The sequence below is a fragment of the Paenibacillus amylolyticus genome (assembly GCF_050990605.1).
In the GTDB taxonomy this organism is placed as follows: Bacteria; Bacillota; Bacilli; order Paenibacillales; family Paenibacillaceae; genus Paenibacillus; species Paenibacillus amylolyticus_H.
Genome location: NZ_CP158832.1, coordinates 3,054,535 through 3,169,877, shown reverse-complemented (window position 1 = coordinate 3,169,877; position 115,343 = coordinate 3,054,535). Strand labels below are relative to the sequence as shown.

Below are 115,343 nucleotides of genomic sequence, written 5' to 3'. Positions count from 1 at the left end.
GTCTGTTATTTGCACGTTTTAACATCATGGCCCAGCGAATTCAAGAGTTAATCGAGAATGTATATGAGGAGAAATTACGAAGTCGGGAAGCGACGCTCAAACAGTTGCAATCGCAGATTAATCCGCATTTTCTCTATAACTGTCTCTTCTATATCAAGAACATGGCCCGAATGAAAAATGAAAAGGCCGTGGTAGCCATGGCACTGAATCTGGGAGAGTATTACCGATACATAACCAGGTCCGAAAAGGATCAAGCCACGCTTCGTGAAGAGCTGACGATGGTCAAAAATTATTTGGAAATCCAGTCACTTCGTCTGGAACGAATGCATTTTACAATCGACGTGCCCCATGATATTTTAGATAAAACAGTTCCCAGACTAACCCTCCAGCCTATTATTGAGAACGCTATTATTCATGGTCTGGAGCCCAAATCGGTAGATGGTGAGATTAAAATCTATGCGGACTGCGAGGATGATGTGTACACGATTATCGTGGAGGACAGCGGGCTTGGCATGTCAGAGAAACAGCTTGATCATCTGAGAGATAATCTTCTTAAGCCGCTGGATGAGAATATGGGATGTGGTACATGGAATGTCCATCAGCGTTTGTCTTTTCTGTACGGTGAAGGATCTGGACTATCCTATGACCATTCTTCAATGGGTGGAATTAAAGTTAACATCACATGGCACGACAATACTGACAAGTAGGTGAACGACCCATGCTGCAAATATTACTAGTGGACGATGAACGTTCCGTCGTGGAAACGCTGGCAGAGACCATTCCGTGGGAAAGCTGCGGGATCGGTACAGTTCATGAAGCCTTATCCGGTGCAGTAGCGCTGGAAATCATGGACAATCACGACATTGACATTGTAATTACCGATATACGTATGCCTGAAATGTCAGGCATTGCACTTATTACAGCGATTCATGAAAAGTGGCCTCATGTGCAGACGATTCTGTTATCAGGTCACGCCGACTTTGAATATGCCAAACAGGCCATTGCGCAGGAAAGCTTTGATTACTTGCTGAAACCCGTTAGCGATGAAGATCTGATCGAATCCGTGCAACGTCTTGTTCATCGGATTAAAGAAAAGTGGGAAACGGCAGCATCTCATCAACGTGCCTTACACGCCTTTCAGGATCATCTGCCATTGCTTCAATCCACGATGCTGCATGAGTTGCTGACTGGAAAAGTCTATGATCCGAAGACACTGGCAGACAAGCTTGATCTGCTGGAACTTCCATACTCCGTAGGCGAAGACCTCGGTATGCTGATTATTCGTATGGAAAAACATCTATCCGAAATGGCACACGGCGATCAGGCCCTAATGGAATATGCGATATGTAATATCATTAGCGAAGTGATGCATAATCATTTTCATATCTGGCACACACGAGATGTTCATGATTACATCGTTGTTCTGGTTAGCATGAAGCATTCCACAACGATAAACTATAGCAGGAATGAGACGCCTCAGACCCTGCTTGAGCATTATGCTGCCCAGATTCAAACCAATGTTCAGTTATACTTAAAGGGTGCAATCTCTATCTCTGTATCCAGCTGGGGCAAGTTTCCTTACGAGATCGGTGAACTCTATGAGCGAACGGTTATGTCCATGCGTAAACGGATGGGTCAGGTGCAAGGTTTGTTTGTCACCGCTTCCGATGAAACGGAGGCCAATCCTCTACATACGATCAGGTCGCTTTACCAGCCACCAACGTTGATTAGCTTGCTCGAAGCTGGTCGCTTTGAGGATGTCGAACAGAAAATCGAGCACATTTTTGAGGAACTGCTGCATTCCAATGAACATCATGATATAGCAGAGTCAACCTTCGAGGTTTATTTTGCTATTGCGGGTGCGTTTGCGTACATCATTCATAAAAATGGCAAACAAATCTCTTCTTTGATTCCAGCGGAGCCCTATCGCTACTTTCAAGCTCCCAGTTACTCCACTGCGCAGCAGCTACAGGACTGGTCCATGCGCACACTTCATTACATACGAGATGATGCTGAACAAGAGCTTAGAGACAATCACAGCACCATTGTGCGCAGCGTCAAAAGTTTCGTAGACCTTCATCTGTCTGGAGATGTATCGCTGCCTGCAATTGCCGACCATGTGCATCTGCATCCAGTGTACTTGTCCAAGGTATACAAGGCGGAGACCGGTGAAGCACTTACTGCCTATGTGTACCGATTAAGAATGGAGAAAGCAGCCTATCATTTGCGAACATCAACCGCCAAAGTGTTTGAGATTGCAGAACTTGTCGGTTACAACAATACCGCATATTTCATTCGAGTTTTTAAGAAATTTTATGATCTTACACCGCAAGAATATCGGGAAAATCTGCCGGTTTAAGGAGGGACTCAGAGCGGACTAAACGTTCTAGTAAGCTCCACGTTTTCCCCTTCTCCATATCGAAATACAAAAAGGCATTGCCGGAGATCTTCTCCTGCAATGCCTTTTTGCTGCTTATGTGGCCGCGATGAATCAATTCAACCAGCCTTGCGTCATCCTATTTTCCGCTTTTCACGGAATCATACCACTCGTTAACTTCTTTCGTAATCTGATCTCCGCCTGAAGATTTCCACTTCTCAACAAATGAGTCAAACGCATCAACTGAGGTTTTGCCATATACAATTTGAGAGAAGGTATCCTTCTCCATCTTCGTCAAAATATCATTGTTCATCTGCATCGTCATTGAAGGTGCACCGGTAAACATTTGATTAAACACGATATCCTTTTGATCCAAAACAATCTTGGCTGCATCAAGCATAGGTACTGGTACACCTGATTTGATTTTCTTCTCAAACGGTGTAGTTGCTTCTTCACCGCTTGCCAGCTTCGCGAGTGTAGTCATGCTTAGATTGGGAATACGCGCTCCATCAAACGTTAAGGTGTACTTCTCTGGAGCATAACCACCCGTAAGACTTGCATCAGTTGATGGTTTCCCATCGACCATTACCCAATCGTACCCTTCGGCAAATCCATGTTCGAACTCATCGCCTTCTTTAGGATTTGCATAGTGATCAAAGAGATAGTTCTGATAGGTGAAAAAGGCTTCCGGATTTTTCATGTCTTTGTTAATGAGAATTACGCCATTTCCATTCGACGTACCATGTCTTCCTGCTTGACCATTTGGACCGGAAGGAATCGGATAGGCTTTGTATTCAGCCTCAGGATTGTTCTTCTTCACATCCTCCAGCGGCCAGGATGGCATCCAGTGAGGACCTACCACAATACCTGCTTTTCCAGCAGTAAATTCTTCAGCAGCTTTTGTCTCGTCATACACCCCAGCTTCTTCCGGGATATACCCTTTGCTCATCCAGCTCTGTAATTTGGCCAAAGCTTCTTTTGCACCAGGTGTAACAGAACCGTATTCAAGTTTTCCATCTGCCGTCAGATTCCATTGGTTTGGCATTGTACCATAAGCGCCAAATACCCATCCAGCTTCTGACATCCATGTGTTCAGCCAGTTCTTGAAGCCAATGGTCAGTCCATAGGTGTCCTGCTTCCCATTACCATCCGGATCTTGATTCGTAAACGTTTCCATAATGACTTCAAGATCATCTATCGTTTTGGGTGCTTCCAGATTGAATTTCTTCATCCAGTCTTCACGGATCCACATGACAGGATCACCATTATAGGCATAATCCAGAATCGGAATACCGATTTTTTTGCCATCTTGCATGTATGGATACCATACGGAAGGATCTTCGTTTACGGCTGCTTTCCAAGTATCGCTTGCATATTTGTCAAACAACTCGCCCGCATCGACAAATTTTCCGGACTCAATCAATTCACGCACCAGATTGAATTCGCCGCGATACGAAATAATGTCCGGCATGTCCGCATTGGAAGCCAGTGACAGGCGCAGTTTCGTCTCAAATGCATTATTGGTAGAAGGAGATATCCACTGGTTTTTCAACTCGATACCAAGTTTCTCTTTGGCCCATTTGGTATGCACGTTGTTATCCTGATCCTCACCTGGCTTAAACTTCACGTCTGGACCCCATGGTCGTAAATACGTAATGGACACGGGTGGATCATACTTTCCATTTCTGAGCTCCAACGTTGTCGCTGGTGTACTCGATTCTGCTTTCTTGTCGTTCCCGTTACTACACCCACTCAAGGCTGCAGATAGGGCCAATACACCGATCATGACCAAACTGCCTACTCTTCTCTTTTTACTTGTGTCCAACTTCGTTCCCCCAGTCTATGTAATGTTGCTTACAGGTTAATCATAATGAATAATTGATATTTATGCCCATACTAATATTGCAACATTTATTGCATTAATTTAGGATATTGGATATTGAATACATATATTGAATAAATACAATGCCTGAATGTAGAAAAAAAGCAGCCGCTAACGGCTGCTTCAGTCTGCTTAATTACTTGTATATTTGACCCAATCGTACTCTGCATATAGCGGATTGGCACCGTTATAAGGACCGAGCCAGCTATCTACACCTGTTCCATTCCAGAGGTTCATCATGATTTTTCCAGGTGTTTTAGGAATATTACTGGTTGCCGTGTGCTTCAATACACCATCAACATACCATTTGATATGTCCCGGCTGCCAATCGAATGCATACGTATGGAAACCTTGGGATGCATCAAAACCTAGATTGATAATCTTCTCATGATTGCCAACGCCATTGGTATAATAATTAAACTGCACTTTGGTTGTGTCTTTCCCTAAAAATTCGATATCAATCTCATCCCATTGGGTGCCATGTGAAGGCCCTGTGTATGTGAAGAATGAGGAAACTACACCTGTGTTTTTGGCAGGTTTCATGCTGACTTCATACAAGCCGTACCCGTAGGTATTTGTGGAACGGTACTCTCCGCAATCAAACTTGTTCTGTGCAGAGCTGGTCAAACCAAGCTTAAGCTTCCCGTCACTTGTGAAATTAACATTTTTCGCCCTCCACGTACAGTTGAACATGCTCCCATTGGAATACCCATCCGCTTTTTGCCACGTACTTGCGTTAAAATAGGTTAGAGGTTCCCAGAAAACATAACCCGCGAAAGCGCTTACTGAAAAAAATAAAGAAATGACACCTGTTACCGCCAAAGTATACCAAGACTTCTTCTTCATCATACACCTCCATGAATGATTCCAACATGTACAAGCAGCACAATAATAGATAACGCTTACATGGTTGGTATTTCCATTTTATCTGGAAGCATAGTGGTACACTATAGCAAACTTTAAAGCACAGATATTCAATTTTTAAGATCCTCGTTCTCGTATCTAATCATGTCATGTAAAGAATATGCCAGTTTCATACAACTAAGACTGATTTAATGAAGCGCCTGCCCTTCAGCATAGAAGGAAGCAGGCGCTCCATGAAAACCATTTTTACATATATCTCGACATGTTTGTTTCTTAATTTACCCTACCCTAAACTATTTCTATTTTGCACCAGCACGTATCAAAATGTCTTCAATTTCCTTAAAGCCTTTATGCTTCGCATGACTGAGCGGTGATACCCCATCACGATCCGATATGTTTACGTCTGCTCCGTGGTCAATGAGTAATTGTATCGTCTCCTGCTGCTGAGCATTGCCATCGTTAAGAATGATCGCTTCGAGCAGTGCTGTCCATCCCAATTGATTCACATGGTCCACATCCACTGAAGTTCGAGTCAGTAGTTCTTGTACGACATCCACATATCCATGCTCCGAAGCTGGAATAAGTGCTGTCCCTCCATATCGATTCGTTATCGCTGGGTCCGCTCCCGCCTCGATTGTCAGCTTCAAAATATCCAAGTATCCTTCAGCGCCAGCATACAGAAAGGGATTATTCTTCATATCGTCCTGTATATTCACATTTGACCCCGCTTCAATTAACACTTTAGCCGATGTTAGATCATTATTGTAGGCAGCAATCATTGTAGCCGTTCGTCCACTCTGATCTTGAGCATTGATATTGGCGCCTGCTTGAATCCATTGTTCGATGCGTTTAGTATCGTTGTCCTCTACTACCTTGAACAGCTGTTCATCTGCTGAAGCCATGGTCTTTTCCTCCACATTGAAGTCGTTTCTCACTTCTGGCACGCAGCCTTGGACGATCAACATACTGCTTATCAGGATAACGATGATCAGCGACTTACTCATACTGCCTCCTTTACTCCAGTGTCAAGGTAACCGAAGAAGCGATACTCCAATCCCCAACTGGGTCTATTGTATACGTAGTACCTGGGGTCAACTTCCCATCATTCGTTATATCGAATACACCCGTCGCACCTTTTCGACTTGAGTATTTATAAGTGGCTGTCAGAACATCCCCGCTAGGTGAAGTTAACGTTACACTTCGACCAGAGAACAGTTCATCCTCAGGATCTTGGACAAGCGTAACTTCAATCGAGTTTTCGTTAACTGCTTGAGCACTTGCAACGTTCAGCGCATCAAACGATTTTGCAGTGAATGAAGCATTCTCGATATTGGCCCAATCCGAAGAAACGGTATAAGTGACATTTGACTTCAGCGATTGTCCCTCAGGCAAACGGAACTTAGGTCCTTGTTTTCCATCTGTGGATTGTGTAAATGGAACGTATCTGGCAACGATAGGCTCGCCACCTTCTGGCGTAATTACAACTTGTCTTGCCTGCATGGATGAGATGATTTGATACGTTTTGCCGCCTGCTTGCTCTTGATCATTCAGCACGAAAGCATTAGCTCCTCGACCACCGCTGTAAGCCGAAATAATATAACCGTAATCCACTACACCGTTCTCTTGCAGTGCTTCAATCTCGAATGTATCATTCGTTACTTGACTAGCCGTTGTCATGTTTATTTTCGTGCCACTGCCTTCAAAGGACCCAGCGTCTTGGCCTTTGTAAGTCAGGTTGTACACTTCACCAGCATCTTGTACGGACGTTGGAACGATGTAAGTCGCAATTGACCCTGTTTTCAAACGGGGCATATTGGTTACCGTCAGCTCACCACTAAACGCAAAGTCCGTTTGTGCCTTGGCAAAAGCCTCATTCGCCGCTGTAAGCGGTTTGTCGAATGTGACGATTAGCGTAATGGCATTGAGCGTTCTAACGCTCTCAATTTGAGCCTGCTCCGAAGGGATCGCCTGGCGTGCCGTTTGTAGCAGCACCGCTGTTTCGCCGCGCGTTGCTGAGCCTTTCTCGGAGTAAAACTCGCTCATCCAATGGTGAACGGACTTTACATCACGCTGCATCGCTTTGGATACGACCTGTTCGAGTTCAGCATCCGACACTTGAGTTTGCGGATTGAATTGTCCATCGTTAGCCTGCATGATGCCAAGTTCAACAAGCTTTGATGCATAAGGTGCATACCACGCGTTCGGATTCACATCTGTTAGTTCTACGGTTTCTCCCGTCTTGCTTTCCAGATTAAACGTTTTGAAAATTAATGAAGCCAGTTCAGCACGGGTAATCGCTCTATGTTCACCCATGGATTGATCTGCATATCCGTTCATGATCCCCAAACTATTTAGATCCTTGATAGCAGCTTCAATCTGTGGTTGGGTAAGCTGTGCGGTTGTTGGCGCAATGTTAGTAACGTATGTAGCTGCATGTACTTGATTCGCAGTTAACGGGAACACTGCTGTACCTAATGCAGTTATGGTTAGAAATGTAGCAATTTTACGGGTTGTAGAATTCATCGTTGAATTCCTCCTCTATAGGTTGTAGTTGCCTGTATCTATAGAATAGAGGACAAAAAGAAACTCCCAAGGATAAAGTTATTAACAAAATATAAACTCGCTCTAAATTTTCACGAAACTTATGCAGTAAACCGGTAGCCTGCGCCCCAGACGGTTTCAATATACTCCGGATTTTTGGGGTCTGTCTCCAGCTTGCCACGCAATTTGCGAATATGGACGGTAACCGTTGCAATGTCTCCGGTGGAATCCAAGCCCCAGATGCGCTCAAACAGATCGGATTTGCTGAATACACGGTTGGGATGACTTGCAAGAAATACAAGTAACTCGAATTCCTTGGTTGTAATCGCCACCTCTTCTCCATTAACAAAAACGCGGCGTGATCCTTTGTCAATGTGAAGCCCGCGAATGTGGATTTCATCCTGCTCGGCTGGTTTGTTTTTGCCAAGCAGTCTCTCGTATCGGGTCAAATGAGCCTTTGCTCGCGCAACCAATTCACTTGGGCTGAACGGTTTTGTAATAAAGTCATCCACTCCCAGATTAAATGTCCTGATTTTATCGATTTCTTCCTTTTTCGCGGAAACGACAAGGATGGGCACTTCCTTCACCTTGCGAATGCGCCTGCAACATTCGAAGCCGTCGAGTCCCGGAAGCATAAGATCAACAATGATCAGATTATAGTCCCCCTCCAGTGCCTGTTTCAGGCCTTCATCTCCAGTATGGCAGAGATCCACGGAAAATCCGTTAAGCTCAAAATAATCCCGTTCCAGTTCCGCAATCGTTGTTTCGTCTTCAATGATCAAAATGTTTGCCATTACTTATTAGTCCCTCTCTTCATTCAGCCGTTTCAGCTTGATATATATGCTCGTGCCATCATTAGGCTGGCTTTCAGCCCAGATAAAGCCCGCATGTCCATCAATGATTTGGCGGGCAATTGTCAGTCCAAGTCCACTTCCGCCCGTTGAGGAATTGCGGGATTGTTCTGCACGATAGAAGCGTTCAAATATATAAGGTAGTGCCTCTTCAGGTATTCCCCTGCCATTATCTTTAAACGCCATCGTAATCCATTTCTCATCGGCTTGAAGTGAAATCTTGAATCGTTTGTGTTCATTTTCCATGTATTTGAGTGCATTATCCACCACATTAACAACGGTACGTTTTAACTTCTCCGGATCCACAGTAGCCATAGCGGGAGCAGACACCTGATTATTCCACTCTAAGGCAACACCTTTATCCTCCAAATCGTATCTCAGCTCTTCAATGCTATCTTCAAGGAAATCAGCGAGATCAACTGTCTTGAACAGGAAAGGCTCTTGGTTCAAGTCGAGCTTTGAATACAAAAACAGTTCATCCACCAGTTTATCCATGCTTACCGCTTTGGAGTGAATGATATTAACGTAACTCTCCATTTTCTCAGGAGTATTAGCCACCCCGTCACGAATGCCCTCAATATAACCTTTGATATTGGTAATCGGCGTACGGAGATCATGCGAAATGTTGGAGATGAGCTCTTTGCGGTTCGCTTCGTCCTGCTGTCGTAATGCATAGGAGCGCTGTAATTGATTCAGCATGCTCTCAAACGCTTCACTGAGTTGACCGACCTCGTCATTAGAGTTTAGCTGAAGCTTAAAGGATAGATTGCCATCCTTAATATGCTCGGCTGAACTTCGTAGTTGGTTCAAGGGCTGAATGAAGCTGCGCGTGATCCAACGGAACAAGAGCAGATTTGCAATGATAAGGACTCCAATAAGCAGGAATGACATCACAGGTAGCAGCTTGCGAGTAAGTTCCGCAAAGGGGCTTCTCTCACGAATGACAAAGATACTCCCCCGTTCCCCGTCTGAATATTGAAAATCAAATTTTGCATACGCATAAAATCGTTCACCAATATTGAAGGTGCTCCGAATCTGATAATTGTTAAGATCATAGGCAGGCAGTGCTTGCTTCAGTTCTGGCTGGTTGAAGGTCAGCGATTCGAAGATCTGGCTATTCTCCCGTCTGACGTAGAGCCCTGACTTCTCAGCTCGAAGCTTCATGTCATATTCACGCAGCAAAGCCTTGTTTTGCAGGTCGTCCGGGTCATTTTTGGCCAGAAACTTCATCTCTTGAAAGATTGATTCTCCCTGTTCAGTCAGGGGGTTGATCTGATAATGTACCTTGTATATATCACGGAAACTCTGTAGATCCCCTGTAGCCGCAATCGTGTACAGGCTTGCTGTTAGCAAGATGAACAGCAGACTTATTACGAGCATACTCGTGAAAGACAGCAGCATTTTAATTCGAATGGACATGGGTTCCCCTTCTCAAGCAAACATTTGGATTAGTTAGTGCACATGTTAACACAAGATGGATTCTGTTGCCCATATGTAACACTGGTTTTATTTAGTCAAAAGTAACCTTTTCATTATATATGTTGACAGTGATAATGATTATCAATAGTGTTGAGGTAAGAATACAGCGATTTATCTCAACATGACCAACAAGCACTTTTGAAATGAGGTACGAAATGTGAAAGTAGACGTTAATCAGTTAGCAGCGCATTTTGCACACATTCCTTTTCAAGTAGAAGGAGTATATCGATATGCTAGAAATCCAGGGGTTCCCCAGGCTGACTACACCGATTCTTTTCCTGGATTTGTATTTCCCCTCACAGGAAAAATACAGTTTCAATTTGAGGGTACGCCCTATATCTTTTCACCAGGAAAAGTTGTACATGGGGGCGCGAAAATGAAACTGGATCAAACCGTGTTTCATAGAGTGGACTGGGAATACATCCTCGTTTTATACCGAATATGTAGTTCAGACGTCGAAGAGACAAGCTTTTCCCATCAGCATTTTGAATTATCAACGGGACAATCCACACGTCTGATCGAATTAATCACGCGTCTTTGGCATGTGTATAATCAGCGTGGAGGTATTTCAAGGTTTCAGACCGAGATGCTGTTTCGCGATGTACTGAATGAGACTTTAATATGTGTTGCTCATAGGCAAAATAGTAACGAATCAGATGCTTTGTTTGAACGGGTCTCTACCTACATCCAAGAATACTATGACCAAAGTCTGACTGTCGCATCGCTTGCAGAACAAAATAACGTTAATCGAAATCGACTTTCCTACGTATTTAGAAGACATGCAGGTATGGGTCCAGCAGAATATGTATTGAAATATCGTATAAATATCGCACAGCAAATGTTATTGGCAAGTGATGTGTCTGTGCAACAGATTGCTGAAACCGTTGGCATTGCTGACCCCTTTTATTTTAGCAGAGTGTTTAAGAAACAATATGGTGTCTCTCCTACTGAGTATCGTCAGAAGTTCATCAATAATCCATCCTGATTTCAACAGGCATCCATGTTATACCATAATCCAAATCAGTATACTGAACTTAAACGAATAATACACAGGAGGAATTACGATGCACTATCAATCTATTAAATTGAATGAGGAATTTTCGAAAATAAACGATCTGTGGTCTCCGAAACTCATTGGAGAAATGAATAACCATCAATTTAAGATCGTAAAGATTGCTGGAGATTTTGAGTGGCATGTTCATGAGGAAACTGACAAGTTATTCTTTGTGCTCGAAGGGGAAATGATTATTGATTTTCGTGATGGGCAAGTGAAGATTTCCAAGAGCGAGATGTATATTGTCCCCAAGGGAGTCGAGATCAAGCCTTCCGCCGAAAAGGAATGTCATATCATGTTGATGGAGCCTGTGTTAATGGAGCCTGGAAGCGAAGTTATCTTACCGAACTTATCCCCCATTGCCCCTAATTAAATGTTACCTTTGCCGCCGATCACTCTGATCAGCGGCTCTTTGAGATAATTGTTTTGTTCAATAATATTAGTGCATGACAACTGGACATTATATTATTATAACAATTCAGAATATCCGATCAGATATCTATTCAACGAGGAAGCACTTCAAGCACTTTACCACTTCCATCTTCGATAATACGTATACTGTTGTCATCGATGAGTTGAATGTTACTATCTTCATTTAAAATTTCATATTGCCCCGTTATTCCGTGAGCAATGGATTTACGAACCAGACCTTTATTTTTGAATACCAACGTGTAAAGATCGTAGTCTTCCGTTTTTCGATTGGTGTGTTCAATGATAACAATAAGTAGATTTTGGGCACTCCTTTTGAAATTTATCTTGAGATCATGGGTATTAACATTCATGTCCTTTATCCCTAAGGGAATCAAACTCTTTTGTCCAGTAGAAGCATTCGTAATTTCAAGGTCTCCTTTTGCAACGTGAATGACATAGATGTAACCCATGTTGCTACCATAAAAAGTATCGGTATAATTGCTCACTCCAGTCACGGTTACCTTGTTTGTCTTTGGATCTTGATGAGCTACTTCCCCGTCGAAGGCAGAAGCAAGAAATTTAATGGGTACATAAAGGTGACTAATATACCTCACAGGCTTACTGCCCATATCTACTTTTTGACCATCCACTTCGGCAATGCTGCTTCCCATGTGCACAACAATATGCTTCTCACTGTTCTTCAGTACGGCCGTATTATCATCTTCCATCTCCCACTCTAGGCCTGCCTTAATACCCAGTGAGAAAAAACTTCCGTAAGTGACTCCATCCTTGTGTAACGTCTCAACATGATTAATACGGCCATCTGCCCACTGAATTTCCAAATCAACGTATTTGGATGCTGCTTCAGACTTTTGGGCTCCCAGTGGTAATAATACGGACATCACTAATGCAACGACAACGACTTTTTTCAAATGCTTCATTTTCACATTGACTCACCCAATTCATATAGTTTTTAGTCTTACAATAGTAACGTTAGATTCCAATAAAAGTTTGATCAGCTTAAGACAGGAATTTGGTTCCTGATAACCAAAAAAAGCCGCTAAAATAGCGACTTTTAATGGTACTAAGTTTTTGTTCTTAGCTTTTGAAACGAACTGGAGGCACGAATGGTCAATAAACCACACTGCCATTACAACCCTAGATCATCAGCGAGGCCTTCAACACCTGTGAAGATGGAATCCCCGTAACCCCAGAAGTTGTTGAAATCAATAATGTAGATTTTTTTGTTTTTAACTGCGTTAATGTTTTGTACCTGCTTGTTGGCAAGCAGCTTTTCAATCGTCTGCTCAGGATCAATACCACCTGCATACCTCGAAATAATCATTGCATCCGGATTAATCTCGATTAACTTCTCCAGGCTGAGTGTGCCAGTTTCATTAATCAGCATATTATGCATATTGATTAATGACATTGCACTTTCAATAAATGTATCTCCGTTTCCGTTATAAATTCCGATGGTTCCATCACCATTATCCGAAAAAGACGCATAGTTGATCGTTTCAGTGCTAGCTCGGGCCGTCAAGGCATTCGCGCGTGCTTTAAGCGTCTCAATATATGCGGCTGCATTGGCTTGTACGTTGAAGATCTCACCTAATTCAGTAATATCCTGATACAGACTATCTAATGATGCATCAGGAACACTGGTGCTTTGTACGTACGTTTTAATTCCCATATCATTCAAGTTGCTTACTGTACCAACACCCCAATCAGCATCCTCAAACAATCCACCACGCCCCACAACCAGATCAGGCGAAGCGCCGATAGTCAATTCCTTCCCTACATAGCCTTCAGCCAGCACAGGAATTTTTTTAAACTCATCAGCAATATCATCAGGCACACTGCCGAACAGCGCTGCTACACCCACAAGCTTGTCTGTCAAACCCAGGCGAATCATCAGCTCGGCTGCACCTTGGGTATTGGCAACTACTCGCTCAGGTGCCTTGTCAAACGTTTGATCCTTCTTCACCCATGTGCCGTTCTCTGTTGTATAGTTTGAAACGGTTACTGGATACGTGGTTTGAGCTGCACCTGAAGCGTCTGCACCCGATGTCTTCTCATCTGCTGCAACCTTCTTCGTTGCTTCATGGGAGCTATTGTTTTCCTCATCGCTTTCACCATTACTACTGGAGCAGGCTGCAAGTACAACAAGAAGTGCAGCAATAAAACAAAATAACATTCCTTTTTTTAAGCGTGTAGACATTTAAATCTCTCCTTGTGAATCCTTAATTTTCTATTTATGCATTATGTAAAATAGTTATTGTCAGTATACAGCAAATGTTGAATCACGTAAATGATAATTATAATCATTCTCAATTGATGAAAAAAGGACATTCTCCTCTCCGTTTTTGCTTTTGCTTTCGTCAACAATAACAAAAAAAGCCGATCCAATTTATTTCGTGGATCGGCTTTGCTTGACACTATTCATACTCCAGTTGTTCTATCTGCTCTTACCAACCGCGGTTGGACATGCGCTCTTCTGGAGCCAATTTAGAAATTTCGATCCCTTTCATAGGGGCGCCCAAGTTTTTGGATACTTCAGCAATCAGTTTGTAATCCGTGTAATGTGTTGTAGCTTCAACGATTGCACGAGCGAATTTCTCAGGGCTATCGGATTTGAAAATACCTGACCCTACAAACACACCGTCTGCTCCCAGGTGCATCATTAATGCTGCGTCCGCCGGAGTAGCTACACCGCCAGCTGCAAAGTTAACGACAGGAAGTTTTCCATTTTCATGAACTTCGCGCAGCAACTCATAAGCTACACCCAGATTTTTGGCTTCAGCGTACAGCTCGTCCTTGGACATGTTTTGCACTTTGCGGAGCTGGCTGTTAATTAGACGCATATGACGAACTGCCTCAACAATGTTACCCGTTCCAGGCTCACCTTTGGTACGAATCATCGATGCACCCTCACCAATACGGCGAAGAGCCTCTCCCAAATCTTTGGCTCCACATACAAATGGTACGGTGAACTCATGTTTATCAATATGGAACACTTCGTCTGCTGGTGTAAGAACTTCACTTTCATCGAGATAGTCCACACCCAGGGATTCAAGCACTTTGGCTTCGATGTAATGACCGATACGCGCTTTGGCCATAACTGGAATAGATACAACCTTCATAACCTCTTCAACGATGGTTGGATCTGCCATACGAGCTACACCGCCTGCTGCACGAATATCGGAAGGTACCCGCTCAAGAGCCATAACAGCTGTTGCCCCTGCCGCCTCAGCGATTTTAGCTTGCTCTGCATTCATAACGTCCATGATGACGCCACCTTTTTGCATCTCAGCCATTCCTCTTTTTACACGATCTGTACCTGTTTGCATGATTGTAGTCCTCCTAATTAACTTTTGGGTGATTTCAATAAAGGCATCGCTCTAATCTATGATTTAGTATAGAATGAGAATGGTCATATAAAAAGATCCAATATTTTCGGTTTTTATTGTACCACTTTAATTTCAACTTCTGGAGGACATATGCAATTTCATGTAGCTTACAGTTCATATTTGAATCGAAAATATACCAAGATGAAAGCTCTCTATCATGCCATACGTGATGCAATTCATGATGGAAATCTTATCCATGGTGAAAAGTTACCCTCTACTCGAGAGTTAGCTGCGACGTATCACATTTCCAGAGGAACCGTGAATCAGGTCTATGATACGTTGACTGCTCAAGGTTACATTCATTCAGAGCATGGAAGAGGAACCTTTGTTGCTTATCAGTTGGATTTAAGCAATGATGCGTCTACCGTGAAAGCTTGTACCCATCATTTATCAGCCTGGGGAAATCGTATTCAGCAGTTTGAACAGCAGACGACTCAAAGAAATGCACCAGCCAATGCTCATACACATGATTCCAGAATGAATAACGATGAAGTAATCGACTTTAGCAAGTATCAACCTGACTTCTCCAAGTTTCCTTACGATGAATGGAATAATCGATTGTATTCAGAGATAAGGCAGCGTGAGCATCACCTGAAAACAACCTCTGCGATGGTTAGTTCAACCGGGGATCCAAAATTGAGAGAAGCCATTGCTGCCTATCTTCGGAGGATGCGGGGCATTCAAGTCGATCCGGATCATATTGCAGTAACTGCAGGCTCCATGCAAGCTATAGCTCTACTCACTCAATTACTTGCAGATCCTGGGGATTATGTAGTGACAGAAAGTCCTTGTTATGTCGGGATTTCTAAAGCCATATTGGCTGCGGGTGCTAAGTTAATTGAAGCCAATCTCGATGGTCAGGGCGTTGTGCCCCAAGACTGGGAAGCACGTATGTTGTTTGTCACGCCGTCACGACAATTTCCTACTGGCGAAATGCTCAGCCTTGAACGCAGACAAACCTTGCTGGACTGGGCACAGCGAAATGATGCCATGATTGTTGAGGATGATTATGATAGTGAATTCCGATATCGCGGAATGCATGTTGAACCACTGAAAACACTCGATATAGCAGGACGCGTAATCTACTTGGGCAGCTTCACTAAAACCTTGCCTTTAGAAGTACGACTTGGTTATGTGGTTCTTCCCCCCACCTTGGCAGATACCTTTAGAAAGGCACAGGCATTATACGAGCCAAGACCCGTCAACCTGATCGAACAACGTGCATTAGCTGCATTCATGACAAGCGGTCAATATGAGCGTCATCTGCGCAGAATGAATCGATTATACAGTCGTAAATTCCATCTGTTACTCAAACTTCTGAACAAGCACCTCTCTACATGGTTTGATTGGGTGGAGAATGAAGCGGGTCTACACGTGTTTGGTTGGTGGCGAGGTAATGTGTCCACTTATGAGGCCTTTCGGGAATCGGCTAGGTCCCAAGGTGTGGTATACTCAGAAGTCAGCAGTTCAACGTCTGTTGGTACGAAGTATGGTATCTATTTATCTTTTGCACATTTGTCAGATGAACAATTACAGGAAGGCGTATCCAGATTAAAAAATGCCGTGATAGCTCCATTGTGAGGTAAATCGTCTCCAAAATTTAATATAAGAAGATCATCATTCGGAAGAGGGGCGATCGTTATGAATTGGTTAAATGAACTCTATAAAATAAATAAACAGGAACCTGACAAGGAAATCGAACGTTCTTTGATAAACGCCATCTTCCGAATATATGACTGGTTCCCCCGAATCGGCCTTAGAGAGCGAATCGGGCAGCAAGAAATGTCTCTTGATATCGCCGATGCTTATATCCATGGACATCATGCCATGATTGAAGCTGGTGTCGGAATCGGTAAGTCTTTTGGGTACCTGATCCCAAGTCTGCTCATGAATCAAATGTCTAAGAAACCAGTCATTATAGCGACATCCTCCATTCAGCTTTCGGAACAGATACATAAAGATTTAAGGATCATTGGTAGTCGGTTGGGATTCTCAACGGTTCGCTCCGTGGTGGGGAAAGGCATGGGTCAGTATGCCTGCCGAAGTAGAGCAGCGGAATGGATCAGTCTTGATGATGCAAACTCCTCCGTATCTACCCTTGCCCAGCGCATATTAGATTATGAAATTGATGAGAGAGCCGATATTAAAGCTGGGGTTAGTGATGCCGAATGGTCCCACGTTTCCGTGAATGATTGCAAATTCGAACGTTGTCATCATAAAACTGCATGTTTGTTTTACGATATGAGAGCGAAATTGAATGCAAAAACTCACGAGATTGATTTTATTATCGTGAACCAGGACTTGCTCATACGGGATTTGATGAAGAAAAATGAAGGAACCAAAAGTATCATCTCAGAACAGCCTGCTCTGATCGTCATTGATGAAGCGCATAATCTGGAAGCTAAAGTTCGGGATGCCAGAACACTTGAGTTCACTTATCGGGGAATCTGCCGCATTCTCGATACCACGGTGCAACTTCTCACGAAGCAGTCCGGGGATAAAAATCTCTTCTCACAATCCAAGTTCATAAAAAACTGCGCTGAGCGCATCTTCAAACAGGTAAACGCGGATTTGTTCGACCACGCCAAGCAGGATAACGATCGAATTAAAGTGTCGGAGATCAAAGGAATACCGTTGCACCAGGTCTCAAACGATTTAAAAGATTTTAGTTTACGCCTTTCCATTTTGACCTCACGCCACGAGCGGGAGATCGATGATGCTTTTGAAGCCATCAACGGGCTTATTACTCTGATTAGTGTCTTATCTGAAATTGAGGACAACTATCTCTTATGGGCAAGCAGTCCCCTGGGAGTAGCCACGATCAGCATCTGTCCCAAAGATATAAGCCACTTTCTGAAATACGCTTTATTTAATGGCAAGGTTCCTGTCATCCTAACATCAGCAACGCTGTGTCAAGGCGGGGATACGCTGGAGGAACAATATTCTTATATGACGCACTCCCTTGGTTATAAGGGTGATTTCCTAGAGCGCCAACCCTCCCCTTTTGATTACACCAACCATGCCATGATGTATATCTCGAACAAAGTTCCCTATTACCACCATGATCAGCGCGAAAACTATCTTGAAGCAGCTTACAATGAAGTGGTTCAACTCTGTAATCTAACTCAGGGAAGAACAATCATTCTTTTTTCAGCAAAGGAAGACATGAAATACATTCATAAGAAGTTGATCTCAAGGGCTAGTGAAAATACATGGGCAGTCCATGTTCAGAAAGAGGGATCTTCCCAGGACAGTGTTATTGCCGAATTCAGGAAAAGCAAAGGTGTACTCCTGGGTACCGGTGTATTCTGGGAGGGTGTGAATATCGAGGGTTCTGACCTGTCACAGGTCATTATTTTCCGTCTGCCCTTCCCTGTTCCTTCCGATCCTGTATATGAATATAAGGCATCTCTAACGGAAAATCCGTTCATGGAGGTTTTTGTACCGGACATGCTTCTTCGATTACGTCAAGGAACTGGACGTTTAATACGTAGTGAAACTGACCTTGGCGTACTCAGCATACTTGACTCCCGTCTCAGTGCATTGGCTAAAAAGAGTTACCGGGAACAGGTGCTGGACACGTTGCCGTTCAAAAAAGTAACGGAGGATTTTGCGGCTTTGGAGAAATTTGTCCAAAAAAAAGGAATAGGACATACGGATTAAAAGTGGTACAGCCCAACGATATAAACTGTTCAAATCACATGAAATGGCCCTTCCGCCATTAAGCGAAAGGGCCAATTTTAATGCAGGCAGTAAGATGTATGCTACAATATATTCCAGAGTTACGAATCCCAAAGGAGGCATTACCATGGTTGAAAGACCTACTACAGATGAATATGGAGCTTATTATGAAGGGTACATCCAGCTTGTTCCTGATGGGAACATCATCGAACGTTTAGAGCTGCAAGCCAACATCGTACCAACTTTGCTCTCTTCATTGACCGAGGAGCAAGCAAATTATCGTTACGCCGAAGACAAATGGAGCGTGAAGGAGGTCATCGGCCACCTTTTGGATAACGAACGAATCATGAGCAGCCGATTGCTTCGCATCGCCAGAGGTGACCAAGCGAATCATCCCGGCTACGATCAGGATGTACTTATGCAGACCCATCCTTTCAATGCGTATACGCTGGCCGATTTGAGCGAAGAATATACCGTCACACGCCGCTCAACCATTCTTATGCTTCGTCACCTCACCCCGGAAGCTTGGCTCTGTAGAGGAATCGTCAGTGAGAATCCTGCTTCAGCTCGATCGATTGCATTTGTTATGGCTGGACATGAGCTACACCATTTATCAGTACTTCGCGATCGCTATTCGCTGGATTTGAAATTATAAAATTCATCCAGAAAAACTTTGAACCTCCATTCTCTGGAGGATCAAAGTCTTTTTCTTATTGGTCATTTTTTGTCAAATTATCGTTCAAAATGAATCAGATATGCACAAGGTTACCTCTTTTCTACTCAGAACATCGTTAATTGGTGTCCGATCCAAATACCTTCACTTCCCATAGCCTTGGCGTGTACCAATTGTTAGGGTTGTTATGAAGTGTCGCATTTTGCATATTAATTCGTACATACCTGGCAGAAGTGCTCGATAGCGTATCTGATGTGAAACCGTAAGATGTATTATTGGTTCGATCCAATGCCACGGTCCAGTTCACATTATCCGTACTGGTCTCTATTTTGTATTTGTAATAACCTTCGGAGCCTTTTTGCATCCACCAGGAGATTTGCACATTATTTAATTGTTGAACAGAGCCGAGATCGACCTTCCACCAATGTGGCCAGGAACTGCCTATACCGACCCATTCAGTTTGATAGTTACCATCATTCGCATAACTTGCCGGATTTGTTCCAGTAGCCGTTTGCGCGGTTGCCGGTTTACCTTGTGACAGCAGTTTTCCATTCTGAACGGGAATGACAATATCATCGCTTGTGTTATACAGGACTTGATCAAAATAATCATAAAATGCGTAACCATCGGAGAACCAAACGGGAAGCAGTCGTTCCTCCGTTGTTCCATTTTGCGTGCCTGCCCAGCCGAACATCCAGCGATACGCAACCATAACCACGTTGTTACCCGTATCTGGCTTCACCCGCATGACGGAACCCGACTGCGCCGAGAAGGTTGACGTGTTACCAATCGTCCGCAATTCAGACCAATCTCCGTCTATGCTTGTTGCTGAAGAATATAAAGGTATGCTCGGATACCAACCTGCAGCTTGGGAAGAGAACAAATAATAAATGCCATCCTTTTTGATCATCTTGGGCAGTTCCCTGTGTTGATTTTGATAAATAACAGAAACTTGATGATCCACATCCAGCCAATCGGAGGTCAACTTATATAAGATGGTGTCCGAATTGTTATTGGCCGTAGAGATCAGATATGCTGAGTCATCATCATCTTTGAAAATGGAGATATCCCGGGATTGGTTCCCTTCCGGTCGAAAACTTTTGTGAAATGTAAAGTCTTCTCCAGGCGTGGCCGAAGCCACCGATACTCTGGCAAGTGTATAGTCTGTACTGTTTTCATAGTGAGCCCAAAATACAAATTTGTTCGTAGGCGCATGGTACAGGATGTTAATCCCCTCAAATTTAGAATTCGCCAGATCGGGATGATCCGTGTAGGAAAGGACCACTTTGTCGTTACCGTAGGTGATGTCATCTGTTGACGTCTGTTGAATCATTTCGCCAAAACCGCCTGACGACTTTTGCACGAAATTGAATCTGTAGTAGGTGTCTCCAACTTTAAGTTCATTCGGGAGCATAAGCGTTGATTGCGTTGTGTTATCAAAAGTTGTGAGGTTATCTGGGAGGCTGTAAGGGACATATTCTGGCGAGACAGCGGAGGTTAACAAGGAAGTTCCGCCATATGCCTTCACTTGATACTTGTATGTGTTACCTATGTTGAGTTCATAATCATCCGTCGTTGTACCGGTTAAGGTCTGTAATAACGTAAAAGGCGCATTGTTCTCGGATCTGTACAACTCGTATGCAGTGGCCCCCGATACAGGTGCCCAATGGATTTTGGCGTTGGATACTTCGGATTCGTTCTTCAGCACAAACAGTGTTGCAGCAATCTTGGTCTCTTCACCAGCAGCATGAACAGTTTGGGCTGAGGACGTTAAATGAACTGTTAACAACATCAATGCAATGACAATAACCATCCACGATTTACCTTTGATCATGTCTCATCATCTCCTTTTTTAGAAGACCAACCTTCCTGTTGTCGGAAGGCTGATCCAGGTGAAACTTGACTTTATTTCAAATTCATCAGTGTCATTACATCCGTCTCGCTGGCTTGGTTGTACCATTCGTTAACTTCATCGATAACGGTGTCTCCGCCTTTTTCGTGCCACTGTTTCACAAAGATATCAAATGCTTCAAGCGGCTCATTGCCATATATGATTTTGGTAAAAGTTTCTTGTTCCATGGTGGTCAACTGTTCCCACACATTTTGCATTGTCTGCGTTGGTGGACCGTTAAACGCATTGGGCAGCAAAACATCCTTGTTTTCATATGAAATTCGGTATCCGTCCTGGGTCGTTTGGTCCTTTGAAGCGCTTTGAATGAGGACGCCTGTGTCGGCTTTAACTCCATTCGCCAGATCATAGTACGATTGACCGGGACCATCCACACTCGGTGTATTTTTGGTGAATGCCATTTTCCCAACGCCTTGTATAGCCTCTAATGGCTTATTAAATTTGGTTGGATCAAAAATCACTTCGTCGTTGACGATATCGTAATCGTATCCCTGAGCGTAGCCGTATTTGAAATCCCCCGTGCTGAACGCCGCATCGTACATTTTATCGTAGTATAGGAAGAAGGCTTCCATGTTCTGAAAATCCTTGTTAAACATGAACACGCCATCGTTCAATTGGGCGGATTGATAGGTCTTATCACCGTTCACGCCTTGAATGGTCGGATAAGCACTGATTTTTGCACCATTCACATTTTTCTCCACGTCCTTCACACTGTCGTACAGCCAAGGACGACCAATGATGATACCAGCTTTCCCCTCTGTAAAATCGGACAGTGCATCCCATGCACCTTGGGTGGCCAATTCTTTGTTCAAATACCCTTTTGCATACCAATCGCGTAACTTGGCAAGTGCCTCTTTGTTGCCATCAGCCACAGATCCATAGGTGAGTTTGCCATTGTCGTTATACCATTGCCTTGGAAGATGTTTGCCCGTGTATGCGCTAAAAATCATGACCGGATCGCTGACCCAGCCTGTATTGTAGGAATCTTTACCCGAAAATGTAAAGCCATATGTGTCTTTCTTGCCGTTCCCATCCGGGTCCTCATTAGTGAACGCCGCGATGACTTGTTCAAACTCATCAATCGTTGTTGGCGCTTTCAAATTCAATTGGTCCAACCAGTCCTGGCGGATCAACATGACTTCGCCTTCCGTCAGGTTCGGCGCAATCGCCATCCCGTAGACCTTGCCCTCCCTAACCACTGGATTGAAGGTGGTCGGGTATTGTTTATATATTTCTTTTATCCGGTCAGGCATGTAGGTTGAGATGTCTTCTGTAATCTCTTTGACCTGCCCCGACTCGATCAGATCATTGACCAGCATGGTATCATAGACGGGCAGAACGTCTGGCAGTTTTTCCGAACCCGTCAACGCTAGCCGCAGCTTGGTATTATACTGGGAAGCATCCCCGCCCAGCAGGGTGGTTTGGATCTTGATACCCAGGTTTTGTTCGCCCCAACGGGTCAAAACATTGTCATTCAAAGTTTCACCGTTGATGTACTTTCCGGCGTTTTCATCCTGTTGTTTGGCGATGGTGATCGTAAATGGCGGATCATATTTTCCATCTTTGAGCACCGATGCCGGTGCGGTCTCGGAAGCATTCTCCCCTTTGCTACAGCCAGCCACAAGCATGGCCGACAGTATGACCAGACTTACCGTCTTCCACAAATCATATCTTTTCTTCATGAATTCATGTCCCCTTTACTCTAACTATTCTTTGACGGCTCCTAGTACAATTCCCTTTACGAAATATCGTTGCAAAAATGGATAGACCAAAATGATCGGGAGCGTGCTGACGAAAATTTGGGCTGCCTTGATGCTCTGTTCAGACATGGCTGCCACCTCAGACTGGCTCATCGCCATATTTTGCATATTGCTCTGCACAACAACGGTCTGTAGGAACGAAGCCAGCGGATACTTGCTCGCATCCGACATGTACAATATCCCGTCAAACCATGAGTTCCAGTGCCCCACCATAATGAACAAGGATACGGTCGCAATGCCCGGCAGAGATAATGGTAAATATATTTTGCTGAGGATTACAAAAAAGGACGCTCCGTCAATGAAAGCTGCTTCTTCCAAAGCTTTTGGAATCGTTTTGAAAAAATTGACGAGAAGAATCAAATTATAGGCACCAAAAGCGCCCGGAAGCACAAGAGCCCATATGGTATCCTTTAATCCAAGGGCTGTGATCAATATGTAAGAAGGTATCAATCCCCCCGAGAAGAGCATGGTGAAGATAAAAAACCACATGAGCACGTTGCGTCCCCGGAATTCCTTGGATAGGGCATACCCTGCACAGGTGAGGATAAACATGCTGATGGTTGTACCCAATACGGTCCGAGTGATGGATGTCAGCATGGCACCGTTGAAATTGGAATTGTTGAACGTTTTTACATAGGCGTCCACATTGAACCCCACCGGCCAAAATGAAACCATATTACCGCTAATGGCCGCTTTGCTGCTGAGCGATTGCGCCAATAGATGAAGCAGTGGTAGAAAACACGCCAGCCCCGCCAGTATCATGAACGCGTAATTAAAATAGGAGAATACTCTATAGCCTGTCGTTTTATGGTACATGATCCCTCTCCCTCCTTGTTAGAATATTTTGTAATTGGCATATTTATAGGCCAGCCTGTAGGAGACAACGATCAAGATCAAGCTAATCCCCGATTTGAACAGTCCTACAGCGGTCCCGAAGCCATATTGTCCGTTTAACAAGGATGAACGGTAGACATAGGTATCAATGATATCTCCTGTACTGTAGACAAGTGGATTGTACAGATTGAAGACCTGATCAAAGCCCGCATCCAGAATATTGCCCAAACTCAGCGTAGAAATGACGATAATCATGGGCAACATGCTAGGCAAGGTAACGAATCGAATCTGCTGCCGGCGTGTGGCACCATCAATCTCGGCCGCTTCGTAATAAGAAGGATTAATTCCCGCAATGGTCGCCAAGTAGACAATCATGCCGAAGCCAAAGCTCTTCCACACATCGCTGATTACAACTGTGAATCGAAACAGATCAGGATCACCCAGGAAGTAAATGGGATCGTTCCCGAAAATTCGGGTCAAGATGTGGTTGATGCCTCCGTCCAAACCGAGAATGTCAATCATCAAGCCTGCCACAGTAACCCAGGACAAGAAATGCGGCAGATACACCAGTGTCTGAACACTTTTTTTAATGCCCATATTTCGGATCTCACTCAGCAGAATAGCCATGACAATCGGAACGATGATGCCAACAATAATTTTAGAAACAGCGATAATTAGCGTATTGACGATCGCTTGTGTGGCCTCTTTATATTGGAAAATCCGTTCGAAATTATCTAACCCGATCCACCGTGAACCTGTGATGCCCAGCCAGGGTTTGTAGTCCTGAAATGCCATGAGCAAACCTACCATCGGGCCATAAGAAAAGATGCAGACAAACACAAATGCGGGAATACACAGTACATACAAGGGCCAGCTTTTCTTAATTTCCTTTTTGAATGAACTCCGCTGGGAAAGCTTCGTTTTTGTTTTTTTTGCGGATCTGGCGGGCACAATCTCGTTAATGTTGCATACCTCCTCTATGATGGTTCTTCGAAAGCGATCCTTGAAGATAAGCTTAACAAAAGCGCTTTCACTCCAAAATGCCAAAATTTCAAGATCATCACCCCGCCCTGAAGCATTTTAAAACCGCTTTCATTTCTCACTGTTGCTGCCCTTCCGCTTTTCTAAGGTTTGGCTTATATTAAAGTTAATCCGATATGGATTTTAACTTCTGTGTTTGGCGATATGAAAGGAAAAACATATGATCCGAAAAATGTATATGAAGCGATTCATCTATTTCTTTGTTTTTTTTCTGCTGCTGACGTTAAGTTTGTTTTTCGTGATGAATCGATTGAGCTCCAAGACACTTGAAGAAAATCTGATTGGCGCTTCCAAAAACCAGCTTGACTATGTGAAAGGCATTCTTGACGGGATTATATACGAGGCTAACATGTACGGAGTTCAATATGCAGCTGACAGTGATGTACGATTTTATCAGAGGCATGTTATCGAGCTGAACAATTACGATTCCCAAATGAAGAAAAACGAAATCGTTGATCGCTTGCGGCAAACACTCCTATCCAGTCGATCGATTGAATCGATCGGCATTTACTGGAAGTCTGAAGAAACGTTTCTGTCCACCAACAGTACCCCGGAGGCGAGACTTCCGTTCAAGGATGTTCATGGGCGGGGATGGCACATCGTCGGCAATAGTTTGTATTACTTCGCCCTCTACCCTTACATTCAAAAATCAGGACAAACAGAACCGACTCAGTACGTCGTTGGTGTAAAGCTGAATACCGATTATTTGAAAAATCTGCTGAAAAAGGCTGTGAACAACGACAGCTCAAATGCTTTTTTTTGGTTTAATTCCCAACAGTTATGGAGTGAGAAAGAAGTCGACGATGATCTATTGAAAGCGGTTACTGAAATGCTTTCTCCACAGCCGGAGATCACTTTGAAATATGATTATCACACCAATTCAGACGACTATTATGTTCTTTCCCGATATATTGAATCAATTGACGCCTACCTGATTACATATACACAGACGAATGATTTTCTGCAACCGATTGACCGCAACCGCAAAGTTTTTTTTGCCAGCATTTTAGCCGTTTTCACGCTTGGTCTGGTTGTGATCTTTACGTTTTACCGGAACTATTACCGTAATATTCGTTTGTTGGAGCGGAAGTTTTCGCAGGTCGAACAAGGCAATCACAATACACGTATAACCGAAAATACGGATAGAGAGTTCTACAGCCTGTTCAGAAGTTTTAATCATATGGTTACCGAGATCCAGGATCTGTTCGTATCCTTGAAAACCGAAACGGAACTAAGACGAAGTGCCGAACTTCAACAACTCCAGGCTCAGATCAATCCTCATTTTTTGTACAACAGTTTGTTTTTCATCATGTCGGTGGCTCAATTTTCACCTGATTCTGTCATGCGCATGAGCAAACATCTGGCTGAATATTATCGTTATTTAACGAAGTTGGATCGGCATGAAGTCACGCTGGAAAGCGAGCTTCAGTTTGCGGAACATTTTCTGATTATTATGGCTCTTAGCAAAAAATTGGAGTACAGCATTGATCTGCCACCTGAACTGTCCTCCCTTCCCCTCATGCCGCTGATCATCCAGCCAGTGGTTGAAAATGCGATTCAACATGGAATCGAAGGACAACAAGGTGCCCATCGGGTGACGATTGATGTAAAACAGACGGAGTCTGCGATAACGATCAAGGTTTCCGATGATGGTAAAGGTCTTTCGCTAGATGATATCCGTAGCCTGGAGGCTCGGATTGAGAGTGATACCCCGCCTGAAGGAATTAAAGGCGTAGGGCTCTGGAATGTAAATCGACGGCTGAAAAATACGTACGGCGAACTTAGCGGGTTACATTTTACTACTAATGATTGGGGCGGCTTGTCCGTCCTGCTGCTCATCAGCATTCCCGAGGTGAAAGGAGATAACGAATGCGATTATTAATTGTGGATGACGGACATTATGTCGTTGAATATATGAAGCACTTACTCGATTGGAACACCTTTGGCATTGATCAGATCGAGACGATGACCAATTCGATTGAAGCCCGAGAGATGCTGACCCAAAAGCATATCGATATTCTGATCACTGACATCCGAATGCCTGAGGTCTCAGGTATTGATCTGCTTCAACATATCCACCAACATAGTTTGCCAACCAAAGTGATCATTCTCTCCGGCTATTCCGAGTTCGAATATGCGCAACAAGGAATTCGTTTAGGTGCGCTCGACTACCTGCTCAAACCTGTCGACAAAGATGATGTGGAGAAAGCCATGTCGAAAGCCATCAATAATATTACAAAGACACGGCCCGCTCAACCTAGTTCATGGGAGAACTTCGATGGATTGGAGTTTCTGCTATCGCTGCTTAGTCATAACGAGACATTAAGTAAGGAATATGAGGCTTATGCTGAATTTATAGGGCGTCGTCGTATGTGCTGCTTCAAGCTGGACGGTTTCACACAGGAACATGAGGATGTTATAAAACATGCTGTCGGAGACAAACTGGATCGTCTCGTTTGGACTGCGGGCACGCGACTGTTCTCTCTTGTTACGGAAGAAGCTGCTGGGGAACTAACTATTGAACTGGAGCAATCGGTCGTATCCCCTCCCTTTACATTGACCGATCGCAACGTGACCCGGCAGATGTTTTACAGGTTTTTCCTTAATGAGGACGTACGTGCGGACGACTTTGTTGGCTTATTAGGCTATTCTCCATCATGTGGTGATTGGGAGTCAGCGGGAAATATCATTAAAAAATATGATCAAATCCATCTCCATAAGCAAAAAGTAATCTTTCTTATGGAGACCATTCTATATGTATATCTGACGGATAAGGATCGCGATCCCTCTGAAACCGTGGAGTGGATATTCAACCAGTTACGCTATCCTGATGAACTATCCTCAACTCTCATGGGTCGGGTCAGTCGGATCAGAAACAACAAACAGATGTCCATTCAAACCATCGTTGACAAAGTACAAACGTATATCGAAGACCATCTGTCACAAGGCCTTAGCCTGGATGAACTGGGCAAAGTTGCCCATCTCCATCCCGTCTACTTTTCCAAACTGTTTAAACAGGAGACGGGCGAAAATGTGTCAAACTACATTTCCAGGAAGAGGCTGGAGAAAGCTTCTCAACTGCTTCAGGATTCGGAACTCCGTGTAGCCGATATAGCACAGATGGTTGGTTACCGAAAAAATCAATATTTTATCCAGTTATTCAAAGTGGAATACGGAGTTACGCCCTACCAGTACCGCAGAAATATGATCCATCAATGACTTTGGTTGAATATGTTATTTAAATGTTATGTCCAATGCAGTATAGTAAAAGCCCAACATCCACTCTTGTGATTACAGAGTGAGTTGGGCCTATTTAGTGCCGTTTAACCTTGAGTTAGGTCGATCATCTTATCGAAGCAATATGAATCTCTGTCATAGCCTCCGTTATACTCATAAAAAGCATGGGCGTTGGCTCGCTTCATTCCGCTGCATAAGAGCGTTATTTTTTCTTAACCGGTATCCAGATTTCTTTTGAAACATTCCCATGCCATGACATTCCATAATACATTTCGAAAGTAGGGCCCCTCAACCTGTTCGTATTCAGATGTCGGAAACCACCCAAAACGCATCCGGCGAATCATACCCATATTTCATGGCGCCATTCATCCTGTCAAACCAATCCATCGTATTCCCTCCCTTCAAGGTATTTTTATGGGAAATAATTAAAGAATACCTTGCAGTTTCTGCACGAAAAAGTCAGCAAAAAAATTGCTCTTGTGGTTTTTACCTAAAAAGATATCCGTCCTAACTTTGTGCTGATTCACTTATTCCCTATGAGTGGTTCTTTTAAGGGATAGAACTTCCGTTTATTTATTAGCTACAATTGTAAATTCCCATGGAATATTCTCATTTCCCCAACCACGATGCTCATCAAATTTCTTTATATTAAAGCCAGATGTGATAACGGAATTTATTATTTCGCTAAGAGTATACAGCCTAATCGAAACATCTGGAAAGTTCTGTTGTTCATCTTGATCGAAATAATGTTTATATGCTACATCGCCACTATGCAATTCTTCGTCAAAGTAGTTTGGTTGGATTGGGTATTCGATTTGAGAATTAGAGGAAACGAAACATCTTCTTAAAGGATGAAAATCACTCAAAATCATTACACCATCATCTTTAAGTAATGAGAACAGTAGAGACATGAATTTTTCAATGTCATTGAAATAGTGTAAAATTCCGCCTTCCAAATATAACAGGTCAAAATGACCACTATACTTTTCTAAATCTATATCATAAATATCAGTAACAACATATTGTATAGAAACATTAGCGGAGTCTGCCAGTTCTAGTGCATATTTTTTGTTTTCTTCAGATATATCAAATACGGTTACATCTGCGCCTAACAGAGCTAATGGGACTGCTTTTCTTCCGTTTGAACCACATAGGTTAGCAATCCTTTTTCCTGCAATCTGTTCAAAATACTGCTTATGTTTTTTAAGCTGTGCTAGGGGATTCGCTAATATTTGTTGTGCTTTTTCCTTAGGTGAACCATCTCGTTTGTTCCAAAACTCATATGCCCGATGTTCCCAAGCTACCTTATTTTTAGCACTTTGTTCATTCATACTAAGTCAAATCTCCCTTCTATTACCCTGTTATGATAGCGCATACAATTCTATAGTAGAATATGGGCTGAAGCCCTATCCTATATAAACAACAATACTCAACACTCCACCGAATTCTTTAAAATAAGAATATTCTCTTGAAGGAACGTATGATTTTTTTCAATTCCTCTTTTTTTACACCAAACAACTGCGCTGAAAGCATCGTAAAAATCGTAAAATGGCAGCACTCTTTCCAGAGCCAACATAGGTCGAATCGATTGATAACCTTTAATGAACGGTATCTTTGTTCTCGGATTGGCTTTCCAAATATATCGATTAACTTTTGTGAAATCTATTTCCGAGGAACCACTACGAGCACTCTCGAAATCAATAATGCCAGCAACCTCGTTACCATTCACCAATATATTACCTGGTCTAAAATCCATGTGAACAATGCATGGTCCGTCAGGATGCGGTAAAGCAGAGAAAACTCCATCAAAGTGATGAATACATCTCTCATACAATTCAGAGTCGAGAATTTCTTTACATGGCTCTTTCCACTTTTCAAAATTACTTTTGATATGTAATCTCCAATTATTTTGGTCAAGTAACTTAAAACCATCTGTTACATGGTAACCATACCCAGGAGTATTAACCTCATGGAGCATAGCATGATATACGCCAATCTGAAAAGAAAGTTTCTCATCAATCTCTCCTGTACAAGGCATACCTTGAATTGCTGAAAGGAGCAAAGCTCCAGCAGCACTTTCATCCCCGTACCATATGTCCAATACCTTAGGAACCGGTATTACACCCTTTAATTGTTCAAGCATCTGAAATTCACGGAATAGTTTATCCTTATTAAAAGGGATTTTCACAAACACGTTTTCTCCACTGACGAGAGTAAGTTTGTATACATCAGAACTAAATGACTCTGGAACATCTTCGATATTTAAGACATTCAACTTTAGCTTTTCTATAACTTTTAAAATGGTATTCATATGTCGCCTCCTGTTTTGGAAGATTTCTTCCGATTTTATTACGAGGTCGCGAAAAGAATACATGGATCAAGGCAGATTATTCTATGAAAAATATTTTCCTGAGTGTAAATCTTCTATTTCTTGAGAAAGTCTTTTAGTATGTAACTTCATATAACATTGAGCTTTTTGCAAAATATCTGTATGCCCACCTAGATCATACAAGATTGTAGTAGATAACACTTGTACAATATAAAGGCTCGTTTGAGTTGCCATCCATTCAAAAAAATTGAAAAACTTCTCAATTTGTTCTGTATCATCATTTTCACGAAGCAATCCTTCAACATAAGTAGCCACTTCATCACCAAAAAACACATGTCCTAGAAACTCTTGATATAAATCCAAATGTTCTATATAACTATCGTGGAATTCAGGAAAAAGTTCTAAAAATTGATTGATTAAAATACCTTTGTCCATTCTCCAAGCTCCCTACCTTCCTGCCTGCAAATACTTACTGTTCTTTTCGTTTAAAGAACATCTTGCCAACCATGAGTCCCATAGCAGATGAACAGATCAGATATCCAAAGAACAAGAAAAGTAAATAAACACCATGAAGATCTGCGGGAATCTGTTTTACACCTTCAAACCAAACCAAACGGAAAGGATAAAAAATGACTACCCAAATGATCAGCAAGAAAAGAAGAAAATTAATTATTTTTAGCACAATAATGATCCTTTCAAGCCTGAGTGCAAACAGTTGAATGTACATGCTTCATTTTTCATTTCACATTACCTTACCACTGCCCGCACTATAATAGTTAGCTTATGTATTAGAGTTGATATGTTGAATCTATAAAAACTACAAATTATTACAGGAAACATTAGGGACATTTCATATTCTAACAACCTAAGGTAAACACCTCTCTGTTAAATAACGTTAAAGTTAGGTGGAAATTCGTATCTTGCTTTCAGTTTAGGACGATGATCGCTACGGTATAAAGAAGCCTTTTCTTTTATCGAAACGGGCTTCTTTATGCATTTCACGATAGCACTTTATGTTTACTTGACATTAGGGCTGTTTTCATACGTAGCTAAGTTTGATCTTTTCTTCTTTCTTGGCTGTCCATTCCAGGACAGATAGGTCCACATCCGGAGGAGGTACTCGACAGGCCCATTGCGGAACTTCTTAAAATATAGCGGACTGAGCCACAATTGAATGCCGTACACAGCAAGCGCAATAATAGCTCCGATAAAAACGCCAGCGCTTCCAAACAGTCCCAAGCCATATCCATAGAAAATCGTCGTACAAATTACGCTTTGCATCAGGTAATTCGTCAACGAGAGACGGCCGACCGCCTCGAACCTGCCCATCAGGCTGGAACGGCGTTTTCCAGCATATAACAGCGCAAATGCGTATATGTATCCCAGTGAAAGCAACGTTCCTCCAAGCGTCCCCCCGATACCGATACCGAGCCAACCTTCCGCACCCCATTGTGGCGCCAATACGCCGTATGCTTTGAGTATCAAACCAACTGGGATCAATAACGATGCCCGGCGAAGATACATAGTCCGCATCGATTGTGGATCGCTAAACGTGCCGGTTCTGGCAGCGTGCATGCCGAGCAGGAACATCGGCACTGTCATGAGTGGCGCTAACATCAGGGCTATCAGGGCGTATGACAGCTCCAAATCCCCGCCGTATGGATCGCCGTTATTACTGAAATTCCTGATTTCCGCGTATGTGCCGCTACCGTATACATCCTGACTTTGAATGATGTAGTTCTCCATATGAATGGACTCAATCGCCAGCGGGTTCATCGGATTAGATGCCGGGAGACCAAGTATCCCCGCTCCCATGAGTAGCAGTACAGCCCAAATGAGCAGCGTTATAGGCTTCCGATTAAGGAACATGAGCAGGAAGAAACCGAGTACGCCATAAAAAGTCAGGATATCTCCTTCCCACAGATAGATGATGTGTAGTAATCCAATTCCAAACAGTAGCAGAAAACGGCGTGCCAGATGACACTTTGGTCGTAAATCTCGTGATTTTAGGCTTTCCGAGAGCTTAACCATACCGAAACCAAACATAAATGCAAAAATCGGCATAAAACTGCCCACCACAGTGATCAGCAGGAACGAGAGAAAAGCCTGATCTGCTCCGCCAATCCCGAACAGTTGGGGTTTGCTCTGGCCATACATTCCATATTGAAAAGCCAGCATATTCGCCAGCACAATGCCGGCCAGACTGAATCCACGCAGTCCATCAATGACTTGAATGCGCTTTTTTGATGTGCTCAATCAATCACCTCTGTCTATAACATAAAGATCAGATTTAAATATACGTTAAATCCTTCCATAATTTCAACATAAATTAATAAGTGAACGTTTATATTAAGATTTACTTTGACGTACCAATAAAACAAAGACAAAAAAAGTCGCTAAATTTAGCGACTTTCAGTTTGGACACCTTAAAGAGTGACAATGATTGGACCATTTTTAGTAAGAATAATCGTATGTTCTATTTGAGCTACATAGCTGTTTTTAGTAACAAAGGTCCAGCCATCTCCTGTCTGGACTACTTCTTCTTCTGAAGTTGAGATAAATGGCTCGAATGCGATAACCATGCCTTCTTTTAACAATTCATCATCCGATGTATCATTATAATTGTAGATGTGGTCAGGTGCTTCGTGTATTCCACGTCCAACACCATGTCCTGTAAGGTTTTTAATAACCGTTAATTCATGCTGTCTTGCAGTTTGGAATACGGCTTTTCCGATTCCGCTTTTTTTGGAGCCAGGTTTTGCTTTTTTGAGACCTGCTTCAAATGCCAGTTTAACAACGTCGCATATTTTTGTTAACACTTCTGCACCTTCGCCTACGACAAACGAGATTCCCGTATCTGCAAAATAACTGTTCTTGGAGCCAGACACATCAATATTGACGATGTCCCCTTCTTGAATAACCCGATCTCCCGGAATACCATGTGCCACTTCTTCATTAACACTAATACAAGTAAATCCCGGGAAATTATATTCACTTTTTGGAGCAGAAACTGCGCCAGCTTTCTCAAAAAGCTCTCCTGCCAAATCATCAAGTTCTTTAGTTGTTACGCCTGGGATGGTTCTTTGAACCAATTCATCTCGAATAGAAGCCACAATTTTGCCAATTTCCTTCAAGCCATTAAAATCTTCTTCTGTTCTTGCGATCATTTTTTCTTACCTCACTATCTTTTATCATTAATTGATTACATAAGTATTTTTTAGATTGAACATTAGATAATCATATCCAAAGCTACAAAGCTTCGCAACTTTTTTATCCACATGTGAGTGTGGTTGTTCTCTTGTTTCTTCTGTTAATGAAGCTCAATTCTCCATCTCTTCATATGTTCTGCGCCATAAGTGAGGGTATAGTTTTGAAATAGTTCTTGTATGGTAGTGATCTGTTCAGCAATAACATTACTACTCGTTCTGACGACAAATACAGGAGAAATATTGTTTTCCCTGAATTGGTTGAGCAGCCATGTCAAAACTTGAAAATCGTTACGGTTTGCAATATCCAAAGTTTCTTCAAATCCAAAAACGTTGTTGGGGCTTAAGTTGTTTACCTGAAGGATCATTTCAAGATACGCTTGTGAATCACCTTTTACTAATTCAGATAACCTGATCAAATATGGAGCAGTTGAATTTTGTTCATTAGGCCCAAATATATCAATGTGAATCCATTTATTTAGTTCGCTGTTTACTGTCTCAGGAATTTTAAATAATCCGCGATGGCTTGCGAGAACTAATACCGGATCGATGATTTCTCTACAGTGATTTTTCATCTCTTGTTTCTTTTTATGTTGTTCACGAAATGCTTTCGGTCCTTCCGGGAAAATCTTATTAAATCGTTGATAAAAATATCTGGGCGAAGAAAAACCACTCTCGATTGATATTTCTACCAGACTTCGATCTGTCGTCAATAATTGTTTGATTGCATGATCAATGCGCAAGTAATGAAGTAAATTTTGCAGCGTATCTCCTATCAATAACTTAAATTGTGATGACAAATAATCTAAATTTAAATATTCCTCGGTATGTTTGGCGATCTCATTCAAAGATGGCTTGTTAATAAACCCCTTATCATTAAATAAATAACCATATATTCTTCCTATTCGTTGCAGCTTGGTCGGGTTCCCTTCAAACATTCTTTTCGCATCAAAATTCATAATGAGCAGGTCCAACAATTGTTCGACTGTATTCTTTAACGTTAAAAATGGCATCTCACTCGTAGTTACAATTGGAGTTATTAACGTGCATATGGCCTCAATGATTCCTTCTACTCGTTCTAATCCTAGATATGCTCCAGGGCTAAATTCATGTGTAAACCAGACATATGATAAATCGGAAAAATAAGCTTTTGCAAATTCAGTATCGATATTTATTTGGAGGACGACATTATCTTCATCGGTCTCCCATAGACGGTGAACTTGATTGATATTGAAAATTTCTATTGCACCAGCACCTAGTTTTCTTTGTTCATCTGTAATAGCAACATGAATGCTACCTTCCAACACAATCACCACTTCAATGGAATTATGCCAACGGAACGGCTCATCTTTGACATTTAGAAACTGTACGTTCATGGGAGAACTGTCGGTGATATAACCCATACCACTCATCTTGGGATCTCCTCCTTTCACTCCAATTCAACGAATCCTAAGCAAGATTCGAGCAACATACGAAGAAATCTAAGAAATGTACCCACAACTCAAAGAAATGTGAATTGTTCACGCTTCTGCATTTTAGGAAAATGAATGATAGATCATCAACAAACTTTAATTGAAGGATTGGGGAGATATCCATGAATCAAATTCAAATCAGACATCAGCTTAATGCACATCAACAAGAACAAGTTGCACATTTATTTTACGAGGCTTTTCCATTGAAAGTAAAACATCTTTGGTTATATGCAAAAACGAAAAAACAAGCAGTACAACTATTATCTCGGTCTATTCAATTTGAACAAGGCATTTACGCATTAAGAAATGAAGAAGTGGTTGGGTTTCTTGGTTACAATATCGGCAAAAAAGCGTTCACACCTGCCAATTATACAGCTTTTCGGAACGTGTACTCCCCATTTGTAGGGACATGGCGATTTTTATGTTATGCGTTTTATCTAAAATTTCATTTGTATCACGAACATGTATTACATATTGACCCTATTGCCGTATCTGAAGAAGCTCGTGGTCATGGAATAGGTAAATTGCTATTAAGTAAGTTGGAACATGTCGCAATCAATAAGGAAATTACTAAAATCAATCTAGAGGTCGTGGATACCAATCCTTCGGCACTAAAATTATATGAACGGTTCGGTTATATGCTCAAAAAAGAACTAAAATCCGGCCCATTTACTGCCAAGGCAGGCTTCAAAAAAGTGATATTTATGCAAAAATGCTTAGTGATCTCCCATTCATCAATCAAATCAGAATAAAGGAGGACAAAGATCATAGTCAAAACGTAAAGGCTTTCCCGAGATGTGTTGAGCCAATGCCTCCGGTGATGCCATCGCCGTGTACATGTAAATGTCATCATTATAAAATAACTTCACTGACATTTATTTGTTAGTGAAGTTGTTAAAGTTGATAGTATTCCATTAACTCGGATACAACAGCAACAAGTCTGTCCTTCAAAAGCTGTGGTTCAATGACTTGAATGGATTTCCCGTAGGATAGCAGAAAATAGGGGACGTATGTATGAATTGATTTTTCATCAAATAAAAAGATGGCTTGATTGGGAGTCCGCTCTTTCAGATAATGTCCCATAAACCAATGCAGCCCCAAGTCATCCAATGCCTCTGATCGGCCTTCGATAACCAAGGAAATTAACCCCTCTTTGCCCACTACATCAGGTAACAAATTTTGCATAAATAATTCACGAGCAGAAATAGATTCCGAACGCTTAAAGCGCAGCGAAGTAGGCTTGATTCGCAGAATACGATCTGCCCGAAAGCTGCGAAATTCATTTCTCAAGTGGCAAAATGCAATGGTATACCATTTATTATTCCAGTAAACCATTCCATATGGGTCTATTACTCTTTTTTTGGGTTGTTCATCACGGCTTCTGCGATAATCAATTTCGACAGAGCAATCATTAGCCACGGCTTGCTCCAATTCCGCCAAAATCGGCTGAACGGATGTATTTCCCATACGATTGATAACGTTAAACCCGGCCAAATGACGACGAAGTTTGTTTTCCTGATCCTGATTTGAATACATTTTCAATTTGGATGTTGCATTGTCCAATGCCTCACTCAAAGGGTATCCAGCTTCTTTTGCAAACACAGCAGCTTGGAGAATTGCCTTTTTTTCATCAATATCAAATAACAGAGGTGCTTTGATATGCTGATTCAGCAAGCTATACCCGCCGTTATGACCGGTATCGGAAATGATTGGTACTCCACTGGCACATAATGCATCAATATATCGATATACGGTTCTTATATTGATTTCTAACTTTTCGGACATTTGTTTTGCAGTTACTTTGGTGCCTGAATTCAGCATCCACAGAATGGCTAACATATTATCGTTCTTTGGCATAACCTACATCCTCATCTTCAAATCATTATTGGATATCTCAACATTATATCAGTACAGCATATTTTACATAAAACAACTGTGTTGGGCTAAACTACCCAGAAATATATTCTCCGGTTTGGAGCGAAGGCCAATGAAGCAATCCACATCTAATATTAATACCTCCGAGGTTATTATTGTAGTTATCAATTCAATACTCGGAGCTGGAATTCTAACACTCCCTCGCACAATTAGTAAAGCAGTAGGAACACCGGATGTATGGATTTCTGTCATTTTAGCAGGATTAATTGTAACCACAATCAGCATCCTCCTTGTAACCTTGTGTCGTAGATTCCCCGGTAAAACGGTATTCGAATTTATACCTGAAATCACAGGTCAGTGGATTGCTTATCTGTTGGGACTTTTAATTATCTTATATTTTGTTGTTCTTTGTTCATTCGAAGTCAGAGTCATGGCCGAAATTACAAGTATGTACATCCTTGAGCGAACGCCTACTTGGGTCACTATTATGGTCAGTTTGTGGATTGGTATTTATATGTTAACGGGTGGTCTTAAGGTCATCATCCGAGTCTTTTCAATCGTGTTGCCCGTTACGCTTGCGTTACTAGCGCTGGTTTTCCTTTTAAGCAGCAAGATGTTTGAACTTAATAACCTCAGACCACTCCTGGGCGATGGATTCATGCCTGTGTTGAAGGGTCTTAAACCTTCGTGTCTCTCCTATTCTGGATATGAAGTTTTACTCATCATCACAGCCTACATGGTGGATGTGAAAGCGAGCAATAAAGCTGCTATATACAGCATACTTAGTTGTACGATTATCTATTTGGTCACGATTGTCACCGTGGTGGGGAATTTATCCTTGCCGGGAATTCAAACACGAATGTGGCCAACGTTCGACATGGTTCGGAGTTTTGAAATTGAGGGATTTCTTTTTGAACGTTATGAATCACTGTTCATTGTGTTTTGGTTGATGCAGATCTTTGCAACTTATGCTTTTAAACACTATTTTGCGGCAATCGGGATCCGAGATTTATTTCGTCTCAAAAATATTACGAGCATACAATTCGCGATGCTGCCGGTTTTGTATGTAATTGCTTCCTTGCCTAAAAACCTGGAGGAAACCTTAGCTTTGGGTGATTTTCTTGGCAATATATCCATTTTTCTATTTGGTTTGTTACCACTGCTACTGCTGGTCATTAGTTTTGTTCGTAAAAAAGGCGGGAAGAAGGCTTCCAGTGAAGCACTTAAGGCAAGCTGAATGTTTGGTTCTTATTGTGTGTGGACAGTAAAAAAACAAAAAAGCCGCTAAAATAACGACTTTTAATGGGAGTATATTTTCTCTATTATTTATTGAAAGTAACCTTCTCTGAACCGCCCTCAAAAATGATCGATGTGTCCCGCGGCTTCGATTCCGCAATTTTACGACCACCTCTGTAAGAATAAAGTACGCCGGCTTGTTTGCGAACAGCCTCATATTCATTCTCTGCTTCAAGTACGATGAAGTTGGCAGGTTTACCTTCTTCAATACCGTATACATCCTCGATGTGTAACGTTCTTGCGCTGTTTTTGGTAATGAGGTCAATCGAATTCACGATTTGGTCGTAACCAAGCAACTGGGAAGCATGAATTCCCATATGCAGCACTTGCAGCATGTTGCCTGTACCGAGTGGATACCATGGATCGAAGATGTCATCGTGACCAAAGCACACATTCAGACCTGCTTCCTGCAACTCTTTGACACGCGTCAGCCCTCTTCTCTTTGGATACGTGTCGAAGCGTCCTTGCAGGTGAATGTTGACCAGCGGATTCGAGACAAAGTTCAGATCAGCCATCTTCAGCAAACGGAACAACTTGTACGTATAAGCGTCATTATATGAGCCCATCGCTGTTGTGTGACTTGCCGTTGTGCGTGAACCCAGTCCACGTTCGTAGGCTTCCTTGGCAACAACTTCAACAAAACGGGATTGCTCATCATCGATTTCATCGCAATGGATATCAATGAGACGATCGTATTTTTCGGCCAGATCAAACGCAACTTTCATTGAATCAACGCCGTATTCCCGTGTGAATTCGAAGTGTGGAATGCCGCCGACCACATCAACGCCCATTTTTAGTGACTCTTCCAGCAATTCTGCCCCGTTTGGATAAGAGTGAATGCCTTCCTGTGGAAAAGCAACAAGCTGGATGTCCATATATGGAGCCATTTCTTCTTTTACTTCAAGCATCGCTTTAACGGCAATCAAGCTTGGATCGGTAACGTCCACATGTGTTCGTACATGCTGGATGCCCTGTGCCAATTGCCACTTGAGTGCCGTTTTGGAGCGAGTCTTGACATCCTCAAGTGTTAAGAAAGCCTTGCGCTCTGACCAGCGCTGGATGCCTTCGAACAGCGTCCCGCTTAGATTCCATTCCGGTTCACCTGCTGTGAGCGTTGTATCGAGATGAATATGAGGTTCAATGAACGGTGGCAGCACAAGCGATTCGTTGACATCCAGGATCTCCTCATTTTCGGCAGCTTCCAGTGATTGTGTAATTCTTTCGAACTTCCCTTCTTTCACAACGATATTCCATAGTCCTTCTTTACCCCGCAATTTTGCGTTTTGTATAATCATTTATTTTCCCCATTTCTTTGGTTTCTTTGGCAGGAACAATTATCATCAAGATGATATAAGCCGCTGCTGTGCCAATAAGTGCGTTCAGTGGTGTTACCCCAGGAGCCAATTGTGCAAATGCAACGCCGATGGCCCAAGCCAACATCGCAACCCAGTTTACATTTTTAAAAGACATGTCGGCAAATGGCTTATAATTTCTACGTTTCACAATGAAGTAATCTGCGATAATAATAGCCCCGATGGATGGTACCGCCGCGCCTAGTACATTCAGGAAACTGACGAAGTTGTTGTACATCCACATGGCGAATACGGTACCCACGATACCGTTTACGATGACGAAGAATTTCTTCGAAATTTTGGTGATGTTGGCAAAACCAAGACCCGAGGCGTACAGTGCATTATCGTTGGTCGTCCAGATATTCAGGCCCAGAACAATAATTGCCGGAATCATTAACCCTTGCAAGAACATGACCTCCGAGATATCGGCCAGGTTATAGGCCATCGCACCAACTGCACCGAAGAGAAACATGAGTGAGTTACCCAGGAAGAATGCAATAACTGTTGCGGTAACTGCCTGTTTGGATGTCCGGGAAAACCGTGCAAAATCGGGTGTCAGCGTTCCGCCGCTTATGAATGATCCGATACAGATCGTTAATGCTGCCGCCGCGGTAAGCGACTGAGTCGGCGTGTAATCAAGCAACCCTTGCAGACCACCCAGCGATCCTGCACCTTCGAACATGGAGTAACCACCGAGAATGGCGATCGCAGGAACTGCGATATAACTGAGAATGACGAGCGACTTCATGCCGTAGATAGCTGATGCTGTCATGGCAAGTCCGAACACCAGGATCAACAGGTATACGTTCCAGTCCATGGCTTTCGCGACCGGAATCGCGAACATGGCCACACCAACACCGAACCATCCAACCTGAGTGAAGCCTAGTAGAAACGAAGGCAGATACGATCCTTTCGCACCGAACGCATATTTAGCAAGCAAATGTGTGGACAGTCCCGTTTTGGCAGCGATATGCGCCAATGCTCCTGTATAGATACCGAGCACCAGGTTGCCTGCAAGGACGATGCCAATGAACTCCATAAACGTCAAGCTGACGCCCAACGTCCCTCCTGCCAGCATACTTGCTGAGAAAAATGTAAAACCGAGCATGACGGATAACGTCTTCCAAAAGTTGTTTCTTTGTGCTTTCGGCACCGCTTGCCATGAAAACTCTTGATCTTGTTTGCTCATCAGAATACCCCCAACATAAAGTGTATCTGATACCAAAAAAAGCAGAAAAAAGAGGCTACTCGTCAAGTTTTACACTGACAAGTAGCCTCTTTTTGCATCATAATCCGCGCGAAGACACAGAGCACCCTATTCGGAATATGCCCTGATTCTCGCGTGATTATGAAATCCGCTGCCCTTGCCAGCCTCTCTGGACTGAATTAAAGGTACCAGTATTCAATTACATACTATTATTTTGGAAAACTCTGCAGTTGTCAATGTCATTATTATCCAACAATTATTAATTCCTTCGTTTTTCGTTAGACGTATTCCTTTCAGAACGAGTCACTAGATAGCACTTAATAGTTCTTCAAAAGCTTTTATATTCGTGTCAAAATGAGGAACGGTTTGCGTTTCTTCAGCAGATTTGACCAGTTTTACAACTAAATCATTATAAGGTGTTGCAATTCCAGTACCTTCTGCCCTGCTTGACACAACCCCGTTAATATAATCAATTTCCGTTATGCGGTTCTTCTCCAGATCTTGAAGCATGCTTGCTTTGAGCAGTCTGGAGGGCTCCATCACGTAACGTAGTGTTTTCACCCGTTCAGGGATATCTTCTTTGTTGTTCAGTTCAAGTGAAGCAATGTCGAATCCATTCATTTTAACCAAAGTGACCCCGTTGGCGCGAGCAACTTTAATCGTCTCGTCCGCAATATGAGCTGCACTCACAATGCCGGCTTCGTGATCAATAATGTCCCCGTATTCCCCATTCAATGCAGCCGATAAACCACTGAATGCGTTGTTGATCAGCAATTTGGACCATTTGGTTCCAATCAGGTTATCGGAAATATGTGTTCCACCCACAAGATCCAACACCAATTTTACGCATTGAATTCGTTCAGTGATTTCACCATTTAATTCACCAATCTGAAAAGCATACTGCTTAAATTGAGTGTACTCGGTGGTCAGGCTTGATACACCTGGTTCAATGAATGTAGCGCCAAACTCAACGGAGCCTGCAATGACGCGTTTTTCACCAACAATAGACGCGACCTTCTCTTCCGGAATCCCATTCTGCAAGGAACACACCATACTGTCTTCACTTAAGAATGGAAGTAATTCCTGAAGGATGGAATCGTTATACAGTTGTTTGGTTAAAAGTAAAACGAGGTCATATTGTCCTGATTTCTGATCAGGAGTAATAGCTTTTACTTTGGCCTGAAACTCGGTGGTCCCCGTCACTTTAGCACCCGTTTGATTCAAAGCATCTACATGTTCCTGATATGCATCAATTAACTCAACGTCCAGTCCACCATCCGCAAGGTATGCACCTACGATGGTTCCCAAAGATCCTGCTCCTACAATTGCAATTCTCATTTTATTTTTCCTCCTTATTTCTCTTCCAGGTAGTTGTATACAGGTTGTGCAGCGTTCAAGGTTAAGTTGGTAAGGATATGAGAAGCAGATACAACTTCGAACACAGGCAGATCTGCAAGAGGTGCCAATGCGTGTTCGAACAGTTGCAGCCGGGCAGGTCCTGTCCAAGCCTCTTTCACTTCGATGTCTGTAATCTGAGTTCGGATCAGATCACATACTCTTAAATTCCCGGTATAGTCTGTCGCAATCTTAATCATGAAGTTAGGTCGGCATATCTCACGTTTGGCGAGTTCTTTATCCATCTCTACATGTTTATATCCCATCGTTGCCGTGGCTACACGCAGCGTTCCATAATCAAGTGTGCCGACAAGTGTATCTGAATCGGTATACAACTTCGGTGCGCCCAGCTTTTTCGGATAAGCGGTGAGTTCTCGACCACTTGCAATCGCGGGGAAATTGTCTACATACATCGAATGCACATAATCGCCCTCCTCCCCATTGAATTGCACAGGGATAACTTGTCCAGCTTCCGTGTAGGCGCCCAGCCCAGATACATCGGGCATCCACATCACTTCGAATTTAACCAAAGGTTCAGTAATTTCCAAAGGCTCGGGCACGGCTGCCCGCAACGCTTTTTCATCCGTTCGGTAAATAATGTTCAAGTATTCACGATTCACGAATTTGTACGGTGGCATTGGATATGCCGGAGCCGTTAGGGGTGTATTCAGATTTTTAGCTATGTTATTCACATCGATTTTCATCAAAGACACCTACCTTATACATTTAATTAAGTTTTCTTATATGGAAAATTTGAACTGTATCTCATAAAAAAAATTCTACATCAATATTTAAATTTAATATAATACATAATAAGTGCTAAATATATTTATCAGAATAAATAAGGAGTGCGCGTGAATGGAACTGCTTCAGCTCAAATATTTTCAGACCGTTGCCTACACCGAACATATCTCCAAGGCAGCTGCACAATTGAATATTGCTCAACCTTCCCTAAGCTTGACGATCAAAAGACTTGAGGATGAACTGGGTACTCCTCTATTTCATAGGAGAGGACGTAACATTCAATTGAATGCCTCTGGTGAGATACTTTTGAAGCACGTAAACCGAATTTTTATCGAAATTGAAAATGCAGAGATGGAGATCAGAGCGGAGGAACAGCAAATATCCAATACAATCAGAATTTCCATTACGAATACCCGATTTTTCACTGGTCTCATTAGTGATTACATCAACGGTTCCCCTGAAACCAAACTTCATCAGGGTATCGGGACCCGTAGTGAAATTATTACAGGATTGAAGAAAGGCGACATGCATCTGGGTATAACGGGGCATCCGATTCTGGATGAGGAGATTGAGAGTGTTGTCTTGGTCGAGGAAGATATTGTTCTGGTCGTGCCTACGGATCATCGATACGGCGGAGAGACAAGCATCTCATTAAGTGTCGTTGCTAGCGACCCCTTTATTACACTTGCCGATAATAAGGAGTACAGCCGGTTTACAACCATGCTCTGTGAAAAAGCAGGCTTCCTGCCCAATCTTGCATTCGAGGTCGATTCGCATACACTGCTTGAAATTATCAGGCTTAACCAAGGTGTTGCATTACTTCCGATCTCCGTATGTATGTAGAAAACTGGGGTTACGTTATGTAAAAATTGCTGATGATTCAGCGATATATCCCATTAGCCTATCCTGGGTCAAACAAAAATGGTTATCTGCTTCTGTTATAGAATTTCGTGATTTTATTACTTCGTACTATGCAGAAAATGGGTGCTTATATAAAGTGGAATAGATTGACTTAACATATGAAAAATGTTAAATAATACAAACAAAGACCACGTTACTCCTGTTGAAGGAGACATGGTCTTTGTTCGTTATCTACGCTTAGCTGTATTGCAGTCTATCCTTGTACCAAACGTCCGGAATCATCTCACGCTCCAGTTCCAACAATTCGTGGATGATCTTGTCTGCATCACTAATGGAATTCACAAGCGGGTCAGTGAGCATCGCCCTTCTCAGTTTCTCATAGCTTTGTTCCAGTACAGCTTCCACTGTAAGCTCATGCGTATCCAACACAAGTTCTTGCATCCCTCGTATCCCACGTGGCATCTCGCCTACATGGAGTGGTTTCACTCCGTCCATATCTACATCGCAGAGTAGTTCCAGGAAGGAATCCGCATTCATGTTGGTTACCGCGCCTTGATTGAGTGTATTGATAAAGAACTTTTTACCCAAGTTCCCCACCATGTTCTCGATGATGTCGGTCGCATGATCCGGTCCGAAGGTACTCATGTAATCGGAGACCGGGATGTTTCCTGTAAGGAAGTCATCGACCTGCTGCCACATCTCATCGTGGCGCTGATACCTGTCCTCTGTCTCCCAGATCGATAATGGAGGAATGGGATCTGCAATTTTGCCAAGACCCTGCCAATATCGAACGTATTCCTTCGTATGCGCGGTACAAGTAGGAATGCTTCCGAAAATATCATACAGTTCATAGGTAATTGCATCGTTAAAAAGAGCTTTTGCGCCGCGATCACCGCCGTTATTCTCCTCACCTGCCATCTTGCGCATGGCTTCTGCGATAGTGGGCATTACATTCTTTCCTTCATACTCGGCTTTGAGCAGCCAAGTGAAATGATTGACACCAGCGATGCGAAAATCGAATTTCTGGTTGATCTCATCGGTGAACTGGCTATGGTCTCCAATGATTCCGGCTCGTACGGCATAATAGGCTTTTTTATGCGGCATATGATGACTATCGCACAGCGCAAACGATTTAAGCTTCGGAGCATATCGATGTAATGCGATGCCATGCACGGTAGACGGGTTAATATAATTGATCACCCACGCATCCGGACACAACTCCTCCATGTCTTTGGCGCAATCCATAATAATCGGCAGTTCCCGCATGGCGCGAAAGATTCCGCCCGGGCCAATCGTATCGCCGGAACACATACGAATTCCATACTTTAGAGAAACTTGGCAGTCAATGCCCCGATATTTCACGGATTGCTCCGCAAAGCTGAGTACAACGAAGTTGGCTCCCGGGAGCACGTGTCTTCTGTCCACTGAACCCTCAATCTTTAGGGATACGTTGTTCTCCTTGGCGACCATTTCCGCTAGTTTTACCATTTTCGAGAGCCGTTCCTCGTCCGTATCCACCAAAGCCAGTGTTCCCTGATTCAAATATGGGGAGTGAACCATCTGCCAGATGGACTGACGACCAAAAAACAGGCTGCCCGCCCCAATAACGACTACCTTTGGATGCTGTGTGTTTGTAGCATTCATCAATACCCCTCCTCGTAACGATATAAGTTCATTATAGGTGAGTGGGCTGAAATCGGAATGTGTGATAGTTTTCAATACATGTCATATCGTACGATGGTTAACAAGAGGAAAATCCTTTGTTATGATAGTGAAAAATGAAGGATGTCATAAAGTAGAGAGGATTCGGCTGAATTCGATGCAATCAGGAACTGTAAGTATGAGTGTAATCGACGAGCTTTCGGAGTATATCACACTTCGCATGAGCTCTTATCTGGAACAGACGCATGACAGTCATTGGATTGAACACAAGTCACATTCCGATTACGATCTGTGGTTCATTACATCAGGTTCTGTCAAGATTACCCTCGCTGGAGTCGAGCATATGGCGGCCACGGGGGACGTCGTGTTTTTTTATCCGGATATGCCCTACACTGCTTCCACGACAGGGGAACTTTGCCGGTTCATATACATACACTTTGATTTCAGCATCGCTGATCAAAAACGGATTCTTGGCGAGTTTCAGCTCCCTGGCATCGTACCTGGTAACCTGATTCAGGAGGAATCAACGCTGTTCACCTCGTCCTATCAAAGGTTCAAGCAGAGTAGCGGCGCTTCCGGAAGTCCACTTTACATGAAAGCCGCTCTTCTTCTCGTGATCGCCAAAATTTTCGAATTACATGGGCTAGGCTTCTATCACGGTGAATTCTTGAAAGACCGAAAACCGAGGAAAATTGAAGCAAGTCTGGAAGTTCTGCAGAACGTGTTCCCCTACGTGGATGCGAATTTGCATCGTGCCATCCGAGTGAATGAACTTGCTGTTATTGCCGGCGTCTCTGAGAAATATTTTATTTCTTTGTTCAAAAAAATTCTGGGTATCACACCAGGGCAATACATCAATCAAATTAAAATGAACCGGGCCAGAGACTATCTGTACGAGAAAAAATATACGATTCAGCAAATTGCCGGATTTCTGGGTTATCCCGATCCCTTTACGTTCTCCAAAGCATTCAAAAAATTTTACAACGTGCCTCCTTCCAAATTCGAATAGCAAATGTAGACAAAAAAAGAGGCAACCTGTCAATCCGGCTGCCTCTATACCTTGGTGAATCATTAGAATCATTGGTTCTTCATGGTTTAATTAGGGTCTAGACCCTTCAGCGCTCCTCATATTCAAAGGGTGCTTCACTCGAATAGATATCATGGAAAAATCCCTTAAATGGTATATCCTCTTCCAGACATTTAATGAGATATAACAGAACCTCGTCTTCTTCTGGTTCTTCCCCTTCGCGCTGCGCCACCTCAAAATGATCCAAAATATTCTCCAGAAGGCTGACTTGAATAAATAAAGACAGCTTCTCTAGCAAGGCAGTAGAGATTTGGGTTTCTGATGTGTAACCGGAGAGCGCGGTTTGGAAATACTCATCCATGAACTGTTTACGTTTGTCTGCATCAGCTTCAAATTGAACCCAACCGACTCCGTTCATCCACAAACTTGCGAGATCAAACATGTACCAGCCATAACAGGAATTGTCGAAATCAAATACCGTAATTTGTCCCGTATCAAAATCGATCGAATAATTCCCGTCATTGTAGTCGAAATGGATCATGCCCAATGTCTCCTGGCTCGACCCCAATTCTTGTACCGCTTGGAGAAGTTCCACCATTTTGCTTCTGAGCAGAGAGAATGACTTAGGGACCAACCTCTCGATATACTCCGTATTATATTTATCCAAAAAATGATGCCTGCGATGAACGGGTACATAGCTTTTGGATAGCTGATGCATTTTCCCCAGAACTTTACCGCTATTATAATGGTATTCAGTAAGTGGAACCCCTTCACGATACTGATAGTGGTTCTCTACCAGCAACTTTCCCTTGGCCTTCACAAACATACAGATAAAGAACGTATGCTCATCATAAGTGAACTCTTCCAGCAGATGACCTTTTTTCGAGTTGACTACATTCGAGACACTTGCACCATGCTCAAAGAGATACCGGACATACTCCAGTTCGGCCATGTAATCTTCACGCTTTCTGTCAGGCAAAAAAGACACTCGAAGAATTAGCGATTCACACCCCTCTTGCTCACAGGTGTATACGACATTCCGTCCTCCCTCATGAGGCGGAATAAGCTGAATATTGTAACCCTCCAGATGAAACAACTCGGTTACCACCGACAGTACATGTGTATTGCTAATGTTAACAACCTCGTTAAATTTAATCATGATCTCCTCCAGTAAACATTGTTGGGACGGTTTCCCGCACTGCAATGTCCACAAAAGGAATTCTGTAACACAACTATCCTTTTGTGAACCTAAAGAACAATCACCTTGTTAGACATTGAATTCACTCCTCTTGTTTGGATATCACAATTTTACGTAATTATTCCTTAATTGGCTAGTGCAAAATAAAGACCGCCCATAGGGGCGGCGTTTAAATTTTGTATAATTACAGGATTTTTCCGTTCGTTTCAATAACTTGTTTGTACCAGTAGAACGAATCCTTGCGGGTCCTTTCCAATGAACCATGTCCTGCGTTGTCCTGATCCACGTAAATAAATCCGTATCGTTTGCCCATCTCTGAAGTTGAACAGCTAATGATATCTATAGGACCCCAACTGGTGAAACCCATTAATTCCACGCCATCAGCTACGGCTTCTTTCATCTGATCGATATGACTGCGCAGGTATTCAATCCGGTAGGTGTCATGTACGCTTCCGTCCTCTTCCAGTGTATCCTTTGCACCCATCCCGTTCTCCACGATGAAGAGCGGCATCCGGTAACGATCATACAAACGGTTAAGCGCAATACGCAGACCGATTGGGTCGATCGGCCAGCCCCACTCGGTAGCTTTGAGATGCGGATTTTTAATCTGGCTGACCAGCATGCCGGAGTTGCTGTTGTCATTCGGATCATATTTTCCAATATACGTCATGTAGTAGCTGAATGCGATAAAGTCCACTGTATTGTCTCGGATAATCGCATCATCCTCAGGTCCTTTGACCAGTTCGATACCCTGTTCTTCAAAGTAACGTTGCATGTAAGACGGGTATTCTCCACGCACCTGTACTTCCGGATAGAACAAGTTCATCTGATCTTCCTTCAGCGTTTGCAGAACGTCTTCCGGTTTGCTGGAAGCAGCATACGTCTCCAGGCGGCAGATCATACAGCCGATTTGAGCATTCGGCATTTTCTCTTTACCGCTCTTGACAGCGAGTGCGCTTGCGACAAATTGATGGTGAGTGGCCTGATATGCCACCTGTTCCTGCGAACCTTTAATTTTATCTTCCAGAATGCCGCCGCCGGTGTACAGGCTTGTCAGCATCATATTCATCTCGTTAAACGTGATCCAGTATTTCACTTTGTTTTTGTAACGGTCAAACAGCGTATTGGCAAATTTCAGATACAGGTCGATCATTTCTCGGCTTTCCCAACCGTTGTATTTACGGGTCAATTCTACAGGCATTTCGTAGTGCGAGATCGTTACAAGCGGCTCAATGCCGTATTTCAAGAGTTCGTCGAGCACGTTATCATAGAAGGCAAGTCCAGCTTCATTAGGAACAGCTTCTTCTCCTGTCGGGAAGATGCGTGTCCACGCGATCGACAGACGAAACACTTTGAAACCCATTTCTGCAAACAATGCAATGTCTTCTCGGTAACGATGATAGAAATCCACACCATTCCGTTTCGGAAAGTAGACGTCTGAGTTACCGCTTAGATATTCTTCCAGCTGAACAGAATCCACATCGAATGTGAAATCTTTTCCGTTACGCTCTTCATGAGGGATATAAGGTGCCATATCTGAAGTAGAGAGACCTTTGCCATCTGCGTCATATGCCCCTTCGAGCTGATTGGCTGCGGTAGCTCCTCCCCATAAGAATCCTTTTGGAAATGAGTGTTTAATTGTTTTTGTCATGTGGTTTCTCTCCTTTTTTGGGTAAATACAAGTTTGTGTTTTTAAATAAAGTACGCCTTCATACAGCTGTTAGCGAACGGTGAGGAGAAGCAATTCATTCATCGGAATCACCCCCTTCACCTGAACCGGCACCACATCAAGGTATTCTGGTGTATTGGTTACAATTACCGGTGTGACCGGATTAACCCCAGCATCCCGCAAGCCATCCATGTTGAACTCCAGAAGCAGATCACCCTTCTTCACTTCTTGTCCAGCAGTAACCTTCACGTCAAAAAATTTCCCTTTGAGCGATACACTGTTCAATCCAACGTGAATAAGAATTTCAATCCCGCTCGTCGACGTTAACATGACCGCATGTTTGCTTTTGGCAACCATGGTGACGATCCCGTCAAATGGGGCTGTTACGCGTCCTTCCTGCGGAAGAATGGCGATACCTTTTCCGGTCATCTCCTCCGCAAAGGTTTTGTCCGGTAGCGATGCAAGCGGCACGACTTCGCCAGTGAGCGGGCTGAATACTTCGCCTTTCTTTTCCTCAATTGAATGCACGGTTACTGCTCTTGCCTCTTCATCAGTCATAACAGTTGTTGTAGCTTGTTGCGGCTGGGATGCATGCAAGGATGAACCGGATGCGTCAATACGATTTGAGTTCGGCTCATCCCACTTGAGCAGTAAAGTCAGTATGAAGGAAACGGTAAAGCTGATGCCGATGCCGATCAGAGCATACCAGAAGTTAGCCATGCCTCCCCCTGGGCCAATGTATAACGGAAGGGCCAGCAGTCCCGGCACGGCAAAGCCGAAGCACTTCAGACCAACTGCAGTAATAAACCCGCCACCAGCAGCCCCACCGATCAGTGAAGCATAAAATGGTTTTTTCAACTTCAGTGTTACTCCGTACAGTGCTGGCTCCGTAATGCCGAGCAAGGCAGATATGCCGCTGGATAAGGCTATGGACTTCATGGGCTTGTCTTTTGTCTTGAGAAACACGGCCGCAACTGCACCCGCCTGACTCATATTAGTTACAAGGTTGATCGGCAACAAAAGCACGTCATATCCGAGTTTGCTCAAGTTCTGCAACGTGCCCGGGAAAAATGCATAGTGCATGCCTGTCATAACGATCAATGGCATTAATCCACCAAGAACAATTCCCGTTAACGGACCTGAATGAGCAAATAGCCAGGATGTACCCATTTCCAGATAGATACCGATGTAATTCCCGAGTGGCCCAATGGCAATGAGCAGAATGGGAACCGTGATGACTAATACAATCATCGAGGTGAATATCACCTTGACCGGGCCAGGAATGAATCGATCCACACAGCGATGAACGTAACTCAGAAGCCACACACCCAGAATGATTGGAATGACAGACTGGGTATAATTCACAATGGACACGGGCAGTGATAGAAAACGTATAGGCTCCAGCTGATTTGCCAAATATGCATTCAGGATGGTTGGATACAATAACGTACCTGCGAGGGTCAAGGCAATATATTCATTGACTTTGAACTTGCGGGCAGACGAGACAGCAAGCAGAAAAGGTAAAAAATAAAAGGCTGCATTCCCTACAGATGACAGAATCTGATACTCACCACTTGTCTCCTGGATTGCTCCGAGTGTAACCAGCAAAGCCAGAATACCCTTCAGCATACCTGTGCCTATGATGGCAGGAAGGATGGGAGTGAAGATACCCGAGATTGTATCCAGTACTGCATTAATGCCTTTGGAACGGGGAGCACTTGCTTCAGGTTGCGGCTTGCCATCCTGTCTCAGTTGGCCCTCAATCTCTTCATACATGGCCGCGACCTTATTTCCAATGACAATTTGAAACTGGTCACTCTGAAACTGGGCTCCGAGTACACCGTCCAATGCTCTGATCTGCTCAAGCTGAACCTTATCTTCATCACGAACATTGAATCGCAGCCGTGTGATGCAATGCCAGGCTTGTGTTATGTTCCCTTGCCCTCCTGTTAAGTGAATGATTTCTTTCGACAACTCCCGATGATTCATGTTGCTTCCTCCTTTTTTGGGCGAAAAAAAACCAAATGCCAACCCGGCCCGCTACAGGTAGCGGAGTCGGAAACATTTGGTGGTGCCTGATCGAATCAGTAACACTCCATATTCTTAATCATGTGGTATAGCTCCAAGCTGGTTGTATTGAGATCAAGCCGTGTCGGAACGGGATGTCACTCTCTCGATGTGAATCATGAGGTATACCATCTCATCGGGAGTAATCGCGAATCCGCGCTGCTGCTCCATTGCTTCCTTTATCTTAAGTGCGCACTTGAAGCTGGACGGGTATCGCTCCGACAATACATCATACAGAAACTGTTGATCCTTAAAGGAGAGCACTTCCCTGTTCAATTGTCGAACGATGAAATATCTGAGATGGGTAACGAATCGGGAAAAATCAGTGGTTTCCTGATCCAGTGCCATTCCAAAATGATTCGTCATGATATCTAATATGTCATTAATCATTTGGGTTATCTTGATCGTTTGATTCATACTGCCGGAATCAAACTGCGAATTCACAAAATGAAGAGCGATGGAGCTTGCTTCTGCCGATGGCAAACTCACCTCAAAAGCTTCGTTAATTAGCTCGACGGCATAGGCTCCGATACGGTATTCCACAGGATACAGATGACGGATATCCCAGTGAAGCGGATTTTGTATGTCCACTCCACTCTTGAAGCGATCCAGCGCAAAGTGAATGTGATCAGCCAGGGTAAGCAGGATGGAATCATTCAGCTTTTTACCGATTTGGTTCCGGCCATGCTCAATGATTTGATCGGTGACGTTTATGACTTGCAGCGGGATATCATTAAAAAATTGCTCCAATCGCTGGTATTTGTCATCTGAGCCGATTCGAAATGTTTTTTGAATCTGTTCCCGTTCAATCCATTGTCCTTTCACTTTTTTGAATCCAACTCCAGTTCCGATCACAATGACTTCGCAGCCTTCGGCATCCTCTGCCAGGGCGATGTTGTTGTTTAACGTTTTTTTGAACCTCATGATGTTCTCACCCCCAATATGCAAAAAGCACCACCATGGTCCCGGACACAAGTCAAACAAACTTGTGAAATCCAGACTGTGGTGGTGCCTGATCGAATCAGTGACACTCCTTATTTAGCTGTATCTTACACCACCGATGTAATCGTTGTCAATACCAATACAAAGGATCTTTTTCACACTTCGCCTAGGTGATTATCGTCTTATTAAAATGACATAAAAGACGGTATCTTATACATCATGACGTGCAGATTCCCCTTCCTCGTAATAGTACCGAATCAAAATGTCCTGATCGTAGTTACCGAACCCTTTCCCAAACAGCGTAAGTCCGCCACGACCGGGTACCCCTTCTTCCGGTCTTAATCCAAATGTCCAGTACGTGGAAGAATCTAGTTGCAGATCATGGATACGCACATCCGAGATGCGCTGGCCATCCATAAACGTGCCTTCTCCGTTAATGCGCAGCACCTTCAATACACCATACTGATTGACGTCCAATTTCCACCATAGCGGTGTATGTTTGCCTTTCCGATCGCCAAAGTCCCCTGGGCTTGTCCATGTTCCCAAGTGTTTGCCATTAAGGGAAAAGCGAATGTCGGAAGGCCAGTTTTCATTGACTTGGGGTGCTTCCGAACTAAGTTCGAGTGAGATTTCAATTTCCTGGAGATGCTGTTCTGTATTCAGATAATTGGGGATCTTATATTCCAGAAAGCCTTGTGCGAACCAAAGAATGCCTGCGTTGACCCGATCCGGGTCCATGAAGCAGGCTGGTGTGTCATATTGTCCAATCATTTGTGTTGTAGTTGCAATTCCACAGGTAGGCCATGCTTCGTAATCCGTATACTGACCAACCGGAATAGAGACTTCATGATACGGAGCATCAACTGGTTCAGGAGAGAGATTGATTGTCATGAATTCTTGCAGAATAAAGCAGTATTTATACGTTCCACCGTTCTCACGCTTCATGCGGCTGCCTACGATGCCCGCTTTCTGCAATTTGCTCACATGTGTACTGACAATGGCTTTGCTCAGATACAGCTCTTTGGCAAGCGCATTGATATGCATTTCCCTGTTTTGCAATAATAAACGAACGATATTTAAACGGGCCTCGCTGGCGAGCGCTTCATATATAATCAAGGATGAGGCATCCGTGCCAAGCATCATGAACTTCACTTCCTTATCTCTATTGAATCCAAAATATTAGTTATTTTAGGATTCGTTATTTAGCGAACCCTGTAAATTAAACTTGCTCAACATAATAGCATTATGATACACATTAGATAACAAATCAATAAGTTGATTTTGCTTTTATGCGAACTCAGCGTTGAAATAAAGTTTATTACACACCTAAAATTAATTTTATGGAGGTTTTCCCATTGCTTACATCCAAAATGCTTATTGATAAAGACTTTCAGATTGCGGAAGTAGACCCTCGTGTATACGGTTCATTTGTAGAACATTTGGGGCGGGCTGTATATGGCGGTATTTATGATCCAGGTCATCCTACTGCGGATGCTCAAGGTTTCCGTCAGGACGCCATTGAAGCGATCAAAGCGCTGAACGTACCCATCGTTCGTTATCCAGGTGGCAATTTCGTATCCGGTTACAATTGGGAGGACGGCGTTGGCCCGGTAGCGGAGCGTAAACGCAGACTTGAACTGGCATGGTGGACCATTGAAACGAATGCAGTGGGAACAAACGAATTTGCAGATTGGGCCAAACAGGTTGGAACCGAAGTGATGATGGCGGTAAATCTGGGTACTCGCGGCATTGATGCAGCCAGAAACCTGGTCGAATACTGCAACCACCCATCTGGCACATACTGGAGTGATCTGCGTATCTCTCACGGATATAAAGATCCACATAAATTCAAAACCTGGTGCCTCGGTAATGAAATGGACGGTCCTTGGCAGATTGGTGCGATGACCGCATATGAATATGGCCGTATTGCGAACGAGACAGCCAAAGCGATGAAGTGGGTTGACTCAGACATCGAACTCGTCGCATGTGGAAGCTCCAGCCGGGACATGAAGACATTTGCAGATTGGGAAGCAACCGTACTGGATCTCACCTATGAAAATGTGGATTACTTGTCCCTGCATCAGTATTACAATAACAACAAAGACAACACGTATGACTTCCTGGCGACCTCGCTGGATCTGGATCAATTTATTGATAGTGTTGCTTCGATCTGCGATTTTGTACAAGCCAAGAAACGCAGCAAAAAGAAATTAATGCTGTCTCTGGATGAATGGAATGTTTGGAAATCAATCGGCACAAGCCGTATGGAAGAACGCTGGCAGATTGCTCCTCCTGAATTTGAAGATGTATACACGCATGAAGATGCACTTGCAGTGGGATGTTATCTGATCACCATTCTCAAACATGCTGACCGCGTTAAAATGGCTTGCCTTGCACAGCTGATTAACACCATTGCACCAATCATGACGGAAAATAACGGAGCAATCTGGTTCCAGACGACGTATTTCCCGTTCCTGCACGCATCCAACTTCGGTCGTGGTACGGTGTTGCGATCCATCACAACTTCACCTAAATATGATTCCAAAGACTTTACAGATGTGCCTTATCTCGAAGCGATCAGTGTGCATGATGAAGAGAATGGTACAATCACGATCTTTGCGGTGAACAGACATCTGGATGAGCAATTGGAATTGAATGTGGATCTGCGTTCTTTCGGAGAGACCACATTTGTGGAGCACATCGTACTGGAGAACAACGATCTGAAAGCTACCAATACCAAAGAAAATCCACGCAACGTCCTTCCACACAATGGTGGACACACAACAGTGGATCAAGGTAAAGTTCAAGCTGTGCTGAACAAAGCGTCATGGAACGTGATTCGCCTGAAAACCAAACAGGCTTAATAGAGCGGAATAATATAACCCTCCGTTTTTTTAAAGCACAACTTGATACGTCGCATATAGTTAGGTCGCTTATATAACAATTTCTAACACCCCGTACAGAGTGTACGGGGTGTTAGATGTATTCAGGTGTATTTAGAGTATTTAGGTGTATTTGATTTCTCTTCGTTTCTTCTCGTATGCAGCATAAGCAAATAAGCCACCCTCCGCCTAAATACGGAGAGCAGCTTTCAGCAAAGCCATATTACATCTTTAATAGTGCAACGGAGATCATATTCTATTTTACCACATTTTTTATCGTGTTATCCCTCTTGGACTTCCGTTTCGGCTTCACCCTGAGCTGCTTGGCTTGGTGGAGTCATCAGCCCTTGAACGGCCCCCATAAATGGCTGAATCTGCTTAATCATGCCATACCCCATTTTGACCACAGGTGTAAACCGCTGGATCATGCCAAACAACCGCATACCCCCGCCTAACATACCTCCAATCGAGCCTGCACCGCCAAGTCCGCCAAAGCCACCTAACAATGAGCCTAACATAGGCATGAAAGATGATACCTGAGCTTGCCGGGAAGCTGAACGAGACATCGACCGGGATCGTACCTGCGACTTGCGTGTGCTGTTCCCCCGTTTACGGTTTCGAGAGGATGCTGTTTTTCTCGCAGCCGCTGCTTTAGGTTTAGTTTTGCGAGTACTGCTTTCAGATGAGGATGCTGTGATTGCAGCCTGAGCAAGCTTTCCGCCCCCGGTAAGCACTACGCCTTCGCTGTTAACGCCAGAGATGTACCCGACGTACGTTTCGCCATTATGAAGAGTCACGCAGACTGGACGATCCTTAAGCCGGTTTGCCTTGACGTGTATTTCATTGGTCTTCGCCATGGAATTCACCTCACTTGACTTGATCTACTTCAGTCTACGCAATGGGTGGACGACTTGCCTGTGCGAATAGTACATCCGTGTGCCGAAATTGAAAAATGACCAGCGCTTCATTGGATAGAAATACACAGCCACGTGACAGTATTGCTTCATCCCACTTTCATTGGAAGGAATACCGATATCATCACCAACCTAAACTTCAGCATCGAATGAAATGAATAAAAGAACGCAATAATAGCGATTCAATATAAAATTGGTGCTCAACCTGTTCTCTTTATAACGCCAATTTGGTCAGGAATTGTTCAATCTCGTCCATATATCCAGCGGTGGTAATACTTCTTGGAGCAAACAGGAATCTCAGCCCCATTCTCCATTCCGAGCCTGCAATGGATGTAGGAAGCATCGAATGCTCCGTGTTTTGAAAAATCTTCTTGTGGAGCAAATACGACGGCTTTATTTCATGACGATATACACGCTCGGTATCCTTGATATCGACATTGACGTCATCTTCTCCAAGTAATAGCAGGACTGGTGTTTTGAAATTGTGCAAATCATCCGTTGCATCCGCTGTGAAGTTTTTACTCACAAAGTTCCAACGATCCTTGATCATCTGCTCCTCACCTTGACCTGCAAGCCTAATGTATTCCTCGTAAGAACCATGACGTCTCAACACATCATTGATCTTGTTATCGTAATCTACCTGCGCTTGTATCTCAGTGGCCGAAAATCCATCCTTGGCCATTTGACTCCGTGTGTTGTATTCTCCCTGTCTCAGCCAATTGATCGCTGGAGAAACGAGAATACTAAATGCGAGATTCTCCTTGCCTGCAAGCTTCGGAATGACCCACCCCGCCTGACTCGCTCCCCATACACCAATTTTGGAAGCATCAATCATCGGTTGCTCTTTCGCCCAAGCGATAGCTTGCTCGGCTTCAACTACGCGATCATCAATGCTTTGATTCAGCCAGTTGCCTTCGGAACCACCTATGCCGCGTTTGTCCAGCGACAACGAAGCGTATCCTATGGAAGCAAGGCGCTCCCACAATGGCTTATATCCATCACTATGTGTCGAATCTATCGGACCATCACCATGGATGAAAAGCACGAGTCCCAGTTTGCCATATTCGTTCTCAGGCAGAGATAGTATACCTGTCAGTTTGCCTTGTGGGGTTTGAATTTCGATGTGTTGTTCTACCATACTGTAGTCCTGTTGCACGACAATGTACGTTCCTGAACCAACAATTAATAAAATGAAGACGAGTAGTGAAATCCAGATTTTTTTACGTTGAAGCATGATATTCTCCTTTGCGGGTCATATAATTCCATTGTTGTTCACCGAGAAGCATGCCGGTCATCCAGCTTTTTGTACTGTTTTGTGTGTGAAACTGCAGACGTTCGTACATCTGAATGGCTTTCAGGTTATGACTTGCCACATGCAGACTGAGATACGACATCTGCTGGGATTGCAGCATGTATTGCTGCGCCCAAGCGAGTAACTGCCTGCCGATTCCCTTGCTCTGATGCTGTGGATGCACAACGATATCCTCGATGTAACATTCCTGCGCAACAGGTTCGTGTTTCAGCAAATGAATTCCCATTAACATCAGAAGGCGTCTCCAAGCGCCGATGTGATTACAAGCGTACCACACCTGGGAACCGCTCACCTTTCCAGGGATCTGTTCATGAGAGCCTAGCTTCCACTTCAACGACATCATGCCCACAATGACATCGTCTTCTCGTGCGACCACGCGCAGATTTCCAGTATCTTGGGGAACATGATGCAGCATCTGCTCAAAGGCTGTAGCCAGATCTGGGAAGGATATTGAAGTGGGTCTCTGGAATTTTTGTCCAAATCCGTAAGCCATCAGTTCGCTGGCTATTTTGTAACGATCAGGCTGGATGCGTTCAATCTGAACAAGATGTGTCATAAGGCACCCGCCTGTTCTGTTATGATCTGTGACAGTAATTCATAATGAAGCTTGTCGGGTGTGAACAACGATAAATACGATTTTTCCACCATGAGTAGTGGACCCTGACAGACATATCCCACCTCTTCGGCGTTAGCATAAAAATGCTGAATGTGAGCAGCCAGTTGTTCTTCATTTTCCACAAAAAGATGACAGGACAGATACGTACCCGCTGGCAGCATCAGATGATGCATTCCTTCCTGAGTGGGGGTGTACATGCCTACGAGGCCGGACGAATCGTAGACATAATGGAGATCTGCTTCAAACAGATTGGTGATCTTGCCTTTGTGCTGTACAAGTGTCTGCGCATTCAGCGTTGCAGTAGCCTCCATCTCAAACCAAAGCGATAGCGGCGTGGCTTCGCGTTGAATGATGTTACATGCTGTCTCCACCGGATCTGCAAGATGTGCTTTTTCCTCCAATAACTTCTCCATAAAATGCTTGGTTTCCTGAAGTTTCTTAATCTCGGCTTCGGTATCGGTCAGTGCCTGATGAAAGAGCTGTGTGATCTCTTCGGGAGTCAAACGTGTAAGACATTCTTTGATCACTTGAACGGACAGCCCCATCTTACGCAACAATAAAATATGGGCAAGCCTATACACTTCATCCATGCCATACATTCGGTACTGATTATCACCTGTGTAAGCCGGGTGCAACACTCCCTTTTCCTCAAAATAACGAATTTGATGTACTGATACATGCATCAGCTTGGCCAAATCGCTAATTGTAATTTCAGCATTCACTGTCATCTCCACCTTCGCTGTTCTTCCTGTACATAGCATAAACCTTAGGTCAGACCCAAGGTCAAGCCTCGTTTTCAGTTCAAATCAGTTTTTTCGCAGATGTACAAAAAAAGCAAGTCATATCGCTGACCTGCTTTGGATTTGATTTCTATTCTCGAGGTGGTATTACAATGAATGTAATCATATTATTGGGGGTATACCGACAGAAGCCCCAATAAAATCAGTCCAACAAACGCACCAAAAACGGTCTCGGTTCCTGCCCTACTCCTGCAAACATCCATACCAACGGAAACTGAATAATTTTCCTCTTTTGAGGCCCAACACTCCTTACTTGAATGGTTTTAGGTCTCGTGATCAAGTCTCCCTATAGCTTATGATGTGCTTATTAGTATCAGCTCTGGTCTAGGTCAAAAGTGAGTTTAGTTCAAACTTATTTATTACTCAATGATACACAAAACGGACAAGCCACATATGTGACCTGCCCGTTAGATTCACTCCAACTAACCTGCGAATATTTATAATCACACCGGATCGAGGTTTCTGTTTTTTCCTCAGATATGCTCAATATACATCTCATTTAAAATATGACTCACACGATATGTGTTCTCAGCCAATTCAGAGTTCACATAGGATGCAACATCACTCTTTTCGATATCGTACATGACTTCTATTTCTTTAGAAAAAAGAAGGTGTCCCTCATTGATTTTCTGCTCCAACGGGGTAATCTGTTTGGGTTGCAGATCAACTCCCAGTACTTGCTGAAGTGCTTGCACATAGGTTTCAAGAGAACGCGCTCCGACAATTTTCATACCTTGGTTCTCTTCATTCATAATGATAATGGATGGGAAACCTCTAACTCCCAAACTGGAAACACTTTCAAAGTCTTCCTCTAATAACTCTTGTGCAGATTGCTGTGCAGCCGCCTCAACCACTTCTTTTCCATTCAAACCCAGTTGATTGACGATATCCATGAGTACATCATTTTCTCCAATATTTTGATTAAATGCAAACACGGCTTCACGCGCACGTCTTAAAAATTCATGCTCTTTACCAGGGTGTGTACTCTGAATGACCTTAAATACGCGAGATGGCGGATAGGAAGAAAGTATTGGATTATCGTGCCATAGGGAACCATCAATGGGCATACGTGAATGTTCCCCCACTTCTCTCCAATGCCCTGCAACGTCCGAAGGCTTCTGAATTCCGTTAGCGCCATCCGAGAAACCATTCCAGTTAGCCAGTAGCCCACCCATTTTGATTTGCAACGTAAAATAATGACCGTATTCCTCAACAAACCGATGAAGCACCGGCTCTAGCGCCCAGCAGTGAGAGCAAATCGGATCTGTTGCGTAATAAATGGTTACCCTTTTCCCAAGGTGATTCAGATTAATTTCTTGCATAGCCTCTTCTTCGCTCACACCACATATGCCTGTTTCCAGATCACACATCATAGATTCGTTACTCACATGTATCCCGCCTTCAACTTTATGAATTGATTTCCTTGTGTTAGTTTGATTATAATGTCTACATTCTTCTGAACAAGTACGATTCTTTTTCTGACTTAGTATCAAAAAGTATACTATTGGAGGGTATCAAGTGAAATACGAGTTTAATTTCGATCAGTTATGTCCAGCGACTTATGCATTTCAGGTTATTGGAGGCAAGTGGAATCTTCCGATCCTGGCAATCCTCAGTGAAAATGACTGTATACGTTATAATGAATTAAAAAGAAGATTGCCTGGCATTACCGGAACGATGCTAACGAACTGTTTGAAGGATTTGATTCATTCCGGTATCGTGCATCGGGAGCAATATAACGAGGTACCACCGAGAGTGGAATATTCACTCACCGAATCAGGCAATGAATTGGTTCCTTTAATTGAATCCATGGTCATGTGGGGGCAGAAACATATGACAGCAGGTGTGAAGGAACAAGATATGTAACACCTCGCCTTGGCTGGCCTGGCCTTATGTAACCCCTTAGTCTAGGGTCATTTTCGAATCGATCAGTACACTTTGTTCAACGGCAAAAAAGGCTATTTCACTGGACCATCACGTCCTTGAAATAGCCTTTCCTTATATAAATACAAGCTTCCGCTTGTTTATAAATCACTTCATATTCATTCTCGGCTTCGATGTGTTAGACACATCTAACCATACAGTTCCTCATCTTCCTCATTTCCTAAATACATAACCGTTGGTTCTCCCCCAACCAATCTAAGAATCTGCTTTCGTAATTTTGAAGGAAATAAAGGTAGATCGTTTATATTTTTAATTTCGAGCCATTCATATTCCACTTGATTTTCGTCACTTGGCAGAGTAGAACTATCTCGGTCCATCAAACCTATGTACTCGCACAAAAAAACAAAATCTACACGATGAAGAGCTTCACCATATACACCTTCAATGACGAATTCCAATGATAACGGTTTTACCTCTACTCCGATTTCTTCTCCGACTTCACGCTTAACAGCGTCAGTCAATGTCTCCCCTGCATTCTGGCTCCCGCCCGGCAGGATATAGATCACTTCATCATGATCATCCTGCTTCATTGCAAGCATCCTTCCATCGTTGATGATCAATGCTTTTGCAGAATTTCGAATCTTTCTTTCCATTGTTAATCCCCCATATATGTCGGTGAAGAATATTTTAACACATACATCTAAACAAATTCTGAACAATCAACTTAGCTCATGCTTGGCGACCTGGATGAAAGCAGCGATGGATGGAGATATCCATTTTTCTCGATGCCAAAGCATTTGTGCAGAAAACGATACATCTGTTAAATCCCAAGGCAATGCAACCAGTTCCCCTTCGCTTAACTCTTGTTTCAAAGCCATTTCAGGCAATAAAGCGATCCCGAGACCTGCCACTGCGCATTGTTTAATGGCTTCTACACTATGAAACTCCAGCTCTGTCAGAGCATCTGCACCTTTCTTCGTTATGGATTGGTCAAAATGAGTGCGATACGAACAGTTCTTTTCGGTCAGCAAAAAATGCTGCTTGTGGAAGTCATCGATAACTAACACGGAACGCGATGCTAACATATGATCGGGTGAAACCACCATTTGAAAGGTCTCGTTCTTCAAAAACGCGGAGTGAAGATCTTTGGCACCAACGGGCTCATCCAATACAAAAACGACATCCGCATGCCCTTCTCTCAGACATGATTTAAGCTCTTGACCAGACAAGGGGCGGAACAATAACCGCACATCAGGATAATCCGCTCGGAAACGTTTGAACAAGGCTGGAAGAAGATAAGCACACAGCACTTCGTCTGCTCCAATGACTACCGTTCCCGCCAATTCCCCGTGTTGACTAGATATGCACTTCGCTTCCTCTACATCGTTTAAGATTTTAGTGGCGTACGGCAAGAATTGCTGCCCAGCATCTGTTAATACAACCTTTTTACCTAATCGATCCAGCAATTTCACGCCCAACTCTTCTTCCAGAGATTTGATTTGCATGGTTATGGTAGACGGGACATAACTCAATAATTCAGCCGTTTGATGAAAGCTGCAGGTCGATGCAAGGGTCCAAAAGGTTTTTAGCTGGCGTATTTCCATGAATCCGAAACCTCCTTTATTCAAAATAAATGAATGTTATATTCAACAACGTTTCGTTGAATTGATGATATACGTATTGTAGAGTGAAATCAAGTTATGACTACTTTTATAAGGAGAATCCATCCATGAACGAATATGAAACATATCACCTCGGCGATACATTACTTCAATCGGGACAACAGCTCCCTCACGCTTTTATTGCATACAAGACTTATGGAACTTTAAATCCGGCAAAGGACAATGTTATTGTCGTTCCAACATGGTTTGCTGGACTTCACACAGATAATGAATGGTTAATTGGAGTGGACAAGGCACTGGACCCCAGCCGGTATTTTATCATTGTGCCTAATATGTTTGGTAACGGATTATCGTCCTCTCCGAGTAATAGCCCTGCCCCCTATGATAAGGAGAACTTCCCTCTCATCTCCATGTATGACAATGTGCGTGCCCAACATCAACTACTCACTGAGAAATTCGGTATCACCAAGATCAAACTCGTTGTGGGCTGGTCTCTGGGAGCTATGCAGGTATATCAATGGGGAACCAGTTATCCGGGAATGGTCGAGCGAATTGCCCCCTTTGGTGGAACAGCAAAGAGCAGAGCCCATACACAGTTGGTGTTCGAATCCATGATCGCGGCGTTACAGGCAGATTCCAATTTTAAAAATGGCAGATATGAGCGCCCTCCGGTTGCTGGTCTCGCAGCGATGGGAAGAGTTTATGCTCCATGGGGGTTTTCTCAGGCATATTATTTGGAGAAATTGTATCAATCTGAGGGTTACGACTCCTTGAAATCTTATGTAGAAGATTACTGGGATCAGGTGTTTCTTTCCTTCGATGCTAACGACTTGATTACCATGCTGCGTACAGGAATATATGGAGACATTAGTGATAATCCCGAAGATGATCGCAATTTTGAACAGGCACTACGTAAGATCACCTCTCCTGCACTCGTTATGCCAGGATCAAGTGACTTGTTCTTCACACCAGAGGACAGTGCGTATGATGCTCAGCATATGCCAAACGCTGTGTATCAACCTATAGAGTCCAAGTGGGGACACTGCTTCGGGATTGGAGCTAACGAAGTGGATTCACTCCTTATCGATCGCCATCTAAAGCAATTTTTGGAGACATGAGTAAAAAAAGAAGGCGTATAGAGTAAAAAAAGTGCACTACGCTTATTTAGCTTTTCTTCGCTACGACTCAAAAGTAAAAAAACGTATGGATTCTCGTCAATAACCTTTATATCCCCTTTTCCCTTTCTCGTTTAGAATATTTTCAAGAAACCGTTATTGAAATATGACTGATAAGGGGGAAAAGAAATGAACAAGAAAACGAAAGCTTTACTCTTGTCTGTGTGCATGTCAACCTTATTACTTGCTGCCTGTAGCAGTGGAAGCGGTGCCGAGAAAGATCCAACGACGGACCCGGATTCCAACGAGGCTGGAACGACAACCATTCACACCGTAACATCAGAATACTCATCTGCCAAATATCCAAAGGGCGATGATATCACCAACAATGTGTGGATTAAGCGATACAAAGAGAAGTTCAATATCGATGTCAAAACAGACTGGGTCAGCGATGAATATGATACCAAATTGAATTTGGCTATAGCATCGAACGATCTTCCTGACGTATTCAGAGTTAATCCATCACAACTGAGACAGTTGGTCGAAGCCGATATGGTCATGGACCTCTCCGAAGTATTTGATCAACACGCTTCGGATCGTCTCAAAGGTTACATGGAAGCAGATGCGGACAGTTACGAGTCGGGAAAGAAGGACGGCAAGCTGTACGGGATACCGCAAATGCACTGGGGATTAATTGATCAACCAGACTTCATCTGGATTCGGAACGACTGGAAAGAAGAATTGGGACTCCAGGATCCAAAATCTGTGGAAGATATCAAGAATATCGCACTGAAATTCATGGAAAAACACGGCGGTTATGGTATAGCAGTAGATCAATCATTAGATTATCTCAACCTGCTCGCTATTGCATGGAATGCACATCCAGATATGTGGATAGAAGATGCCAGTGGAAAACTCGTTTACGGATCTGTACAGCCTGAGATGAAAAATGCGCTGGCGGAGTGGTCAGAATGGTACAAGCGGGGCATCATTGATCCGGAATTTGCAATTAAGGACTTTAATGCGATGAACGCGGATATCGTGGCCGGCAAAGTCGGGATGCAGCCTTATTACCAATGGTGGGGTTATAATCCGGGTGTCGATACCGTATCCAATCTGGGTAAGGACGCCATCTTCTACCCTTATATCATCCCTACCGTTGATGGGAAAGAAGCTAAACAGTCCATCTTTTTCGCAAACAACGATTATATCGTGATGAAAAAGGGATTCAAAAGCCCTGAAGAAGTGATCAAAATTTTGAACGATTATGCTTATATCGTGGATGAAGGCAATGGCAAGGAATCTGCAGAAACGCTATCTGCCCTACTGGACAACGACATTGCCCATGTTGTTGGAGCATTCCGTGTACTTAACCCTAATTCCGATTACGAGCAATTCGAGGCGGTATCCGCTGCCCTCCAATCCAAGGACACCAGCGGACTCACAACTTCGGGAATGTGGCAAAAATATAACAACAGCGTTGAATTCATAGAGAATACAACCCCAGGAGCAGTCGGTGATTATCTGCAACAAGGCGCTCCAAAAAATGCTTATGGCCTTGCCAAGAAGGTTCTCGACAGCGAGAACTATATGAAGACCGCACTATGGGGAGTTGCACCCGAGATACTGTCAAGCTACGGTACAACTTTGGATGATATCCTGACCGAAGGTTTCACCAAGATCATTATGGGGAGCGAAAGTATCGATTATTTCGATGTGATTGTCCAGAATTGGCGTGCAGCCGGAGGCGATGATGCAACCCAGGCAGTCAATGAGGCATACGGGGCAAAATAATCTCGTTCATAAAGAGGGGTTGAGGGTGATCTCACCCCTCTATTTGATAGCGATTACATTTACCGCACGATGAACGGAGGAATATGAATGTTGAGAAAATGGAAGCAACAGCGAGCTTACCACCTCATGTTGATCCCAAGCCTGGTCCTGGTCTTCATCTTTAGTTACATCCCTTTCTACGGACTTATTATTGCGTTTCAGAAATACAATCCGGGCCTCGGCTTCAACTCGCCATGGGTAGGGTGGGATAATTTTACGCACGTATTTAATCAGCCGAACTTCGTAAGAACGATCTGGAATACATTGTACATGTCTGTCTTTAAGATTATCGGTGGTATAATCGTGCCCGTCATTTTCGCATTACTGCTTAACGAGGTACTGCACAATGGAATCAAACGTACATTTCAAACACTTGTATACATTCCGAACTTCCTCTCTTGGGTCATTATGGCCGGCATCATGCTGGATATCCTTAGCTCCGACGGCATCATCAATACGTTTTTAGGTGTATTCGGTATTGCACCGATCTCCTTTCTTGGCACACCCTCTATTTTTCCCTGGACGATGATTGTGAGTGACATATGGAAAGGCTTCGGGTTTGGCACGGTTGTTTATTTGGCAGCCCTGACTAGTATTGATCCGGGACTTTACGAAGCCGCAGTGATTGACGGAGCGAAACGCTGGAAGCAAACCATCTATATTACTTTGCCTCTGCTCATGCCAACGATTGTCTTAATGACTGTACTGTCGCTAGGAAATGTACTGAATGCTGGCTTTGACCAGATCTATAATCTCTACTCCCCTGTTGTCTATCAGACCGGTGATATTATTGATACCTATGTATATCGGTTGGGAATTCAACAGGCACAGTATTCGATCGGTACCGCTGTCGGGTTATTCAAATCCATCATTTCCAGTGTTCTCGTTGCAGTATCGTACATTCTGGCTTACAGAGTGGCTGGCTATCGTATCTTCTAAGAAGGAGGAGGAACTCACATTATAATCCATGATAAAAGTATGAGCAGACGTGTATTTCTTATCTTAAACTACACTATATTGCTTTTAATTTCTCTCTTATGTATCCTGCCGTTTATTAACCTGCTGGCTGTATCATTCAGCAGCAGCACAGCTGTATCTGCGGGAAGTGTTACGTTCTGGCCGGTGGAATTTACAACAAAGGCCTATGAATTTGCATTAACGGGAGGATCATTTTTCTCCTCTCTCTGGGTAGCCATTCAACGAACCGTTATCGGAACGTTGGTGAATCTGGTTCTGATCGTACTTACAGCTTATCCCCTCTCCAAATCAAAACAAAAATTGATGGGGCGTAATATCTATATGGGATTTTTCATCGTAACCATGTTATTCAGTGGAGGATTAATTCCAACCTATCTCGTGGTCGTCAAAATGGGACTGATCGATTCCATATGGTCTCTGATCCTGCCTGGGGCTCTCCCCGTATTCAGTATGATTATCCTCATGAATTTCATTAGGGGATTGCCCGAGGAGATTGAAGAATCAGCCATTATCGATGGTGCTGGGCCTGTACAGGTATTGCTTCGTATTCTACTCCCACTTCTCAAGCCCGCTCTCGCAACGGTTGGTTTGTTCAGTATCGTTGCCCACTGGAACTCGTGGTTTGATGGCATTATCTATATGAACAATCCAGCCAATTATCCTTTACAAAGCTACCTTCAGACCCTGTTGCAGAGCTTTGAGCAAATTATGCTGAAATCTGGGTCAGATTACACGCAGCTGTTGTCAATGATGAACGCCAGAACGGGGCGCGCCGCTCAGATGTTCTTGGGTGCCATTCCGATTTTACTCGTGTATCCATTCTTACAGAAATACTTCACCAAAGGTTTGGTGCTAGGTAGCGTCAAAGGGTAAACAAAATGGCTTGCAGTTCATACTGCGAGCCATTTTTGTACTATTTAAACTCTGAAATGGCAGGTAGCAGAATGGAGAACTGGGTACCTTCACCAACTTTACTTTCCACCTGTATTCCATAAGGTTTTCCAAAATGAAGTTGAATTCGCCGCTGCACATTATGCAATCCAATCCCATTCGTTCCCGCACTTGCACCCGACTTTTCTTCCAATAGATTCTGCATCGTATGATGATCCATACCCACGCCATTATCACAGATTTCGATTACAACTTCATCCACCCGGAGTTGAATTCGAATGGTAATGATTCCGTCTTCCTCCAGTTCGGCCAGACCATGAAAAATTGCATTTTCCACAATAGGCTGCAGGATCATTTTGGGCATCCGATAATGCAACACGCTATCCTCAACCTCATATCTCATCTGAATACAATCGTAGTATCTGACATTCTGGATCGTTACATAATTCGTTATATTATCAAGTTCCTCACGAATCGTTACGAGAGATCCATCGGATTTGGTTGCATAGCGAAGCATCGAGATTAGGGCATCGGTCATTTCCACGATTTTGTCAGCTTGTTGCATCGAGGCGATCCATTTCACCGACCCAAGTGTGTTATATAGAAAATGAGGTTTGATCTGGTCATGCAGCGCACGCATCTCCGCCTTGGCTTTTTCGATCTCTTCCTGCTGCATTCGTTCAACCAACCGCTTCAACTCGTGGGACATTTTGTTAAATCGAATGGATAAATGTCCAATCTCATCTCTGGAGCCAATAGGTACGACTTGTTCAAACTGACCTTTCTCGACCAGAGCAATATTCCGTAGCAGTTTTTTAATGGGAGTTGTGATCACGTGAGATAAAAAGATGGATATCACGGCAGCAAAAAGAACAATGACTATGGCAAGCGTCACCAGATTACGGCCCAATATTTTGCCATCCGCAGTTAGCTCATCCAAAGGCATATATAAGTATGTTGTCCATTTTTGTTGACTAAGGGGACTGGTCACCACGACATTTAGTGATTCAGGCGGACGAACATTGTCCCGGAACAGTGTCCCGATTAATCGTTCGTTCACGTTATATACGATCTTGTCATCCTCATCAACGATCATGAATCTGGATCGCAGCCCTTCCTGCAAGTTTCGATTGACAATCTCGATGAATTTGATATCAATGCTGACAACGATCACGCCAAGCAGTTCTCCACTAGTCACGTCATGAATTTTGCGAGCGTGTGACACTGCCAGTATTTTATTCTCCAATTGCTCGTCGATTCGTGTTGTGAGGGTAATGGTTCGATCTTTATCATGCATGAACTTTTTAAACCACAATTCGTTCTCTACTTTGAAGTTTGGATCAATAGGTTGATGTGGACTGACAAAAAGGTCCTGCCCCCCGTTCATATTGTAGAGGTAGATAGAGAATACCCGATCTTTCATCATGATATAATTCATCAGAATGTTGTATGCGGCAATCTCGTGTTGTTCATCACCCTTTCGCAGGAAATCCTGGATCGGAAAACTCCCTTCATGAGTGGCAGACAGATTGTCACTAAGGCCATTGCTGGCTAGCAATGAAATTTTTTCAATCTCCTTGAGGAACTCGTCAATCCGAATATTCGTCTGTTTGGCTAGATCATTTAACAATGTTGTATAGTTCTGTGCCAATAACCGCTCTGAGGAGTAATACGAATTGATTGTCATCACCAATACCGGCAGGATAATGACCGTCATACAGATCACCATAATTTTGTACTTGATTCGGAAGGGCCGAACATGCTTCATATGCTGCACCTCTATTCACCGATTACATTCATCCCTGCTGTAACTCTCGATATTCCTCAGGAGTGACACCTACCGATTTTTTGAAAATCTTACTGAAGTACGTGTAATTATGGTAGCCCACCTTTTCTGCTATTTCATACACTCTCATTCCTCTGCTCAATAGATACGCTTTGGCATGTTCAATTCGAACTCGGGTCAAGTACGTGATAAAATTTTCTCCTCGTTCCTGCTTGAACACTCGGCTTAAATACGCCGGATTAACACTGATTTGGCTTGCGATACTTTGCAAGGAAATATCCTCCGCATAATACTTATCGATCAATTCAGTGGCAAGATCGGTGTAGGTGCTTTCCTGTTTGTTTTGGGAATCGGTTTGGAAGTAATACGCAATATGGGCAAGCATATCTCGGTGGATATCCTCCCAATACTCCCCCTTAAGAACGATTTCATATGGCGATTTCTCTGTTAAAGAAGGTGTACCTCTCTCCGTAGCTCGCGATAGATGGGAGTGAATGATCTCCATTACCATGATATATTGCTTGCGAATGCTGTTCTCATCCGCTCGTAACTGTTCCAGTTTGGATCGGATTTCTTCAAGGAATTCTTTCGCTTTATTGTTGTCTTTGCTTACCCATAACTTCAACAAATCTCGTTCTTGTTGCGGGCTTAAAGCCCCCTTAACTTCATGTCGATCTGGGGATTGAACCATATACTCGTAATACAATACCTTGTTGCTACCTGTGAAGAATCCTTGTTGTAGAGCCGTTTCTGCCTCTTGGCTGGCCTTCTTAATGTGAGGAAAGCCGGGAACCATCGTACTCACCCCTGCCGTGAGGGACAGATTCATAAAATCCTTGATGGAAGACAGCAATTTGTTACATAGTTTATTTATATCGGTGTGTACAGACTGACTCTCAGGATGCACATTAACGATCACCCAATATTCTGAAGAGCTTTCAACAAAAATCTCCTTCTCCCACTTCGAGGGAATAATCTCTTCCATAATATTAAGAATTGAAAATCGGAGCAGCTTTTCCCCCTTCTCGACATATTTTCTCTTTGCGTCCTCGTAATAGTTTACGATGAACTTGATGACAACCAGCTGGTCCGAATGAATACGAAAATGCAGTTCTTCTGCTTTGGAGACGATATCCTCTCCATTTATGAATCCGCTTACAATATCTTGAAAAAAACTATCCTTTAGATATCTTAGACTCTTGGAATAATCCTGTGCGATAGTGGGTGAATTGATTGGATGAACATGTTCGCTTTGAAGTTTCTGTCCAACCGTGCTCAGGAGCTCAATTAGGGAGGATTCGGTGATCTCGCTTTTGATCAAGTAATCTGAAGCGCCAAGTTTCAGTGCCTCTTTCACATAATGAAATTCGTCAAAATTACTCAGGATGACATACTTACAGGTTTTTAGTACACAGGAGGCCTCTTGTATAAGCTGCAACCCATCCATAATCGGCATCTTGATATCTGTAATAATTAGATCCGGCAACACTTCAAGTGCAAGGCTCAATGCCTCTTTACCATTTCCAGCTTCACCAACAACATAGAAATTGTACTCTTCCCAATTCAGCATGGAACGAATCCCAACCCGCATGAGCAATTCATCATCGACGATCATCAGTTTATACATGCGTATCCCCCAACATGAACCATTTTTAAATATTTTACCATTAAACGAACTCTTGCAAAGATGTCTAACGAACCTTTTGTTTGCGAGAATCATAAATACCACTTTAACAGAACGTATGCTCCCCCAAAAGAATGCATGGGAATATCACGGAAAGCCATATTTGTATGATCGAACCCTGCGGAAAAAGCCGCTTGCGAAGTAAAATAAGACGTCTGAATCCTCTGCTGTGATGTAAAGGTATTGAAAAGACGTTCTTAAAATCAAAAAAGCCGCATCTATTTATGCGACTTTTCAAGAAATCATCTTTGTATAGTTGTCTATGTTTCTTTTCTAAATGCCTCAACGATGCTCGTTTGATTCAATCGATACATCGGCCAAGCTGTTGCAACGAGTGTTGTTGCCACGGCACCTACACAAGCAAGAACAATACTAGACCATGGAATGACCCAACCTACATCGACAGCACCTTTGAAGAGATGATGTATCCCATAGCTCAGTACTGTTCCGAGTATACTACCGTATACTGCAGCGTACAGGCCGTATATAACACCTTCTAATAGAATCATTTTCCCGATATTACGCTGTGTCATGCCGATCGCTTTGAGCACCGCAAATTCTTTGGTGCGTAGAATGAGGTTGGTGCTGACAGTGTTCAATATATTCAGGAAGGCAATCAGGACAATGACACCAATAAATCCGTATAAAAAGATCTTGGCAGTTGTCGCGTCGTTTTTGGCTTGGGCCAGTTGCTCCACCTTATCTGTGTAGCTGTAACCAGCATCTTTTTGGGGTAAGGATTTGAGATAGTCCGTAATTGGTTTGTTGGAAACATCGGTTTTGGCATGAATAAAGATTCTGGCGTACGTATCGTTTCCTGTAACCTTCTCTAGAACTTCAGGCGTCGTTATGAATTCAAGGAAAGCACTTTCATTATAGTTGGTCGACAACAAGCTTTGATCAACAATTCCCGTTACCGTCAAAGTCTCATATTCTTGATTCCTACTATCCATACTGCGTACTTTGATGTGATCCCCAACCTTAAATTGAGTTTGATCGGTAACTATCTGTTTGCCATCATCGGTTACTACTCTTAGTTTTTGATTAATGATAACACCATTTTCCTTGTTCATCTTCTCTATGTTGACCGTACCAGCGGTGAGTTTGGATTTCAGAGCGTCAAGGCCATTATTACCAAAAGATTCTATAAAGTTGTTGCTTGTTTGATACTCTTCTCCTATGGCAACAGGATACATACCTGGACGGATTTCATAATATTTGGGGTTAACTTTTTCCTTGGGATATATCGCCATCATCTGATTGCTATAAAACCTGTAAGCCTGTTCTACTGCATCAAGCTTAACAATGTCAGAATATACGGAATCATCGATCCGTTTGGAAGGTCCTTCATACATAACCGAGTAGGAATAATCGATACCTGATTGCGATGGTTGCCCCAGTAAACCAGCTAGTCCGCTAAAGACAATAAATAGAATCATGCTGACCACTATTGAAAAGGCAGTGATGCGGAAGCGCTTTTTGTTCCGCCTGATGTTTCGACTAGCAAACTGCCCTTCGATACCTAACAGTTTTCCCAGCAGCTTTGATTTTCGGACAGATGATATGTCCTCCACCTTTGTACTTCCCGAGCTATGAATCGCCTCAAGTGGGGATACCTTCGCTGCCAGTCTCGCAGGTCCGATTGCCGACAGATAAACAGTCAATAATCCCGATACCCCGGCGATGATCAAAATTGGCAGGGAGATGACCATTTGCATATCATTCAGAAATCCCAACGCCAAAAAGCTGATATTATAAAACAAAAGTTTCATAAAAACAGTTCCCGTCAGTAATCCAATAGGAATGGCAATTAGACTAAGTATTGTCGCCTCTTTGAGAACTAGTTTACGTATTTGTGATGGGGTAGCCCCAATGCACCGCAGCATTCCGAATTGGGAAGTCCGCTCCAGAACAGAAATATGAAACGTATTATATATCACTGCACTCGTACAACCCATAATAATAATGATGATTGCTACGAATGCATATAACAAACTATGGTTTACACCTTCATAGGTGCTTTTGCCATATAACTTAAGCAGTTCATTATTATATTCGACTCGAATATTTTTATATTGAATTTCCTTATCCAATGCTACGGCAGAGCCTTGATCCACTTGGTCAAGCTTTAATGAAGATATTATCGCTTCCGCCTTCGCCTGAATCTGATTCATCGATTTCATTTTGACATATATAAAATAATTTTTATCTGCATCTATTTTTACATTATCTTCATACGTGATGGCTGGAAAGATGAAGTTGGAAGACCACGAAGCGTTACTACCTGTCTTCATAAATCCCACAACGGTGAATTCTCTCTCTTTTTGGGGACGAAAGCCTTCATCAAGATCCCAGCCAAAATCACCCAGACCATTGATGGGTTTGATCTTCCCGGTTGACGCGACAGTTCGTTCTCCCAGACTCAGGGTAATCGAATCTCCAAGCTTTGGTTTGGTCACAAAACGATCCAGACTCCAGGTCGAAAGAATAACTTCATGCGAATTTTTCGGCAGCCTGCCCGAATCCAGCTGAACCTGAAGCTTGTCCATCGCATCGGTATCATAACCTTTGAGATTCAAATACCGATAAGGTGCAGCAAACGGATTTTCCTTCTTTTCTTTCTCACTCGTTTTGCTGATGACCGAATAACCTTCTCTGCTAACGATCCCAGCACTCTCTACCGATGCATTATTGACAACTCTTGAGATTGCTTCTCCAGGTAATCCGTTAAAAGAAACATGGTAACCCCCGTACTCTTGAACGGTTTGCCGAACTACTTTGTCTCTGAAGCTAAGACCAATGGTTCCGATTGCTGTAAGTAGAGTCACAGATAAAATAATGCCAACGATCGTTAGTATTGATCTTTTTTTCTGTCCTAGCAAATATTTTTGGGTAAGACTAGTATACCTATTCACGATCTTTCACCTCTGTTTGCTGCAACAGTGTGCCATCTTTTATATTTACAACTCGGCCCGCTCTCTGGGCTACATTCAAATCATGCGTGATCATAATCAAGGTTTGATTATATTTTCTGACGGAATAGGTAAGAAGATCCACAATTTCTTTACTGTTCTTGCTGTCCAGATTGCCGGTTGGTTCATCCGCCAGAATAATCGATGGTTTATTAATCAATGCGCGTCCAATTGCAGTTCGCTGCTGTTGCCCGCCGGATAATTGGGATGGAAGGTGCTGCCTTCGATCGCTGAGTCCCAGCACGCTCAATAATTCCTCAAGATAACCCTCGTCCACACGTTTATTCTCAAGCAGCATCGGCAGTTTAATGTTTTCTTCCGCAGTTAACACCGGGATCAAGTTGTATGATTGAAAAATAAAACCGATTTTGCGTCTTCTGAACACAGCCAATTCATTTTCAGTTTGAGAATACAGGTCCATACCGTCAATAATGACTTGGCCACTTGTCGGTTGATCCACTCCCCCGAGCAGATGCAGCAATGAGCTTTTGCCAGATCCGCTGGCGCCCACGATCGCAACGAATTCTCCTTGATTAACGGACAGGTTAACATCTTTCAATGCTTCCACCCTAGACTCAGCACTTCCATATATTTTACATAAATGTTCGGTCCTCAAAATTTCCATCCTGTTGTACCTCCAGTTGTATGATTAACATTGCATGATTGTTATTATAGGTGTGGAAGCTTACGTTGAAGTGAAGAAGAAGCTTACATTTTCGTAAGCTTCTTCTTAAGTCCACTCTTTTTTGAAAAACGAAATTCTGAATGTCGTTCCTTTTTGAAGCACACTCTCCACCGTAATGATCCCGTTTTGTTCCTCAATGATTGATTTGGTCAAAGCCAGACCAACGCCTATACTGTTGGGCTTGTTATGGTTCTTGCCTTTGTAGAATCGCTTGAAAATGTGAGGCATATCATCGGGATGAATACCTTCGCCGTTGTCCTGAATAATGATTGTATCAAACAGTGCGTTTTCCTCCAAATGGATTCGAACCTCCCCTTCTGGCGGGGTGTGTTCCAGTGCATTTTTTATCAAATTCATGACAGCTTCCTTAAGCCATTCTTCATCTGCTTGCACATACGTATTCTCACTTCCGAGGATGATTATGTTTTGCCGTTTCTGGTCTGCTACCGTCCGGAGTGAATAGACAGCGCTCTCCATCATCTCCCTTAGCTGGATCCTCTCTTTTCGAAATCCAATTGCTCCCGCTTCGACTCGTGCCAGCTTGAGCAGACTTATGATGAGCCATTCCATTCGATCAAGCTGCTGCCGACTTCGTTCCAGAAAGGTCTTTCTCATTTCTTCTTTCATCCCGGGATCATTCAGCAGATTTTCATTGAACACAATCAGAGAAGCCAGGGGCGTTTTGAGCTGGTGGGAAATGTCGGATAACAGATTGCGCAGGAAGGTTTTTTCCTGCCGGAGTAACTCCAGGCTGTTGGATAATCTCCCAGCCATTGCATTAAAGCTCCTGCCGAGCGAGCCGAAGTCTCCATCCTCCGTTTCAGGCAGTTTTTGATCGAATTGCTGTTCCACAACCTGCTCCGCCGCATGGGAAATCGTTCTGATTTTTATGAAAAATTTACGATACTCCCACAGAAGTACAATAAGGAGTGGAATCAGGAACATCAGTACTTGAGTCGCTGTTTTCAAGGGTAATGCTCGTCCTGTAAGAGCAGGTTGCTCTTCTAAAGGCATGCCTGTCTGATAACCGTATTGTGCAAGAATGCGTTGCCCCTCTGCGATTTCATCGGCCTGAGCTCCTTGGGTAACAAAGTGAATCACCTCATTCTCCAACTGGGGATCTTTCATCAACAAATGTCCGATTAGGGCGCTATTCTGATTAACTATGGTTGTATTGATGCCATCAACTTGATGCTGCATGTAAAAGAACATCATAAACGACAAAAGAACTTGCAGAGCAAGTACTTTAATGGCGAGGGACTTCCACTCGGGATTTCGCAAAACTTCAATCATTTTCATTTCCCTATAACCTCTACATTCCATTTATATCCGATCCCCCGAACAGTTACGATATACTGTGGTGCTGCAGGAATATCTTCGATTTTCTCTCTTAACCTGCGGATATGGACAGAGAGCGTATTATCATCAATGAAGTCGCCAGAGAGATCCCAGAGATGATTCAGAATTGAACTTCTGCTGCATATCTGCTTTGGATGAGAGATCAACATCAATAGTAGTCGATATTCAAGTGCGGTCAGTGTAACTTCACTATTGTTTTTGAGTACAGTTCCTTCTAAAATACGCACCTGGATGTTATCGGATATCCATAAGCTCACATCTTGTTTTCCCTTGTTGTTACGTCGTAATACGGCCTTGATTCGTGAAATAAGTTCTTTGGTTCGAACAGGCTTGGTTACATAGTCGTCTGCTCCGAGATCAAGCCCAGCGACCACGTTTGCTTCCTCATCCAAAGCCGTCAAAAAGATAATGGGCACTTGCGACGTTACCCGAATCTCACGGCATAGTTGATATCCCGATCCATCAGGCAAAGTGACATCCAACAAAATCAGATCGATCAACTGTGCCTGCAGTGCCTGTCTGGCTTCTACCAAGCTACTCGCCACAACGACCTCATATCCTTCATTGGACAATGTGTATTGAATACCAAACACCAGGTTCTCATCATCTTCTACGAGTAATAAGCGATTCATCGTACACCTCAGCTCATGCTATTTTGAATTTGTATATATTTGATTTTGATTATAGAGTTCCTGCGTCATTATACATCATTTGAGTTTCTACGCTATAACATTATGATTAATGGGATGTTCCATGAACATACTAAAGATAAAAGCCTGCTCCTATGTGGAACAAGCTTTTATCCGTGTCAGTTGTAATATAGCCAAGAAAGATTTTTGTTCACCGTTTAGTATCTCTCTGATTCCTTAAATATCATATAACGATGGACACCATCCATCTCCTTTTTAGACATAAAAAAACTATTATATCAAAACAAACCCCAAGGAGTATATGCACAGCATCCTTTGGGGTTTAGTCAAATTTACATAAATTGATTCTTTGAAATTTTCTTCATTAACGACAACCGACAGCATTGTCTACTCAATAGACTACATTTTCACGCCCCGGCGTCTCCAATCATTTGTCGTTCAATTTGCTTCATTTCATAAAAATAACCTTTTTGCTCCATTAACTCCGAGAAAGAACCTGATTCTACAATCTTGCCTTGGTCCATGACTACAATCCGATCCATCTCTTCCAATCCCGTCAGTCGGTGACAGATCAGGAGAAGTGTATCTTCGGCCGCCTGTGCCAAAAGATGCTGTAATACCCGTTGCTCTGTGACGTAATCCAGAGAAGAAGTCGGTTCGTCCAGCAGCCATAACCGTCCGTTGCGTAACATGGCTCGTGCCAGAGCCAGCCGCTGCTTCTCGCCATCCGACAGGTTCTCCCCTTTTTCATACACCATGTCGGTCAACAACATATTCTGGAGTTGTACTTTATCCAGAACAGCCAGCAGTTGTTCATCTGAATGTTCTTTTCCACTCAGCAGCAGGTTATCCCGAATCGTTCCCCGGAAGAAGTGACTTTGCTGCAACACAACATTCGCCCTTTGCCAAATGCTCTCCTCATTCAGATCCTGCACCGAAACATCGTTTAAACGTACATCACCAGACGTTGGTGTTCGCAGCTTGAGTAGCACATCGATAATCGTTGACTTGCCCGACCCGCTTGGACCAACAATCGCTGTTTTGGAGCCTGCTGCAAGTTGCAGGGAGAGCTCCCTCAGCGCTGGTCTCCATTCCCCTTCATATTGAAAGCTAACACCGGATAGTTCAATCGAAACTGCATGATCGGCTGACATTTCACCGCTTGGCTGTAAAGGTTGCGCATCGGAGGTTGGCACCGTTTCCGCCAGTCGCCGAGCGGAGTGTTCACTGTCCTGCTTATATAGAGGTAATATTGCCATTGCCGCAGCTTCTTCGAACACGGTCTGCGTAGCCAGGATCAGCATGGCTAGGAATACACCCGCAAACACTCCATTCATAATTAAGAAAGCGCTCAGTGCAAGCACACCCCATGTCACGAGATATGTCACAAAAACGTGCATGGATTGCCCTCGCAGCAAGTGCGAAGCGGCTTGTTGCTGTTCTGTTGCCAATGCAGCGGAAGCCTGCTGAAGCTGTTGCTCGCGTTGTTCCAATTGACCGTATACTCTCAGATCCCGGAAACCATACAACACTTCGGTTACTTCCGTGGACAGCAAGGCCCGTTGCTGGCGGACACGTCCGTGTATTTTTCGCTGACCTAATAAGACAATACCTGGTACAACAAATGCTGTGATCAGCATACCTAATACTAACAAGCACGCAATCCAGATTGAAAAGATCGAAGTGAACAGCATGGTAGCCAAAAACACCATAACAACCATGATTGGTGGATAAGCGACACGCAAAAAGTAATTTTGCAAGCTTTCCACATCGCCCACAATGCGTGCAAGCAGATCCCCGCTTCGGTTTTTGTTCAAAATACCCGGGGTTACCGGAATGAGTTTGGCAAAAAAGGACGTCCGCATACGGCTCAACATGGAGAATGTCGCCCTGTGGGAATACAAGCGTTCTGCGTAACGACTCGCCGCTCGAAGAAAACCGAGCAGTTTAACCATCGAGGTAAGCACAATTAAGGTGTATAGCGGAGGCGCAAATACCGTTTGCGAGATCATGTATCCACTCGCGGAAAAGAGTGCTACCCCTGCTATGCCAGCGATAAATCCGCCCAATATCGAAAGCAAGATATCCTTGCGCTCCTGAATCATCGCTTTTGACAGTATCGTCAGCTCATTCATGCTAACCCTCCTTTTCGCCCCACATCCACCATCTCGGCATATTGAGGCAAGCGGACAAGAAGCTCGTTGTGAGGTCCTGAATCCACCAACGCCCCATTGTCCATAAACAAAATCTTGTTCGCATGTTGAATTGTATATAAACGGTGTGCCACCGTAATCATCGTTGCCGTTTTGGCTAATGTCGCAATGGATTGTTGCAGTACCCGCTCCGTGTGCAGATCCAGTCCAACGGTGGGCTCGTCGAACAAAATAACGGCTGGTTTCTTCAGAAAAGCACGTGCCAAGGCAAGTCGCTGTTTTTCCCCACCAGATAGCCCCCGACCACCCTCACCAACAAAGGTATCCAATCCCTGCTCCAATTGAGCGACAACGCCAGCAAGCCCTGCTTCCTCTGCCGACTGCTCTATTTCAGCTCTGGAGACGTTTCGACCCGCGCCAATCGCAATATTTTCGGCAAAGGTACCTGCAAAAATATACGGATGCTGTGTAATGTAGCTAACATGCTTGAACCATTCAGTTTCATCATGTTGCGAAAGCTCGCTTCCGTTAACCAGAACCGCTCCGGAATCTGGTTTCAGCAAACCGGCTATGAGGTGAAGCAGCGTGGTTTTACCTGAGCCACTTTTGCCTACAATAGCGATCTGTTCTCCCGGTCCAATCGAGATCTGTCCTGTCTCAAGTCCAAAGGAATCCGATGCGTACTGGAACCGGACATGCTCCAGTTCAATGGTTGGTGGCATTGAAATCAACTCAGCACGAGCTTTACGGAGTTCTTCTGCATGTGCTGTTACATCGACATCGGTTAATTCGCTTTGATCGGACCCTTCTTTAAGCATCTCTTCCACTTTACGAATCGCCCCCATGCTGGTTCGCCCGCTGTGAAAAGCCGTTCCCATATTCTTCAACAGGCTGTAAAACTCAGGGACGAGCAACAACACAAGAAAGGCTGTGTGGAAGCTCATCGATTTGAACACGAGTAACTGAATAGCCAATTCGAGCGCGACAATACCGATGCTTAACATTACGATCGATTCCAGCATAAACGTATTTGTAAATGCAATCTTCAAAATGCCCATGGTGGCATCACGATACCCCAGACTGCTGCGTTCAATCTCCTGCTGCTGACGTTTAGCCCGTCCGAATATTTTCAACGTAACCAGCCCTTGAAGCGAATCCAGAAATGTACCGGAAAACTCGGCCAGCTGCGCGTATTTCTCCTCGGATTTGTTCTTTGTCTTGAGTCCCACCAAAATCATGAAGAGTGGGATAAACGGTGCTGTAAACAGCATAATGTAGCCTGTGTTGGTGTGCTGCGTAAACGTAACAATCAGAATCAGTATCGGGATCATCGCAGCTTCCATCATACGCGGCATATACTGACTGAAATAACTGTCGGCTTCATCCACAGCATCCAGAGCAATGCTGACCTTTCCTCCCGTCTGTCCACGAAGGGTTGAAGACATGGAAGCGCGGGTCAGATGCTGCAACACCGATGATCGCATATTTGTCTTGGCACGGGCTGCCATATGCAAGCCCACTTTCCCGTTGCCATACGTTAACAGTGTGCGCACAGCCATAACAGCCAGCAATAGTCCAAGCAACAGCATCACTGATGAGAAGGAAGCTCCTTCTACAAAGATTCGCTGCACTGCTTCGGCCACCAATGTGGCCTGGCTCACAATAGCTACACCCAGTGCCAGCGAGATGATCGCAAGGAGAAGCCTGTTTTTTCGTTGTAAAGACATTTGCTGCGAGATCAGATTCGATTTGGATTTTGCTTTCCTCTTCACAGAACGCTCCTCCTTTATTTTTTCCCTTTCACATAATCCGCATCAAACAGGAACAGTTTGAAGACCAGAATAAGAGATGGAATTAACAGGCATAGACCACCGATAAACACAACGACGAGTGCGAACCCCATCGCTGGTGGTGTGGCGCTGCTCTGAATGGTGATGAATGGATCAAGAATATAAGGATATTGTCCAATCCCGTATGCAAAAAAGGCTGTGAAAAATTGCAGCATGATGCAAATAAATGCTAATCCGTAACGGCGTCCGTTGTATAACAGCCACATGGCAATCATGAAAAATGCAACGGAAAGCGCCAGCAACCACCATAAATCCATCATATTTTGAAAATGACGTTCATTGTGTTGACCCAGATATATAAATGCAGTCAGCGCGAGAATGATGGTCGGTGTACTCCAGAACAAAGCATAGTTCCGCATCAGCTTCAATGCCGAATGATCCTCTGCCCGAGAAGCGTAAAATGTGAGAAATGATCCGCTAATGAACAATACGGATACGATGGCGAGTCCAACGATGCTCCATGATAACGGATTGGTAAACAGAGCCCAATAATCTAGAGAAACCGTATCCCCCTGCTTCAAAATAAAGCCACCTTCAGACAATGTCAGTGCCACTGACAACGACGCCGGAATAAGTAACCCTGTAGCTCCGTATAAAAACAAATATACGATGTTATTTTTGGAGCCATAATTCTCGAAAGCATAGAACGACCCACGAATAGCGAGTAGAATGACGGCAATACTTCCCGGAACAAGCAGTGCGGAACCATAATAGTAGGCCGTATCTGGAAAGAATCCAACGATGCCAATGTAGAAAAAGACAAAAAATACGTTGGTGATCTCCCAGACGGGTGATAGATAACGGGAGATTAGACGATTAATCAGGTGATCCTGCTTTGTCAGGCATGCATAAAAGGCGAAGAAACCTGCTCCAAAATCAATGGAAGCTACAATAAGATAGCCGTACAAGAACAGCCAGAGTACGGATATACCAATCAATTCATAACTCATCAGGCCTGATCCCCTTTCTTGGCTGATTGATCATGCTTCTCCTTCAACCATTTCTCCATCTCAAGCTCAGCAGGATTGTTATTGAACAACCGTCTCAACACGAGGACACAGATGACGCCCAGCACGATGTACAGAAGCAAGAAGACGAAAAATAAAATTCTTACACTCGGTGAAGAAGTAGCGGCTTCTTCTACGCGCATATAACCTCGGATGATCCAGGGCTGCCTCCCCACTTCTGCATAGAACCAACCCATCTCAACGGCCAGAAATGCAAGCGGTGCACTGAGTGCAACCATACGAAGCATCCACTTGTTAAATGGATTTCGTTTCTTCCAGAATACAAACAGGAAGTAAAGACTTGATATAGCAAGCAAAGCGAATCCGATTCCAGCCATCAGATCAAACAAGTAATGCACAAGTAACGGTGGGTGCTCATCGGGTGGAAATTCATTCAGCCCGGTTACCTCGGCGTTAAAGTCTCCAAAAGCAAGAAAACTGAGAACTTTCGGCAAATGAAGAGCGCCTATAATTTCGTGTTCTGCATTCAGCCATCCCAACAAAATTAAATCCGCACCGCTTTCCGTCTCGAAATGCCATTCGGCAGCTGCGAGTTTCTCCGGCTGATGCTCAGCCAAAAACTTGGCAGATACATCCCCGGCTAGGGAATTTAATAAACTGAATACCAGAACAACTGCCATCATCAGGTTTAAGCCTTTCTTGTGATAGGCCGACACTCCTTTTCTCAGCATCGCAAAGGCTGCAATTCCTGCTAACAGCGCAGCTCCTGTCAGATAGGCCGAGTTTAATACATGGAATACCTTGGAGAACGTCGCCGTATTCAGCATTGCTTGTACAGGATTCACTGCCAAGAATTGACCTGCTTCCATAACAAAGCCTTCAGGCTGGTTCATGAATCCATTTACTGTCGTGATAAAAACAGCAGACATGCCTGCCCCGGCGACAATCGGAATGGTCAGCAACCAGTGGATATACGGATTTTTGAACCGATCCCACGTGTACAGATAAATGCCCAGGAATATCGCTTCAAAAAAGAATGCGAATACTTCCATAAATAGTGGCAATGCAATGACATTCCCGGCCAGCTTCATAAAATTCGGCCATACCAGGGCCAACTGCAGCGATATCGCTGTGCCTGTCACGACACCCACCGCCACAGAAATGACAAACCCTCTCGACCACCTCTTCGCCATAAGTATGTAATGGTGATCTTTCTTCCGAATACCGATAAACTCTGCGATAGCAATCATCAAAGGTACACCGACACCAAGCGTTGCAAAGATCACGTGGAATCCCAGCGTCAAACCAGTCACTAACCTGCTCCATAACACCGTATCAATAGCCATTCTTTGTGTTGCCTCCTTTCAAACTCTGTTCAATTTAGAAACATTCAATATCAGCTTCGGCCAAACTTAGTGCGAAGTTGCGAAAAAATTCACAAAGTTAGATATGACGATATCTTGTCACACCTTGATGCACTTAAAGTACTAACCAAGCCTATTAATCAAAATTATTATATCTTTATTTTTTACTAGGGCGTGTCTTCAAACTCAGGCAAGCCACACCATAATGGATGCCAGAGTCAAAAAAGCCTTAAATGTACACGCTAATTTATCGTAGCGAGTCGCGAGACGACGATAGTTTTTCACTTTATTAAAGAAGCATTCAACTAAATGACGTTCTCTGTAAATATCTCGATCATAAGGCTGAATCTTTCGGCGATTCTTCTTGCTTGGAATGACTGAAATAGCCTGTTGCTCGTCCAAAAGCGCTCTGATCGCATTCGTATCATACGCTCGATCGGCCAATACCTGTTTCATTGTCAGTTTCATCGTTTGCAGAAGATCATAGCCTTGGACAGAGTCATGAGCTTCACCACCCGTTAATTCGAAACAAAGTGGATTTCCGAGCGCATCGACTACAACATGGATTTTGGTGCTTAGTCCACCGCGGGAACGTCCGATCGCTTGCTTGCTTTGCCCCCTTTTGCGCCCGATCCATGCTGATGAACGCGCACAATCGTGGCATCAATCATAACGCTTTCGTCATCCACTTCCAGGGAGACACACTTCAGCACGTCATCCCAAATCCCTGCTTTCTGCCAACGTCGAAAGCGAGTGTAGACGGATTTCCAATGAGGAAAGTAGTCAGGTAGATCACGCCAAGGGGCACCTGAACGTGCAACCCAAAGCATCGCATTTAGCATGATTCGGTTATCTATTGCGGGACGTCCTCCTTGTGGTTTTCGTTCAGGTGGAAACAGATCTTGGACTCGCTGCCATTGTGTCTCTTTTATTTCGTATCTTATATTCATCTAATATATTAACCCATGTATTACCATTTAAACGATTTGAAGACACGCCCTAATACAATCCATGACACGTGTTCTACCCTAAACGTTCAAGAAAGGATCAACTCTTTCTGACAACTTGGTGAAAAACAAAAAAAACACCCAATGGAGCTATTGATTCATTGGGTGTAAACGTGTTATTGCACGGCCGATTCGCTAATTTACTTGCTTACTTGCTCCGGACTCACCGCACCTGCCTCGCGTCGTGCACTCATGATGATCAGTGATGCAGCTAATAACGTAAGAATGATTCCAAGCGTCTGAAATCCTGTCACATTGAATGTATCTCTCATAACAATTCCAATCAATAACGACGATAAGATGGTCCCCAGGTAGCGTGAGGTATTAAAAATGCCGGATGCGACTCCAATCATTTCTTTGGGTGTGCTTTTGAACAGAGCTGCTTGCATGCCAACCGCGTTTAAGCCATTACTTATTCCAAATAAAGCTAAGGCAACAATGACAATGAAGATTGGAGAAGTTTCATTCATAACAACGATCAATATAGAGCCAAAAGTCATTAACGAAGCCGATATGATCAGAGCTGGCCGTGATCCGGATCTGTCAATCCAGCGCCCTGCGATCGGAGCAATAATGACTGAACATAACCCCAAAGCTAACATGCTTATTCCTGTATGAACCTCGTTGAGATGCCTTATCTGCTTCAAATACGTAGGAACTCCAAAAAAAAGTGCGTAAAACAGGATGTTCACCAGCATGTATTGCACATTCACCCAAGTCATCCCGGGATATGTGGCAAACGTTCGCAGAGGGATGAAAGGCGTGGCTGCTTTCAATTCATGTCGGATGAACATGACGAGTGCGATTAACCCGATCCCTCCTGTCAGCAGATGCCATGTTGAAATATGTCCTGTGGAATTTACTGAAAGCAAACCAATGAGCAGAGTCACCAATGCTACCGTAAACATCAGGATTCCTGGTGCATCAATTAACGCAAGCCATTGCCGAATGGACATGTGACTAGAGATCGATGGAGATTGCTCGTCCTTCGGAATTGTTTTCCATGCGAACCAGAAGCTTGCCATGACCAACGGAATATTAACGAAAAATATGCTGTGCCAGTCCCACCAATGAATCAATACTCCACCAATAAAAGGTCCAATTGCAGCTGCTCCAGAAAGGAATATAGCCAAGGTGGACAAGGCGGATGCTTGTTTTTCAGTCACGTTAATTCTGACAATCGCCATTCCGACGGCCACCATCATGCTTGTGCCAATCGATTGAATGATCCGAAATACGATGAGCCACGAAAAACTGGGAGACCATGGAGCTAGCATGGATGATACAAAAACAATAACAAGACCCATGAGGAAGATCTTTTTGCGGCCAAACAAATCACTACACTTGCCCATGACGGGTTGAGCGACAGCACTGGCAATGTAAAATGATAAAATAATCCACGAAACGGCTGTATAATTAAGTTGATACACTTGTTGTAGCCTGGAGATTGCCACAGAAATCATGGAGGAGTTCAACGGATTCAACATAATTCCAAGTCCAACAGCTAACATCAATATTTTATTTTGAACGTTCATCGGTGCATCACCCCTTCTTCTTCTGCTGTCATCTTACTTGAACTTATTCATTTATTCCAACGCATTATATGTTATGATTTGATGAACTATAAGGAATGAAGGAATGGTGCCAATGGAGCTTCTTCAACTAAAATATTTCCTGACGGTGGCCCGATGCGAACATGTTACGGAAGCTGCCGGAATGCTGCATGTCACGCAATCCTCCCTGAGCAAAACGATACAACGATTAGAGGAGGACCTGGGAGTCCCTTTATTTGATCGAATCGGGAGAAAGCTGCGACTAAACGACTTTGGAAGAACATTTCTTCAGCGAACGGAAAAAGCCTTATTTGAATTGGAGCAGGGACAGCGGGAAATTGGTGACCTTTCCAATCCGGATCAGGGTACACTGCAATTGGCGGTGACTACGGCAAGCACTTTGCCAGGTATACTACGGGAATTCCGAAAAAATAAACCGGACATTCAGTTCCATGTGCAAATGGTTTCGTTAGAAAACATGTCCAGGCTTCTGCATCGGGGCGAGGTGGACTTTTGTCTCTCCTCCCCTCCGATTCAAGGTGACGACATCGAATGTCAGATACTGTATGATGATCCGATCGTAGTTGCTGTTCCTATGAGTCATCGATATGCAGATCGAAGTAGCATTCAATTAGCTGAGCTAAAGGACGAGTGGTTTGTTGGAGTAAAGAAAGGCTTTGGTGTTCGTGATATGGTAGATTCCACTTGTCAATCCGTTGGTTTCCTACCAAAGTATGTATATGAAGGTGATGAACCTGCAAGATTAACCGCCCTTGTTGAAGCGGAGATCGGTCTTGCGTTTATACCCAGCACAGCCAGAAACCCGCATGAACGTATTAGATACCTGCAGGTAGAAGAGCACAGACTCGTTCGCGAAATCGCTTTACTTTCACACAAAAACAGGTATATTTCAAAAGCAGCTTTGGAGTTTCGTAGCGTGGTTATTGACTATTTCAGTGCTATGACTTGAGGGAAAAATTCGATCCAAGCTGTTCCAGATTCATTCAAAATGTAAAAAAAGAAAGCAGCTCCATGGAGAGGAGTTGCTTTCTTCATCCAACCAAATAGAACTTCTTCTGTAAAAGCATAATACTGGGTTCCTATTTTTTTGATGATCACATTCAATTAGCTACTCTTGCCCTGCAGTATAAAGGGGATGTTGTCCCGTATCACAGCGCCCTATATATTTTTATATCTACGCCTGACTCGGTTGAATGACCTTCTCCAACTAACGTTTCACTGTTCAAAAAAGATAAAGCCTTGCTATCCGTAATCATTTTGGGGGAAGTGCGAAATAAAGCAGTTTGCAGCGTTTTATCGATGTTTCCGTTGTTTTCGATATAGATTTTGCAGGTATGCCCTGTGTAGTCCTTGCCTTGGATCATGTATCTTGCCGATAGCGTACGCGGACCACCATTCTTCCCGATGATCTGCGTATCGACTCCTCCACCCAGCACAATTCCCTCAAAGTACTTTCCGGTTACGCTGCCTGTGAAAGTAATCATAACCACCGAATTATCTTCGCTATTTTGCAATTCGAATGATTTCTCAATGTTTACATGTACCGTAAACAATTCTTCTAGTTTCACGTGTTCCCACCTCCATATGAATTCAATTATAACTCTACTCATTAAAAAAAGAATTTACATATTTCCTTCAAATCATTTAAAATGATTTACACAATGTAAAGGTTAACAATATGTAAATGAAGGGATTAATGACGCACATGAGTACATTACCAAAATCAGTTCGCTTTCCATTGTTCATTCTGATGTTAAATCTGTTTATCGCTTTATTGGGGCAAGGCATGCTTATTCCCATATTGCCGGAGTATTTGAAGCTTTTTCATGCGGGAGGCACTGTCGCAGGATGTCTGGTAGCGGCCTTTGGTGCGGCTCAATTCTTCTTTTCACCTCTGGGAGGACAATTGTCTGATCGTTTTGGACGCAAAAAGTTGATCATGGCCGGCATGTTTCTTTCCATTGTCTCGGATGTGATCTTTGCACTTTCAACCGCCCTGCCCCTCTTGTATGTTGCACGAATTATCGGTGGAATCAGTCTCGGTTTAATGGTTCCTGCGAACCTTGCTTATGTCACTGATATTACAACGCCTGAGACTCGCGCGAAAGGCATGGGTTATTTCGGCGCAGCAATGAATTTGGGAATGGTTCTCGGACCTGGTCTGGGTGGTCTCATCGCCGAGATGGGTATTCGCATGCCCTATTTCTGTGCGGCTGGTCTGGGACTGATTGCGGCATTAATGACGCTACTACTGCCTGAGACACTTCCCCCGGAAAAAAGAACCGTCTCCATCCGACTTCAAAAGGGAGATCACCTGGGTAAGAAAATTTGGAGTTCATTTAAAGTTCCCTATTTTAAATACTTGATTGTGCTGCTCGTTATGACCTTTGGCCTCATGAGTTATGAGACGGTATTCGCTCTTTTTGCAGAGCAAAAATACGGATTCAACGCTGCAACAATCTCCATCATTATTACCTTGGGCGCCATTATCGGTATCGTTGTGCAGATCTGGCTTTTGGATTGGTTCGTACAGAGAATTGGTGAAGTTAAACTGATCCGTCTCTCCTTAATAATCACACCCATAGCTTTATTGTTAATGTTAATTAAGGTCAACCTTGTCTTTCTGTTATTCGCTTCAGCGTTATTCTTTGCCTTTAATTCATGTTTGCGACCTTCGGTCAGCACGTTAATATCCAAAAATGCAGGAGATCGGCAAGGCTATGCATCGGGTCTGAATACGACATTTTCCAGTCTCGGAACGGTCATTGGCCCGCTGATTGCAGGACTATTGTTTGACAAAAACATAAACTTCCCGTATATTTTTGGTGCAATTATGCTGCTCGCTTCTCTCGGACTTACCTTGAACGCATTTCGTTCAAAGAAAGGACAACGGTATGCAAGTGAATGAAACCTGGCATCAACAATTGGGAAATAAACATCGTGATGATTTGATCGCAGCAGGTAAGGAGCTTTTTTTGAAATATGGACTGCTCCAAGTGAAGATTAAGGATGTATGTACCAAAGCTGAACTTAGTAGAGTCACCTTTTATAAACATTTTCAGTCTATGGATGAGCTTCTTCTGGCCATTCAGATGCAACTAATTGAACATTTAACGGATGAGGTTAGCCGTGCATCGATGAAGGACATAAACGGGCGAGAACAACTGAGGGTTATGTTGAATGCATGGGTTGTCTATGCCCAGGATCATCCAGACTACATCCGGTTTATTCAATTATTTGATATCAACTATGAGATGTATGATTTCAGTCCTGAATTAAGAGAAGTGTATGATACGTTCAACCAGAAAGGGAAGGAAAAGCATTTCCTGATGGGCGCTTTATCCCAAGGCATTGTTGACGGCAGTATTAAGAATCCGTCCCCTCCGCTGGATCTGGCTCTCTTTATCTTCACAACGATGATGGGCATGCTCCAGCGCATGGTAACGATTCGTGCTGCTCAGTATCATTCATTGGATATGCGGATGACGGAGCAATTCGTGAAGATGCTACTCCAATTTGTTTGTAGCGAAGAACTACCCGAGTGAGGCATGGTAGATGGATCGGTGTAATCAACGTTTAGTTTAAAACAAAAAAGCGGATTCCGTATGCTGGAATCCGTCTTTTTGTCTTCATTTAAGGATGCCTTAATCCGTTTGTACGGGCAACTGTCCTTCAGCTTGCAGTTGTCCAAGTAAAACTTTGATCCCGGCAGACGTATTCGGCTCCTGCTTTCCATACACAGCAAGCCCTGAGCGCACGTTCTGCAAATGGATCATCTCGTAAGGGTTACCAAGTGACATCAACGTGTAACGCTGATTACTCTTGTTCAGCGCATGAATCAAGGTTTGATAATTGCTCCAACCGAATTGGCTCGCTACATTGCGGAATTGGTAAGAAGCAAGAATAACGTAATCGGCCTTGCCCATTGCCTGAAGCGTTTCATTTATTTTTCCTTGTCCAACAATCAAAATTTCAGTCTTTAATGACAGTTTATTAGCGGATTGCAACAGTTGTTTTTCAAGCTGTTTCGCCTGTTCCTGCTCGGCTGCGACAATAACAACCCGGTCGCCTTGCTGAATTTGATCCGGAAGCCTACCTTCGCGGCTGCTGAGGACGGTGACCGCTCGCTCTGCGATTGTCTGCTCCACCGCTCGGTGCTCCTTCGAGCCGATGATACCGTTGAGTTGAGTTAGCTTTTGCGCAAGAGTCTGGCTGCGTTCAAACAAACCATATTTCGCTTTTATCTCCAGGATTCGTTTCACAGATGCGTGTATGGTTTCATCCTTGATTGTTCCATTGTTCACCGCATTCACCAGCGTTCGATGAGCAGCGGCTGAATCTTTTGGCATAAGGATGATATCAACACCTGCGGAAACGGCGCGTTCTACCGATTGATTTTCCCCAAAATGCTCCGCAATGGCATTCATGGTGAAAGCATCGGAAATGATGAGACCTTTATATCCCAGTTCTTCGCGAAGAAGTCCTGTCAGTACTTTTTTCGATAAGGTAGCTGGAATCGGCACACGTTCACCGTCTTTGAGCGAAGTGACATGTTCGTTATCGATGGCGGGAAAAGCGATATGCGCAGTCATAATCATATCTACCCCGTTTTCAATCGCAGCCCGAAACGGTTTTAATTCTACCGCATCAAGCCGCTCGCGATTATGGGTTAGTACCGGCATTCCGAGATGGGAGTCTACCTGCGTATCCCCGTGCCCCGGAAAATGCTTCACTGCTGCCATCACCCCGGATTGCTGTAAGCCCTGTATGGTTGCAAGACCAAGCCGCGTTACCATATCCGCATCCGATCCAAACGACCGTATCCCAATGATGGGGTTATCTGGATTGCTGTTGATGTCCAGCACAGGCGCAAAATTGATCTGCAGTCCCAGTGCCTTCAGCTCTTCCCCTGTCAACTGACCAGCAGCTTCGGCTAGCGTTGCATCTCCAGTTGCACCAAGCGCCATCTGACCCGGCAGGTTCGTTCCGCCTGGTATTCGCTTAATCACTCCTCCTTCTTGGTCGATGCCAAGAAATAGAGGGATGTCACCTGCTTCTCTTTGCATATCATATGTGAACGTTGTAAGCTGCCTCGCGTCAACAATATTTTTGTCAAAAAGAATAAGTCCGCCCAAGTCTTGATCGTGGATACTGCGTTTCAATCCCTCATTAACAGTCGTCGTTGCTTTACCATTCCATTGCCTAATATCGGGCATAAGCATCTGACCCACTTGCTCGCTTACCGTCATATAAGATATCAGCTTATCCCAATCTTGCGCCCGAATGGCCGCTTCGCGTTCGAAGCGAATCACTCTCGCCATGAATACGGCATATTCAGCACGCGTGACAGCTTGATTCGGACGGAAAGTGGCATCCGAATAACCGCCGACCAAGCCGTTTGAACTCATAATAAGAATAGGTGCTGCAGCCCAATGCTTGTCCGTATCGGTCCATTTTGCGGAATGCTTACCTTCCGCGAGTGAATATGCCCGTGTAAGGAAGGCCGCAGTCTCTGCGCGGCTAAGCGGTGCGTCCGGTCGGAAGGTTCCGTTAGGGAAACCGCTCGCAAGTCCATTTTTAGCAGCTATCATAATTTCTCGATGGAAAGGATGTGTCGTTGGAACATCCGAATAGGTTGTGCCTTCCACTGCTTTTTGAAGCTGATCTGGATAAAGCTCCCGCACCATAAAAGTGACGGCTTGTGCCCTTGTCACAAGTACCCCAGGCTTGAAGATCCCATTGCCGTATCCAGCTACTGTTCCGCGTTTCGCCATATACGTGATGCCATCCTCTGCCCACTTCGAATGTTTGAGATCAACAAACGTTTCTTCCGCAGCTGCCGTTCCCACTCCAATAAGCATAGAGCCAAGAACGGCACCAATCATCGTCATCCATTTTACATGCATTGGTTTCACTCCTGTTGTATTCTATGGATGAATAGACGCTAATACGGTATCGTTTGTTGCGTTTTCACAGATTCAATGAAGTTATATACAGTTCATGACTATCCCTTCACGCCGCCAATCGTCATACCCTGTACAAAGTATTTCTGTAAGAACGGATACACCATCAGAATGGGAACACTTGCGATAATGGTCATGGTCGCTCGAATCGAGGTTGGTGTGACCGCTGTTGCATTACTTTCGGCAGATTGATAAGCATCACTTGCGGATGAAGTCGCTGAGGTCGTTGAAGTTTGCAGAATCTTCATCAATTCGTATTGCAATGTACTTAATTCCTTATTGGATGAGTTGTACAGAAATACATCAAACCAGGAATTCCATTGCCCCACCGCTACAAAGAGCGATACGGTTGCCATTGCGGGAATCGTTAGCGGCAGGACAACGCGGATAAATGTCGTGAACTCCCCTGCCCCGTCAATACGGGCTGACTCCAGAATGCCTTCAGGAAGACCTTCAATAAAGGAACGGATGACTATCATATTAAATACACCGATTACACCCGGAATGATATATACCCAGAAGGAACCGATCAATCCAAGGTCTCGAATCAGCAGATAGCCGGGGATTAACCCCCCGCTGAAGTACATGGTGAATACAAAAAACATCGTAACAAACTTGCGAAGCACAAATTCCTGACGACTAACCGTATACGCAAGCATGGCTGTACAGAAGACAGAGACCACGGTTCCAATGACCGTACGCAGGGCGGATATCAGAGTGGCGTGATAGATATCGGATTCGCCAAAAATGTATTTGTAATTGTCCAGTGTCCATACACGGGGCCATAGATATATTCCACCCCGAATGGCATCGTTCGCATTATTGAAGGATACGGCAATCATATTAACAAAGGGATAGATCGTCACAATCATTAGACATACCATGAAGATTATATTAATGGTGTCAAACGCTCGATCCCCGGTGCTGCTATTCCGCAAGCGGGATGTGTTTCCTTTTCGCATAGCATAGGCCTCCTCTTTAGAATAGTCTGCTCTCTCCCATTTTTTTCGCTATATAGTTCGCGGAGAAAAGGAAGATGAAGCTGACCACAGTTTTGAATATGCCTGCTGCTGTACCCAAGGAAAAGTTCCCCATCCCTAATCCATATTTCAGCACAAAGATGTCCAGATTCTCCGAATAGTCCATATTCATCCCGTTACCCAGCAGATATTGTGGTTCAAATCCGGATTCCAGAATACTTCCCATGTTCATGATCAACAAGATCACAATAACCGGTTTCAAGCCAGGCAGCGTGATATATAACATCCGTTTGAAGCGACTGGCTCCATCAATCTCGGCAGCCTCATATTGCGCCGGATCAATCGCTGTAATTGCTGCCAGATAGATAATGGTGTTCCAGCCGACATCTTTCCACACCTCAGTTGCCCCCAGAATACCCCAGAAGTATTCCCCTTTCCCCATCCATAGTACCGGACTATCAATCAGGTGAATTTTCATCAGCAACAGATTGATAATTCCGTCTGGTGACAGGACGGTTAATACAATGCTGGATGCAACAACCCACGAGATAAAGTGAGGCAGATAACTGACGGTTTGCACAAAACGTTTAAATATGACATTTTTCAGTTCATTCAACAAAAGAGCCAATGTAATTGCAGTCACAAAACCCAATACCAGTTTAATGGAACTCATGACGAGCGTATTTCGCAGCACCCGGTAGAAGGTATTGTCTTCAAATAACGTACTAAAATGCTGCCAGCCTACCCACTGCTGATCCGAGAAAGACCTCGCCGGTTTGAAATTCTGGAAAGCCATGGTCCATCCCCATAGCGGCAGGTACTTGAAGATAAAAGCCCAGATGACAAAAGGAATACACATCCAGGCAAGCGTTCGTTGCTGCACAAGTCGCTTGAAGAACGAGTGTGCTCTGGTTCCCTTCGGATTCGGCGCTTGTGGCATCGAGTTAAGGGAGACATTCGGTTTCTCCACGGTGAACCTGCTCCTTCCTATGCTATTACCATTTTCCTGCTACACGATCCTTCACAACTTTGGTAATGGTCGCTTCATAACCAGCTTTGTCCAATTTGTTCAATTCAGCCATGTAGGCATCCCACAGCTTATCAAAATTCGAGGGTGCTCCCAAGATCATTTCCGGCAAGTATTTGCGTTGCAAATCATCCGATTTGGTCGTGAAGATCTGTTCAGGTGATCCTTGCTCCAATGCGATGGACCAAGCCGGGAACCAAGGCCGCTCTTCCGGTTTGTTAAATAATTCACTAAAGGTTTGGATACCGTAGGCTTCAAGGAATTTCTTGTCTCCCTCGGTGTAAGATGCAGCGGCCACTTCCGGCTGGTTGCCAGGGCTATAAGCGTTACCATCGGTTAGTGTAGATTCACCACCATATTTCGGCCAGTCTGTGCCAAAGTAGGTGAACCCGAATTTACGGCTGAGCTCCAGATCATCATGAGCCTTGCGTTGATCTTCATTTGCATAATAAAATCGGCCATTTTCATCCACACTGTACGTCTCGTCCTTGATGCCCCATTGCACCAGAACCTGATTCTCTTCCTTCAGCAAATTATCAAAATATTTGATGATACGAACAGGGTCTTTGGCATTCACCGAGATCCCTGTTGCGTAGTTGTTGACGAAGCCGGGCGGATCCACATACTGATCCTTGATTCCTTCATCAAATACAATCGGAAGTGGAGCGTAGCGCTTCTCATCAATGCCTGCCGAGAGCAGGTTTTTCGACGCGTCTCCAATTTGCCAGCCATAATTGAAGTATCCTAAGACACGACCCGAAGTCAGCTTGGCCAAATACTGATCTTTGTTCATCGTAAAGGATTCCGGATCAAGCATGCCTTGCGCATTGATCTCATTTAACTTCTGAATCCATTTTTTCTGAGCATCTGTTCCGGCCACGACTTTCGCTTCATGGGTAGTCATGTCCACCATGACACTGCCATCGTTCGGATAACCGGCGAGATGCATCGCTGGATTTTGCAAGGTGAAGAAGTTATTGGCCACACCCGCAAGTGACACAAATCCGATCGTCTCTGCACCATCAACCGTTGGATATTTTTCCTTGTAATCCTGAATCAGGTCAAAATATTCATCCAGTGTAGTGATCTTGGGGTAGTTAAACTCTTTGAGCACAGAACGCTGAATCCAGAAAGCGCCGCCGCCCACATTGGGGCTACCTGAATATTCACCCTGATTAGCCGTATACGGCAGAGCATAGATTTTTCCGTCTTCTGCATTTTTCATTTTATCGAAGTATGGTCCGTATACCCTTTTGATATTAGGGCCGTATTCCTCAATCAGATCATCCAGCGGAATATAGGCCCCCGCATCCAGTAACTTGGACATCTCACCACTGGAGCTAATGACATCTGGATAGTCTCCACTGGCAATCATGACACCGGCTTTTGTAGCACTATCACCTACCAGATATTCCAGCTTCCAGTCCACACCTGTTTGTTCTTGCAACACTTTACCGATTGTTGTTTCGCTTGCCAGAGTATCCTTCTTGCCTGGAGAGAACATGTAATACGAGAACGTGACTGGACTGTCTTCCTCATCACCTGTGGCTGAGGGTGATGATGACGAATCGTTCTGGCTGCAGCCAGCCAGCAAAACGGTCAGTAATACAGCTAAACTTGCTGTTCTAAATTTCGCTTTTAACATGTGAATATTCCCCCGTTCCGTATGGTCCTCTATGGATTGCACTCACCATTTGCCAGCTACACGATCCTTCACTGCCTGTGTTATCGTAGCTTCATATGTTTGCTTGTCCAGTTGATTCAATTGACTCATATACTCATTCCATGTGTTCTCGAAAGTGGAAGGCGAGTCCATAATCATTTTAGGTAAATATTTCTTCTGGAGATCTTCTGCCTTGGTGATAAAAATCTGTTCAGGTGATCCTTGCTCCAGTGCAATCGACCATGCAGGAGACCAAGGACGCTCATCCGGCGTGCTGAATAATTCTGTGAATGTCTTCACGCCATATTTCTCTAACAACAGCTTGTCACCATCCGTGTAGCTAAAGGTAGCTACCTCTGGCTGATTGCCTGGTCCATAGGCGTTGCCATCTTCCAGTACGGAGTTATTCCCATAACGAGGCCAGCTGTAATTAAAATAGTCAAACCCGAACTTACGACTTAATTCCGGATCTTCATGTGCCTTGCGTTGGTCCTCGTTTTTGAAATAAAAACGGCCCTCCTCATTCACACTATATGTCTCGTCTTCAATCCCCCATTGAACCAGAATCTGGTTTTCTTCCTTGAGCAAATTGTCAAAATATTTAATAATTCGCACGGGATCTTTGGCATTGACGGTAATCCCGACACCATAGTTGTTCACAAATCCTGGCGGGTCCACGTACTGGTCTTTGATGCTGTCATCAAATACGATTGGAAGAGATACATATCGTTTATCGTCAATACCCGCCTTCTTGAGGTTGTTCGTTGCGTCTCCAACCTGCCAGGAGTAACTGAAATATCCCAGCACCCGACCGGATGTCAACTTGGCGAGATACTGATCCTGGTTCATTGTGAAGGATTCCGGATCAAACATCCCCTGTGCGTTAACCTCGCTTAGCTTCTGAATCCATTGTTTCTGATAATCAGATCCGGCTACCAGTTTGGCTTCATGGCTCTGCATATCCACCATCACACTGCCATCGTTCGGATAACCTGCCAGATGCATGGCTGGATTAAGCAGGGTGAAGAAGCTGCCCGATTCACCGGCAAGTGTGGCGAAGCCAATCGTTTCTTTTCCATCGATCTGCGGATACTTTTGTTTGTATTGCTCAATCAAATCAAAATATTCGTCCAGCGTTTTGATCTTCGGGTAGTTAAACTCTTTGAGCACAGCCCGCTGAATATAGAAGCCTGTCTGGAAGTTAGGCTCTGACACATAACCGATGTTGGCAGTGTATGGCAAGAAATAGATCTTTCCATCCTCCTGTCTGAATTTGTCCATATAAGGCCCGTATACCCGTTTGATGTTAGGTCCGTATTGATCGATCAGTTCATCCAGCGGGATAAAAGATCCTGCATCCATCAACTTGGCCATTTCACCACTGGAGTCGATGATGTCGGGGTAATCCCCACTCGCAATCATTACACCTGCCTTGGTTGCACCGTCGCCGACCAGATATTCCATCTTCCAGTCAACGCCTGTTTGTTCCTTCAGCTTCTTGCCAATGGTCGTGTTGCTTGCCAGAATGTCCTTCTTGCCACCGCCAAATGTGAAATATTTGAAGGTGACCGGGGTGTTGTCATTACTGTCAGGATAAGAGGCTTCCGGGCTGGCTTTATTGCAACCTGCCAGCGTTACAGCCAATAAAATGGCCAGACCTGTTATCATGTTTTTTTTTCTAAACATGTAGCAAATGCCCCCTTAAAGTATTGTTTGTGTCTTTAAGCCTTCTCAATATATCAAGATAGCGCTTTCAAAGTTACCCATGAAAGTGTACCTCCTACTTTGAAAAGTATATCCCTCGTAATTAGTTATCTGGCATGGATGATGGATCAAGTGGAAGCTTAATTTGGATACGCGTTCCTTCTCCTTCCCAAGTCTGGATGACGAATGAAAAGTGATTTTTATAACAAAGTTTTAAGCGACTATACGCATTCTTCATGCCAACATGCTCTCCCATATCGGTGTTCTGATCCAGGTAACTTAACAACTCTTCCAATTTTGTTTGTGACATCCCTATCCCGTTATCCTTTAGTCTGATCAGGAGCTGGTCGTTTTCCGTTGAAACGTAGAGTTGAATGACGCCTACACCCGGAGATGACTCAATCCCATGAATACTTGCATTTTCCACAAAGGGGAGAATTACCATCTTGGGGATTCGGTACATCAGTACCGCAGGATCAGCTTCAATGCTGTATTGGAGTTTATCGCCAAAACGATATTTCTGGATTTGCAAAAAACTCTCGATGAGTTCCAATTCTTCCTTCACTGTCACATCGTTCTGATTCCAACTAATCGACGTGCGAAACATCTTGGCCATGTTATGCACAATTTTGGCGGTCTCTTTCTCGCCTTTGATAAGGCTCCGCATACGAACCGACTCCAGGGTATTAAACAAAAAATGAGGGTTGATCTGGCTATGAAGTGCATGGAGCTGCGCTTGCTGCTGCTTTAACTCCAGGTCTTTCTTTTGGATGTCAGCGAGATATACTTCATGAATCAGGTTATGAATCGTCTCGGTCATTCGATTAAATTCCATCGTGAGTTGACCTATTTCATCTCTCGCATCTTCAGGCGGAATCGTCTGGAAATTCTGTGTTTTTACTTTTTTCATATGTTTCAGAATGCGCACCAGCCTGACATGGATGGTTCTGGACATCGTCGCGATGATAATCGTCGGCAGGACAAAATTAATGCAAGCCAGCCAAACCACGAAGGAACGGGACTTCCGTACCTCCTTCAACACAATTTCTTCATCCATGACGCCTTGCAGGGACCACCCTTCCAGATAGTTAATACCTGTATACGTAAGTTCAAAGGGAATCATTTTGTTCGGAAACTGGATCTCGCTGTAACGTTTCCCTATCGGAGATTCTTCTGCTGCAGGATCATTTGAAAATTGGATGTGTCCTCCCGGATCAACTAGATACACTTTTCCGTCGAATCCGCTGTTGTGAAAATACTGCTTGATCATATCCATGTTCAGGTCAATTTTAAGTAACTGCTCTCTACCCCCAGTGTCCAGATTGTCGAGTCGTTGAACCAGACTTAACATCTGATCCGATGAGATCAGTGCCGGATAAGGGGCGGAGTATGCCTGAAATTGAACGTACCAGTTAGAGCTTCGGACCACGTCAGTTAAACGATCAATATAACCGGAAGATAAAATGGTAGAATTATCGGTATACACTTGATACCAGCGAATTCCCTGATTCATTTGACCGGAGAATTGTCCTTTTAGATAGGAATTATAAGCGTCAATGTACTCAAAATGACTTTGAAATGAACGGGAGATGGTGTCGTTGAATACAGGGTCGGTATATAACGAATAAGAGAGGCCGACGCCCTGATCAATGGTTACCCTCAGGTCGTTCTTCAGATTGTTCAAGGCCATGCCGGCATCACGAGTTTTCTGACTACGAATATTGGCGGATGTGACATTGTAGAACACCACATTGGTGACAACGATGGGAATAAACACAGATAAGACATACATGAGCAGTAGCTTATCTCGAAGCTTCATGTAATTCAGGTTCCATCTTGGCATTGTGCACCTCGCTGTTCATTTCCCATAAGGAGATTGCGATATTCTGTAGGCGATAACTTAACAAGTTTCTCAAACTGTGTTACAAAATAATCCGCATTCTGAAATCCTACGCGTGCAGCGACCTCGTACATTCTCAGATCCGTCTGACGCAATAACTTCTTCGCCTCATGAATCCGCAGGTTCAGCAAATAGTCATTGAAGTATTGATTGTAGCTTTTGCGGAATAACCGCCCCAGATAAACGGGATTCATGTAAAAGAGCGCAGCAATGCTTTTGAGATTGATGTTCTCTGTATAATTTGCATCAATATATCGTTTGATCTTGCTGATATCCCCTTTGGATCGCTCCATCCGCAAATGAGAAACATAATCCTCGGCTTCCTCCAGCGCGATGAGAAAAGCATTCTTCAATAGTCGTAAATTCCAACCTTCATGACTCTGCTGTGCCAGTTCCTTTAGCTGCTGCAGCCCTTCATCAGTACCACCCATTTCGTGAACAACAGCGAGAATACCCGTAATACAGCGCAATAGAGAACCCGATACAGCCTGAGGAGTAAATCGATTCATATGAAACAATTTGAATTTCTCTTCTACAATATTGTGGTAAGCAGGCCTATTCCCCTCTTCCAGGCTCAAGATTAATTGATCCGCCTCGTCCTGGTATACATTGAAAACAAACAGCGGTTTGTCCTTGATGTCCATGTAACACACGACACCGCCGGTTTCTGCATATTTATGCTTGGCTGCTTCTTCAGCGGCGTTAAGGGATTGTGGGATATCACCAATTTTATTGACGAGCATTCCTGCGTAAAGGCCGATGTCCAGGTTAAACCTTCTGCTCAGTGTTATATGAATGTTGTGCAGTTTATCTTGTAACGCCGAGCCCGCCTGATCATGTTTAGGCAACAATAGTAATAACGCAAACATGCCGCGTTGTTGCTCACTGATGAACATTTTACATACATTGCTCTCCGTAGAATGTATTACTTCACGTAGTTGTTCAATGGTGATTTTAATTTCGTCTAATCCTGTCTGAAGTTCAATCAATGTCATGAGCAGACTGGAGCTACGATTGATTCCTATCATCTCGGCATATCGTTGTTCATCCTCTTGCTGTACATGGCCTTTGATCATATCCTCCAGCATGATGTTAATGGCTTGTTCCTCAGCCAAAATCATATGTTTTCGTTTATTGCAAATGAGATTAGCCGACTTCTGCAACGTCGCTGTCAGTTCTTCATCATCAATAGGCTTCAGGATATAGTCTTGAACACCATACCGGATTGCCTGCTGTGCATATTTGAAGTCATGATAGCCACTGATAATAATGAATACAGGTTCCAGATGTGGCATTTTCTCTACGGCACGTATCAGTTCCAGTCCGTCCAGGATCGGCATACGGATATCGGTTATAATCACGTCTGGTTGCAGACGTTCAATCAGATTCAGTGCCTCAACACCGTTCTCTGCCTCTCCGATAATCTCCATATTAAGATCAATCCAATTTATGAGTTCATACAGCCCCTTTCGTACATACATCTCGTCATCTACCAGTAGTACTTTTAACATCGATGTGTCCCCTTTCCTCCAACAAAAATAAACCGCCAGAAACTAGTCCATCCATTCAGGAAGCGTTTTCATTAATTATACTCAAATATGTAATATGCTTACATTTTATAGGTTGCGATCTGTAATTTCATTGCATAGATCGTTATATTTATTGCGCGAAAGGACTATCGCTGACATTGCCTTCACACCAAAAAGCCGTTGATTCAGCTTGAATCAATGGCTTAATCTTAGCTCAGAAAAGAAAAAGAGCGATTCACCCGGCAATTTTGTCGGGCGATATTCGCTCATGTTAATTGATAATTTTTTATTGATTAATCCAATCGGATCCTTTCAATTCAATCATAGAATTGGGGCCAGGGAAAGTTAGTTCTATTTTTTGTTCCTGATAGGATACGGTTACTCTTGATTCTCCAATAGAGCGAATTCTGGCATTCGACAGACGACCTGCTTCCCATTCCAGATCTAATTCAAATCCGCCACGAGCCCGAATACCACGAATATAGCCTTTTGGCCACGCAGCAGGCAAAGCAGGTAACAATCTGATTACATCGTCATGGCTCTGGAGAAGCATCTCTGCTATGCCTGCAGTACCTCCAAAGTTCCCATCAATTTGAAATGGAGGATGGTCACAAAACAGATTGGGTAACGTAGAGGAACGTAGAAGTTCCACGATGTTATCGTGCGCAAGTTCCGACTCCTCTAATCGTGCCCACATGTTGAGAATCCACGCCCTGCTCCATCCGGTATGTCCGCCCCCGTGTTCCAATCTTCTGTTGAGTGTTATGCGAGCTGCCTTGGCGAGATCAGGTGTTGATTGCAACGTAATTTGCGTTCCCGGATGTAAAGCGAATAAATGGGAAATATGTCTGTGACCAGGTTCCAATTCATCATAATCGTTACTCCATTCTTGGATCTGGCCATGTTTTCCAATGGAGGTCTCCGGTATTTTGGTTAAAGCACTACGGAGCACATCACCGAATTCCTGATCTTCTTGCAAGATCCGGGTACTTTCAATGCAACGCGTGAAGAGTTCTCTAATAATCTGATTGTCCATTGAAGCACCAAAACATAAAGCCCCCGATTCTCCATTATCCAATATATAGCGATTTTCCGGTGAGGACGATGGACATATCACCCAATTGCCGGAAGGATCCTCGATTAGATAATCCAGAATAAACACCGCCGCATCTTTCATCGTGGAGTACACTTTCTTGAGAAAATGTACATCTTTATTGTATTCGTAGTGATCCCACAGATGTAACGAGAGCCATGCTCCTCCCATGGTCCAAAACGTCGATGTCATGCATACATCCTGCGGAGCAGCGTCTGCCCAGATATCCGAATTGTGATGAGCAACGAAGCCCTTGCATCCATACATGGTTCTAGCGGTTTCCTTTCCCCGGACTTGCAGTCGATCTATAAAATCAAACAACGGAATGTGACATTCAGACAGGTTGCAGCTTTCTGCAGGCCAATAGTTCATCTGTGTATTAATATTAATCGTATATTTGCTATCCCATACAGGAAGCATGTCTTTATTCCATATCCCTTGAAGGTTTGCAGGTAAAGAACCTGGACGACTGCTTGAGATAAGCAGATAACGACCAAATTGAAAGTATAGACTCATCAGTTCCGGATCATGCTTACCAGCTCTAAGCCGCTCAAGGCGCTGATTGATTGGAAGTTCGGAACATATCATATCTTTATTTTCATCTTCGAGATGTATATCCATCTTTTCGAATAAGGATTGATAGTCCGAGACATGATTGGCGAGCAGTTCGCTATATGGTTTTGCGGAAGCAGCATCAATTCTTCGGAGGCACTCCACTTCGAGTTGTTCCTTGGCTACTCGAAAATCCGTGCAAGCCGAGATTAGAATGGTCGCTGAATTACCATCCTTCAGTGAGAGCTGACCGCTTGAATAATGAACCTGCCCCCCTTCGGATATAAGGCGAATCCCGCAACAAAATCGAATTCCTTCTTCTCCTCCACTTCTTCCCCGGATGATCACGTCATTCGTTCCACGCTTTTCGATCCGGTCCAGATTGGATTGGAACCCAACAGGATGTTTAAGACTACTGGACCAGTGTGTTGATTTCAGAACAGTTCCCCTGCCAAAAATAGTGGAGAACGATAACTTTCCCGGTACGCTGGATTTGAGATGTACAACAAGCACTTGATCCGGGTAGCTGGCAAAATAATCACGGCTGTAAATGGATTGATCTATGGTATAATTCACGCTTACTCTACCTTGTTCCAGATTGAGATATCTGTGATATTCAGTCGGTTCTTGTTCACTGTGGTCCATAGCAATGTAGAATTCCCCTAATGGCTCGTAATGTCTTTGCCCATCAGGAACACCTACCAGCGTATCTCCTGCGAGTTCTTCTGCTTCCCTAATCTTGCCGTCAAAAATCAGGCTTCTGATCTGAGATAAAGATTCAAGTGCTTGAGGATTATTCCGCTGCATCGGACCACCATACCACAGACTATCTTCATTAAGCTGAATTCTCTCGATCTGTGTTTTCCCAAAAATCATGCCTCCAAGAGTTCCATTTCCGATAGGCAATGCCTCTTCCCATGTTCCAGCAGGTTGATTAAACCAGATATTTTTGGTTTTCACGTTAAAACCTCCAACGAATTATAATTATTCTTCACATTTTTCATGTTTGGTGTGTTCCGTTTGTATGTTATTTCAGTGTACTGTAATCTCTTAAGCATCTAAATGAACAAAATTAACTTGAAGTATCACAATCTTATCCCAGCATTAGAGGTGTAATTGTAAATTCCAAAACTGACAGTACAAATTCTTGTTCTGGCCAGGGAAGTATAGCTATTGGCAATAAAAAAAGCCGCTATAATAGCGGCTCTACTTCGTTCATTTCATTTAGCTTACGTGAAGCTTGGAATAAGTTATAAGATATTTCGCTCCATTTGTTGCATTAATTGCCTCAATATCAGCCGATCTTCCGAAGAAATGGAATGAAGTAGTTTCTCTTGCTGCTCTCTCCATTTATACTCAACCGGTTTTTCTAATTCTTTGCCCTTATCGGTTAGAAAGATACGCATGATCCTTGCATCCTGTACATCACGTTTGCGATATATAAATCCGTTCTGTTCCAGTGATTTGACCATGTTCGTAACCGTTGGCGGTTCGCATTTCATATGTTCACTTAGTTGCATCTGTGTTACTCCATCACCCAACCACAGCCGATGCAACAAATTATCTTGTCCTACATAGAGATTAAGTTCCCGGAGAGATTCACTGTAATTTCGACGCATTTGGGAGGAAATTCGGTCTAAAGAATGTCGAATATCACAATCTACTGCATCTGTCATGAACGATCCCTCCCTAACATCCGAATTATATTTAGCAGACTAAATGTATCACGGGGATATATAGGTGTCAATTCGCCTTAGTGACTTCCTTAAGGCCCTTTCCAATCCAAGTTTCACAACAAAGATTGCATTTTATCGTAAAGCTTATTTTTTGGCAAAACCTTGCTTGTTCAAATAGGCCATCATTTGCGGCTGAATACTTCTCTCGAGGTGATCCTGAATATGGTCACTCCATCCTTTTACTTTTTTTACGGTGAAAGGAGCTCTCGTCGGACGATTTTCATAATACTTCAGCATGGTCTCATCATAGATTGCTAATTTCTCCTGATCCAGTGGTTGGTATTGATTATCAAGCAATACCATGGATTGAGGGAGCCGAGGTTTCAGTTCTGGCTTATCTCCAGCTGGATTACCGATACATAACCCCACCAGAGGGATAACATATTTAGGTAAATTCAATGCGTCAGATAGTTCACTAATATTGGCTCTGACCCCACCAATGAACACTCCGCCAAGTCCCATCGATTCGGCCGCGGTTAACGCATTTTGTGCCATCAGGCCGGCATCGAATGAACCAATCAACAGAAATTCAATATATTCAATATCCACATCCGGAGCGATTTCATGGTTTCGGTTGAAATCTGCACAGAAGATCCAGAATTCTGCTGCTTCTTCAATATAGGGTTGATCGACACAGAGATGTCTGACTTTTTTTCGAAGAACTGGATCTGTGATGCGAATAATGGATACCGCGTGCAGAAGACTGAAAGATGAAGTTTGATTTGCTGCCTGAAATATTGCATCTATTTGTTCCGCCGTCAGAGGTTGAGATGTGTAAGAACGATACGATGTATGGTTATGAAGCAAATCGAGTGTGTTATTCATAAAAGCCCTCTCCTTTATTCGTTGATTCCATTTTCCTGCAATCCGTATTCGTAAGGAACGCACATGTTCTCGCGTAGTGTCTTTCCTTCATATTCCTTATGGAACAAACCGCGCTCCTGCAAGATAGGTACTACCCGATTAACAAAATCTGCAACGCCATCAAAAGATACATCCGGTACCACTGAGAATCCGTCACATGCTTCAGCCAAAAACCATTCTTCCAAGAAGTCAGCAACCTGTGTAGGGGTGCCTGCAACAACCGGATGATAGTTGATGACCCCGTGAGCGAGAACATCCCGTACAGAGAGTCCTTCTTTTAATAACTTTAAGGCTCTCGGAGAACGTGGGTCCATGGGGTTGGCATATGCATTTTTCAATAAGTCAGGCGCTAACGATTGATCTATATCTACGGAGTTTACCGATAAGGGTAAACCAACCATGGATCCGAGGTAAGTTACCCTGCTGGGGATTTCCTGAGGATTGAAGCTCATAAGCTGTTTTCGACGATCCAGAGCTTCTTCCTCCGTTGAAGCCATAGAAAACATAAAACCTGCAAACATTTTGATATCATCTGGGTTTCGACCGAAACGAACAGCACTTTGCCTTATGGCTTGTCTGTGTTCACGTGCAGACGTAATATCATAAGGGTTGGCGTACACTCCCGAAGCATATTTCCCAGCCAATTCCAATCCTTCACCTCCTCCCCCTGCCTGGAAAATAACTGGCTGCCCTTGCTCAGAGGGGGGAATGGGCAAAGGACCACGAGATGCATAATATTGACCCTGAAGGTTAATAGGCTGGATTTTGTCCATATCAGCAAATTCCCCTCCTTCTACATCTAACTTCCAAGCGTCTGGTTCCCAACTCCCCCACAAGGCCTGAACAATTTGTATGCTTTCATGTGCCTTGTCATAGCGTTCTTGGCGATTTTCAACCCGGGCACCGAAATTAGCCGCCGCTAGGGGGTCGGATGTGGTAACCGCATTCCATCCCACACGTCCGTGACTGATAACATCCAAAGCTTTAAACTGACGTGCAATGTTGTAGGGATAATTAAATGTTGTAGAGAGGGTAGCAACAAGCCCGATGTGTTGTGTCTCTCTTGCTACTGCCATCAGTGCCAACATGGGGTCCATAGGGAACATAGGCGTCTGTGGGCCTAAATTATTGGATAATACTGGCGTGTCAGCGATGAAAATCATATGAAATTTTCCTTGTTCAGCTAATTTAGCCCGTTCAACATAACTATCCATATTGGTGTAAGCTGCAGGATCCGTGCCAGGCATTCTCCATGCGCTAAATTCGGCTCCATAACCCGAAACCATCTGTAAAGCCAGTTGCATTTCACTTCTTTTTTTCATAACGATTTTCTCCTTCGTTCTGGACAGGCACAGATATGTGCCCTTTCTATAGTACAAATATATTTAGCATGCTAAGTATATGAATGGATTAGATTTTGTTCGTTGAGTGAGGGTTATAGATATTCACGTTCACCGCTCTGTGCTGATTTTTCGACAGCATCAAGTAACTGATGAAGTTTTACTGCATCCGCAAAATTAGGCGTCAAGGATGTTCCATCTTGGATATCTTGAGCAAACTTACGATAAGCTTGAGCCATATTCATTACAAATCCAGAGTCAGTTTTAAGTGAATCCGGGACATAGTAATAGGAATCGGGAATACGTAGTTCACGAAGTTCATTGTCCATTGGCCCCGCACCGCGTAATTGGTGTGATCCGAATTGAATGGATGCAGGGGCACTCAGGACGATCGTTCCTTTGTCTCCGAAAATTTCTAGCGTTAGTCCTGTTTGATGTTTAACTCCACCTTGAATATGAACGCTGGCTGCTGCCCCATTAGTCAATTTTCCAGTAATCATGATCTGATCATCTGTCGTCTTCTTGATAACTTTCTGAATATCAACCAATTCAACTTCTGAAAACTGTTGAGCTGTGGTGGCAGAAAATTCTGTAAAGTCCCCAAGCATGTAAGTGAAGGCATCCAGATTATGTCCGCCTACAATGGTCAGCAAGTTCCCTCCAACTTCCCGATCAAACAAGTACGCAGTCGACTTGTCACCAACGCCACCCATGCCATCAATGGAGATCTTCAAATTGGCAGATAACACTTTACCCACATAACCTTCTGTCAATAAATCTTTTACATATTGAACGGCTGGTGCTTGTCTAGCCTGAAGTCCAATCGCATTGGGCAATTGGGCAGAGGATACCCATTCCTGCATTTCGAGCGCTTCCTCTGTATTAGAACCCAGGGGCCATTCACAATAGATTGGTTTACCAGCAGGCACGACGGCTTTAACGGCGTTATAATGTTCCTTGACGTTGATACTAACAACTACCATATCAACATCGGTATGATGAGCCAATTCCTCGATGTTATCAAATCCGTGATCTGCGCGGAAAGCTTCAGCGCTCTTCTTTGCACTTGCCATATTACTTGTCCCCACTGCGGTAAGCTCATACTCGTCCAGGTGCTCAATAGCTGGAATATGTGTGCCACTTGCCCATCCGTTATTAATCGAAGCTCCTATAATACCTGTACGAATTTTTTTACTCATGATTAAACATCTCCCTTGTTACAATTTAAATTATGATCGAAAATCAGTTTGTCTCCAGCCATGTAGATCTAAAGAACACGTCCCTATTTCCTTCTACTTGCTGTGGTATTCCCTTATCAGTCACTCCTTTCTATGATATATTTATTTAGCTTGCTAACTATTCTATCGAGATAACATTATTATTCTTTCACAGTTTAGGTAAGCTAAAATTGTTTTGGTGTTGACACCATCATAGGTGTATTCGTTTTGTCTGCAAAGAGGGCAATTTAAATGAACATAGTACATCTTTTTGTACCTTTAGATCAGGAGTGATATCAATGAGAGTATGCAACGAAGGATTCGATAAAGACTTTATAGATGGAAAAAGTGACATGTACGGTATAGCTTTTACTCAGAATATCCTTTCCGGGCGTTGGAAATATTTTATTTTATGGTACCTAAAAGACGAAACTCGTCGATATACGGATATCAAAAAATTTCTTGGAGATCTGTCTCAAGGCTCTCTCACGAAGCAGCTTAAAGAGTTGGAGAATGATGGCGTTATTCAACGTGATGTATTTCCGGAAGTTCCTCCACGGGTCGAGTATTCATTAACAGACAAAGGAATCAAGTTACTTCCGATCCTTGAAAAGATGGCGGAGTTTGGTAGCGAATACGGTTAGACAACGTAAATATCAATTGACATACTACGGCCCGCCGTTTAAAAAACATGAAAAAAACGGTCACCATAGTGACCGTTTTTGATCGGTTATCTGGAACTGCTTAAGTTACTCTTTTACCCCTCCAAGCTGCAAGCCATGAACAAAATACTTCTGCAAGAATGGATAGACGACCAAGATCGGTAATGCCGCTACAATCGTGATGGCTGCCCGGATAGATACGGGAGTGACCATGTTACGTGCAGCGCCAAGATCTGCACCATTGGCAACGGCTGCACTGCTGTTGGAATTCATGGAAGACGATAATAGTTTCATCAACTCATATTGCAGCGTGCTCAGGTTTTGTTTGGAAGATGCATACAGAAACGTATCAAACCACGAGTTCCATTGACCTACTGCGATGAACAGTGCAACAGTAGCCAGAACCGGTTGGCACAGAGGTAGAATAATGGAAATGAATGTTCTGAAATCTCCAGCACCATCAATTTTGGCGGATTCGATCAATCCCTCAGGTAGTGTCTGGATATAGGTTCGAATAACAATCATATTAAAGGCACTGATCAGCCCAGGAATAATGTACACCAGGAAGTTGTTTAACAAATGCAAATCTTTCATTAGGAAGTAAGTTGGAATAAGACCTGCACTAAAATACATCGTAAGAACAACTGTAATGGTAATGGGCTTTCGTAATATATAATCTTTTCGGCTTAATGTGTAAGCCAGCATGGAGGTTAAGAATAGACTTAAGACTGTCCCCAAAACCGTTCTCGCCACAGATATACCAAAGGCGCTGAAGATGGTCCCTCCTGCAAATACTGCTCTGTAGTTTTGATCTGTCCATACCCGAGGCCACAGATAAATCCCACCCCGGATGGTGTCATTACCGGCATTGAACGATACAGCGAGTGTATTCACAAACGGATACAGGGTAACAATCGCGATTGCGATCATCAGTATACCATTTAACGTATGGAAGACAATCGGTTCAAGCCGAGATTTATTGATTCCCATCTCTAGTCCCCCTTATATTAATCGGTCTTCCCCGAGCCGTTTGGAAATTGAATTCGCCGCAAAGATCAGCGTGATACTAACTACTGTTTTGAAGATACCTGCCGCAGTAGCCAAAGAATAATTCCCGATCTGTAGTCCGTATTTCAGGACAAATATATCTATCGTCTGTGACCAGTCGACAACCACACCATTACCTAACAGATACTGAACCTCGAATCCAGCTTCCAAAATCCAGCCCATATTCATGATCAGCAAAATGATAACAATGGATTTGATTCCGGGTAAGGTCACATACAGCATTTTCTTATATCGGTTCGCCCCATCAATCTCTGCCGCTTCATAGAGGGAAGGATCGATCGACGTGATGGCCGCCAAATAAATAATGGCATTCCAGCCAACTTCTTTCCATACATGGGATGCGCCTACAATGCCCCAGAAGTATTCCGGAACGCTAAGCCACATGATAGGTTCTTGAATGATATTCAGCTTCATGAGTACGACATTGACAATCCCACCATCTACAGATAGTGAACTTGCTACGATACCTGTCACAATAATCCATGAGAGAAAGTGAGGTAAATACGATATGGTTTGAATGGTTCGTTTATATAACTTATGTTTGATCTCATTAAGTAAAATGGCAAATATAATTGCTGTCGCAAATCCGAGCACCATATTGATGACGCTCATCGCAATGGTATTACGAAGCACGTTAAGAAATGCATCGTCTGTTAGCAAAAACTTAAAGTGTTTGAGCCCGACCCATTCCTGCTGGGTGAAACTCTTAGCAGGACTGTAATTCTGAAAGGCCATAACCCAGCCCCAAATGGGATAATACGAGAATACGAGAATGTACGCAACGATGGGCAATGACATGAACATGAGTTGTCTTTGTCCGCGCAATCGTTTTAACAGTGGTGTTTTGGGAACGACTGTACGGGTGGTTTGCTCTGGTATGGCTCCAGGCGTGTTCGCCATCTTTCACTCCTCCTATTGGCTTGCAGCGACTTTAAGCATGATGTCCCCGGAAGGTACTCGCCTGAGTAATCCTTTGGTTGATACCTTCCGAGAGAATCATTGCCGCATTTTTTATTTAACTGACCAGTTCTCGATTCTCCATTTCAGTTGTTCGTTAATTCGGTCTTCATAGGATTTGACATCGATTTTCTTGTAAGCGTCTACATATTCAGTCCAAATCTTATCGAACTCATCCGGTTTTGACATGATCGCTTTAGGCAAGAATTTCAATGAAGTGTCTGTCATTTGCTTGTTCGCTACCGCAGCATCAGAGCCTTCTTTCAGATCGACCTGCCATGCAGGATAGTACACAGGATTCTCTGGTGCAGGGGAGAAGAAGTCACTCCACGTTTTGAAGCCATAAGCATCCAGAAGTTCTTTATCTTCCGGTTTAAGGTTGTCATAGAATTCCTCAGGCTGGTTGATTGCTCCAATCGCATTGCCATCTTCAAATGTTCCTTCGAGCTTCGGTGCAGCAGCGTAGAAACCTTCTGCTTTGTTAATCAGTCTCCATGCCGGATCATCCTGCTCTTTCCGTTGCTCTGGCGTACGATAGAATCTTCCCTCTTCATTCACCAGATAATCTACACCCTCTTCTCCCCATGACAAGAGCTTCTGATACTCTTCACTCATGAGTTTATCGAGGAATTTGATGAGTGCAACAGGATCTTCCGCATCTTTACTGATACCAAAACCATTATTCAAGTTGATAACCGGTCGATCCAAATAATGATCTGTGATACTTGTATCATAGACTAGCGGGAAACCTACGTATGTCTGGCCAATTTTGCCCTGTGCTACGAGTGGGTCTTCCCCAGCCTGGAAATTCCAGTGCTGATCAAACATGCTAAGCACACGTCCCGAAGAAATTTTGGCCAGATATTGATCATAGTTCTGAACAAAGGCTTCTTTATCCAGCAATCCCTCATTATACAGATTGTTTAGTTCCTTATAATACCGTTTGGAGATATCCTTGTCGGCAAAAACGGTTGCCACTCCATTATCATCTACGACTACGCCACCATCATTAGGGTGACCCGTAAGATGTTCTGGTGGATTAAGCAAGGGGAACGTCCGCCAGTCAGAAGCCAGTGTAGTAAAGCCAATCGTCGGTTGTCCATCAATGGTCGGATTCTTGGCTGCATAGTCACGAACCAACTTTGTGAAATCATCCAACGTTTTAGGAGTCGGGTACCCGGCATCCTTCAGAATGGATTTTTGGATCCAGAATGCAGGACCAGAATAGTAGTTACTAATGAACTCACCTGTGTAGACTCCATAGTTAGGCAACCAGTAAATATGCCCGTCACTGGAGTCTTTCATCCGGTTCCAGTCTTTAGCAAAATGTTTCTTCAGATTGGGTGCATGCTCCTCAATCAGATCTTCGAGCGGAATAACTGCACCGGCTGAGACCAATTTGGTGTCCGCTGTGATCAAGTCAGGGAAATCGCCACCGGCAATCATAACGCCGAGCTTCTGTTGAAGATCGCCCACCAGAAATTCCATCTCCAGATTGACGCCAAGTTCATCCTGAATTTTCTTGTAGATTCGGTTGTCTTTAGCTGGCGCCTGATTCGGCGTTCCGATAAAGGCCGTAATGTTCAGTACTTCTTTCCCGTCCTTTGTAGTCGCTTTCTCATTGTCACCGCTGCATCCTGCAAGTGCCAAACTCAAAGCCAGAACGAGTGATACGGAACCCCAAAGCTTCTTTTTTTTCAGTCCCCCCATGTACTTGCCCTCCTTGGAAATGGTATGTCTTACTGTTTTTAGTATGAAGAAATGTATGCGGTTACAAAATATATATATTTAAGTTCCATCCCCCTGTAATTGCAGGTCTTATTCAGGAGGAGTTCTTCTTTTTTAAGGATCAATTCGCATACTTTTGCCTGTATTCTAATGGTTTCATCGCTGTACGTTTTTCGAAGTGTCTGAGAAAATGCTGGTAACTACGGTACCCTACCTGCTCTGCAATTGCACTTGATGTTTGATTCGTCTCCTGAAGCAGACGCTTCGCTTCTTCCATTCGCAGATCATGTACTACCTCGATCACACCCTTGCCGTACTTTCGTAAAAAGGATTGCCCCAAATGGACTGGGTTCACGTAGAATCGTTCTGCAAGCTCCTGGATCGTAAATGTCTCTCTGTAATGCATCTGCACATATTCAGCTACCGTTGCCTGAATGCCTCCAAGCTGCCTTTCCCGGAAAATAGCCAGCTCTGACTTGCATTGCAAACAGAAATGCTCCAGATTGTTAGCCACCTTTTCTACATTTCGATGGCCTTTCTCCAGTATTCCGCTCGCCAATTCGTTCATTAGTGCATTAGGTTCTCCTCCTAATTCTCTACACAGGGAGAGTCCGCGGAATATAATGTGGGTAGAGAAAATATGTACAATCTCTGGCGCAGCCTTCATCTGTATAAACAGTTCGAAGGCACTGCGTATGGAACTCGAGAGTTCTTCTACAGAACCGTTTTCAAGCAATTCGCTAATATGGTCCACCTCTGACAGTGTTTCCGGATCAAACTGCCAATTCTCCAGCTGAATTTCTTCGGCAATCAAAAGGTGCTCTTGATTAAAAAACAAATAACGCCCAACTTCCTGAGCGGAGCGGAAGGATTCAGACAGATGCTTCAGTTTGGTGACCGTCATTCCAACCGCGATATGAATATCTTCGCAGCCAATATTTTGCATGCTGCTCATCAAACGCTGGGCAAAAGCTTTAATTAATTCGGATGTCCCGCTTCCATCATTCACTTGCTCCCCCCATACAAGTCCCAAAGAGTCTCTTGTTCTGTCTGTTACATAACAACAAGTTGCTACGTCAGCCATTTGTTCGGCTACTGAACAGGCTTCCTGAATATCTCCCTGAAAAGTTATCCGCAGGTATGCCCAATGGGACTTGTTCAAACGAGGAAGGATCTCTGACATCTCCTGCTTCGATATTTCCTGCTTATCCTGAATCAGTGCGGACAAAAACGTTTTGATCCTTTGCTCGTTTGTATGTTCCAGTATACGCTCCTGGTTTTCACGCTCCTGCAATTGCATACGGAGACGGACCAACATATCCTCTGCTTCTGTACTGTCAACCGGTTTGGTTAAATAGTTGCAGACACCTAATCGAATAGCTTGTCTGGCATAATTAAAGTCACTGTATCCACTCGTGATGACAAACAGCACAGACTCATGTTCCAATCGTCGTGCTTCTTCTACAAGTTCCAGCCCATTCATCACAGGCATACGAATGTCTGTCACCACGAGATCAGGTCGATCTTGTTCCATCATCCGAATGGCTTCCTCACCGTTGGCGCACACGCCTCTGATTTCAAATCCATGCTTTTCCCAATTGATCAAAAGCTGTAACCCTTCAATGGCATACGGTTCATCATCGACTAACAGTACTTTATACATGAGAGTTTACCTCCTATTTCCTCTGTTCCAGCTTGGAGATCGGTATACGGTACCCTGCAATAGTTTCCTTTCCAGGTACACTGCTTAGATCAAATATCGCATTTCCTTCATAAAAGAGTTCCAGCCTGCGGTAGACATTGCGGAGTCCTACATGCTCGCCGTTCCTGGGTCTTTCAGAACGAATATCTCGCAGGAGCTCGGTTAGTCTCCCTGCATCCATACCGATTCCATTATCGATCACCTGAATAACCAGTTCAGAAGCGTTTCGTCTCGCCGTTATCTTGATCTCTCTTCCATTTTTTCGTGCCTGCAAGCCGTGTTTGCATGCATTTTCGACGAGCGGTTGAATACTCATGCGGGGAATGAGCAACGAAGCTGCATCGGGATCAACCTCGAAGGTGTAATCAAACAGCTCTCCAAAGCGAAACTTCTCAATCTGTAGATACAGATTCGTAAATTGCAGCTCTTCTTGCAGAGGAATCAGATTGTCAGAATGACTGAGCAACTGTCTCATCAGCTTGGACAGACTTTTAATAATCTCAATTACTTCCGTATATCCATTCTTCGTACTAACGACCAGCAAGGCATTCAATGTGTTAAATAAAAAATGGGGATTCATCTGACTCTGGAGCATAGACAATTCAGTCCTCACTTGATCCAGCTCCAAATCTTTTTGACGGATTTCCAGCTTATATACGTCATTAATCAGCGTATGAATTTTACCAATCATGATGTTAAATGTACGAATAAGCCCGCCAATTTCGTCGCGGCCTTCCTGAATTTCAATCAGATCGAATCGTTCATTACGAACCTTCTCCATATGTCTGGATAGCTTGCGAATCCGATAGTGGTAGGAACGCAAAATAATGTAGATCAATACAGAGGGGACCACGATACTTAATGCGAGCAACCCCAGAATTGAAATAAAGGCTTCTTGCAGCAGATGGTCAAGGTGACGCGTATCGGCAACTCCAATCAATTTCCAACCCTTTAGGTAGGCTAGATTCCCCAACGATTTTTCGAGCGTGTAAGCAGAATTTCCAGATTCCTTGAGCATTGATTCATTATCAGGGAGGGATACGTCGGTTTCGCTGAACTCCCCACTTGAAACGACAGTTCGATTGTTGCTGTCCACCAGACGCAGCTGAAGACTGTCTGATTCACGATTTAAGATGCTATACACCCGGCTAAGTTCCAGATCAATCTTGGAATACTTGTTATAATTGGCATAGGAAGTATAGGTATCCATTTTGCCAATCACACTGATTCTTCTTCCCGCGTTGAATCCGGATGGCTCAATATAATCAACAACAAGAATGCCTCCACTGGTGGATTTCAGCTGTTTCAATCCAGGAAGTACATTCTTGTCTTTCATCACGATATAATGACTGCCCGTCTGGATGGTATCGTTATCTGTATAGATACGCACCTCCAGAATATTCGCTGACATATACCGTGTTAATTTATCACGCAGGAAAGCATGGTAGACGTTGTAATAATCAACGGGGGACTGATAGGTCCGATCCAATGCCTCGTACAGCGAATCGTCTGCTGCAATTATACGGCTCAGAGCAACGCTCTCATCAATCATGCCTAGCAGTTCCCCCGCAGCCCTGTCGATGGATTTACGCAGATTTTCCTGTTCTCTAATCTTGATATCCGCAGAGGTTCGTTGATAAAAGAAGATATTAATCGTTATTACAGGAAGGAGAATACTAAGTACATAAATAAGCAGAAATTTGGATCGGAGAGGAATATCATTAACCTTACGGAACATCCAGAATTTATGACGCATATGATCACCCTTGGTTTTTGTTTTTATAGACTGACGGAAGCTCCCCTGTATGCGCTCTGAACTTTTGGGTGAAATATTCAGCATCATGATATCCTAGCCTGAATGCAATGTCAGTGATCTTCATATTGGTACGTCGCAGGAGTTTACGGGCCTCTTCAACGCGAAGCTGGTGCACATAGTCACTGAAACTGACCCCCATCTCCCGCTTGAACTGTTGACCCAGGTAGGCAGAATTCACGTGAATACGATTTGCTACATCTTGTAATTTAATTTTACTTCGATAGTGTTGCTTCAATTCATTCACTGCTTCTGCAACAAGCCCTCCCGTACCCGTCTTTTGCTTCAATTCAGACTGGGAAAGTTGCTCAGACAGTCGAACACATAGGTCTTGCAATGTGCCGGAAGACCAACTCGCAGCTTCATGCCATTCTTTTTCACAAAGTATTTCTCTGCAATCCTCTCTTTTTCCATATTTTCGTAGCAACTCCCCATGGATATAACGGATGACATGATGTATCCATTCGAGCGAAACTTCTGCTTTCTCACTCTTCCCTAGTAATGAACTCACAGCATGATCGATGGAATACGTGTTTCCTTCTTCAATCAACCCCAAGATCTCTTTGGAGATGTTCATCATTTGCTCTAAATCATATTCTTCGTTTATTCGATATTCATTAAGATGATTTTCGTAGGCTCC

The 115,343-nt window shown here is 43.7% G+C and carries 90 protein-coding genes and 1 pseudogene (2 of these 91 only partly in view); 23 read left to right on the top strand and 68 right to left on the bottom strand.

Going from position 1 to position 115,343, the window contains the following annotated elements:
• Together ABTV53_RS14330 and ABTV53_RS14325 are read left to right on the top strand one after the other, a co-directional pair.
• Positions 1 to 707, top strand: the end of a protein-coding gene (locus ABTV53_RS14330; RefSeq protein WP_433753855.1) for a sensor histidine kinase. The gene continues 1,003 nt to the left of window position 1, outside the view; 707 of the gene's 1,710 nt are visible here — the last part of the coding sequence; its start codon lies beyond the left edge, outside the window; it ends in the stop codon at positions 705 to 707.
• Between the two features lie 11 nt (positions 708 to 718).
• Positions 719 to 2,359, top strand: a complete 1,641-nt coding sequence (locus tag ABTV53_RS14325) for a response regulator transcription factor (RefSeq protein WP_433753853.1) — start codon at positions 719 to 721, stop codon at positions 2,357 to 2,359.
• 157 nt (positions 2,360 to 2,516) lie between these two features.
• On the opposite strand, the gene ABTV53_RS14320 is transcribed toward ABTV53_RS14325, so the two are convergent.
• The 6 genes from ABTV53_RS14320 to ABTV53_RS14295 all read right to left on the bottom strand — a co-directional run bounded on the left by ABTV53_RS14320 (position 2,517) and on the right by ABTV53_RS14295 (position 9,934).
• Positions 2,517 to 4,202: an extracellular solute-binding protein gene (locus ABTV53_RS14320; protein WP_433753851.1), complete on the bottom strand. Its 1,686-nt coding sequence runs from the start codon at positions 4,200 to 4,202 to the stop codon at positions 2,517 to 2,519.
• Between the two features lie 189 nt (positions 4,203 to 4,391).
• On the bottom strand, positions 4,392 to 5,105 hold the full coding sequence (bglS, locus tag ABTV53_RS14315; RefSeq protein WP_433754209.1) for a beta-glucanase: 714 nt from the start codon (positions 5,103 to 5,105) through the stop codon (positions 4,392 to 4,394).
• Positions 5,106 to 5,422: 317 nt separating this feature from the next.
• A complete protein-coding gene (locus ABTV53_RS14310) occupies positions 5,423 to 6,127 on the bottom strand; it encodes an ankyrin repeat domain-containing protein (protein ID WP_433753849.1) in 705 nt (234 codons plus the stop codon).
• 10 nt (positions 6,128 to 6,137) lie between these two features.
• Entirely contained in the window at positions 6,138 to 7,646 is a 1,509-nt protein-coding gene (locus ABTV53_RS14305) for an S-layer homology domain-containing protein (RefSeq protein ID WP_433753847.1), read from the bottom strand.
• A 119-nt stretch (positions 7,647 to 7,765) separates the two neighbouring features.
• Positions 7,766 to 8,458 (bottom strand): response regulator transcription factor, encoded by a 693-nt coding sequence (locus tag ABTV53_RS14300; protein WP_433753845.1) that lies wholly within the window; start codon positions 8,456 to 8,458, stop codon positions 7,766 to 7,768.
• A gap of 6 nt (positions 8,459 to 8,464) precedes the next feature.
• On the bottom strand, positions 8,465 to 9,934 hold the full coding sequence (locus ABTV53_RS14295; RefSeq protein ID WP_433753844.1) for an ATP-binding protein: 1,470 nt from the start codon (positions 9,932 to 9,934) through the stop codon (positions 8,465 to 8,467).
• Positions 9,935 to 10,151: 217 nt separating this feature from the next.
• On the opposite strand from ABTV53_RS14295, the gene ABTV53_RS14290 reads away from it, so the two are divergent.
• On the top strand, positions 10,152 to 10,979 hold the full coding sequence (locus ABTV53_RS14290) for a helix-turn-helix domain-containing protein (RefSeq protein WP_433753842.1): 828 nt from the start codon (positions 10,152 to 10,154) through the stop codon (positions 10,977 to 10,979).
• A 79-nt stretch (positions 10,980 to 11,058) separates the two neighbouring features.
• Positions 11,059 to 11,421 (top strand): cupin domain-containing protein, encoded by a 363-nt coding sequence (locus ABTV53_RS14285; RefSeq protein WP_433753840.1) that lies wholly within the window; start codon positions 11,059 to 11,061, stop codon positions 11,419 to 11,421.
• 130 nt (positions 11,422 to 11,551) lie between these two features.
• Here the strand turns inward: ABTV53_RS14285 and ABTV53_RS14280 are convergent, their stop codons facing one another.
• The 3 genes from ABTV53_RS14280 to pdxS all read right to left on the bottom strand — a co-directional run bounded on the left by ABTV53_RS14280 (position 11,552) and on the right by pdxS (position 14,812).
• Positions 11,552 to 12,400: a copper amine oxidase N-terminal domain-containing protein gene (locus ABTV53_RS14280; protein ID WP_433754207.1), complete on the bottom strand. Its 849-nt coding sequence runs from the start codon at positions 12,398 to 12,400 to the stop codon at positions 11,552 to 11,554.
• Positions 12,401 to 12,609: 209 nt separating this feature from the next.
• The gene (locus ABTV53_RS14275) at positions 12,610 to 13,680 is read right to left on the bottom strand and encodes an ABC transporter substrate-binding protein (RefSeq protein ID WP_433753838.1); all 1,071 of its coding nucleotides are present in this window, start codon (positions 13,678 to 13,680) and stop codon (positions 12,610 to 12,612) included.
• A gap of 247 nt (positions 13,681 to 13,927) precedes the next feature.
• Complete coding sequence (gene pdxS / locus ABTV53_RS14270; protein ID WP_200869424.1) at positions 13,928 to 14,812, bottom strand: pyridoxal 5'-phosphate synthase lyase subunit PdxS; 885 nt, start codon at positions 14,810 to 14,812, stop codon at positions 13,928 to 13,930.
• A 147-nt stretch (positions 14,813 to 14,959) separates the two neighbouring features.
• Here pdxS and ABTV53_RS14265 point away from each other — a divergent pair, with 147 nt between their 5' ends.
• From ABTV53_RS14265 to ABTV53_RS14255, 3 genes are all read left to right on the top strand, one after another.
• Positions 14,960 to 16,450 carry a PLP-dependent aminotransferase family protein gene (locus ABTV53_RS14265; protein WP_433753836.1) on the top strand — a complete coding sequence of 497 codons (1,491 nt, stop codon included), beginning with the start codon at positions 14,960 to 14,962 and terminating at the stop codon, positions 16,448 to 16,450.
• Positions 16,451 to 16,510: 60 nt separating this feature from the next.
• Positions 16,511 to 18,532, top strand: a complete 2,022-nt coding sequence (locus tag ABTV53_RS14260) for an ATP-dependent DNA helicase (RefSeq protein ID WP_433753834.1) — start codon at positions 16,511 to 16,513, stop codon at positions 18,530 to 18,532.
• Positions 18,533 to 18,677: 145 nt separating this feature from the next.
• On the top strand, positions 18,678 to 19,205 hold the full coding sequence (locus ABTV53_RS14255; protein ID WP_433753832.1) for a DinB family protein: 528 nt from the start codon (positions 18,678 to 18,680) through the stop codon (positions 19,203 to 19,205).
• A 136-nt stretch (positions 19,206 to 19,341) separates the two neighbouring features.
• Here ABTV53_RS14255 and ABTV53_RS14250 read toward each other — a convergent pair whose 3' ends face one another.
• From ABTV53_RS14250 to ABTV53_RS14235, 4 genes are all read right to left on the bottom strand, one after another.
• The gene (locus ABTV53_RS14250; RefSeq protein ID WP_433753830.1) at positions 19,342 to 21,057 is read right to left on the bottom strand and encodes a discoidin domain-containing protein; all 1,716 of its coding nucleotides are present in this window, start codon (positions 21,055 to 21,057) and stop codon (positions 19,342 to 19,344) included.
• 71 nt (positions 21,058 to 21,128) lie between these two features.
• A complete protein-coding gene (locus ABTV53_RS14245) occupies positions 21,129 to 22,814 on the bottom strand; it encodes a hypothetical protein (protein ID WP_433753828.1) in 1,686 nt (561 codons plus the stop codon).
• 24 nt (positions 22,815 to 22,838) lie between these two features.
• On the bottom strand, positions 22,839 to 23,708 hold the full coding sequence (locus tag ABTV53_RS14240; RefSeq protein WP_017688372.1) for a carbohydrate ABC transporter permease: 870 nt from the start codon (positions 23,706 to 23,708) through the stop codon (positions 22,839 to 22,841).
• Positions 23,709 to 23,726: 18 nt separating this feature from the next.
• Complete coding sequence (locus ABTV53_RS14235) at positions 23,727 to 24,611, bottom strand: ABC transporter permease (RefSeq protein WP_433754205.1); 885 nt, start codon at positions 24,609 to 24,611, stop codon at positions 23,727 to 23,729.
• Positions 24,612 to 24,927: 316 nt separating this feature from the next.
• Between ABTV53_RS14235 and ABTV53_RS14230 the strand changes: the two genes are divergently transcribed.
• Complete coding sequence (locus ABTV53_RS14230; RefSeq protein ID WP_433753827.1) at positions 24,928 to 26,649, top strand: sensor histidine kinase; 1,722 nt, start codon at positions 24,928 to 24,930, stop codon at positions 26,647 to 26,649.
• Positions 26,637 to 27,986 (top strand): response regulator transcription factor, encoded by a 1,350-nt coding sequence (locus tag ABTV53_RS14225; RefSeq protein ID WP_433753825.1) that lies wholly within the window; start codon positions 26,637 to 26,639, stop codon positions 27,984 to 27,986. The genes ABTV53_RS14230 and ABTV53_RS14225 overlap by 13 nt, the downstream gene beginning before the upstream one ends.
• Before the next feature lie 587 nt (positions 27,987 to 28,573).
• On the opposite strand, the gene ABTV53_RS14220 is transcribed toward ABTV53_RS14225, so the two are convergent.
• The 6 genes from ABTV53_RS14220 to ABTV53_RS14195 form a co-directional block, all read right to left on the bottom strand.
• Positions 28,574 to 29,335, bottom strand: a complete 762-nt coding sequence (locus ABTV53_RS14220; RefSeq protein WP_433753823.1) for a class I SAM-dependent methyltransferase — start codon at positions 29,333 to 29,335, stop codon at positions 28,574 to 28,576.
• Between the two features lie 98 nt (positions 29,336 to 29,433).
• Positions 29,434 to 30,315: a phosphotransferase family protein gene (locus ABTV53_RS14215; RefSeq protein ID WP_433753821.1), complete on the bottom strand. Its 882-nt coding sequence runs from the start codon at positions 30,313 to 30,315 to the stop codon at positions 29,434 to 29,436.
• An 81-nt stretch (positions 30,316 to 30,396) separates the two neighbouring features.
• Entirely contained in the window at positions 30,397 to 30,768 is a 372-nt protein-coding gene (locus ABTV53_RS14210; RefSeq protein WP_433753819.1) for a DUF7674 family protein, read from the bottom strand.
• A gap of 582 nt (positions 30,769 to 31,350) precedes the next feature.
• Positions 31,351 to 32,589, bottom strand: a complete 1,239-nt coding sequence (locus tag ABTV53_RS14205; RefSeq protein ID WP_433753818.1) for a DUF418 domain-containing protein — start codon at positions 32,587 to 32,589, stop codon at positions 31,351 to 31,353.
• 170 nt (positions 32,590 to 32,759) lie between these two features.
• On the bottom strand, positions 32,760 to 33,500 hold the full coding sequence (gene map, locus ABTV53_RS14200; protein ID WP_433753816.1) for a type I methionyl aminopeptidase: 741 nt from the start codon (positions 33,498 to 33,500) through the stop codon (positions 32,760 to 32,762).
• Between the two features lie 143 nt (positions 33,501 to 33,643).
• Positions 33,644 to 34,951 (bottom strand): AraC family transcriptional regulator, encoded by a 1,308-nt coding sequence (locus ABTV53_RS14195; RefSeq protein WP_433753814.1) that lies wholly within the window; start codon positions 34,949 to 34,951, stop codon positions 33,644 to 33,646.
• A 182-nt stretch (positions 34,952 to 35,133) separates the two neighbouring features.
• On the opposite strand from ABTV53_RS14195, the gene ABTV53_RS14190 reads away from it, so the two are divergent.
• Positions 35,134 to 35,763, top strand: a complete 630-nt coding sequence (locus ABTV53_RS14190; protein ID WP_433753812.1) for a GNAT family N-acetyltransferase — start codon at positions 35,134 to 35,136, stop codon at positions 35,761 to 35,763.
• A gap of 142 nt (positions 35,764 to 35,905) precedes the next feature.
• On the opposite strand, the gene ABTV53_RS14185 is transcribed toward ABTV53_RS14190, so the two are convergent.
• Positions 35,906 to 36,868, bottom strand: a complete 963-nt coding sequence (locus tag ABTV53_RS14185) for a helix-turn-helix transcriptional regulator (protein ID WP_433753810.1) — start codon at positions 36,866 to 36,868, stop codon at positions 35,906 to 35,908.
• A 130-nt stretch (positions 36,869 to 36,998) separates the two neighbouring features.
• On the opposite strand from ABTV53_RS14185, the gene ABTV53_RS14180 reads away from it, so the two are divergent.
• Positions 36,999 to 38,123 (top strand): GerAB/ArcD/ProY family transporter, encoded by a 1,125-nt coding sequence (locus ABTV53_RS14180; RefSeq protein ID WP_433753808.1) that lies wholly within the window; start codon positions 36,999 to 37,001, stop codon positions 38,121 to 38,123.
• Positions 38,124 to 38,208: 85 nt separating this feature from the next.
• Here the strand turns inward: ABTV53_RS14180 and ABTV53_RS14175 are convergent, their stop codons facing one another.
• The 4 genes from ABTV53_RS14175 to ABTV53_RS14160 all read right to left on the bottom strand — a co-directional run bounded on the left by ABTV53_RS14175 (position 38,209) and on the right by ABTV53_RS14160 (position 42,840).
• The gene (locus ABTV53_RS14175; RefSeq protein WP_433753806.1) at positions 38,209 to 39,477 is read right to left on the bottom strand and encodes a cytosine deaminase; all 1,269 of its coding nucleotides are present in this window, start codon (positions 39,475 to 39,477) and stop codon (positions 38,209 to 38,211) included.
• Positions 39,446 to 40,723, bottom strand: a complete 1,278-nt coding sequence (gene codB, locus ABTV53_RS14170; RefSeq protein WP_433753805.1) for a cytosine permease — start codon at positions 40,721 to 40,723, stop codon at positions 39,446 to 39,448. The genes ABTV53_RS14175 and codB overlap by 32 nt, the downstream gene beginning before the upstream one ends.
• A gap of 324 nt (positions 40,724 to 41,047) precedes the next feature.
• Positions 41,048 to 42,079 carry a ketopantoate reductase family protein gene (locus ABTV53_RS14165; RefSeq protein ID WP_433753803.1) on the bottom strand — a complete coding sequence of 344 codons (1,032 nt, stop codon included), beginning with the start codon at positions 42,077 to 42,079 and terminating at the stop codon, positions 41,048 to 41,050.
• A 14-nt stretch (positions 42,080 to 42,093) separates the two neighbouring features.
• Positions 42,094 to 42,840 (bottom strand): acetoacetate decarboxylase, encoded by a 747-nt coding sequence (locus ABTV53_RS14160; RefSeq protein WP_433753801.1) that lies wholly within the window; start codon positions 42,838 to 42,840, stop codon positions 42,094 to 42,096.
• Between the two features lie 154 nt (positions 42,841 to 42,994).
• On the opposite strand from ABTV53_RS14160, the gene ABTV53_RS14155 reads away from it, so the two are divergent.
• Positions 42,995 to 43,723 (top strand): LysR family transcriptional regulator, encoded by a 729-nt coding sequence (locus tag ABTV53_RS14155; protein ID WP_433753799.1) that lies wholly within the window; start codon positions 42,995 to 42,997, stop codon positions 43,721 to 43,723.
• A gap of 255 nt (positions 43,724 to 43,978) precedes the next feature.
• On the opposite strand, the gene ABTV53_RS14150 is transcribed toward ABTV53_RS14155, so the two are convergent.
• A complete protein-coding gene (locus ABTV53_RS14150; RefSeq protein ID WP_433753797.1) occupies positions 43,979 to 45,385 on the bottom strand; it encodes a glycoside hydrolase family 4 in 1,407 nt (468 codons plus the stop codon).
• A gap of 196 nt (positions 45,386 to 45,581) precedes the next feature.
• Between ABTV53_RS14150 and ABTV53_RS14145 the strand changes: the two genes are divergently transcribed.
• Complete coding sequence (locus tag ABTV53_RS14145; protein ID WP_433753795.1) at positions 45,582 to 46,412, top strand: helix-turn-helix domain-containing protein; 831 nt, start codon at positions 45,582 to 45,584, stop codon at positions 46,410 to 46,412.
• A gap of 106 nt (positions 46,413 to 46,518) precedes the next feature.
• Here ABTV53_RS14145 and ABTV53_RS14140 read toward each other — a convergent pair whose 3' ends face one another.
• The 5 genes from ABTV53_RS14140 to ABTV53_RS14120 all read right to left on the bottom strand — a co-directional run bounded on the left by ABTV53_RS14140 (position 46,519) and on the right by ABTV53_RS14120 (position 53,449).
• A complete protein-coding gene (locus tag ABTV53_RS14140; protein ID WP_433753793.1) occupies positions 46,519 to 47,589 on the bottom strand; it encodes a phosphotransferase enzyme family protein in 1,071 nt (356 codons plus the stop codon).
• A 223-nt stretch (positions 47,590 to 47,812) separates the two neighbouring features.
• A complete protein-coding gene (locus ABTV53_RS14135; RefSeq protein ID WP_433753792.1) occupies positions 47,813 to 49,279 on the bottom strand; it encodes a glycoside hydrolase family 1 protein in 1,467 nt (488 codons plus the stop codon).
• Positions 49,280 to 49,348: 69 nt separating this feature from the next.
• Positions 49,349 to 51,286 carry a beta-glucoside-specific PTS transporter subunit IIABC gene (locus tag ABTV53_RS14130; protein ID WP_433753790.1) on the bottom strand — a complete coding sequence of 646 codons (1,938 nt, stop codon included), beginning with the start codon at positions 51,284 to 51,286 and terminating at the stop codon, positions 49,349 to 49,351.
• A gap of 153 nt (positions 51,287 to 51,439) precedes the next feature.
• The gene (gene licT / locus ABTV53_RS14125; RefSeq protein WP_433753789.1) at positions 51,440 to 52,288 is read right to left on the bottom strand and encodes a BglG family transcription antiterminator LicT; all 849 of its coding nucleotides are present in this window, start codon (positions 52,286 to 52,288) and stop codon (positions 51,440 to 51,442) included.
• Between the two features lie 228 nt (positions 52,289 to 52,516).
• A complete protein-coding gene (locus tag ABTV53_RS14120; protein ID WP_433753787.1) occupies positions 52,517 to 53,449 on the bottom strand; it encodes an ArsR/SmtB family transcription factor in 933 nt (310 codons plus the stop codon).
• 227 nt (positions 53,450 to 53,676) lie between these two features.
• Between ABTV53_RS14120 and ABTV53_RS14115 the strand changes: the two genes are divergently transcribed.
• On the top strand, positions 53,677 to 55,170 hold the full coding sequence (locus ABTV53_RS14115; protein WP_433754203.1) for an alpha-N-arabinofuranosidase: 1,494 nt from the start codon (positions 53,677 to 53,679) through the stop codon (positions 55,168 to 55,170).
• Between the two features lie 299 nt (positions 55,171 to 55,469).
• Here the strand turns inward: ABTV53_RS14115 and ABTV53_RS14110 are convergent, their stop codons facing one another.
• From ABTV53_RS14110 to ABTV53_RS14090, 5 genes are all read right to left on the bottom strand, one after another.
• Positions 55,470 to 56,045, bottom strand: coding sequence for a hypothetical protein (locus tag ABTV53_RS14110; protein ID WP_433753786.1), 576 nt, complete (start codon positions 56,043 to 56,045; stop codon positions 55,470 to 55,472).
• A 271-nt stretch (positions 56,046 to 56,316) separates the two neighbouring features.
• Positions 56,317 to 57,336: an alpha/beta hydrolase family protein gene (locus ABTV53_RS14105; protein ID WP_433753784.1), complete on the bottom strand. Its 1,020-nt coding sequence runs from the start codon at positions 57,334 to 57,336 to the stop codon at positions 56,317 to 56,319.
• Positions 57,323 to 57,970: a GNAT family N-acetyltransferase gene (locus ABTV53_RS14100; protein WP_433753782.1), complete on the bottom strand. Its 648-nt coding sequence runs from the start codon at positions 57,968 to 57,970 to the stop codon at positions 57,323 to 57,325. The genes ABTV53_RS14105 and ABTV53_RS14100 overlap by 14 nt, the downstream gene beginning before the upstream one ends.
• The gene (locus ABTV53_RS14095) at positions 57,967 to 58,758 is read right to left on the bottom strand and encodes a MerR family transcriptional regulator (protein WP_433754201.1); all 792 of its coding nucleotides are present in this window, start codon (positions 58,756 to 58,758) and stop codon (positions 57,967 to 57,969) included. Before ABTV53_RS14095 ends, ABTV53_RS14100 begins: the two co-directional genes overlap by 4 nt.
• Positions 58,759 to 59,303: 545 nt before the next feature.
• Positions 59,304 to 60,218 carry a DsbA family oxidoreductase gene (locus ABTV53_RS14090; protein WP_433753780.1) on the bottom strand — a complete coding sequence of 305 codons (915 nt, stop codon included), beginning with the start codon at positions 60,216 to 60,218 and terminating at the stop codon, positions 59,304 to 59,306.
• A 130-nt stretch (positions 60,219 to 60,348) separates the two neighbouring features.
• Here ABTV53_RS14090 and ABTV53_RS14085 point away from each other — a divergent pair, with 130 nt between their 5' ends.
• The gene (locus ABTV53_RS14085; protein WP_433753778.1) at positions 60,349 to 60,696 is read left to right on the top strand and encodes a winged helix-turn-helix transcriptional regulator; all 348 of its coding nucleotides are present in this window, start codon (positions 60,349 to 60,351) and stop codon (positions 60,694 to 60,696) included.
• 206 nt (positions 60,697 to 60,902) lie between these two features.
• On the opposite strand, the gene ABTV53_RS14080 is transcribed toward ABTV53_RS14085, so the two are convergent.
• Positions 60,903 to 61,367, bottom strand: a complete 465-nt coding sequence (locus tag ABTV53_RS14080; RefSeq protein WP_433753776.1) for an NUDIX domain-containing protein — start codon at positions 61,365 to 61,367, stop codon at positions 60,903 to 60,905.
• Positions 61,368 to 61,433: 66 nt separating this feature from the next.
• Positions 61,434 to 62,318, bottom strand: a complete 885-nt coding sequence (locus tag ABTV53_RS14075; RefSeq protein ID WP_433753775.1) for a LysR family transcriptional regulator — start codon at positions 62,316 to 62,318, stop codon at positions 61,434 to 61,436.
• A gap of 125 nt (positions 62,319 to 62,443) precedes the next feature.
• Here ABTV53_RS14075 and ABTV53_RS14070 point away from each other — a divergent pair, with 125 nt between their 5' ends.
• From ABTV53_RS14070 to ABTV53_RS14055, 4 genes are all read left to right on the top strand, one after another.
• Complete coding sequence (locus ABTV53_RS14070) at positions 62,444 to 63,454, top strand: alpha/beta fold hydrolase (RefSeq protein ID WP_433753773.1); 1,011 nt, start codon at positions 62,444 to 62,446, stop codon at positions 63,452 to 63,454.
• 186 nt (positions 63,455 to 63,640) lie between these two features.
• Positions 63,641 to 65,245 carry a hypothetical protein gene (locus tag ABTV53_RS14065; RefSeq protein WP_433753772.1) on the top strand — a complete coding sequence of 535 codons (1,605 nt, stop codon included), beginning with the start codon at positions 63,641 to 63,643 and terminating at the stop codon, positions 65,243 to 65,245.
• Between the two features lie 87 nt (positions 65,246 to 65,332).
• Positions 65,333 to 66,223 carry an ABC transporter permease gene (locus ABTV53_RS14060; RefSeq protein ID WP_433753770.1) on the top strand — a complete coding sequence of 297 codons (891 nt, stop codon included), beginning with the start codon at positions 65,333 to 65,335 and terminating at the stop codon, positions 66,221 to 66,223.
• Positions 66,224 to 66,262: 39 nt separating this feature from the next.
• A complete protein-coding gene (locus ABTV53_RS14055; RefSeq protein WP_433753768.1) occupies positions 66,263 to 67,135 on the top strand; it encodes a carbohydrate ABC transporter permease in 873 nt (290 codons plus the stop codon).
• 40 nt (positions 67,136 to 67,175) lie between these two features.
• Here ABTV53_RS14055 and ABTV53_RS14050 read toward each other — a convergent pair whose 3' ends face one another.
• From ABTV53_RS14050 to ABTV53_RS13995, 12 genes and pseudogenes are all read right to left on the bottom strand, one after another.
• On the bottom strand, positions 67,176 to 68,921 hold the full coding sequence (locus ABTV53_RS14050) for a cache domain-containing sensor histidine kinase (RefSeq protein ID WP_433753767.1): 1,746 nt from the start codon (positions 68,919 to 68,921) through the stop codon (positions 67,176 to 67,178).
• A 28-nt stretch (positions 68,922 to 68,949) separates the two neighbouring features.
• Positions 68,950 to 70,566, bottom strand: coding sequence for a helix-turn-helix domain-containing protein (locus tag ABTV53_RS14045; protein WP_433753766.1), 1,617 nt, complete (start codon positions 70,564 to 70,566; stop codon positions 68,950 to 68,952).
• Between the two features lie 317 nt (positions 70,567 to 70,883).
• The gene (locus ABTV53_RS14040) at positions 70,884 to 73,538 is read right to left on the bottom strand and encodes an FtsX-like permease family protein (protein WP_433753764.1); all 2,655 of its coding nucleotides are present in this window, start codon (positions 73,536 to 73,538) and stop codon (positions 70,884 to 70,886) included.
• Complete coding sequence (locus tag ABTV53_RS14035) at positions 73,531 to 74,220, bottom strand: ABC transporter ATP-binding protein (RefSeq protein WP_433753762.1); 690 nt, start codon at positions 74,218 to 74,220, stop codon at positions 73,531 to 73,533. Before ABTV53_RS14035 ends, ABTV53_RS14040 begins: the two co-directional genes overlap by 8 nt.
• 105 nt (positions 74,221 to 74,325) lie before the next feature.
• Complete coding sequence (locus tag ABTV53_RS14030) at positions 74,326 to 75,579, bottom strand: ATP-binding protein (protein ID WP_433753760.1); 1,254 nt, start codon at positions 75,577 to 75,579, stop codon at positions 74,326 to 74,328.
• Positions 75,576 to 76,271, bottom strand: a complete 696-nt coding sequence (locus tag ABTV53_RS14025) for a response regulator transcription factor (protein ID WP_433753758.1) — start codon at positions 76,269 to 76,271, stop codon at positions 75,576 to 75,578. Before ABTV53_RS14025 ends, ABTV53_RS14030 begins: the two co-directional genes overlap by 4 nt.
• 425 nt (positions 76,272 to 76,696) lie before the next feature.
• Positions 76,697 to 78,424: a thiol reductant ABC exporter subunit CydC gene (cydC, locus tag ABTV53_RS14020; protein ID WP_433753757.1), complete on the bottom strand. Its 1,728-nt coding sequence runs from the start codon at positions 78,422 to 78,424 to the stop codon at positions 76,697 to 76,699.
• Positions 78,421 to 80,169: a thiol reductant ABC exporter subunit CydD gene (cydD, locus tag ABTV53_RS14015; protein WP_433754200.1), complete on the bottom strand. Its 1,749-nt coding sequence runs from the start codon at positions 80,167 to 80,169 to the stop codon at positions 78,421 to 78,423. Before cydD ends, cydC begins: the two co-directional genes overlap by 4 nt.
• 59 nt (positions 80,170 to 80,228) lie before the next feature.
• Positions 80,229 to 81,242: a cytochrome d ubiquinol oxidase subunit II gene (locus ABTV53_RS14010; protein WP_433753755.1), complete on the bottom strand. Its 1,014-nt coding sequence runs from the start codon at positions 81,240 to 81,242 to the stop codon at positions 80,229 to 80,231.
• The gene (locus tag ABTV53_RS14005) at positions 81,242 to 82,606 is read right to left on the bottom strand and encodes a cytochrome ubiquinol oxidase subunit I (protein ID WP_433753753.1); all 1,365 of its coding nucleotides are present in this window, start codon (positions 82,604 to 82,606) and stop codon (positions 81,242 to 81,244) included. The genes ABTV53_RS14010 and ABTV53_RS14005 overlap by 1 nt, the downstream gene beginning before the upstream one ends.
• A gap of 204 nt (positions 82,607 to 82,810) precedes the next feature.
• Positions 82,811 to 83,574 (bottom strand): annotated as a pseudogene (locus ABTV53_RS14000) (IS5 family transposase).
• Between the two features lie 197 nt (positions 83,575 to 83,771).
• On the bottom strand, positions 83,772 to 85,166 hold the full coding sequence (locus ABTV53_RS13995; protein ID WP_433753751.1) for an MFS transporter: 1,395 nt from the start codon (positions 85,164 to 85,166) through the stop codon (positions 83,772 to 83,774).
• 112 nt (positions 85,167 to 85,278) lie between these two features.
• Between ABTV53_RS13995 and ABTV53_RS13990 the strand changes: the two genes are divergently transcribed.
• Entirely contained in the window at positions 85,279 to 86,154 is an 876-nt protein-coding gene (locus ABTV53_RS13990; protein ID WP_433753749.1) for a LysR family transcriptional regulator, read from the top strand.
• Between the two features lie 199 nt (positions 86,155 to 86,353).
• Here the strand turns inward: ABTV53_RS13990 and ABTV53_RS13985 are convergent, their stop codons facing one another.
• Entirely contained in the window at positions 86,354 to 86,773 is a 420-nt protein-coding gene (locus ABTV53_RS13985; RefSeq protein WP_433753747.1) for a DUF3237 domain-containing protein, read from the bottom strand.
• Positions 86,774 to 86,910: 137 nt separating this feature from the next.
• Between ABTV53_RS13985 and ABTV53_RS13980 the strand changes: the two genes are divergently transcribed.
• Both ABTV53_RS13980 and ABTV53_RS13975 read left to right on the top strand, forming a co-directional pair.
• Entirely contained in the window at positions 86,911 to 88,113 is a 1,203-nt protein-coding gene (locus ABTV53_RS13980) for an MFS transporter (RefSeq protein WP_433753745.1), read from the top strand.
• A complete protein-coding gene (locus ABTV53_RS13975; protein ID WP_433753744.1) occupies positions 88,100 to 88,750 on the top strand; it encodes a TetR/AcrR family transcriptional regulator in 651 nt (216 codons plus the stop codon). The genes ABTV53_RS13980 and ABTV53_RS13975 overlap by 14 nt, the downstream gene beginning before the upstream one ends.
• A 99-nt stretch (positions 88,751 to 88,849) precedes the next feature.
• Here the strand turns inward: ABTV53_RS13975 and ABTV53_RS13970 are convergent, their stop codons facing one another.
• The 12 genes from ABTV53_RS13970 to ABTV53_RS13915 all read right to left on the bottom strand — a co-directional run bounded on the left by ABTV53_RS13970 (position 88,850) and on the right by ABTV53_RS13915 (position 106,755).
• Positions 88,850 to 91,111 (bottom strand): glycoside hydrolase family 3 N-terminal domain-containing protein, encoded by a 2,262-nt coding sequence (locus tag ABTV53_RS13970; protein WP_433753742.1) that lies wholly within the window; start codon positions 91,109 to 91,111, stop codon positions 88,850 to 88,852.
• A gap of 98 nt (positions 91,112 to 91,209) precedes the next feature.
• Positions 91,210 to 92,130: a carbohydrate ABC transporter permease gene (locus ABTV53_RS13965; RefSeq protein WP_192131601.1), complete on the bottom strand. Its 921-nt coding sequence runs from the start codon at positions 92,128 to 92,130 to the stop codon at positions 91,210 to 91,212.
• A 16-nt stretch (positions 92,131 to 92,146) separates the two neighbouring features.
• Positions 92,147 to 93,088: an ABC transporter permease gene (locus tag ABTV53_RS13960; RefSeq protein ID WP_433754199.1), complete on the bottom strand. Its 942-nt coding sequence runs from the start codon at positions 93,086 to 93,088 to the stop codon at positions 92,147 to 92,149.
• 55 nt (positions 93,089 to 93,143) lie between these two features.
• Positions 93,144 to 94,820: an ABC transporter substrate-binding protein gene (locus ABTV53_RS13955; protein ID WP_433753740.1), complete on the bottom strand. Its 1,677-nt coding sequence runs from the start codon at positions 94,818 to 94,820 to the stop codon at positions 93,144 to 93,146.
• Positions 94,821 to 94,862: 42 nt separating this feature from the next.
• A complete protein-coding gene (locus ABTV53_RS13950; protein ID WP_433753738.1) occupies positions 94,863 to 96,524 on the bottom strand; it encodes an ABC transporter substrate-binding protein in 1,662 nt (553 codons plus the stop codon).
• 121 nt (positions 96,525 to 96,645) lie between these two features.
• The gene (locus ABTV53_RS13945) at positions 96,646 to 98,385 is read right to left on the bottom strand and encodes a sensor histidine kinase (protein ID WP_433753736.1); all 1,740 of its coding nucleotides are present in this window, start codon (positions 98,383 to 98,385) and stop codon (positions 96,646 to 96,648) included.
• Complete coding sequence (locus ABTV53_RS13940; protein ID WP_433753734.1) at positions 98,367 to 99,953, bottom strand: response regulator transcription factor; 1,587 nt, start codon at positions 99,951 to 99,953, stop codon at positions 98,367 to 98,369. The genes ABTV53_RS13945 and ABTV53_RS13940 overlap by 19 nt, the downstream gene beginning before the upstream one ends.
• A 304-nt stretch (positions 99,954 to 100,257) precedes the next feature.
• Positions 100,258 to 102,576 (bottom strand): glycoside hydrolase family 95 protein, encoded by a 2,319-nt coding sequence (locus ABTV53_RS13935; protein ID WP_433753732.1) that lies wholly within the window; start codon positions 102,574 to 102,576, stop codon positions 100,258 to 100,260.
• Positions 102,577 to 102,866: 290 nt separating this feature from the next.
• Positions 102,867 to 103,292 (bottom strand): MarR family winged helix-turn-helix transcriptional regulator, encoded by a 426-nt coding sequence (locus tag ABTV53_RS13930; protein ID WP_433753730.1) that lies wholly within the window; start codon positions 103,290 to 103,292, stop codon positions 102,867 to 102,869.
• Between the two features lie 144 nt (positions 103,293 to 103,436).
• Positions 103,437 to 104,177, bottom strand: coding sequence for an oxygen-insensitive NADPH nitroreductase (gene nfsA, locus ABTV53_RS13925; protein WP_433753728.1), 741 nt, complete (start codon positions 104,175 to 104,177; stop codon positions 103,437 to 103,439).
• Positions 104,178 to 104,191: 14 nt separating this feature from the next.
• A complete protein-coding gene (locus ABTV53_RS13920; RefSeq protein WP_433753727.1) occupies positions 104,192 to 105,538 on the bottom strand; it encodes an NtaA/DmoA family FMN-dependent monooxygenase in 1,347 nt (448 codons plus the stop codon).
• Positions 105,539 to 105,651: 113 nt separating this feature from the next.
• Positions 105,652 to 106,755: a Gfo/Idh/MocA family protein gene (locus tag ABTV53_RS13915; RefSeq protein WP_433753726.1), complete on the bottom strand. Its 1,104-nt coding sequence runs from the start codon at positions 106,753 to 106,755 to the stop codon at positions 105,652 to 105,654.
• A 317-nt stretch (positions 106,756 to 107,072) separates the two neighbouring features.
• On the opposite strand from ABTV53_RS13915, the gene ABTV53_RS13910 reads away from it, so the two are divergent.
• Positions 107,073 to 107,417, top strand: a complete 345-nt coding sequence (locus ABTV53_RS13910) for a winged helix-turn-helix transcriptional regulator (RefSeq protein ID WP_433753721.1) — start codon at positions 107,073 to 107,075, stop codon at positions 107,415 to 107,417.
• Between the two features lie 105 nt (positions 107,418 to 107,522).
• On the opposite strand, the gene ABTV53_RS13905 is transcribed toward ABTV53_RS13910, so the two are convergent.
• From ABTV53_RS13905 to ABTV53_RS13880, 6 genes are all read right to left on the bottom strand, one after another.
• Complete coding sequence (locus ABTV53_RS13905) at positions 107,523 to 108,425, bottom strand: carbohydrate ABC transporter permease (protein ID WP_017688457.1); 903 nt, start codon at positions 108,423 to 108,425, stop codon at positions 107,523 to 107,525.
• Between the two features lie 12 nt (positions 108,426 to 108,437).
• Positions 108,438 to 109,403, bottom strand: coding sequence for an ABC transporter permease (locus tag ABTV53_RS13900; protein WP_433753719.1), 966 nt, complete (start codon positions 109,401 to 109,403; stop codon positions 108,438 to 108,440).
• Positions 109,404 to 109,514: 111 nt separating this feature from the next.
• On the bottom strand, positions 109,515 to 111,170 hold the full coding sequence (locus tag ABTV53_RS13895; RefSeq protein ID WP_433753718.1) for an ABC transporter substrate-binding protein: 1,656 nt from the start codon (positions 111,168 to 111,170) through the stop codon (positions 109,515 to 109,517).
• Between the two features lie 139 nt (positions 111,171 to 111,309).
• The gene (locus tag ABTV53_RS13890; protein ID WP_433753716.1) at positions 111,310 to 112,851 is read right to left on the bottom strand and encodes a response regulator transcription factor; all 1,542 of its coding nucleotides are present in this window, start codon (positions 112,849 to 112,851) and stop codon (positions 111,310 to 111,312) included.
• 13 nt (positions 112,852 to 112,864) lie between these two features.
• A complete protein-coding gene (locus tag ABTV53_RS13885) occupies positions 112,865 to 114,646 on the bottom strand; it encodes a sensor histidine kinase (protein WP_433753713.1) in 1,782 nt (593 codons plus the stop codon).
• 4 nt (positions 114,647 to 114,650) lie between these two features.
• Positions 114,651 to 115,343, bottom strand: the 3' portion of a protein-coding gene (locus tag ABTV53_RS13880) for a response regulator transcription factor (RefSeq protein WP_433753712.1). 423 nt of this gene lie beyond the right edge of the window; the window shows 693 of its 1,116 coding nt (coding positions 424-1,116); its start codon lies off the right edge, out of view; it ends in the stop codon at positions 114,651 to 114,653.

Excerpts from the sequence above, each read along its gene's own strand:
- ABTV53_RS14280 (WP_433754207.1), bottom strand. The coding sequence starts at position 12,400 with ATGAAGCATTTGAAAAAAGTCGTTGTCGTTGCATTAGTGATGTCCGTA.
- ABTV53_RS13905 (WP_017688457.1), bottom strand. The coding sequence starts at position 108,425 with ATGGGAATCAATAAATCTCGGCTTGAACCGATTGTCTTCCATACGTTA.
- ABTV53_RS14160 (WP_433753801.1), bottom strand. The coding sequence starts at position 42,840 with ATGAAAATCGATGTGAATAACATAGCTAAAAATCTGAATACACCCCTA.
- ABTV53_RS13900 (WP_433753719.1), bottom strand. The coding sequence starts at position 109,403 with ATGGCGAACACGCCTGGAGCCATACCAGAGCAAACCACCCGTACAGTC.
- map (WP_433753816.1), bottom strand. The coding sequence starts at position 33,500 with ATGATCGCAAGAACAGAAGAAGATTTTAATGGCTTGAAGGAAATTGGC.
- ABTV53_RS14105 (WP_433753784.1), bottom strand. The coding sequence starts at position 57,336 with ATGCTTCAACGTAAAAAAATCTGGATTTCACTACTCGTCTTCATTTTA.
- ABTV53_RS14080 (WP_433753776.1), bottom strand. The coding sequence starts at position 61,367 with ATGGAAAGAAAGATTCGAAATTCTGCAAAAGCATTGATCATCAACGAT.
- ABTV53_RS14135 (WP_433753792.1), bottom strand. The coding sequence starts at position 49,279 with ATGACAAAAACAATTAAACACTCATTTCCAAAAGGATTCTTATGGGGA.
- ABTV53_RS13910 (WP_433753721.1), top strand. The coding sequence starts at position 107,073 with ATGAGAGTATGCAACGAAGGATTCGATAAAGACTTTATAGATGGAAAA.
- ABTV53_RS14145 (WP_433753795.1), top strand. The coding sequence starts at position 45,582 with ATGAGTGTAATCGACGAGCTTTCGGAGTATATCACACTTCGCATGAGC.
- ABTV53_RS13975 (WP_433753744.1), top strand. The coding sequence starts at position 88,100 with ATGCAAGTGAATGAAACCTGGCATCAACAATTGGGAAATAAACATCGT.
- ABTV53_RS14150 (WP_433753797.1), bottom strand. The coding sequence starts at position 45,385 with ATGAATGCTACAAACACACAGCATCCAAAGGTAGTCGTTATTGGGGCG.
- ABTV53_RS14110 (WP_433753786.1), bottom strand. The coding sequence starts at position 56,045 with ATGGCGAAGACCAATGAAATACACGTCAAGGCAAACCGGCTTAAGGAT.
- ABTV53_RS14300 (WP_433753845.1), bottom strand. The coding sequence starts at position 8,458 with ATGGCAAACATTTTGATCATTGAAGACGAAACAACGATTGCGGAACTG.
- ABTV53_RS14120 (WP_433753787.1), bottom strand. The coding sequence starts at position 53,449 with ATGATGCTTGGCACGGATGCCTCATCCTTGATTATATATGAAGCGCTC.
- ABTV53_RS14165 (WP_433753803.1), bottom strand. The coding sequence starts at position 42,079 with ATGAGAATTGCAATTGTAGGAGCAGGATCTTTGGGAACCATCGTAGGT.
- ABTV53_RS13945 (WP_433753736.1), bottom strand. The coding sequence starts at position 98,385 with ATGCCAAGATGGAACCTGAATTACATGAAGCTTCGAGATAAGCTACTG.
- codB (WP_433753805.1), bottom strand. The coding sequence starts at position 40,723 with ATGAGCAAACAAGATCAAGAGTTTTCATGGCAAGCGGTGCCGAAAGCA.
- ABTV53_RS14155 (WP_433753799.1), top strand. The coding sequence starts at position 42,995 with ATGGAACTGCTTCAGCTCAAATATTTTCAGACCGTTGCCTACACCGAA.
- ABTV53_RS13970 (WP_433753742.1), bottom strand. The coding sequence starts at position 91,111 with ATGCATGTAAAATGGATGACGATGATTGGTGCCGTTCTTGGCTCTATG.
- ABTV53_RS14055 (WP_433753768.1), top strand. The coding sequence starts at position 66,263 with ATGAGCAGACGTGTATTTCTTATCTTAAACTACACTATATTGCTTTTA.
- ABTV53_RS14260 (WP_433753834.1), top strand. The coding sequence starts at position 16,511 with ATGAATTGGTTAAATGAACTCTATAAAATAAATAAACAGGAACCTGAC.
- ABTV53_RS13995 (WP_433753751.1), bottom strand. The coding sequence starts at position 85,166 with ATGAACGTTCAAAATAAAATATTGATGTTAGCTGTTGGACTTGGAATT.
- ABTV53_RS13955 (WP_433753740.1), bottom strand. The coding sequence starts at position 94,820 with ATGTTAAAAGCGAAATTTAGAACAGCAAGTTTAGCTGTATTACTGACC.
- ABTV53_RS14100 (WP_433753782.1), bottom strand. The coding sequence starts at position 57,970 with ATGACACATCTTGTTCAGATTGAACGCATCCAGCCTGATCGTTACAAA.
- ABTV53_RS14005 (WP_433753753.1), bottom strand. The coding sequence starts at position 82,606 with ATGGCTATTGATACGGTGTTATGGAGCAGGTTAGTGACTGGTTTGACG.
- ABTV53_RS14215 (WP_433753821.1), bottom strand. The coding sequence starts at position 30,315 with ATGAATACCATTTTAAAAGTTATAGAAAAGCTAAAGTTGAATGTCTTA.
- ABTV53_RS13920 (WP_433753727.1), bottom strand. The coding sequence starts at position 105,538 with ATGAAAAAAAGAAGTGAAATGCAACTGGCTTTACAGATGGTTTCGGGT.
- ABTV53_RS14250 (WP_433753830.1), bottom strand. The coding sequence starts at position 21,057 with ATGATCAAAGGTAAATCGTGGATGGTTATTGTCATTGCATTGATGTTG.
- ABTV53_RS14240 (WP_017688372.1), bottom strand. The coding sequence starts at position 23,708 with ATGTACCATAAAACGACAGGCTATAGAGTATTCTCCTATTTTAATTAC.
- ABTV53_RS14210 (WP_433753819.1), bottom strand. The coding sequence starts at position 30,768 with ATGGACAAAGGTATTTTAATCAATCAATTTTTAGAACTTTTTCCTGAA.
- ABTV53_RS14065 (WP_433753772.1), top strand. The coding sequence starts at position 63,641 with ATGAACAAGAAAACGAAAGCTTTACTCTTGTCTGTGTGCATGTCAACC.
- ABTV53_RS13965 (WP_192131601.1), bottom strand. The coding sequence starts at position 92,130 with ATGCGAAAAGGAAACACATCCCGCTTGCGGAATAGCAGCACCGGGGAT.
- ABTV53_RS13915 (WP_433753726.1), bottom strand. The coding sequence starts at position 106,755 with ATGAGTAAAAAAATTCGTACAGGTATTATAGGAGCTTCGATTAATAAC.
- licT (WP_433753789.1), bottom strand. The coding sequence starts at position 52,288 with ATGAGGTTCAAAAAAACGTTAAACAACAACATCGCCCTGGCAGAGGAT.
- ABTV53_RS14230 (WP_433753827.1), top strand. The coding sequence starts at position 24,928 with ATGATCCGAAAAATGTATATGAAGCGATTCATCTATTTCTTTGTTTTT.
- ABTV53_RS14220 (WP_433753823.1), bottom strand. The coding sequence starts at position 29,335 with ATGAATGAACAAAGTGCTAAAAATAAGGTAGCTTGGGAACATCGGGCA.
- ABTV53_RS14310 (WP_433753849.1), bottom strand. The coding sequence starts at position 6,127 with ATGAGTAAGTCGCTGATCATCGTTATCCTGATAAGCAGTATGTTGATC.
- ABTV53_RS13885 (WP_433753713.1), bottom strand. The coding sequence starts at position 114,646 with ATGCGTCATAAATTCTGGATGTTCCGTAAGGTTAATGATATTCCTCTC.
- ABTV53_RS14325 (WP_433753853.1), top strand. The coding sequence starts at position 719 with ATGCTGCAAATATTACTAGTGGACGATGAACGTTCCGTCGTGGAAACG.
- ABTV53_RS13940 (WP_433753734.1), bottom strand. The coding sequence starts at position 99,953 with ATGTTAAAAGTACTACTGGTAGATGACGAGATGTATGTACGAAAGGGG.
- ABTV53_RS14095 (WP_433754201.1), bottom strand. The coding sequence starts at position 58,758 with ATGACAGTGAATGCTGAAATTACAATTAGCGATTTGGCCAAGCTGATG.
- ABTV53_RS14140 (WP_433753793.1), bottom strand. The coding sequence starts at position 47,589 with ATGATTAAATTTAACGAGGTTGTTAACATTAGCAATACACATGTACTG.
- ABTV53_RS14075 (WP_433753775.1), bottom strand. The coding sequence starts at position 62,318 with ATGGAAATACGCCAGCTAAAAACCTTTTGGACCCTTGCATCGACCTGC.
- cydD (WP_433754200.1), bottom strand. The coding sequence starts at position 80,169 with ATGTCTTTACAACGAAAAAACAGGCTTCTCCTTGCGATCATCTCGCTG.
- ABTV53_RS13930 (WP_433753730.1), bottom strand. The coding sequence starts at position 103,292 with ATGACAGATGCAGTAGATTGTGATATTCGACATTCTTTAGACCGAATT.
- ABTV53_RS14180 (WP_433753808.1), top strand. The coding sequence starts at position 36,999 with ATGAAGCAATCCACATCTAATATTAATACCTCCGAGGTTATTATTGTA.
- ABTV53_RS14035 (WP_433753762.1), bottom strand. The coding sequence starts at position 74,220 with ATGGAAATTTTGAGGACCGAACATTTATGTAAAATATATGGAAGTGCT.
- ABTV53_RS14285 (WP_433753840.1), top strand. The coding sequence starts at position 11,059 with ATGCACTATCAATCTATTAAATTGAATGAGGAATTTTCGAAAATAAAC.
- ABTV53_RS14185 (WP_433753810.1), bottom strand. The coding sequence starts at position 36,868 with ATGCCAAAGAACGATAATATGTTAGCCATTCTGTGGATGCTGAATTCA.
- ABTV53_RS14275 (WP_433753838.1), bottom strand. The coding sequence starts at position 13,680 with ATGTCTACACGCTTAAAAAAAGGAATGTTATTTTGTTTTATTGCTGCA.
- ABTV53_RS14130 (WP_433753790.1), bottom strand. The coding sequence starts at position 51,286 with ATGAATCATCGGGAGTTGTCGAAAGAAATCATTCACTTAACAGGAGGG.
- ABTV53_RS13950 (WP_433753738.1), bottom strand. The coding sequence starts at position 96,524 with ATGTTTAGAAAAAAAAACATGATAACAGGTCTGGCCATTTTATTGGCT.
- ABTV53_RS14245 (WP_433753828.1), bottom strand. The coding sequence starts at position 22,814 with ATGAAGAAAAGATATGATTTGTGGAAGACGGTAAGTCTGGTCATACTG.
- ABTV53_RS14030 (WP_433753760.1), bottom strand. The coding sequence starts at position 75,579 with ATGAAAATGATTGAAGTTTTGCGAAATCCCGAGTGGAAGTCCCTCGCC.
- ABTV53_RS14225 (WP_433753825.1), top strand. The coding sequence starts at position 26,637 with ATGCGATTATTAATTGTGGATGACGGACATTATGTCGTTGAATATATG.
- ABTV53_RS14190 (WP_433753812.1), top strand. The coding sequence starts at position 35,134 with ATGAATCAAATTCAAATCAGACATCAGCTTAATGCACATCAACAAGAA.
- ABTV53_RS14025 (WP_433753758.1), bottom strand. The coding sequence starts at position 76,271 with ATGAATCGCTTATTACTCGTAGAAGATGATGAGAACCTGGTGTTTGGT.
- ABTV53_RS13980 (WP_433753745.1), top strand. The coding sequence starts at position 86,911 with ATGAGTACATTACCAAAATCAGTTCGCTTTCCATTGTTCATTCTGATG.
- ABTV53_RS13890 (WP_433753716.1), bottom strand. The coding sequence starts at position 112,851 with ATGTATAAAGTACTGTTAGTCGATGATGAACCGTATGCCATTGAAGGG.
- ABTV53_RS14060 (WP_433753770.1), top strand. The coding sequence starts at position 65,333 with ATGTTGAGAAAATGGAAGCAACAGCGAGCTTACCACCTCATGTTGATC.
- ABTV53_RS14175 (WP_433753806.1), bottom strand. The coding sequence starts at position 39,477 with ATGATTATACAAAACGCAAAATTGCGGGGTAAAGAAGGACTATGGAAT.
- ABTV53_RS14295 (WP_433753844.1), bottom strand. The coding sequence starts at position 9,934 with ATGTCCATTCGAATTAAAATGCTGCTGTCTTTCACGAGTATGCTCGTA.
- nfsA (WP_433753728.1), bottom strand. The coding sequence starts at position 104,177 with ATGAATAACACACTCGATTTGCTTCATAACCATACATCGTATCGTTCT.
- ABTV53_RS14305 (WP_433753847.1), bottom strand. The coding sequence starts at position 7,646 with ATGAATTCTACAACCCGTAAAATTGCTACATTTCTAACCATAACTGCA.
- ABTV53_RS14070 (WP_433753773.1), top strand. The coding sequence starts at position 62,444 with ATGAACGAATATGAAACATATCACCTCGGCGATACATTACTTCAATCG.
- ABTV53_RS13895 (WP_433753718.1), bottom strand. The coding sequence starts at position 111,170 with ATGGGGGGACTGAAAAAAAAGAAGCTTTGGGGTTCCGTATCACTCGTT.
- ABTV53_RS14115 (WP_433754203.1), top strand. The coding sequence starts at position 53,677 with ATGCTTATTGATAAAGACTTTCAGATTGCGGAAGTAGACCCTCGTGTA.
- ABTV53_RS13960 (WP_433754199.1), bottom strand. The coding sequence starts at position 93,088 with ATGCCACAAGCGCCGAATCCGAAGGGAACCAGAGCACACTCGTTCTTC.
- ABTV53_RS14195 (WP_433753814.1), bottom strand. The coding sequence starts at position 34,951 with ATGAGTGGTATGGGTTATATCACCGACAGTTCTCCCATGAACGTACAG.
- bglS (WP_433754209.1), bottom strand. The coding sequence starts at position 5,105 with ATGAAGAAGAAGTCTTGGTATACTTTGGCGGTAACAGGTGTCATTTCT.
- cydC (WP_433753757.1), bottom strand. The coding sequence starts at position 78,424 with ATGAATGAGCTGACGATACTGTCAAAAGCGATGATTCAGGAGCGCAAG.
- ABTV53_RS13990 (WP_433753749.1), top strand. The coding sequence starts at position 85,279 with ATGGAGCTTCTTCAACTAAAATATTTCCTGACGGTGGCCCGATGCGAA.
- ABTV53_RS14050 (WP_433753767.1), bottom strand. The coding sequence starts at position 68,921 with ATGAAGCATGTTCGGCCCTTCCGAATCAAGTACAAAATTATGGTGATC.
- ABTV53_RS14045 (WP_433753766.1), bottom strand. The coding sequence starts at position 70,566 with ATGTATAAACTGATGATCGTCGATGATGAATTGCTCATGCGGGTTGGG.
- ABTV53_RS14265 (WP_433753836.1), top strand. The coding sequence starts at position 14,960 with ATGCAATTTCATGTAGCTTACAGTTCATATTTGAATCGAAAATATACC.
- ABTV53_RS14010 (WP_433753755.1), bottom strand. The coding sequence starts at position 81,242 with ATGAGTTATGAATTGATTGGTATATCCGTACTCTGGCTGTTCTTGTAC.
- ABTV53_RS14255 (WP_433753832.1), top strand. The coding sequence starts at position 18,678 with ATGGTTGAAAGACCTACTACAGATGAATATGGAGCTTATTATGAAGGG.